Genomic DNA, 115,343 nt, shown 5'->3' on the forward strand with positions numbered 1-115,343 from the left:
CATAGATTTCTCCAGATTCGGCCTGCTGTCAGGCCATTTTTACGGGAAGAAATCTCGCTTAGCCAACTGTTCAAAAAACCGGGGCCACTTCTCCATGACCAAAATAGTGACTGCCGCAGGCACCAACTGCTCCATGCCATTGCCCTGGAAGATGGTGTCAATGGATAGGTGAGAGTTGATCGTAGGCGCTAACTACAGATTCACGAGGCGATTTCGATCAGCGGATGTGCTTTGTTTGCAATTGCCTGTGAATACAAGGGCTTACCACGACTGTTTCTTCAAGGCTTTACGCGGTGCTCTTCGCAAGCTTACACGTTGCTCCGGCTTTCCAATGAGCAGCACCAGCAGCCTGGGTCAGCGCTGGTCGGTCTTTGCGGGAACCAGCTATCCGCTGCAGCACAAAACCAAGGTCACCCCCTTAAAGTTGGGAGCCGCTGCAGCGGCAACCTGCCTGTTGACGTTAAGATGCACTGGTACAAAACCTGGTCCAGAAGCTTTGGCACAGACCGCGACGAAAGCTTTTTAAAATCAAATGGTTAGATGAGAAAGGTTCGAATCCTCTCACCCCAACCATTTTATTTATCGTATGGCTGTTTAGTGGCAACCCAGCCTGCGTCACTTATGCGCTCTATGTCTTAGTCAGGTTTGGAGATGATAGGATGAATATCCTTTCCATTCCATACACCCTGTGACATGGCTGCTGTTGAATCCACCTCTAAGAATACTTCTACAGCCATCTCCTTGCCTGGCCTAGGCCGAGCGCTCATTACGGCTGGAAAGATCTCGGAGCAAACGGCCCAGGAAATTGCAAAAAAAACCGCAGCCAATCGAAGCCTCTTTATTGCAGAGCTGTGCAAGGAGGGCAGCGTCTCTGCCAGAGAGGTTGCCGAAGCCCTCTCCCACATGTTCAGCACCCCTTTGCTGGACCTTGATGCTGTAGATCAACATCAACTTCCCCAGGGACTGCTCGACCCGAAGATTTGCACAACTTACCGCGTCCTGCCCCTGAGCAAGCGAGGCAATCGTCTGACTGTTGCCACAGCAGATCCCACGCAGCAAGAGGCCTCGGAACAGATCAAGTTCACTACCCAGCTCAATGTCGATTGGATCGTGGTCGAGACGGACAAGCTCAGCCACTGGATCGAGCAAGCGAACAAAAGCGTCAGCCAGTCACTAGACACCTATGGCGAGAGCCAAGATTTCGAGTTTGATGACGTCAAGCTCGAGGAGAGCACCGACGACAAGGACACGGCGGCCGCAGAGGTTGAAGATGCCCCTATTGTCAAGTTCCTCCACAAGATGCTGCTTGATGCCTTCAACATGCGCGCATCGGACTTGCATTTCGAACCCTATGAGCACCACTATCGCGTGCGCTTTCGCATAGACGGCGAATTAAGGGAAATTGCCAATCCGCCCATCGCAATACGCGAAAAACTGGCTTCTCGCATCAAGGTGATTTCGCGCCTCGACATCTCGGAAAAGCGCATCCCCCAGGATGGACGCATGAAGCTCAAGGTTGGTCCCGATCGTGTCATTGATTTCCGCGTCAGCACCTTGCCCACGCTGTTCGGCGAGAAGATCGTGATTCGTATCCTGGACCCGAGCTCAGCCAAAATGGGGATTGAAGCGCTAGGCTATGAGCCCGAAGAAAAAAAGCGCCTGCTGGATGCCATCCAGCGCCCCTACGGCATGATTCTGGTCACCGGCCCCACCGGCTCGGGCAAGACTGTTTCTCTCTACACTTGCCTAAATCTGCTCAACCAGCCAGGCGTCAACATTGCCACCGCAGAAGATCCTTCGGAAATCAACCTTCCTGGAGTCAACCAGGTCAACGTCAACGAAAAAGCCGGCCTGACCTTTGCGGCTGCACTCAAGGCCTTTCTGCGTCAGGATCCCGACATCATCATGGTAGGTGAAATCCGCGACCTGGAAACTGCAGACATCTCGATCAAGGCCGCGCAAACCGGCCACTTGGTGCTGTCTACCCTGCACACCAATGATGCGCCGACCACGCTGACACGCATGCGCAACATGGGTATTGCGCCTTTCAACATTGCATCCAGCGTGATTCTGATCACGGCCCAGCGGCTCGCTCGACGCTTGTGCCCGCAATGCAAGCAACCCGCCGACATTCCGCATGAGGCCTTGCTTGAAGCCGGCTATGACGAATCAGAACTGGACGGAAGCTGGGTCAGTTACAAGCCCGTTGGCTGCCCTGCATGCAACAACGGCTACAAAGGACGTGTTGGCATCTACCAAGTCATGCCCATCAGCGAGGAAATCCAACGCATTATTCTGCGCGACGGCAGCGCACTGGAAATCGCGGCTCAGGCCAAACTCGAGGGCGTGCGCTCCTTGCGTGAGTCCGGCCTGCACAAGGTCAAGCTAGGCCAGACCTCCCTGGAAGAGATCCTGGCCGTCACCAACGGATAAAGCAAAGAGCCTGCAGCACACATGCAAAGGCTCTTCATGAAACAGAGGGAAAAACCATGGCTACTGCCGCATCCAAAGGCATCAAGGAATTTGTCTTCGAATGGGAGGGCAAGGATCGCAATGGCAAGATCGTACGCGGCGAAACCCGCGCCGGCGGGGACAACCAGGTCCAGGCCATGCTGCGCCGCCAGGGAGTTTTGCCAACCAAGATCAAAAAACGTTCGACCCGTGGCGGCAAGAAAATCAAGCCCAAGGATATTGCCCTGTTCACACGCCAACTGGCTACCATGATGAAGGCCGGTGTTCCTTTGCTGCAGGCCTTTGACATCGTGGGACGCGGCAACACCAACGGCAGTGTGACCAAGCTGCTCAACGACATCCGCACCGATGTGGAAACCGGCACCTCACTGAGCACGGCTTTCCGCAAGCACCCCATGTACTTCAACAGTCTTTACTGCAACCTTGTGGAGGCTGGCGAAGCTGCAGGTATTTTGGAGGCCTTGCTCGACCGCCTGGCCACCTATATGGAAAAGACCGAGGCAATCAAGGGCAAGATCAAGTCGGCCTTGATGTACCCCATCTCGGTGGTCATCGTGGCTTTTGCAGTAGTTACGGTCATCATGCTTTTCGTGATTCCAGCGTTCAAGGAGGTTTTCACCTCGTTTGGGGCGGACCTGCCTGCCCCGACCCTGCTGGTGATGGGAATCAGCGATGCCTTTGTCCAATGGTGGTGGCTAATTTTCGGCGTCATCGGTGGCGGTTTTTATTTCTTCATGCAGGCCTGGAAGCGCAATGAGCGCATGCAGCAGTTCATGGACCGCACCCTGCTCAAAATGCCAATATTCGGTATTTTGATAGACAAGTCCTGTGTGGCACGCTGGACACGCACCTTGTCCACTATGTTTGCAGCCGGCGTGCCATTGGTGGAGGCGCTGGATTCAGTGGGCGGGGCTTCGGGCAATCACGTATATTCCAGTGCGACTGAAAAAATCCAGCAGGAAGTCTCCACCGGCACCAGCCTCACGGTGGCCATGAGCAATGCCAATGTCTTTCCTTCCATGGTGATTCAGATGTGCGCCATCGGCGAGGAGTCGGGCTCCATTGACCATATGCTGGGCAAGGCGGCCGACTTCTACGAAGCAGAGGTTGATGAAATGGTCAATGGCCTATCCAGCCTCATGGAGCCCATCATCATCGTTTTTCTGGGAACATTGATCGGCGGCATCGTGGTTTCCATGTATCTGCCGATCTTCAAGCTTGGCCAGGTCGTTTAATGGATTCCGAAGTGTTGTTGACAGCCGCCCTAGGCGGCGTCCTGGGCATTGTCATTGGCAGCTTTCTGAATGTCGTCATCCACAGACTGCCGCGCATCATGGAGCAGGATTGGCAGGCCGAATACCTCCAATGGGCTCAGGAGCAGCAAGCCTGCAGCCCGCCCCCTGCAAACACGAACACTACTCAGGCCATCAGCCTGAGCCGCCCAGCCTCGACATGTCCGCAATGCAGCCACCGCATTCGCTGGTGGGAGAATATCCCTGTCCTCAGCTATCTGTTTTTGCGCGGGCGCTGCTCGGCTTGCAAGACGCCCATCAGCCTGCGCTATCCTCTGGTCGAGTTGACGACCGCTGCCCTGTTCGCCTATTGCGCTGCACGCTGGGGAGTAACTCCGGCCGCTGCGTCCTGGTGCCTGTTCAGCGCCCTCCTGTTGAGTCTGGCCCTGATCGACTGGGACACAACGTTTCTGCCCGATGACCTGACTCTGCCATTGCTGTGGACAGGGCTTGTCGCCTCGGCACTGAGTTGGATTCAGGTGTCTTTACCGGATGCCGTCTGGGGCGCTGTGGGCGGCTATATGTCGCTCTGGCTTGTTTACTGGGCATTCAAGCTGCTCACAGGCAAGGAAGGCATGGGTTATGGGGACTTCAAGCTGTTTGCGGCATTAGGTGCCTGGTTTGGCTGGCAGGCTCTGGTGCCGATTATCTTGCTGGCTTCCGTCATAGGCGCCATTGTGGGGATTGCGCTCAAGGTCAATCAGAAGTTGCGCGAAGGTGGCTATGTGCCGTTCGGCCCGTTTCTCGCTGGAGGAGGTTTTGCGGCCATGCTGTTCGGCCCGCAAAAAATGCTGCAATCCGTGTTATCCATCTTCGGCCTTTAATCCTCTCCATCACAAGCAATGGCAAAAGCATTCCAGCTGGGCCTGACCGGCGGCATTGGCAGTGGTAAAAGTACCGTGGCAGCGCGTCTGGCAATGCGTGGTGCCACCGTCATCGATGCCGATCAGATCTCCCGCTCCCTGACGGCCACGGGCGGGAAAGCTCTTGGCCTCATAGCCGAGCGCTTCGGTCCCGAGCTCATCAGCGCCGACGGCAGCCTGGAACGCCAGCGCATGCGTGAACTGGTGTTTACCAGGCCCGAGGCACGCCAGCAGCTCGAAGCGATTATTCATCCCCTCATCGCCGGGGAAACCATGCGCCAGCTGGAGCAGGCCATCAGTCAGGGCTGTCGTCTCATCGTTCACGATATTCCCCTGCTTGTGGAGTCTGGTCACTGGCGCACCCAGCTGGACGGCGTGCTGGTCGTGGACTGCCCCGAGGAAATCCAGATAGAGCGCGTGATCGCACGCAGCGGTTTATCTCGGCAGGAAATCGAAGCCATTATCCAGGCGCAGGCCAGCCGCAATCAGCGCCTGGCCTGCGCCGACTGGGTAGTATTCAACGGCCAATCCTTGGATCTTGATGCACTCAATACATGTGTCGATCAAATCTCGGCATGGTTCGGGCTATGATGCGAATATGGCTTGGCCTGTGCGTGTAATCCGGCATGTACGCATTCAAAGCTGATTCCTGTGCGCCCCAAGGAGCCCAGCAAGCGTGATCCTGTACGAATATCCTTTCAACGAACGCCAGAGAACCTATCTCCGGCTCGAGCAGCTTTATCGTCGCCTGGGCGAACTGCTGGTACGCGCACACCCCGTGGATCACCATTTTGCGCTGATTACCCTGTTCGAGATCATGGATGTAGCGGCGCGCGCCGATCTCAAGACCGATGTGCTCAAGGATCTGGAGCGCCACAAAAGCTTGTTCGACAGCCTGCGCGGCAACCCCGAAATCTCCGAGCACATGCTCAGCCAGGTCTCCCAGCTTCTGGAGCAATGCTTTAATGATCTGAATGCCCAGTCGGGCAAGGCCGGTCAGGCGCTCACGGAAAATGAATCGTTGATGGCCATTCGCAGCCGTGTCGGCATCCCGGCCGGCACCTGCAGTTTCGACCTCCCCGCCTATCACGCCTGGCTGCACCGCGATGAGCGCCTGCGCCTGCGCGACCTCGAAACCTGGGCCGAGACCCTGACACCTCTGGGTCAGGCGCTGGAGTTGCTGCTCAAGCTGCTGCGCGATACGGGCGTGCCTCAATGGGTCGCAGCCGAAAAAGGCGTATTCCAGCAGGCCATGCCGCCGGGTCGCAGCTTTCAGCTCATGCGTCTGCGCATAGATCCCAAGCTCAATCTCATCCCCGAAATCAGCGGCAACCGGCTGCTGGTTTCCGTGCGTCTGCTGCGCACCGAAAATGGCTGCAAGCCCCATCTGTGCCACGAGGACGCCTCTTTCGAAATCACCTTGTGCAGTTAAAAGAGCTTTTCCATGGCTGATCAAGCACCCACGGTGCGCTGCCCCAGCTGCTCCGGCCCCAGCCTGTTTGCACCCACCAACCGCTTTCGCCCCTTTTGCAGCGAGCGTTGCCGCCGCATCGATCTTGGCGCCTGGGCGAATGAGGAATTCCGCGTACCGGCCCAGACACCGCCTGCGGACGAGACTTTCGGCGACCCTCGCACGCAGCAGGACTGAGAACGTTTTTACGATCTCTACGCTGCCGCGTTGGAGCGCAATCGGGATGAGTTCAAAGCGATGGGGCGCAGCTTGCACCGGGGTGCAAGCAAGCCACAGCGCGAAGAAATCGCCCGATTTCGCTCCAACCCTTGGGGACAGTGCCTTTGCGGGCGGTCTACAGCGTTGCGAATCCTCGCAATAGCACGGCTATTGCTGCGGTATCGCGCCTTGTATCCCATCCCGCACAGACACTGGCGCGGCACCGAGGAGATCGTAAACACGTTCTGAGGCCTGCGGCACGGCAGCACGCACCAACTGCCGCACTTTCGGCCTTCTCGCACGCCTCAGGCCCCGGGCTGACGCTCCTCGTAATACGCGGCATCAAAGTCCAGGCCGCGCTCATCGCTCAGCCATTGCAGCACGGGATAGGCCCCGGGCAGCACGGGATGGACTTGCAGCGGCAATTGCTGCCAGGCCATTTGCTGGCCTTCGCGCATCTCGAACTCGCCGCTCCACTGCGTGATCTTGCACCAGTGCAGGCGCACCAGGGCATGTGGGTAATCATGCTCGGTGACCTTCCAGAGATGGGCCGCGCCAATGCTCACGCCCAGCTCTTCCTGCAGCTCGCGGCGCAAGGCCTGCTCCACGCTTTCTCCGGCTTCGAGCTTGCCTCCCGGGAACTCCCAGTAGCCCGCATAAGGCTTGCCCTCGGGCCGGCTGGTGATGAGCAGGGCGCCGTCGGCCTCACGCAGCAGCACACCCACCGCGACTTCCGTGTGCTTGCGCGCCATCAAAGCTCCGCTTCCTCGGCCAGGCCCTGCACATCGGCAATGCCCTGGCCGCGCGCGGCCGGGCGTTGCTCGCGGCCGGCATAGTCGCGTGCGAACTGATGGGCCACACGGCCGCTGCGCGAGCCGCGCTCCAGCGCCCAGACCAGGGCCTCGGGCTGGGCCGCCGCAATGGCCGCCGCATCCAGGCCCAGAGAGGAAAGCCACTGGGCAACCACGCGCAGGTATTCGTCCTGGCTGAACGGGTAAAAGCTCACCCACAGGCCAAAGCGCTCGGACAGGGAGATCTTCTCCTCCACCACCTCGCCCGGGTGGATCTCGCCGTTCTCGCCCCGACTCTGGGTGAGGTTGTCGGTCATGTACTCGGGCAGCAGGTGACGGCGGTTGCTGGTCGCATAGACCAGCACATTCGGCGTGGCCGCAGAGACCGAGCCATCCAGAATCGACTTCATGGCCTTGTAGCCGGGCTCGCCTTCCTCGAAACTCAGGTCGTCGCAGTAAATGACGAACTTCTCCGGGCGACTGGCCACCACTTCGACGATGTCGGGCAGATCGGTGAGATCGGCCTTGTCGACCTCGATCAGGCGCAGGCCCTGGGGCGCATAGGCGTGCAGGCAGGCGCGGATCAGCGAAGACTTGCCCGTGCCGCGCGCACCCGTGAGCAGCACGTTGTTGGCCGTGCGGCCTTCAACGAACTGCTGGGTGTTGCGCGCAATCTTCTCCTTTTGCACATCCACGTTCTGCAGGTCCGACAGCTGCATGGCGCCCACATGGCGCACGGGTTCGAGCACGCCACAGCCGTTGGCACGCTTGCGGTAGCGCCAGGCAATGGCCTGACCCCAGTCGGCGGGCGACTGCAGCGGCTGGGGCAGCACGGCCTCGATGCGCTGCATGAGCTGCTCGGCACGTTCGACCAGGCGCTCCAAAGGATTGCTCACATCCATCACTGTCGTATCTCCATAATCTATTTTGATAGCTGCTACCACTCACTGAAAGCCAGACTCAGACATAAAACGTTCTGAAATCTCCTATTCAAAAGCGGTAAGCGCTCCTGAAATAAAAGCATCCTGCCAACCTGCGGGCAGGATTCCTCAGCCGCTCAGGACCGGTAATCGGCGTTGATGCTCACGTAGTCATGGCTGAAGTCGCAGGTCCACACGGTCTGGGCCGCATCGCCACGGCCCAGGCGCACGCGCACGGTGATCTCCTGCTGCTTCATCACGCGCTGGCCGTCCTCTTCCTTGTACGAGGGGTTGCGCCCGCCATTCACGGCCACGTGCACCTCGTCGAGGAACAGGTCTATGCGTGTCTGGTCCAGATCCTCAATGCCCGCATAGCCCACGGCCGCCAGAATGCGGCCCAGGTTCGGGTCGCTCGCGTAGAACGCGGTCTTGACCAGGGGCGAATGGGCAATCGCATAGGCCACGGCCCGGCACTCGTCCTCGTTCCTGCCACCCTCCACCTTGACGGTGATGAACTTGGTCGCGCCTTCCCCGTCGCGCACGATGGCCTGTGCCAGTTGCGTGGCCACATCCAGCAGGGCGGCCTTCAGGGCCAGGCCTTCGGCGCTGGCCAGATCGGTGATCGGCGGGTTGCCGGCCTTGTGGGTGGCGACCAGCACGAAGGAGTCATTGGTCGAGGTGTCGCCGTCGATGGTCACGCGGTTGAAGGAGCCGTCGGCCAGCTCCCTGACCAGTGACTGCAGCAGCTCGGGCGCAATCGCAGCGTCCGTTGCCATGAAGCCCAGCATGGTCGCCATGTTGGGGCGAATCATCCCCGCCCCCTTGCTGATGCCGCTGATGCGCACGCTCTTGCCACCGATCTCGATCTGGCGGCTGGCAGCCTTGGGCACGGTGTCCGTGGTCATGATGCCTTCGGCGGCCAGGGCCCAGTTGTCGGCGCCGGCCTTGGCAATCGCCGCCGGCAAGCCCTGGGCAATGCGCTCCACGGGCAGCGCTTCCATGATCACGCCCGTGGAAAAGGGCAGAACCTGCTCGGGCTTGAGCTCCAGCAAGGCCGCCAGCTCTGCGCAGGTGCGGCGCGCGCGCGCCAGGCCATCGGCTCCCGTGCCCGCGTTCGCATTGCCGGTATTGACCACCATGGCGCGCACGTCAGCTCCAGCGGCCAGATGCTCGCGGCAGACCTGAACCGGTGCCGCGCAGAAACGGTTGCGCGTGAACACGCCGGCAACGGCTGCGCCGGGATCGAGCAGGAACACGGTCAAGTCCTTGCGGTCGGCCTTGCGCACGCCGGCTTCGGTCACGCCGATACGGACACCGGGGATAGCCAGCAGATCTGCGGCTACGGGGGCTGAGAGATTCACGGGCATTGCAAGCCTTCCTACACCTGGGAGAGAAAAAACGCGCTCCATTATCGGAACAAACCGGGAGCGCTGCGCTGTGGATAGACACAAACCACCCAGCGCAAATGACAAAAACGGGCGCCAGGCCCGTTTTTGTCTGTGTTCAGCCGCTCAGGACAGCTTGCCGTGGCACTGCTTGTACTTCCTGCCGCTGCCGCAGGGGCATGGGTCGTTGCGCCCCACGCGCACGCCTTCCGGAATCTGCAGGCCTGCGGCCTCGTCCGAGGCGTTCTGTTCTTCCGAAGCCCCTGCGTACTGCATGTGCTCCAGGCTGTGGGCACTGCGCTCCTCCAGCGCCTGCGTGGCCTGATCCACCTGCTCGCGCGACTGCACCTGCACGGTGAGCAGCACGCGCGTGACTTCGCTCTTGACCTGATCGATCAGTTGACGGAAGAGCTCGAAGGCCTCGCGCTTGTACTCCTGCTTGGGCTGCTTTTGCGCATAGCCGCGCAGGTGAATGCCCTGACGCAGATAGTCGAGCGCCGACAGGTGGTCGCGCCAGTTGGTGTCGAAGCTTTGCAGCAGCACGGCGCGCTGGAACTGGGTGAAGTTCTCGCGGCCGATCACGGCCAGCTTGGCCTCGAAGACTTCGCGCGCCGCCTGCACGGCCTTGTCCACGATCTCCTCGTCGGTGATGGACTGCGAGGCCTTGACCTCCTCCTGCAGGGCCAGTTGCACCTGCCAGTCATTGAGCAAGGCCTTTTCCAGACCCGGCAGATCCCACTGCTCTTCCATGGACTCGGCGGGCACATACTGGCGCGCGACGTCGGTAATCACGTCATCGCGCATGATGCCGATCATGTCGTTGAGATCGACGGCATCCAGAATCTCGTTGCGCTGCTGATAGATCACCTTGCGCTGGTCATTGGAGACGTCGTCGTATTCGAGCAGCTGCTTGCGGATATCGAAGTTGCGCGCCTCGACCTTGCGCTGGGCACCTTCGATGGAGCGCGTGACGATGCCGGCTTCGATGGCCTCGCCATCGGGCATCTTGAGACGGTCCATGATGGCCTTGACGCGGTCGCCCGCGAAAATGCGCATCAGCTGATCATCCAGGCTCAGGTAAAAGCGCGAGGAGCCGGGGTCGCCCTGGCGGCCCGAGCGGCCGCGCAGCTGGTTGTCGATGCGGCGCGACTCATGGCGCTCGGTGGCGATGATGCGCAAACCGCCCAGGGCCGCGACCTTGTCGTGCTCGATCTTCCAGTCCGCGCGCAGCTCCTCGATGCGCTTGCGGCGCTCGTCCTCGCTCAGGGACTCGTCGGCCTCCAGCGCGCTGACTTCCTTCTCGATATTGCCGCCCAGCACGATGTCCGTGCCGCGGCCGGCCATGTTGGTGGCAATCGTGATCATGCCAGGGCTGCCGGCCTGGGCCACGATGTCGGCCTCGCGGTCGTGCTGCTTGGCATTGAGCACCTGGTGAGGCAAGGCCTCCTTGGTCAGCAGCTCGGCGATGATTTCCGAGTTCTCGATCGAGGTCGTGCCCACGAGTACAGGCTGCTCGCGCTCATAGCATTCGCGAATGTCGCGTATCGCAGCCTCATATTTTTCGCGCGTGGTCTTGTAGACGCGATCGAGCTGGTCGTCGCGCTTGCTGGGCCGGTTGGGCGGAATCACCACGGTCTCCAGACCATAGATTTCCTGGAACTCGTAGGCTTCGGTATCGGCCGTGCCCGTCATGCCCGAGAGCTTGCCGTAGAGACGGAAGTAGTTCTGGAAGGTGATCGAGGCCATGGTCTGGTTCTCGGCCTGGATGGACACGCCCTCCTTGGCCTCGACAGCCTGATGCAGGCCATCGCTCCAGCGGCGGCCCGCCATGAGACGGCCCGTGAACTCGTCGACGATCACGATCTCGCCGTTTTGCACCACATAGTGCTGGTCGCGGTGGTACAGCTGGTTGGCGCGCAGCGCCGCATACAGATGGTGGACCAGAGAAATGTTGGCTGGGTCGTAGAGCGAAGAGCCTTCGGCGATCAGGCCCGCATCGGCCAGCAGGCGCTCGGCGGCCTCGTAGCCCTGGTCGGTGAGAAAGACCTGGTGGCTTTTCTCGTCCACCGTGAAGTCGCCGGGCTTGGTCACACCCTCGCCCGTGCGCGGATCGGCTTCGCCCTCCTGGCGCACCAATTGGGGCACCAGCTTGTTCATGGCCACATACATGGGCGTATGGTCTTCGGCCGGACCGCTGATGATCAGCGGAGTGCGCGCCTCGTCGATCAGAATCGAGTCCACCTCGTCGACGATGGCGAAATTGAGCACACGCTGCACGCGATCACCAGGCTCATAGACCATGTTGTCGCGCAGATAGTCGAAGCCGTACTCGTTGTTCGTGCCGTAGGTGATGTCAGAGCCATAGGCGGCCTGCTTTTCCTCGCGCGGCATGTTCGGCAGGTTGACACCCACGGACAGGCCCAGGAAGTTGTACAGCCGCGCCATCCAGGTCGCATCGCGATGCGCAAGATAGTCGTTGACCGTGACCACATGCACGCCCTTGTCGGACAGCGCGTTCAGATACACGGGCAGCGTGGCCGTCAGCGTCTTGCCCTCACCCGTGCGCATTTCGGCGATCTTGCCGTGATGCAACGCCATGCCTCCCAGCAACTGCACATCGAAATGGCGCATCTTCATCACGCGCTTGGAGCCCTCGCGCACCACGGCAAAGGCTTCGGGCAGCAAATCGTCCAGCGACTCGCCCTGGGCCACGCGGCTCTTGAACTCCAGTGTCTTGGCGCGCAAGTCCTCGTCGCTGAGCTTCTCGTACTCGGGCTCCATCGCATTGATGCGAACCACGGTCTTACGGTATTGCTTGAGAAGCCGGTCGTTGCGGCTGCCGAATAATTTGGTCAGAAAGTTGGTGGCCATGCGAACAAGACACACCGCATCTCGCAGACACGAGACGCGGCATGGTCTGAATCCTTTGAATTGTTGGACTTCAAATGGGGCTGTCCGACCAGCCTGCAAGAGCTTTTGAAACGCTTGACAGGCCCAGCCGAAGCGAGAGCCGAGCGCCTGATTCTACCTGCCACAATCTCGAGACCCTGCTCCCATATCCTGAGCCGTTTGATCCTGCCCCATACTGGTGTAAAAAATCGCACAGCATCATGAGTATCATCCGCCGCCACCAGGCCGTCACCGCCTTTCATGCTGCAGAGTCTTCGCCGACTCTGAAGCAGCTGACCTTGCTCACGCGCGACTCCAGCCAGCGTCTGGCCTGCGTGCTGCCGCTGGTGCCGCCCATGCTCCATGCCAGCCTGCAGGCCGGCCCCATCGAGGGCAGCAGCTGGTGCCTGCTCGTGAAGACGAACTCTGCCGCAGCCAAGATCCGCCAGTTGCTGCCCGCCTTGGCAGCACATCTGCGCACCAAGGGCTGGGACGTGAGCGAAATCCGCATCCGGGTTCTGGGCTAGGAGCAGCCCCTCGCATCCACCGGCCGGCCTTGCCGCCCATGCGCGGCCATCCATCAAGCTGCGCTTGAGCCAATAGACAAAGTGAAGAGCCAAGAAAAAACCCACATGCTTGTGGCATGTGGGCTCATATCTTTGGTGCCGGTTGTCGGATTCGAACTGACGACCTACCGCTTACAAGGCGGGTGCTCTACCAACTGAGCTAAACCGGCGAACTTTGGATTCTAGCGCAGAAAAAAGCATTCCTGACTCAAGCCAGGAAGCCGTCGGCTTATTTCACGCGTTTGAGCGCCGGCCGGCCTCCGGCAGGCGTTGGCGTACGCGGGCCATCATCCTCAGGCGACTCGTGGTTGGTACTCACCAGCTGGACGACGCTGGGTGCCGCAGCAGCCTGCTCTTCGCTCTCGCCAGACGACTCCAGGACATCCTGTGGCTCCTGCGACAACTCATCCACGGCCTCATCTGGCGGAGGAAAGGCCATCCCCTGGCCAGTCTCACGCGCATAAATGGCCATGACGCGATCCACGGGAACCATGATTTCACGCGGCTGCCCGCCAAAGCGCGCCTTGAAGCTGATGAAGTCATTGCCCATGTGCAGGCCACTGGTTGCATCCTGGCTCACATTGAGCACGATCTCGCCATCACGCACGAACTCGCGCGGTACTTGCACATGGCGATCCACGCGTACGGCCAGGTGCGGCGTAAACCCATTGTCCGTGCACCACTCGAACAAGGCCCGGATCAGATAAGGGCGGGTAGAGGTTGCTTCGGGGGCTGTCATGAAAAATCCCAATCAGATGAGCAGACGGCGGCTCAGCGGCCAACCTGTACAGCGAGGCCAGGCAGTATTTTCAAGACACCCTGCAGGCTGCAGGGTGTCGGGTCATGGCCTGCCGGCCAGCTTACTTGCGCATCACCTTCTCCGAAGGCGTGAGCGCTTCGATGTAGGCGGGACGCGAGAAGATGCGCTCGGCGTACTTGAGCAGCGGCGCGGCATTCTTGGACAGTTCGATGCCGTAGTAATCCAGACGCCACAGCAGCGGAGCGATGGCCACGTCCAGCATGGAGAAGTTCTCGCCCAGCATGTACTTGTTCTTGAGAAACACGGGAGCCAGCTGGGTCAGGCGATCGCGAATGTGCGAGCGCGCCTTCTCGATGATTTTTTCATTGCCCTTGACATTGCGCTCTTCCAGAGCGCTCACATGCACGAACAGCTCTTTCTCGAAGTTCAGCAGGAACAGGCGCACACGGGCACGGTCCACTGGATCACCAGGCATCAGCTGGGGATGGGGAAAGCGTTCATCGATGTACTCGTTGATGATGTTGGACTCGTACAGGATCAGATCGCGCTCGACCAGGATGGGCACCTGGCCATAGGGGTTCATCACGCTGATGTCTTCGGGCTTGCTGAACAAGTCCACATCGCGGATCTCGAAGTCCATGCCTTTTTCAAACAGCACGAAACGGCAGCGATGAGAAAAAGGACAGGTCGTTCCCGAATAAAGCACCATCATGGTGGAAGCTCCTAAAAATCAAAAAGAGTGGGTCGCGCGCGGCGCCCACTCTGCTATCACAATTCAGCTGTAGAAGTCTTCTGCAGGCCTTCTGCAGTCACGGTTTTATTTGACGTCTTTCCAGAACGCAGCGTTGAGACGCCAGGCGATGAAGATGAATACCGCCAGGAACAGCAGCACGCCCACACCAATGCGGACACGGCTGTTTTGGGCCGGCTCACCCATCCACTGCAAATAGTTCACCAGATCGCCAACGGCCTCATCGTACTTCAGCTCGCTCATGGTCCCCGGAGTCAGCTGCTGCCAACCCTTGAAAACCTGGGTCTTAGCTCCATGCTCCTCGACCTCCTCGAACCGGGCTGCACGCTCCCCCTGCAGTTGCCACAGCGCATGCGGCATGCCCACGCTGGGAAACGCAAGATTGTTCCAGCCCGTGGCCTTGGTTTCGTCGCGATAGAAAGTGCGCAGGAAAGTGTACAGGTAGTCGGCACCCGTTCCGCCGGAGCCGGCGCGCGAGCGTGCAATCACCGTCAGATCCGGAGGGTTGGCACCAAACCACTCCTTGGCGTCCTGCGGGCTGATCGCGGCCTTCATGGTCTCGCCGATCTTGTCGGTGGTGAACAGCAGGTTGTCCTTGATCTCCTGCTCGGTCAGCCCGATGTCCTGCAAGCGGTTGTAGCGCATGAAGGCTGCGGAGTGGCAGCTCAGGCAGTAGTTGACGAACAGCTTGGCGCCGTTTTGCAGCGAAGCCACGTCATTGGTCTTGCCCGGAGCCTTGTCCCAGGCAATACCGCCTTCGGAAGCCTGGGCAGCAGTAGCAATGCCCAGGGCTGCGATCAACGTGAGGATGAGTTTCTTCATTGTTGTTCTCTCCAGCTTCAGTGCGGCTTGAAAGTCACGCGTTCGGGAACAGGCTTGCACTGGCCCTTGCGGCTCCACCAGGGCATGAGCAGGAAAAAGCCAAAGTAAAACAGCGTACCGACCTGGGACACCTTCTCGCCCACAGGTGAAGGAGGCTGCACGCCCAGATAGGCAAGAATCACGAAATTCACCACGAACACCGCATACACCCACTTGTGCCAGTCGGGACGGTAGCGAATCGACTTGGCCGGGCTGCAGTCCAGCCACGGCAGAGCGAACAGGATGATCACGGCACCACCCATGACCACCACGCCCCAGAACTTGGCATCGATGGACTGCATCATGGCAATGGCAGCCGCGGCCACAACAACAATGGCACCCTTGGCGATGGCAGGCAGACGCGACTTGAGCACGCCAAAGCCCGCCCCCAGCACCACGCAGGCGATGAGCACATACATCATCTCGCCGGTGATCGCACGCAGCATGGAATAGAACGGCGTGAAGTACCAGACGGGCGCGATGTGATTCGGCGTCTTCAGTGGATCGGCCGGAATGAAGTTGTTGTACTCCAGGAAGTAGCCGCCGAACTCGGGCGCAAAGAACACCACGGCCGAGAACAGGAACAGAAACACCGTCACGCCGAAGATGTCGTGCACCGTGTAGTAGGGATGGAAGGGAATGCCATCCAGCGGGCGGCCCTTTTCGTCCTTGGGTGCCTTGGGGCCCTTGATCTCGATGCCGTCGGGGTTGTTGGAGCCCACATCATGCAGCGCCAGCAGGTGGGCCACGACCAGGCCCAGCAGCACCAGGGGCACGGCGATCACGTGGAAGCTGAAGAAGCGGTTCAGCGTGGCATCACCCACCACATAGTCACCACGAATCAGCAAGGCCAGGTCGGGACCGACGAAGGGAATGGCCGCAAACAGGTTCACGATCACCTGCGCGCCCCAGTAGGACATCTGGCCCCAGGGCAGCAGATAGCCCATGAAGGCTTCGGCCATCAGCGCCAGGAAGATCGCGCAGCCAAAGATCCAGACCAGCTCGCGCGGTTTGCGGTAGGAGCCGTACAAAAGACCGCGGAACATGTGCAGATACACCACCACGAAGAAGGCGGAGGCGCCCGTGGAGTGCATGTAGCGGATCAGCCAGCCCCAGGGCACATCGCGCATGATGTACTCGACCGAGGCAAACGCCTTCTCGGCGTCCGGCTTGTAATGCATCACCAGGAAGATGCCGGTGACGATCTGGATCACCAGCACCAGCAGGGCCAGCGAGCCGAAGATGTACCAGAAGTTGAAATTCTTCGGAGCGTAGTACTCCGACATGTGAACGCGGTAAGCGTCGAAAGCCGTCGGGAAGCGGTTCTCAAACCAGTTCGTGAGCTTTGCGCCAGCGCTGGAGTTCGGATCGATGTCCTTGAATTCGTGGGCCATTGTTCTTGTCTCCCTCAAGCCTTGTCTTCACCGATCAGGAGCTTGGTCTCCGACAGGTACATATGGGGCGGCACTGGCAGATTGTCGGGCGCGGGCTTGTTCTTGAACACGCGGCCTGCCATGTCGAACGTGGAGCCATGGCAGGGGCACAGAAAGCCGCCCTTCCAGTCATTGGGCAGCGAGGGCTGGGGGCCGGCCACGAACTTGTCCGAAGGCGAGCAGCCCAGATGGGTGCAGATGCCGACCACCACCAGCACCTCGGGCTTGATGGAGCGGGCCTCGTTCATCGCATAGGGCGGCGTGAACTCCTCGGGGTGACGCTTGGACTTGGGGTCGGCCAGCTGGTCGTCCAGGCTTGTGAGCTCCTGGAGCTGCTCTGGCGTGCGCTTGATGATCCACACGGGCTTGCCACGCCACTCGACCGTGATTTTTTCCCCGTCCTTGAGTCCGGAGATATCGACCTCCACAGCGGCTCCTGCGGCCTTGGCCTTCTCGGATGGCTGAAAGGTGCTCACAAAGGGGACGGCAGTCGCCACGCCGCCCACCGCGCCAGCGCAGGCCGACGTGATGATCCACGTCCGCTTGCTGGAGTCGATTGGAGTGTCACTCATGGGGTTCCTCGAAGTACGTCGCTTGAGTTGGAGTCAACCATAAATTGTAGCGGAGTGAGTATGGTTATTCCAGACTGTTAAAAGATTGCTAGGCTTTCACACCGCGCAACACTGCGCTAGCTCAAATTCTTTGAAGTTGGAGTACGCCATGGGAATGATGAAAGAGTTCCGCGAATTCGCGATCAAGGGAAACGTTATAGATTTGGCCGTGGGCGTGATCATCGGCGGCGCTTTCGGCAAGATCGTGGATTCTGTGGTAAGCGACTTGATCATGCCCCTGGTGGGCCTGGTGTTCGGCAAGCTGGACTTCTCCAACCTGTTTCTGGTGCTGGGCAGCGTGCCCGAAGGCACGGCCATGACGCTGGATGCGCTCAAGAAAGCCGGCGTACCGGTCTTTGCCTACGGCAGCTTCATCACCGTGGCCGTGAATTTCGCCATTCTGGCCTTCATCATCTTTCTCATGATCAAGCAGATCAACCGCTTGAAGAGGGAAGCGCCTCCCGCACCCGCCGAGGCCCCGGTCACGCCCGAGGACATCGTGCTGCTGCGCGAGATCCGGGATAGTCTGGCCAAGAAGACCCCCTGAGGCGCTACGCGCCTTCCCCCGCTCTCTGCGGGCGGGGGCGACAGCCTCGCGGCGGGGCGGCCTTGCTCGCTGTCCCTGAGCTTGGGGTACGCCAGTTTCAAGCACCCTGCTCATCAGCAGCGCGGTAGTTCAGGGAGCCGGATCTGGTTGGAAGCGCATAGGGCGTTTGAGCTCCCCCACAACGCCAAGACAGCCCCTCAGGCCAGGCGTCTAGCCCGCAGACAGTACTTTTCGTACGGCAAGGGCTCGCAACAACGCAGAGGAGCCGTATTGGCGCCTCGAAACGATTAGCGCCCTCTTCATTACATCAAACGGCGCGCCATGCGCACGGCTTCTATGAGGCTGTCGGGCTCGGCCACGCCTTGGCCGGCGATGTCGAAGGCCGTACCGTGGTCCGGGCTGGTGCGCACCAGGGGCAGGCCCAGGGTGACGTTCACGCCTTTTTCCACGCCCAGGTATTTCACGGGAATCAGGCCCTGGTCGTGGTACATGGCCAGCACCACGTCGAACTCGCCCGGCTTTTCCGGGGTGGCACGCGCGCGCATGAAGACCGTGTCGGGTGCATAGGGGCCGTGCACGTCCAGGCCTTGCTGTCTGGCCTTGGCGATCGCCGGCGCAATGATGTCGAGCTCCTCGCGGCCGAACAGGCCGCCCTCGCCCGCGTGGGGATTGAGGCCGGCCACGCCGATGCGCGGCGCGCGGCCCAGGCTGCGCGACAAGGCCTGGTGCGTGATCGCAAGGCTTTGCAGCAGATTGGCCTCGGTCACGGCCTGCAGCGCCTCGCGCAGCGAGACGTGGATGCTGACCAGCACGGTACGCAGCTCGTCATTCGCGAGCATCATGCGCACCGGCATCTGCGTCAGATCGACGCCCGCATGGCGCGCGGCCTCGGCCTGGAGCAGCTCGGTATGGCCGGGAAAATCCACGCCCGCTGCATGCAGGGCTTCCTTGTGCAGCGGCGCCGTGACCAGGGCCGCAATCTCGCCCCCGAGCGCCGCCCTTGCCGCCCAGACCACGCAGCGCGCGGCCGCCTCGCCGGCCTGGGCGCTGACCTGCCCCCAGGGCTCCGGGCCCGGCAGGTCCGGCAGCGCCAGCAAGGGAATGCACTGCGCCGGCACCTGCGCCAGATGCGCGGGGGATTCGATCAAGGCCACGGGCAGTGCCATGCCGGGCTCGCCGCCCGCGCCCCTGGCCTCCACCGCAGCCGCACGGCGCAGGGTTTGCAGCTCGCCGACCACGAAGCAGCCCCGCATGACATCGGGCGCTTGCCGGAAGGCCTTGGCGATGATCTCCGGCCCTATGCCTGCGCTATCGCCTTGCGTGATGGCTATGGGGCTAGTGAAAACAGGAGCGGTAAGCGCTTGTTCCTCGGTCATTTCAGCATCTTTCAGGCTTGAATCTCTTTAATAGCAAGCGCTACCAGCTACTTTTAAAAGAGCATCACGCGGGGTTGTCCACTTCGATGAACGCATGCTCCAGCCCCAGCTCATCGGCCACATGGGCGGCCAGGGCCGGAGCGCCATAGCGCTCGGTCGCGTGGTGGCCTGCAGCGATGAAGGCCACGCCGGTCTCGCGTGCCAGATGGGCCTGGGGCTCGGAGATCTCGCCTGTAATAAAGGCATCCGCTCCGGCCGTGATTGCCGCCTCGAAAAAGCCCTGGGCTCCGCCCGTGCACCAGGCCACGCGCCGGATGGGCCGCCCTTCGGCTCCCGCCACGCACAGCGCGCTGCGGCCCAGCACCTGCTGCACATGCGTGGCCAGGTTTTGCGCTGTGGCGAAGTCTGCGGCCGCCATCCAGCCCAGGCCCTGCTCGCCGAAGGCGGCCTCGCCCTGCAGGCCCAGCTTCAGCCCCAGCTGGGCGTTGTTTCCCCAGAGCGGATGCGCATCCAGCGGCAGGTGGTAGGCAAACAGATTGATGTCATGCGCGAGCAGCAGGCGTATGCGCTCCTTGAGCCAGCCCGTGATGCGGCCGTCCATGCCACGCCAGAACAGGCCGTGGTGCACGAAGATGGCATCGGCCCGGGCGGCGATCGCGGCCTCGATCAGCGCGCGGCTGGCCGTGACGCCGCTGACCAGGCGGCGAATCTCGCTGCGCCCTTCGACCTGCAGGCCGTTGGGCCCGTAGTCCTTGAAACGCTCGGGTTGCAAAAGCCCGTCGAAACGGGCCAGCAGTTCTTGTCGCTCTATGCTCATGCCGCCATTGTCGGCCATGGCGGCATGACGCTTCAGAACATGGTCGCGATCTCAGAACTGCGCAGTCAGCCCCAGGTACAGGCGACGCCCGTCAAGCGTCTTGCCGTAGTCGGACAGGTTCACGCTCTTGTCCAGCAGGTTGTACAGGCCGCCGAACAGCTGCACGTGCTGGGTTGCCTGGTAGGTCGCGCCGACGTCCACCAGGGTGTAGGCCGGCAGCTGGGCCGTGCCGCCATCGATGCTCTTGCCCTTGTAGCGGGCCTTGCCCCAGAGCTTGAGCCGGCCCGTGGCATTCCAGTCCGCACCGAGGTTGAACATGTTCCTGGGCAGGTTGCTCAGGGGCTTGCCCGCATTGGGACCGCTGGAGACATCGCTATAGGTATAGGTGTAGGTGGCATTGAGCTTGGCACGCCCCATGGGCACGGCCAGCGGCATGCTGTAGGCGGCTTCCAGCCCCTTGATCGTGGCCGAGCTCAGGTTCACGTACTGGTTGATGCGCGAGCGCACTTCGCCGTTGTAGTGGCAGTCGGGCGCATTCGCAGGACTGGTGCAGATGGTCTGGGTGCTGATCTTGTCCTTGAAATCGGTCTTGTAGGCCGTGAGGCTGGCGTTCACGTCCTGCGCCGGCGCCCAGTTCAGGCCGATCTCGTAGTTGGTGCTCTTCTCGGGCTTCAAGTCCTTGTTGCCCATGTCCCAGGCGGCTCCGCGCGCAGCAATCTCCACGATGTTGTCGTCGGCCTGCTTGAGCGTGGGCGCCTTGTAGCCGCCGCTTACGCCGCCCTTGAAGGTGAGGGCTTCGTTCAGGCGGTAGACGCCGTACAGGCGCGGAATCCACTCGCTGCCATAGTGCTCGTTGCGGTCGTAGCGGATGCCGCCGACCACGGAGAACTGATCGGTCAGAAAGAACTCGTCCTCGGCGAACAAGGCCATCTGCCAGCGCTCCAGGTTGGTGTTGCGCGAGCCCGGGAAGCGGCTCGCATCGTGGTCCGTGCGCTCGTTCTTGTACTCGGCGCCGAAGGAGATCATGTGCCTGTCCAGCGGCATCACGGTCTTGGTCTGCAGGTAGGTCGCCTGGTACTTGGACTGGTTGCTGCCATTGGTGATGTCCACGCTCTCGCGCGTGATGAAGGAGTTGGTGCGCATGCGCTCGCCCCAGTCGATCTCGTGCGTGAGCGCGTAGTAGTTGCGCTCGTTCTCCACCGAGCCTTCCGCGCCGGTACGGGCCGTGCGCCGGTTGTCGCCCTCGCCGTAGGTCGCCTCCAGCCCCAGGGTCTGGGCATTCGTGAGCTTCCAGGCCAGCTTGGCCGTGATGTCCTTGTTCTCGCGCGCCGCGTAGCCACCGGTGAAGCTGTCCTCGTTGCGCTTGAAGCGCGAGCCATAAAGCGTAAGCCCCAGACGCTCATGCACGATGGGGCCGCTCAGGTAAAAGCGCTGCTGGTTCTCGCTGCCCGCGTCGGAGTTTTCCTGCACCACGCCGTCCACGGTCACGCTGCCCGTCCACGTGGTCGCAACCTTCTTGGTGATGATGTTGATCACCCCGCCCAGCGCGCTGGAGCCGTAGAGCGAGGACATGGGCCCGCGGATCACCTCGATGCGCTCGATGGCCGAGACCGGCGGCAGCCAGCTCGTCTGCTGCGCACCGCCAAAGCCGTTGTAATAGGCTTGGGACGAGCTGCCCAGCGGCTTGCCGTCCACGAGGAACAGCGTGTAGTCCTCGCCGAGGCCCCGGATATAGATCTGCGTGGATTCGATCTTTCCGCCTGCGCCGCCTTCGATGCTCACGCCGGGAATGTCGAGCAGCGCATCCGTGACATCGCGGTAGCGCCGCCCTTCGAGATCCTCCTTGGTGACCACCGTGATCGATGCGGGTGCATCCGCCACGGCCTGCTCGAAGCCCGTGGCCGTGACCACCGTTTCGGACAGCCTGGTTTCGCCGGCCTGGCGCGGCTGCTCTGCCTGCGTCTGCGCCTGGGCCTGGGCCAGCAGCACGCTCCCGCCGGCCAGCAAACAGACCACGGCCTTGGCAACGCTGTTTGGAGTGAACAGGCCTGCAAGCGATCGAGAAGAAGAAAGAATATTCACCAGAATGCTCCCGTTGATTTGTGATGTGGAAAATTCCGCAGGCGCAAAGCCCGCAAAAAATGGGCGCAGAGCTCCCCCGCAGGAGCTTTCGCTCCCGCTTTCGGAGACTCGTCAAGAGATGTCTGGGCTCAGCTGGCGGCCAGCCAGAACGCCAGCCCGAGCAGGCTGGACAGGGCGGCGGCGTGGCGCACGTGGCGCGAGAAATAGGTAAACATCAGGGCCAGCGCACCGGCCGCAAAACTGAGCAGGCCCAGCCACGCGGCCAAGGCCACGGAAGGCCCCCAGCGCATGAGACAGGGCAGCAGGGAAATGGCCAGCAGCACATAGCCACCCAGGCGCCAGGCCAGAAGCTGCCGCTCGCCCAGCGATGGCATGTGCAGGGACTCGCCATGCCGCTCCATGGTGGCGGCGATGAGCGTAAAGCCCGCAAAGGCCAAAAGCAGTGCAGACCAGAACATCATGGTGCGCTCTCCACGGCGGCCAGGGTTGCTGTCGAGGCTGCTGCAGGCGTGGCCACGGGCTGGCTGCGCCCTGCGGCCGGCTTTGCGGCTGCGGCCTTGCCCGCAGCAGGCTTTAAAAGCCACCAGACGATGACGCCATGCACCAAGGCCAGGGCCAGCATCATCAGGTCAAAGCCGGCAATGCTCCACTGCCCGCCCGGAATGCTTTGCAGCAGCGAGGCGCCGCCCGTCATGGCATTGAGCAGCGGCAGCAGCGCAAACAGCAAGGTCGCCAGCGCCAGCTGCTCGCACCAGGCCTTGCGGTGCGGGCGCACCATGGGATGGAGCAGACACAGCAGCCAGACCACGAAAAAGCCGCGAATCTCCCAATCGCTGCGCGCAGACATGCCGGCCGGAATCAGGCGGTTGAGCCAGAAGTAGGCGGCCGTGGCCAGGGACAGGCCGGCGATCGAGCCCACGTTCAGCACCTCCACCAGGCGGTGGCCCCAGGGCGTGCGGCCCAGCTTGCGCCGCTCCGGCAGGCGTTTGACCACCCACAGCACCATGCCCGTGGCGGCCATCAGCGTTCCCACGACACCGCTGAGAAACAGCAGCCAGCGCAGGGCGGGCTCGGCAAACCGGCCCAGGTGCACGCTGGTGAAGACGTTGTTCGTCGCCCGCACCCAGGAGACATCGGCACTCGCCGGCCCCTTGAGCAGCTCGCCCGTGGCCCCGTCGAATGTCATGCTGCCCGAGATTCCGCGATTGATGAGGCTGGAGCCGCCGCGCTCGCGCAGCTCGACCGTGGCCTGGGCCGTGCCCGGTGCATTCACCGTCATGCTGCCGACGCCGGTGTCCGGCCATGTCTGCTGCGCCTGCGCAAGCATGGGCCCGATGGCGGCCATGCGGGCCGGGACTTCCTGCTGCGCTGGCGCACCGCCTCGGCGGCCGCCGGCGGCGCCCGGCGCTGGCGCCTGCCGGTTGCCGCGCATTTCGGAGAAGTAGGCCGAGGTATCTCCGTTGTAGGCCGCCTGTATGCCCCAGGGCATGAGCATGTTCATAAAGAGCAACAGGCCGCTGAAGGTAATCACGATATGAAACGGCAGGGCCAGCACGGCCGTGGCGTTGTGCGCATCCAGCCAGGAACGCTGGCCCTTGCGCGGGCGGAAGGTGAAGAAGTCCGTGAAGATCTTCTTGTGCGTGATGACGCCCGTGATGATGGCCACGAACATCAGCATCGTGGCAATGCCCACGATCCAGCGCCCCCAGATGCGCGGCATGGCATAGAGCTCGAAGTGAAAGCGGTAGAGGAAACTGCCGCCACGCGTTTCGCGCGCATCCAGGCGCTCGCCGGTCGCGGCATCGAGCTCGGCACGCTTCATGCCTGCGCGGCCCGCTGCTGCGCCGGGCTCGCGCCACGAAGCGGCGATGGCCGTCTGCCGGGGCCCGGGAAAGCTCAGCGTCCAGGTCGTGGCCGTGGGCGCAATCCTCTGCATGGCCTCCACGCCGCGCTGCACCATGTCCTCGCCGGCAACCGACTGATGCAGCTCAGGCCGCATCCAGTCCGTGATCTCGTCACGGAAATAGCTCAGGGTTCCGGTGAAGAAGACCGCATACAGCAGCCACCCTAGAAGCAGGCCGCTCCAGGTGTGCAGCCAGGACATGGACTGGCGCAGCCCCTCGGGCTTTCCATCGGCCCTCATGGCTGAGCCCCCGGAGCAAGCCACCAGCAGATCAGGCCCAGCGCCAGCGCCGGAATCACCACGCCGGCCCAGGCACGCGCAACGCTTGCGCAGGCAAAGCACCACATGGCCGCCACCGCATACACGATGAAGGACAGCATGGTGGCTGCCATGGTGGCATCGCCACGGGACATGCCCAGAAACTGCAGGCCCAGGGCACCGGCCATTGCACTGGCTGCGGCAAGCCCATACCCTGCGCCGACTGCAGCAAGCGTTCTTGCTGCAACATTGGCCCTGTACCACCCCAGGCCTGGCGCCTGGCGGGCTGATATCGTTTTACTCAAGACTTTCTCTCAGATGCGAAGTTGCGTTGCGAGGAGATTCTCCACCCATCAAAGTACACAATGCGTATGATTCGCATTTGTATCAATTATTCCTGATCAACGTCTGACCAATGAAGCTGCTCGTTGTCGAAGACCACAAAGACCTGAGGGCGTTGCTGCAGGAGCACCTGGAGCGCATGGGGTTTGCCGTCGACGCCGTGGCCACCGGGCGACAGGCGCTGGATGCCATGGCGATGAACACCTTTGACGCCCTGATCCTGGACCTGGGCCTGCCGGACATGGACGGCATGCAGGTGCTTGCGCAGTGCGGAAGCTGCCGGCGCAAGACCCCGTGCATCATTCTCACGGCCAGGGATGCACTGCAAAGCCGTGTCGCCGGGCTCAACCAGGGCGCGGACGACTATGTGCTCAAGCCCTTTGACCTCGCCGAGCTCGAAGCGCGTGTGCGCGCCGTCCTGCGCCGCTCCCAGGGCAGCCGCGAGCACCGGCTGAGCCTGGGCAATCTGGCTTTCGAGACCGACTCCCGCCACGCCACCGTCGACGGGCAGGCCCTGGACCTGCAAAGGCGCGAGGCCATGCTGCTCGAAGAAATGCTGCGCGTCTGGCCGCGCATCGTGGTCAAGGAGCGCATGGAGGAGCACCTCTACGCCTCGCGCGAGAGCGTGACCCTGAATGCCATCGAAGCCCTGATCTCGCGCCTGCGCCGCAAGCTGCGGCAGGCCGGCGCCGATGTGGCCATCGATACCGTGCGCGGTGTGGGCTACCGCATGGTTCTGCCGGCTGCCGAGCATGGCCGGGATTAGCCTCAAGCGCCGGGTACTGCTCGGCCTGACACTGGCCTTTGCAGCCGGCGCAGGCGCCCTGGCCCTGTCGCTGTACGACACGAGAGACCAGTTGCGGCGCGCCACCATGCTGATCCAGGCGCAGGAGATCGCCGCTGGTTTCAGCATGCAAAGCGACCCTGCGAGCCTGCCCAAAAGCTATGCGGGCGGCGAGCTCTCCTACACCCTGTACTCCCCGCAGGGCCAGGTACTCTGGTTCTCCGAGAATCTGAAATCGCCGCGCCGCCTTCGCCGTGCCTTGACCGACCAGACCCCATCCCTGCTGCGCTGGCCTTGGTTTCGCTGGCCCATGCACAGCGGGGAAGTGGTGAACGTGCCCGCGCGGCTGGCCGACGGAGCCACCCTCATGGTCGCCAAGCGCGACACGCTGGAGCGCCAGGCCATAGGCAACCTGCTGCATGCCAAGCTCTTGCAGGCCCTGACCATGCTGATCCCCGTGGGCCTGCTGGCCTTTTTGCTGATCTACCAGATGATGCGCTGGACGCTCAAGCCGGTTCAGGAAGCCGCGCGCTTTGCCCAGGGCATCTCTCCGGGCAATGCCCGCCCCATCCCCACCGACAGGCTGCCCCGGGAGCTGCTGCCGCTGGCCCAGGCCGTGAATACGGCGCTGGAAAAACTGGCCCAGTCGCTGGCCAATGAAAAGCGGCTGGTTGCGGACTCGGCGCATGAGCTCAGGACGCCGCTGACCGTGCTGGACCTGCGCCTGCAAAAGGCCAGAGCCCATGCCGTGCCCGACTGGCCCGCCATCGATGCCGACATGCACCATCTGCGGCGCGTCACGGACCAGCTGATGCTGCTCGCCCGCCAGGACCAGGACCTGGGCGCGGGCGAGGCCTCGCGCGCAAACCCCCAAACCCATCTGTCCCGCCTGGTACGGGAGGTGGCAGCCGCCATGCTGCCCTTGTTCGACTCCCAGGCCCGGCCGTTGCATGTGAGTCTCATGGATGGCATTCGCTGCCGTGGCGACGAAGACCTCTTGCGCACGGCCATCAGCAATGTGCTGGAGAACGCCTTCCACCACGGCCATGGCGATGTGGCGATTGCCATGTCCTGCACGGCAGACACAATCAGCCTGAGGATTGGCGACCAGGGCGCCGGCCCGCCCGCTGAAAGCCATGAACGCATGTTCACCCGTTTCCAGAAAGGCAGCCCCGACAGCAAGGGCGCAGGCCTTGGCCTAGCCATCACCCGGCAAGTCCTGCGCAATGCCGGCGGAGAGGCCCGGTTCATGCCCGGCCCAGGCGGCTGCGTGGTCGAGCTCTGCTTTGCGCGCTGGCAGGCCGCGGACTAAGAGCGTGTTCACGATCTAAGCCCGCACAGCACATCTTCTGCGCCCCGTTTCCCACAGAGGCCTGCAAGCTTGCTTCACAATGCAGTGTCTTCCCATCTTCTGACAAAGCATTCATGAAACGCACTTGGCTGCTGTTTTCCCAGGTGGTCACCGTCTTGGTCGCCGCCTATTTCGTGGTTGCCACCCTGCAGCCCGACTGGCTGCACCGTGGTGCCGTGCGCAGCAATGCCGGCATTGCGCTGCTCGAAGCACCGCCCATGCCTGCAGGCGAGGTCAGCCCCGGCAGCTTTGCACCAGCAGCACGCAAGGCCTCACCGGCCGTGGTCAGCATCAACACCAGCAAGGAAGTGCGCCACCCGCGCAGCAACGATCCCTGGTTCCAGTTCTTCTTCGGCGAGCAGGGCACGCAGCAGCAGGCGGGCCTGGGCAGCGGCGTGATCTTCAGCCCCGACGGCTATATCCTGACCAACAACCATGTGGTCCAGGGCGCGGACGACATTGAGGTCACGCTCAGCGACGGCCGCAAGAGCCAGGCCAAGATCATAGGCACGGACCCCGAAAGCGATCTGGCCGTGCTCAAGGTCGAGCTGGACAGGCTGCCCGTCATCGTGCTGGGCAACTCCGACCAGGTGGCCGTGGGCGACCGCGTGCTCGCCATCGGTAACCCCTTCGGCGTGGGCCAGACCGTGACCAGCGGCATCATCAGCGCCCTGGGGCGCAGCCAGCTGGGCATCAACACCTTCGAGAACTTCATACAGACCGATGCGGCCATCAACCCCGGCAACTCGGGTGGCGCCCTGGTCGATGCCAACGGCAACCTGCTGGGCATCAACACTGCCATCTATTCGCGCTCGGGCGGCAGCATGGGCATAGGCTTTGCGATTCCCGTGGCCACGGCCAAGATGGTGCTGGACGGCATTGTGCGCGACGGCTCGGTCACGCGCGGCTGGGTCGGCGTGGAGCCCAACGAACTCTCGCCCGAGCTGGCCGAGACCTTTGGCGTCAAGACCGATTCCGGCGTGATCATCACCGGCGTGCTCCAGGGAGGCCCCGCAGCCCTGGCAGGCATGTTGCCCGGAGATGTGATCGTGCGCGTGGGTGACAAGCCCATCAGCAACGTCTCCGAACTGCTCAGCGCCGTGGCCGCGCTCAAGCCCGGCGAGGCCGTGGCCTTCGACGTGCGCCGCGCCAGCAGCAGCCTGGAGCTGGAGATCACACCCGGCCAGCGACCCACCCCCACCAACCAGCGCATCCAGCGCCGCTGATTGCTCAGCCCCATGAAAAAAGCGCCAGAAAATCTGGCGCTTTTTTCATGCTCGCCTGCTCGACGGTCCAGCCCTGAGACGCCGAGCAAGAGCCGCCTCGCGGCGAAGGCGTCGTCCCCCTTTAGGGAGAAGGCGCGTAGCGCCTCAGGGGGTGCTCAGATACTGCCCCCCCCGCCAGACCTCGCCTGCAGCCAGCACCTGGGGCTGGTCTATGGCAGCGGCTTCCACACACAGCATCCGGCGCCAGCCATCGGGCTGCATGTCGGCCAGGCCCGCGCATAGCTCAGGGCCGGGGTTCCAGACCACGGTCTGGGCAAAGCCCGGGTCCTGGGCAATGTGCAACACGCCCTGTCCCGGCCTGTGCAGCAGCATGCCCTGATCCGGCCTGGGATAGACACAGTCCACCTCGGGCCCGAAGCCCAGGGCGCCAGCCTGCCGTGGATGGGTGTCGGCCACGGCATCCCAATACTCCAGGCCCTCCAGGCCATGCAGCCGGGCCTGCTGCACATCGGGCACGCGCAGATAGCTGTGCAAGGCCGTGGTAAAGCTCAGGGCGGAATGGCTGGTATTGCGTACCGCCAGGGTCACGCTCAGGCGGCCCGGGTAGAGTTCCAGCTCGACCTCGGCCTCAAAGGCATGCGGCCAGACCGCGCGCGTGCCGTGATCGTCGGCAAGACGCAGCACCAGCCTCAGACCGTCGCCCGCCAGGGGCTGCAGTTCGCCGACATCGGCCTGCCAGCGCATGGAGCGTGCAAAGCCGTGCTTGACCAGCGGGCCGCGCTGGTTGAACTGGGGAAAGCACACGGGTATGCCACCGCGTATGGGCGTGTGGCCATCGTGCGCGGCCAGCGGGCTCAGAAACAGCTGCTCTTCGCCAGCCGTGATCCAGGACAGGACCTGGGCCCCTTGCAGCGCCACCCAGACCGTGTCTGCGCAGGCCAGGCCCAAGCGGATGGCCTCCTGGCCCTGCCAGGGTTCGATGCGCGCAAATACCTTGTTCGGAGGATTCAAAACGTCTGCTTTCTTTTCTGACGGCCTGCAGCCAGATGCATGATTCACGTGTTCATAAAATACACGCGCCTTCAAACCATATTAGCTGCTTCACCATGCCAAAAAATCCAGCCCGGGCCAGAAAATTCCAATGCCTTGGCGCGACCATATTGACGTTCTTGCTAACCGCCTGCGGCGGCGGAGAAGGCAGCCATGATCAGGCCTCAGGAGGCGTGCAGCCGCCCGAAGTCACGACCCCGCCCGATGGCGGAACGCCTGCTCCCGCACCCGAGCCCCAGCGCATTCTGGTGCCCGCCTATTTCTACCCCGACAAGGTCAAGATCGCCGATTGGCAGGCGCTCACGGAAAGCGCTGCTTCCGCGCCGCGCGTGGAGATCACGGCCATTCTGAATCCGAACAACGGCGTGTTCAGCCAGCAGGATGCGAACATTGCACGCGTCGCCACGGACTTCGTGAATGCCGGCGGCAAGATGGTCGGCTATGTGAACTCCAGATACGGCCGCCGCGCCACGACCGAGGTCCTGGCCAACGTCCAGGCCTATCTGCAGCACTATGGCGAGCACATCGTGCACGGCGTCTTCATCGACGAAATGGCGAATGACGACAAGCGGCTGGCCTACTACCAGGACCTCTACCGCCGCATCAAGAGCCTGCACCCCCAGTTGCTGGTGATAGGCAACCCCGGCTCCACGCCGACGTCCGGCTATGCACAGGCAGCCGACGTGCTGACCACGTTCGAGGGCAAGGGCTTTGGCGAGAAGGGCTATGACAGTTACGACCCGGGCCAGCATGCAGGCGGCTGGCTTGCCAGGTGGCCGGCTTCGGCTCAGGCAGCCCTGGTCCACAACGTGAGCAGTTGCGCAAGCATGCAGGCCATGGTCAAGCGCTCGGCCAGCCGCAGCAGCCTGTCCGGCTGGATTTACGTGACCGATCTCGAGTACGAGCCCTCCAGCGGGGTCGGCAATCCCTGGGCCACGCTTCCCAGCTACTGGCCGGCGCTGGTGGACACGGTACGCAGTCTGGGCAACGGCCTGCCTCTACCCGGGTGCCGATAATCGGCTCAGAGACTGCGCCGTCTTTCCTGATGGCAGCAGTTGCCCTGGTCTGCTGACCCGGACGCCGGCCCGGGCAGCCTGCAGCAGGATTTATTCGACCAGCTCGTCGGCCCGCGCCTGGGCGGCCGCAAAGTCCAGGTCGCCCGAGTAGATGGCGCGGCCGCAGATCACGCCTTCCACGCCTTCGTCCTCGACCTTGCACAGGGCTTCGATATCGGCCATGCCCGAGAGGCCGCCCGAGGCGATCACAGGGATCTTGAGCGACTGCGCGAGCTTGACCGTGGCATCGATGTTGATGCCCGTGAGCATGCCGTCGCGGCCAATGTCGGTGTAGATGATGGACTCCACGCCCCAGTCCTCGAAGCGCTTGGCCACCGAGTGCACATCCTGACCCGTGAGCTTGCTCCAGCCGTCGATGGCCACCTTGCCGTCCTTGGCATCCAGGCCCACGATGACATGGCCGGCAAAGGCGCTGCAGGCATCCTGCAGAAAGCCGGGGTTCTTCACGGCGGCCGTGCCGATGATCACGTACTCCAGCCCCGCATCGATATAGCGCTCGATGGTGTCCAGATCACGTATGCCCCCGCCCAGTTGCACGGGGATGGCGCCATCGACCTCCTTGAGGATGGCCTTGATGGCCGCCAGGTTCTTGGGCTGGCCGGCAAAAGCGCCATTCAAGTCCACGAGGTGCAGGCGACGCGCGCCCGCATCCAGCCAGCGCCGCGCGATGGCTGCGGGGTCTTCCCCAAACGTGGTCGATTGATCCATATCTCCCTGGATGAGGCGAACGCAGTGGCCGTCCTTGAGATCGATGGCAGGAATGAGCAACATGATGATTTGGGAGCGATGAAGGCCTGGGATGGGGCGGCCCGTGCATTGGAGGAAAAGACTTCAGGGCTTCCAGCCCAGGAAGTTGCGGAACAGCGCCAGCCCTTGGTCCGAGCTTTTCTCGGGGTGGAACTGGGTGGCGAAAATATTATCGCGTGCAATCGCGCAGGCAAAGTGTCCGCCGTAGTCGGACTCGGCCGCGCAATGGCGCTTTTCAGCCACTTCGGCATAGAAACTGTGCACGAAGTAATAAAAGCTCTGGTCGGCAATGCCTTGCCACAGCGCATGCGGGCGGCCCTCATGCGGGGTCTGGTGCACGCGATTCCAGCCCATCTGCGGGACTTTGAAGCGGCTGCCGTCGGCCTGCAGCCGCCCCTGGAGATCGAACTTGCGCACGCGCCCGGGAATCAGGCCCAGGCCCGCGACATCGCCTTCGTCGCTGTGGTCGAGCAGCATCTGCATGCCCACGCACACGCCGAACAAGGGCTTGCTCCGTACCGAGGCCAGCACGGCCTCCTGCAGGGCGCCGTCATGGGCTTCGCGCAGCTCGCGCATGCAGTCCGGCATGGCACCCTGGCCGGGCAGCACCAGGCGGTCGGCCGCCGCGACCTGCTCGGGCTCGGCCGTGACCACCACCTGCCAGCCCGCGTCTGCGGCCGCAGCGCGCACCGCCTGGGACACGGAGCGCAGATTGCCCATGCCGTAATCCACCACCGCAACGGTTTTGCTATCTAACTTCATAGCTTGTAGCGCTTGTTGGGTATCATTTTCAGATAAATATAGTGCTCAATTCAATGTCTACCAAGCGCTGGCAGCTCATTTTTAAAGAGCATCACAAAGCACCCTTGGTCGACGGGATGACGCCGGCCATGCGCTCGTCGTGCTCCAGCGCAAAGCGCAGTGCGCGCGCAAAGGCCTTGAAGATGGTTTCGCACTGGTGGTGGGCATTGAAGCCCTTGAGGTTGTCGATGTGCAAGGTCACGCCCGCATGGTTCACAAAGCCCTGGAAGAACTCGTAGACCAGCTGGGTGTCGAGCTGGCCTATGGCGCCGGCCGTGAACTTCACATCCATGTGCAGACTGGGCCGGCCCGAGAAGTCGATGACCACGCGCGAGAGGGCCTCGTCCAGCGGCACGTAGGCATGGCCGTAGCGGCGTATGCCCTTCTTGTCGCCCACGGCCTTGGCAAAGGCCTGGCCCAGCGTGATACCGATGTCTTCCACGGTGTGATGGCCGTCTATGTGCAGATCGCCTTCGCATTCGATGTCGAGATCGATGAGTCCATGGCGTGCGATCTGGTCGAGCATATGGTCGAGGAAACCTATGCCCGACTGCAACCGGGCCTTGCCCGTACCGTCGAGATTGATGCGTACCTGGACGCGGGTTTCGGCGGTGTTGCGCTGGACTTCGGCCACACGAACGGTGGTCTGCGCAGTGGTGGGGACGAGTACGTTGCTCATAGGGATTCCTTCATTGCCGCCAGCATCCGGGCGTTTTCTTCGTGGCTGCCCACGGTCAGGCGCAGGCAGTTGGCCAGCAGCGGGTGCATGGCCGAGACGTTCTTGACCAGCACGCCCCGCTCCTTCATGCGTGCCTGGGCCTGGGCTGCATCGCGCACGCGTATCAGCACCATGTTGGCCTCGGAAGGCCAGATTTTCTCCACACCGGCCAGGGCCTTCAGGGCCTCGACCAGGGGCTGGCGCTGGGCGCGGATCTCGGCCGCCTGCTGCGCGTAGACCTGCTCGTGCTCCAGCGCAAAGATCGCGGCCTCGCAGTTGAGCACACTGATGTTGTAGGGCGGGCGCACCTTGTCGATTTCGTGGACCAGGGCCGCAGGCCCGAGCAGATAGCCGAGACGCACGCCCGCAAGACCGAATTTGGACAGCGTGCGCATGAGCAGCACATGGCTGTTGCGCGCGGGCTGCACACGCATGTTCTGCACCCAGCTGCGCTTGGCAAAAGGCTGGTAGGCCTCGTCGATCACGACCAGGCCGCCGATCACGGCCACGGCATCGATCACGGCCTGCACATCGGCCTCGTCCCACAGCGTGGCCGTGGGGTTGTTGGGGTAGGCGATATAGGTGATGGCCGGCCGGTGCTTTGCAATCGCGGCCCGCATGGCCGGCACGTCCAGCTCGAAGTCCTCGGTCAGATCCACACCCACGAAGTCCAGGCCCTGCAGCCTGGCGCTCATGGGATACATCACAAAGCCCGGCATGGGCGCCAGCATGGTCGCGCGCTGCTCGCCCGGCTGGGCGCAGGCCAGGGCCAGCAGGGTGATGATCTCGTCCGAGCCATTGCCCAGCAGCACACTGCTGCCCTCGGGCGCATCCGCATAGTCGGCCAGCATGTGCTTGAGCTGCTCCTGGCGCTCGCCTGGATAGCGGTTGATCTCCAGGGCCCCCAGGCGCTGGCCCAGGGCCGCCTGCAGCTCGGCGGACAGCACGAAGGGATTCTCCATGGTGTCCATCTTGAGCAGGCCTTGCGCGGGCTGCACGTGATAGGCCTGCATGGCGCGCACATCGGCGCGAATGCGTTGCAAGGCCTGGTTTTGCACATCTTGAACAGTCATGGGGCTCACTCTTTTTACAAATCTTCGGGCTGCGCCGGGGTACCGGGCCGCTCAGACGAAATCCGTGCCCGGCGCGGCCTGCTGCAGCGGGTGGACCAGGGTCACACCGCCGAACTCGGCGCCATGGGGCAGGTGCAGGCTCAGCATGTGGCTGCAGCCGCTGTGCTGGGCACAGGCCACGGCCAAGCAGTCGCCAAAGGCCAGCTGGTGGCGGGCCTGAACGGCCCAGGCAGTCTCCAGCGTGGCCGCATCGGTCTTCCAGGGCGTCCAGGTCTGGTAGCGCCGGATGGCGGCACGCGCATCACCCTGGGGCATGGGGTTGGCGGCCGTGGTCACCTGCTCGTAGAACTCGACCAGGGCCTGGTTGCCGGTACGCCCCAGCCGCTCGCGCCACAGGCAGTCCAGCCAGCTCAGGCAGGTCTGGTACAGATCGCCACCGGCCACGTTCTCGGCCGCCACCAGCACCGAGGTATCCACAAAGACCGGATTCATTCCCCACTCCCCGCCTCGGCCAGGCCGCCCGCGCGCGCCGGCATTGCGCTGCGCGCCCGCGCCTCTGGCGCATTCTGGATCTTCCAGCCGCGCTCGTCGGTACGCCAGGCCAGATAGGCACGCTCGTAGGCATCCTCGCGCTGCTGCATCTCGGCCATGAAGTCGCCCACCATGCGGGACACACTGGTGCCGCGCCGCGCAGCCTCCACGCGCGCCCATTCCAGCACGCTGTCCTCGACGGTAATGGTCAGATTCTTCATGGCGCCGATGGTACACGAAATTCGTGCAACACGAAATTCGTGTTAAAGATCCAAGCCGTAAAAAAGCCCGAAGAGCTCGGGCTTGGATCCAGGCTTGAGGAAAAGCCGCTACCGCCTGTACTGCGGGGGCTTGGCATAAGAGCCCGCATCTGCGGGAAAGGCCTGGGGTGTCTTGCCCGCCGGGCTGGCCTGGGCCTGCTCGGGATCGGTAACCCTGACCTCGAACAGCGCAGAGCCGATCACGCCTACATTGCGGGCATCGCCCTCGGGTGTATTCGCCGCATAGGCGCGCTGCTTGCCGGCGAAGCGAAAGCTCGCAACCTCGGACTGGCTTTTGCGAAAGCCGTCTATCCTCAGGGTCGTACCGGGCTTGAGCCAGTAGCCCTCGCGGCTGATGGAGCCGCCCTGGCCCGAGAGCACGTCCAGACCATCGACCGTGGCCACGACCTCGTAGCCCACGCGGCTGCGATTCACGTAGACCAGTTCATAGCGCTCGCCGTGGCGGCCCGCGACCAGATATTCGGCGCCCTGCCGGTAGATCGGCAAGGGCTGGCCCTGACCGTCCTGCACCGACCATTCGACATTGCCATCGGCCAGCAGCACATTGAGCTGCCGGTCGGCATGGGCGCCGAGTGCGCGGCGGATGCTGACCTCATCCGAGTAGCGCAGTTGCGCCAGCGCCTGCGGCCGGTCGGGACTCAGGCGCTGGGCATACACGGTGCGCGTATGCGAGGCCCTGGCCTCTCCCCATTGCGTGCCCAGCGTGGACGCGGCCCGGGCCTCGGGCGCAGCAGCCTGCAAGTTGCCGGCCCGTGCGAGCTCCATCTCCGCAAGCCTCGGGTAGTGCTGGCTGCAAGCCCCCAGGCCCAGGGCCAGCATCAAGGCCAGCAGCCAGCGGGACGGCTTGCAGAAAACGATGGGCAGATTCATGTCCTCTCCTGATGAATGCACGGGCAAAGCCGGCAGTGTGCACCATGCCAGGCGGCATTCATGCAGGAAAACAGGCCTATCGGTGCATGTGTTTGCGCACTCGGAGTACCGGCGATTATTTCAGCCGCATCTCGGCCGCACGCGCATGGGCCTGCAGGCCTTCGCCATGGGCGAGCACCGAGGCGATGCCGCCCAGCACCTGGGCGCCGGCCTCGCTGACCTCGATGAGGCTGGAGCGCTTCTGGAAGTCATACACCCCCAGTGGCGAGGAAAAGCGTGCCGTGCCACTGGTCGGCAGCACGTGGTTGGGGCCGGCGCAGTAGTCGCCCAGGCTTTCCGAGGTATAGGCGCCGAGGAAGATCGCACCCGCATGCCTGAGCAAGGGCTCCCAGCGGTGCGGATCGCGGCTGGAGACTTCGAGGTGCTCGGGTGCGATGCGGTTGCTGATGGCGCAGGCCTCTTCCATGTCCCGGGTCAGAATCAGCGCCCCACGGTCGTTCAGGCTCTTGGCGATGATGGCTGCGCGCGGCATCTGGGGCAGCAGGCGGTCGATCTCGGCTTGAACGGCATCGATGTAGGCAGCATCCGGGCACAGCAAGATGCTTTGCGCCAGCTCGTCGTGTTCGGCCTGGCTGAACAAGTCCATGGCCACCCACTCGGGCGGCGTCGTGCCGTCGGCCAGCACCAGGATTTCCGAGGGCCCGGCAATCATGTCGATTCCGACCTGGCCGAACACGCGCTTCTTGGCACTGGCCACATAGGCATTGCCGGGCCCGGTGATCTTGTCCACGCGCGGTATATGGGCCGTGCCGTAGGCCAGGGCCGCCACGGCCTGGGCGCCGCCAATCGTGAAGGCCCGTGTGACGCCTGCCACATAGGCTGCAGCCAGCACCAGTTCGTTGCGCTCGCCGCGCGTGGCGGTGGCCGCGCCGGCGCCGCCGGTGGCCACGCTGCCGCGCACGGGCGTGGGAACGACCATGATGATGTCCTGCACACCGGCCACCGCAGCGGGAATGGCATTCATGAGCACGCTGGACGGATAGGCGGCCTTGCCGCCGGGCACGTAAATGCCCACCCGGTCCAGCGGCGTGACCTTCTGGCCCAGCAGCGAGCCTTCCTCGTCACGGTAGCTCCAGCTTTCGCCGCAGGCTTTTTTCTGGGCCTCGTGGTAGCTTTTGACGCGCCGGGCTGCGGCCTCCAGGGCCTGGCGCTGTGCGGCTGGCAGGCCGTCGAAGGCCGCCTTGAGCTCGTCCTTGCCGAGCTCCAGCGCCGCCATGCCGTCTGCGCTCAGCCCGTCGAAGCGCGCCGTGTATTCGAGCACGGCCGCATCGCCGCGCTGCTGCACATCGGCGAGGATGTCGGCCACACGCTGCTCTATGGCTGCATCCTGCTCGGCCGACCAATGCAGGCGCTGCGCGAAATCATGCTCGAATTGCGCATCAGCGGTTGACAGTCGGGCGGGAGCAGCTACGTTTTGCATAGTAGGGTGTCGGTTAATTCTTGGAAACGGCCGATGCAAACGCATCGATGATGGCGCGCAGCGGCGCCTGCTTGAGCTTGAGCGAGGCCTGGTTGACGATCAGGCGCGAGCTGATGTCCATGATGGGCTCGACCTCGACCAGATCGTTGGCCCTGAGCGTATTGCCCGTGGAGACCAGGTCGACGATGGCATCGGCCATGCCGGTCAAGGGCGCGAGCTCCATGGAACCGTAGAGCTTGATCATGTCCACGTGCACACCCTTGGCCGCAAAGAAGTTGCGCGCAATCTCCGGGTACTTGGTGGCAATGCGCAGGCGTGCGCCCTGCTTGACCGCATGCGCGTAATCAAAGCCGTTGCGCACGGCCACGCTGATGCGGCAGCGCGCAATGCGCAGGTCCAGCGGCTGGTACAGGCCCTGGCCGCCATGCTCGATCAGGGAGTCGAGACCGGCCACGCCCAGGTCGGCACCGCCGTATTCCACATAGACCGGAACATCGGAGGCACGCACCAGCACCACGCGCACATGGCTTTGGTTGGTCTCGAAAATCAGCTTGCGCGATTTTTCTATGTCTTCGGTGACGGCAATGCCCGCTGCCGCCAGCAAGGGCACGGTTTCGTCATAGATGCGGCCCTTGGACAGGGCAATGGTGATGCTCATTGGGAAACTCTCTCGATATCCGCGCCCAGGCCGCGCAGCTTTTCTTCCATGCGATCGTAGCCTCGATCCAGGTGGTAGATGCGGTCGACCAGGGTCTCGCCCTTGGCCACCAGCCCCGCAATCACCAGGCTTGCGGAAGCGCGCAGGTCCGTGGCCATGACCATGGCCCCCGACAGGGGCTTGCCGCCGACCACCGTGGCCACACGGCCATCGGTGGTGATCTGCGCGCCCAGGCGCAGCATCTCGTTCACGTGCATGAAGCGGTTCTCGAAGATGGTCTCGGTGACCATGCTCGTCCCTTCGGCCACGAGATTGAGCGCCATGAACTGGGCCTGCATGTCCGTGGGAAAGCCCGGGTATTCGGTGGTGCGAAAGCTCTGAGCCTTGAGCTGGCCCGTGGAGCGCACGCGAATGCCTGCGCCCTCTCCCTCGCCTTCGGCCTGCACCTGCACGCCCGCATCCTTGAGCTTGTCGATGACCGCACCCAGATGGTCTACGCGCCCGTGGCGCAGAAAGGCCTCGCCTCCCGCGACGGCCACGGCGCACAGAAAGGTGCCGGCCTCGATGCGGTCGGCCACCACCTGATGGGTGCAGCCATGCAGGCGCTCCACGCCCTGGATCACGATGCGGCTGGTGCCATGGCCTTCGATCTTCGCGCCCATCTTGATGAGCATCTCGGCCAGGTCGCTGATCTCGGGCTCCATGGCCGCGTTCTCGAGCACGGTCTCGCCTTCGGCCAGGGCTGCGGCCATGAGAAAGTTCTCGGTGCCGGTCACGGTCACCATGTCGGTGGTGATGCGCGCGCCCTTGAGCCGGCTTGCGCCCAGGGGCAGACTCGCATGCATATAGCCGTGCTCCACGGTGATCTCCGCGCCCATGGCCTGCAGGCCCTTGATGTGCTGGTCCACAGGGCGCGAGCCGATGGCGCAGCCGCCGGGCAGCGAAACCTTGGCTCGGCCAAAGCGCGCGAGCAGCGGGCCCAGGGCCAGCACCGAGGCGCGCATGGTCTTGACGAGCTCGTAGGGCGCCTCGGGGTTCAGATCATCCGGCGCCGTGAAGCTGATGCCGCCACGCTCGCCATGGGTCTCGGTCTTCACGCCCATGTTGTCGAGCAGACGGCGCATGGTGGCCACATCGTGCAGGCGCGGTACGTTGACCAGATGCACGGGATCGCGGGTCAGCAAGGCTGCGCACATTTCGGGCAGCGCCGCATTCTTGGCACCGGAGATCAGGACCTCGCCATGCAGGTTGCGGCCGCCGCGAATCAGAAGTTTGTCCATGGCATCAAGCCTTGAATTGAAATAAAAAACGCCTCAAACGCCCATCCAGCAAGCGCTACAAGCTATGAAATAAAGAGCAAACCAGAGCCACCCCCTGGCAGCCATGCAGCCCACAGAGCCCGGGCATGCGTCATTCGCCCTTTGCGGCCCATTCGGCAGGCGTGAATGTCTTCATGGACAGCGCATGCACCTCGTCCGTGTGCATGCGCTGGCCCAGCGTGGCATAGACCAGGCGCTGGCGGCCCAGCAGGCGCAGGCCTTCGAATTCGGCCGAGACGATGGTCGCGAACCAGTGGCGGCCGTCGCCCTCGAGCGCAATATGCTCGCAGGCCAGGCCGGCGGCTATCAAGTCTTTGAGTTGATCTGCAGTCATATCCGTTCAGTTATCCAAAGCACATGCCCCAGTCTGAAAACCGGCACTCCCCGGCTCAGGGACGCAAGCCAGGCACCGCCCCTCCTTCAGAAGGAGACGGCCCAGCCGTTCAGGGGGCGTCAATTTCTTATCTTGTATCCCGTGCGCAGCAGATGGATGGCCAGCGCACTCACGGCCAGCCAGGCCGTGCCCACGATGGCCAGACTCATCCAGGGAGAAATATCGCTCTGGCCGAAGAACCCGTAGCGAAAGCCGTCGATCATGTAGAAAAACGGGTTCAGATGGCTGACAGTCTGCCAAAAAGGCGGCAGCGATCCGATGGAATAGAACACGCCCGACAGAAAGGTCATGGGCATGATCAGAAAGTTCTGGAAGGCCGCCATCTGGTCGAACTTGTCGGCCCACAGCCCTGCGATCAGGCCCAGGGTGCCGAGCAGGGCTGCGCCCAGCAGGCCGAAGACCACGATCCACAGCGGCGCCGAGAACTCGGGCACGGCAAAGAACAAGGTCACCAGGAATACGCCCACACCCACGAGCAGGCCGCGCAGCACCGAAGCCCCGACATAGGCACCAAACCAGGCCCAGTGGGACAGCGGCGTCAGCAGCACGAACACCATGGAGCCCATGATCTTGCTTTGCACGATGCTGGACGAGCTGTTGGCGAACGCGTTTTGCAGGACGCTCATCATCACCAGGCCCGGCACCAGGAAGGCCGTGTAGCTGATGCGCTCGTAGACCAGCACCCGGCCTTCGAGCACATGGCCAAAGATCAGCAGATACAGCACGGCCGTGAGCACGGGCGCGCCCACGGTCTGGAAGCTCACCTTCCAGAACCGCAGCACCTCTTTCTTGAGCAGGGTCTGCCAGCCGGTCATGCGCCTGCCTCCGCCACCTGGGCCTGCTCGTTCATCACATGGATGAACACATCCTCGAGATCGGCGCGGCGTATCTCCACATCCTCGGGCACGACGCCACCCTGGCGCAGCCCGGCCAGCAGGGCTTCGACATCGCCCGCATCCTGGGCCGGAATCTGGACGATGCGCCCCGTGACGCGCGCACGCTGTGCAAGCGCGGGAGGCAGGGCCGCATCGGTCTTGAACTGCAGCACATTGCTCGAGGCCGACTTGAGCAGATCCGACATGCTGGAGAGCTTGACGATCTGCCCCTGCTTGAGCATGGCCACGCGATTGCAGAGCGCTTCCGCCTCCTCGAGGTAATGCGTGGTCAGAAGCACGGTATGTCCCTGGCGATTGAGCTTGGCGATGAAATGCCACAGCGTCTGGCGCAGCTCCACGTCCACGCCGGCCGTGGGCTCGTCGAGCACGATGATGGGCGGCCTGTGTACCAGGGCCTGGGCCACCAGCACGCGCCGCTTCATGCCGCCCGAAAGCTGACGCATATTGGCATTCGCCTTGTCGGCCAGACCCAGGCTTTCCAGCAGCTCGTCTATCCAGGCGTCGTTGTCCTTGACACCGAAATAGCCGGACTGAAAGCGCAGGGCCTCGCGCACCGAGAAAAAGGGATCGAAGACCAGCTCCTGGGGAACAATGCCCAGCTTGCGCCGTGCGTCCGCATAGTCGGCCTGCACATCGCTGCCCTGCACGAGCACGCGCCCGCTGCTGGCGCGCGACAGTCCGGCCAGGATGCTGATCAAGGTGGTCTTGCCCGCGCCATTGGGGCCGAGCAGTCCGAAGAACTCACCCTCTTCGATGTCCAGGCTCACATTGTTGAGTGCCTGGAACACGCCCTTGGGTGTCTGATAGTTCTTGGAGATGGATTGGAATGAGACGGCTGACATGGGAGGCGCCATTCTAGGGCCTTGCCGTCAAGCCTGCGCCCGCAGGCCTTTATGAGCGCGACCCGGTCCCCGGGACCTCATCGCGCAGCCGACGCGACACAAATCGAATGCCTCATGCAGCAGCTGCAGGGTGAGCCGGCGGCTGCAGCAGGCCATCCACGCCATACAGGACCGCCATGGAGCGCAGCCCCTTGGGCAAGCCCTTGACCAGCAGCTGCTTGCCCGCCTCCTGGGCTGCACGCCGGCATGCGAGCAGCACGGCCAGGGCCGAGGAATCAAAGACTTCAATGCGGCTCGCATCCATGACCACCTGCTGAGCCTGTGCTGCCTCGACCTTGGGCCTGAGCTGCAAAAGGCAGTTGCGCGCCTGGCGATACGTCAACTCACGGGGAAGCTCTAGTGTGGTCATGGGGAGGGGTGATTCCTATCAGCTCTTGCCGCCAGTGGCCGGCATCTTGCTGCGCGAAGCCAGGCTTTCGATCAGGCCATCGATGCCGCGCGCATTGATCTCCTGCGCGAACTGGCTGCGATAGGTATCGACCAGCCACACGCCCAGCACGTTGAGGTTGTAGATGCGCCAGCCATCGGCGGTCTTTTCCAGACGATAGTCGAGCTGCACGGGGTCGCCGCGCCCCAGGATCTCGGAGCGCACCAGCACATCGGTGTCGCCAGGCGCAGCGCGCAAGGGCTTGAGATTGATGGTCTGGTCGGTGACCTCATGAAGTGCGCCCGAATAGGTACGCACCAGCAAGGCCTTGAACTCTTCCTGCAGGCGCTGCTGCTGCTCGGGCGTGGCCTTGCGCCAGGAAGGGCCCACGGCAGCCGAAGTCATGCGCCTGAAATTCACATAGGGCATGACTTTTTCGTTGACCAGGGCATTCACCCTGGAGGGATCGCCGCCGCGCAGCTGAGGATCCTTCTTGATGGTCTCGAGCACATCGCTGGAGACACGCTTGATCAACCCATCAGGGCTTTCATCGGCCGCATGCGCAGGCATGAAGCCCCAGGCCCCCAGGGCCAGCACGGAGGCTGCAGCGGCATTCCAGATACGTCGATTGATCATGACTCTTCCTTTCCAAGAGACAGAGCCGCCCTGGGCCGCCCCGCCCTGATCTTGCACAAATTTCTTTTCAGCCAGGAAAGCCCCTGGCTTTTAGGTCTTTGAATGTTACCCGGGCAGAACCAGACGGCTATTCATCCTCATCGGGCGGCAGACGCCCGGAATCGTCGTCGTAGTCGTCGTCGAGCCGGCCATCACCGCCTGAACCGCCTGACTTGCGAAAGCCCAGATAGACATCACGCGTCAGGCTGTACTTGTCCAGGGCCACGGAATCGAGCAGGTCCGTGGTCCCCAGCAGCGAGGCACGCAGGTCCACATAGCGCAGCGCATACATGCTGTTGCGCACGGACACATCGCCAACCGCCGTGATCGGATTGCCCAGCCAGTCCACAGGCAGGCCAGCAGTATCGCGCACCGTCGAAGGCCCCAGCAAAGGCAGGACCAAGTAAGGACCCGAGGGCACGCCCCAGCTGCCCAGGGTCTGACCGAAATCCTGCTTGCGCCGCTGTATGCCAGCCTCGGTGGCCACGTCGAAAAGACCGCCTATGCCGAACACCGTATTCACGGAAAAGCGCACGATGGAGTTGTAGGCACCCTCGCCCTCGCCCTGGAGCAGGTTGTTCACAAAGGACCAGGCATCGCCGAGGTTGGCAAAAAAGTTGCCCACCCCTTCACGCGCCACACGTGGCGTCACTTTCTTGTAGGCCGTGGCCACAGGCTTGAGAACCGCTTTGTCGAGTCCGTCATTGAACTCGTACATGCCACGGTTGAAGGACTCGAAAGGGTCGCGGGGATTGGGCTCACCCGTGGTCGTCGCACATCCTGCGAGCAGCGAGGTCAGTGCCACGCCCAGCAGCAATGAGCGGTATCGTGCGTTATGGCTTGCTTTCATTATTTCTCACCCCCTCCAACGGCAGTACCTCCCTGCTCGGCCTTGCCGTAAAGAAACTGGCCTATGAGGTTTTCGAGCACCACGGCTGACTGCGTGGATGTAAGCCTGTCGCCAGACTGCAGATCCTGCTCGTCGGCTCCAGCCTCTATGCCTATGTACTGATCCCCGAGCAGACCGCTGGTCAGAATCTTGAGCGAGCTGTCCTTGGGGAACTTATACCGGGTCTCCAGCGCCAGTGCCACCGTGGCCTGGTACAACTGGTCATCAAAGGTAATCGACTCCACGCGCCCCACGACCACACCCGCGCTGCGCACGGCGGCCTTGGGCTTGAGCCCGCCTATGTTGTCGAAGCGGGCCGTCACCTGATAGGTCTTCTCGAAGCTCAGGCTCAGCAGGTTGGCCGACTGCAGCGCCAGAAACACCAGCGCCGCAGCACCGATCAGCACGAACAGTCCGACCCAGACATCACTCTTGGATTGCTGCATGTTTTGTTTTCCTTGTTTGCCCTGCGCTCAAAGACTGAACATCGTGGCCGTGAGCAGAAAATCCAGCCCCAGCACGGCCAGCGAGGCCATGACCACGGTGCGCGTAGTCGCGCGCGAAACGCCCTCTGGCGTGGGCTTGGCCGCATAGCCTTCAAGCAGGGCGATGAAAGTCACGGCAAGACCGAAAACCAGGCTTTTGATCACGCCGTTGCCCAGGTCATACCACCAGTCGACGCCATCTTGCATCTGTCCCCAGAAAGCACCGCCATCGACACCGATCATGACCACGCCCACCAGCCAGCCGCCGATCACGCCCACGGCGCTGAACACCGCCGCCAGCAGTGGCATGACCATCAGACCCGCCCAGAAGCGTGGCGCCAGGATGCGACGTACGGGATCCACGGCCATCATCTCCATGGCCGACAGTTGCTCGCCGGCCTTCATCAGGCCGATCTCGGCCGTAAGCGCCGTACCCGCACGCCCCGCAAACAGCAAGGCCGTGACCACGGGCCCGAGCTCGCGCACCAGGGACAGGGCCACCAGCAGCCCCAGGGCCTCGGCCGAGCCGTAGCGCTGCAAGGTGTAATAGCCTTGCAGCCCCAGCACGAATCCCACGAACAGGCCCGAGACACCGATGATGGCCAGCGAGTAATTGCCTAAAAAATGGATTTGATCGCCGATGAGACGCGGTCGGCGCAGAGCAGGCCCCAGCGACAGCAACAACTGCCACAGCAGGCGCGTGCCCGCCCCCAGATTCGCGAGCTGTCGGCGCACGGCTGCGCCTATGCGTGCGGGATGCAGACAGTTCATCTGCGCCTCCTGCGGGACTCGGCGCTCGTGCCAAAGTCCTGCTCGGCAGAAACACCGGGGTAATGGAAGGGCACAGGCCCCGTCGGCCTCGCATTGATGAACTGCTGCACCAGAGGGTCCGGGTTTTGCCTCACCTCATCCGGAGACCCCTGGGCCGCCACACCGCCCTCGCCCAAAATCACCACATGGTCGGCCACATGAAAGGTCTCCTCCAGGTCGTGAGACACCAGGATCGAGGTCAGGCCCATGGCATCGTTGAGCTGACGTATGAGCTGGGCCGCAGTCCCCAGGGAGATCGGATCCAGGCCCGCAAACGGCTCGTCATACATGATGAGCTCGGGATCAAGTGCAATCGCGCGCGCCAGCGCCACGCGCCTGGCCATGCCGCCCGATATCTCGCTGGGCATCAGGGAACGCGCTCCCCGCAGCCCTACGGCATGGAGCTTCATGAGGACGATGTCACGCACCAGCTCCTGCGGCAGATCCGTATGCTCGCGCAGTGGAAAGGCCACGTTGTCGAACACGTTCATGTCCGTGAACAAGGCACCGAACTGGAACAGCATGCCCATGCGCCGGCGCGCGGCATACAGGGCCTGGGCATCCATGGCGCCCACATCCTGGCCGTCGAACAGCACCTGGCCCTGCTGCGCCTTTTGCTGCCCGCCCACCAGCCTGAGCACCGTGGTCTTGCCTCCGCCCGAAGCGCCCATCAAGGCGGTGACCTTGCCCCGAGGAACCTGCAGCGACAGGTCACGCAAGATGAGGCGCTGACCATAGCCAAAGCCAACGTTGCGCAATTCCACGAGAGGGGGGGAGGATGTCATTCTGAAGATTCAATCGAAATATCAGGAAAACCCGATATTTTGCAGGCGCCTGAAGAGTGAGCATAGCAAAGCTCTACAGCAAACATACATTCATGAATGTTTTTAAATCCATGCAGCACAAAATGCTCTCAAATACATAGCAAAAATCCCCTGGGAAACAAGCTTTTCACCGGGATTTCCACAATAATCATCAGCCCCAGCAAGATGTTTTTTTACAACATGCTTTGCAAAAAGGCCACGGTTCTGGCCAGGCTGGGCGCAGCAAAGAATGCTTCCGCCGGCCCTTGTTCGATGACTTTGCCCTGGTCCATGAAGATCACCCGGTTGGCCACTTCACGGGCAAATCCCATTTCGTGGGTGACCACCAGCATGGTCATGTGCTCCTGGGCCAATTCGCGCATAGTGCGCAAAACCTCGCCCGTGAGCTCGGGGTCCAGGGCCGAGGTCGGCTCGTCGAACAGCAGTATCTCGGGCTCCATGGCCAGCGCACGGGCTATCGCCACACGCTGCTTTTGTCCGCCCGAAAGGCGGTTGGGATAGGCGTCGCGCTTTTCGAGCAAGCCCACTTTCTTGAGCAGGGCTTCGGCCTTGGGCTGTATCTGCTCGCGCTTGAGGCCTTTGACGACCATTGGTGCTTCGATGATGTTCTCGAGTACCGTCAGGTGCGGGAACAAGTTGAACGACTGGAACACCATGCCCATCTTGCGCCCGATACGGCGTATCTCGGCATCGCCTGCATAGCGCGCCTGGCCCGAGGCCCCGGTCTCTACCAGGACTTCGCCTTCCACAAGAATGCTGCCGCTGTCCACGGTTTCCAGATGATTGAGGCAGCGCAGGAATGTGCTCTTGCCGGAGCCCGAAGGGCCGATCACGGCCACAACCTCGCCACGCTGCAATTCCAGGGACACCCCCTTGAGCACCGGCGTTCCGCCAAACCCCTTGTGAATGTCCTGGGCGGAAATCATCACTTCAGTTGCCACACCCATCTCAATTCTCCATGGCGCTTTGCGCCGCCCACATCCCATGAAGCCGGCGTCCATCCAAGTCAGGGTCTGCGAGGCTATCGCCCCCTTGAAGGGAAGCAGCACAGCACCCCAGGGGCTTACTCATATCGCGCATGACGTTTTTCCAGGTATTGAAAGATCCAGGTCAGCACCAGCGTCATCGCGAGGTAGAAGGCTGCAGCCACCACGAACGGTGTGATCGTGAAGTCGCGCTGCACGATTCCACGCGCCGCGCGCAGCAGATCATTCAGGGCCAGCACGTAAATCAGCGAGGTGTCCTTGACCAGCGTAATCGTCTCATTGCTTACGGGCGGCAGAATTCGCGACCACATCTGGGGAAGAATGATGCGGCGCATGGTCTGCCCATAGGTCATGCCCAGCACCTTGGCACCCTCGTACTGCCCCCGATCTATGGACTGTATGCCGGCGCGAAAAATCTCGGCGAAATACGCTGCATAGTTGAGCGTGAACGCAAACACGGCTGCTGGAAAGTCGGGCAAACGCACGCCGATCACCGGCACGAACGGCAGAGCGAAATAAATGAACAGCATCTGCAGCATCAGCGGCGTGCCGCGCATCAACCAGATATAGCCACCGACCAGGCCGCTGACACCTGGCAGCTTGGAGATGCGCAGCAGCGCTAGAGTCAGCCCCAGCGGAATCGCCAGCACCAGCGTGATGGCAAAAAGCTTGAGGGTGACCAGGGCACCACTGCCCAGGGGGCCCAAAAGAGAGATTACATATTCCATTAACTAAGCCTTTGCGCGGCTGACCATCCCGCATGGAGCAGGGCCGACAGTCGCTGGCGGTTGCGCTGCCCAGAACGCAAAAAACCGGCAATGCTTCAAGAACGCGTACGTTCCAAGCCTTGCCGGTCGCTTGCGCGTACGGGACTTACTTGATGATGTCCTTGCCAAACCACTTGTTGGCGATTTCAGCGGCCTTGCCATCCTTCTTCATTTCGGCAAGCGCGGAGTCTAGCTTACCCAGCAGCTCCGTGTCTTCCTTGCGCAGACCCACGCCGTAATCTTCGGTGCCGAAGTTCTCTTCAAGGACACGGTACTCGTCCGGCTTCTTGGCCACATGAAAGCGCCCCACGACCTCGTCCACGACCACGGCATCCAGGCGGCCGGCCGACAAGTCCATCAGCGCCGTGATGTTGTCGCCAAAGGTCTTGAGCTCCTTGAAGCTCGCGGCCACGGCCTCGTCCTTCTTGATCGCGTCCACAGCCGAGCTGCCGTCCTGCGCTCCCACGACCTTGCCGGCCATGCCGCTCTTGTCCTGAATCTCGGAGTTCGCGCGCACGATGATGATCTGGTGGTTCTCCATGTAGGGCGCGGTGAAGGCAATGTTTTTCTTGCGCTCTTCGGTGATCGTCAGACCGTTCCAGAGAACGTCCACGCGCTTGCCCACCAGTTCGGCCTCCTTGGCGCTCCAGTCTATGGGCTTGAAGTCCACGTCCAGACTCAGGCGCTGGGCGGCTTCGCGAGCCATGTCGATGTCAAAGCCCACGAGCTCGTTTTTCTCATCGCGAAAGCCCATGGGCGGGAAGTTGTCATCCAGGCCCACGACCAGCTTGACTGCGGCGGCAGGTGCCGGTTCGGCAGCGGGCGCGGCCGTGGATGCGGGCTCGTTCTTGCCACAGGCAGCCAGCAAGGCAGACAGGGCCACCGTGGCCAAGAGAGTACGTTTTTTCATGGCATCAAAACCTTGGAGTGAGAAAAGCGATGGGCGGGCATGGCAGGCAATGGGCCCGCAGTCTCTGGCCACAGGCATGCCAGAGGCTGAACCCGCTATTGTTACTCAGTCACGTCCAGAGCCGGCACAAACAAACCCGCAACCAGGTACAGGACGCAGAGCAAGAGAAGGGTTACTGCAGCATAAAGGTCTTGTACTCCAGGCGATCGAGCTCCCTGGAGAGCTTGTGCAGCCCTACGCACAGCGTGATCAGCATGGACAGACAAAAGCCATAGCCGTAGAACGCAGCACCCAGCATCAACGTAATGGCCGTGAACACGATGTTGAGCCCCAGCATCAAGGCACACAGCATGAGTACGGTACGGCGCTGATCCAGATAGAAGAACACATTGAGCACCGCCATCACGCCCACCTGCAGGCCCGCACCCACGACCTGCACCTGCAGCAGCGGCAGATACAGCTGGGAGATGTCCAGCAGGCGCAGCACCCCGGGCCCGGCCACAAAGGTCACGAGCACCGCCAGGGTCTGGATCTTGGCGATCTCCCCGAGCCCTGCCTGTATGGCATAGACCATTTCGTTGCGCATGGACTGTATGTAGTCCAGCGACCCGCCACCGCGCACGGCATCGAAGAACTTGTCGTAGTACTCCACGAAGTCGGTTTCTATGCGCACCAGAAACACGGCCATGCCCGGAATGATGGACAGGTAGGACAGGAATACCGGCAAGTCATAGATCAGAGAGGCTCTGAGCCCGCCAATGATCTGCTGCGATGTCGGCGGAAAGAACCAGAACATGAACTTGTCGGCCCAGATCGCCAGGTTGTACAGAAGACCAACGGCGATCAGGGCCGGGAACACCATGCTGCGCTGCTTGAAGTCGAAAGCAATCCAGCGCTTTTGCAAAGGAAAGCTGCGCAGCACCAGAACCCACATGCCGGCCAGCAGCAGCACATGGCCGAGCACAAAGCTGGCCAGGAGCCCTTCCAGCCCCCAGTAGCGCAGAGGCAGGGACAAGACCACGATGAGCACGTAGGTCAGCGCAAACAAGGCTGCCACGGCCCGGTAGTGCTTGAGCCCCGAGAGCAGCACGGTCAGCACCCAGACGCCGCACATCAGTGCAAACCCCGCCAGCATCAGCATCCGGTACACCAGGCTTTGCCCAGGCAGCGCCACGAACAAGGCCAGGGTACCAAGCGCGCTGGCCGTGCCCATGACGATGAGCAGCAGCCCGTGCAGATTGGGGAGCACGGATTCGTCCTGCTTGAGAAACAGGCGGTCCGAGACAAAGCGCGTGAACGCCAGTTGCACCGGGCCCGTGAGAATCAGGCTGCAGGCCACCAGATAGGTCACCGAGGTCTGGAACTGCGTGACCAGCCAGGTCGGCACAACCACGCTGACACTGAACACCCCCACCATCAGGATGCCGATGATGGAGAAGACCCAGGGGCCCGAGCCGATGACGCCCGCATAGGTATAGGCCTGCACGATGCTGGTCAGTGTGTTCTTGCGCAGCAGATGCCGCAGCTCAAATCCTATGCCGGCCATCAGCGGGGCTCCCTGGCTTGTTGCAAGGCCTGTTCATAGACCTGGCGATAACGATCGAACAGCATTTTGTCCGTGTAATAGCGCTCCACGCGCGCCACACCTGCCGCACTCGCGGCCTTCCAGGCCTGCTGTGCGCGCTCGCCCGCGCCCAGCAGCTCCAGCGCGGCATCGGCCAAGGCTCCGGGATCGGCAATTCCGACCACGCGCCCACATGAGCCCAGGGCCTTGTCTTCAGGCTCCAGCCCCTCGATCAACTGGCGGCACGAGCCCACATCGGTGCTGATGACGGGCACGCCCGCAGCCTGGGCCTCGAGCACGACCAGGGGCAGGGCCTCGCTGATCGAGGACAGCACGACCAGCCCGACCTTGGGCAGCAACTCGTCCACGCGCTGCATTCCCAGAAAGCGGATGTTCTCGGCCAGGCCCATGCTGCGCACCAGGTTCTGGCACTCCTGCGCATAGTCGGGGTCCTCGTCCATGGGGCCTGCGACCCAGCCCTGGGCCTCTGGCATGTGGTTCACCACGCGCCGCATGGCGCGCACAAAGGTCTTGATGTCCTTGATCGGCACGACCCGGCCTATCAGGCACAGCACAGGCGGCGTCTGGGCCGGGCGCTGCTCGCGCAACGGCGCAAAGCGCTGCACCGAGATGCCGTTGGGAATGCTGCAGGTACGCGCAGCCACAGCGCCGTCGTCCACCTGGCGCAAGCGGTTGGCCTCATACAAGGCAATGATGGGATCTGCAGCGTCATAGCAAAACCGTCCCACCCACTCAAAAAAACCTATCCACATCTGCCTGAAGAACGAGACCTCCATGGGGTCGCGCTGGAAGATGTTGCGGTTGTCGCGTATCCACTGGCTCTGCAGCAGATCGATCTGCCTTTCCTTGGTATAGATGCCGTGCTCGGACAGCACCAGCGGCAGACCCCGGCTGTGGTGCAGCATGCCGGCCAGAAAGCCCGCATAGCCCGTGGAGACCGTATGCAGCACACGCACGGGAATCAGCTCTCTCGCAATGCGTGCCAGCATCCACAAGGGCTGGAGCATGATGCGTACCGTCCAGAAGAAATCCACGAACGAAGGATCGGCGCAATAGCGCTGGTAGCTGTCGCAGATCAGACCCCAAGCCTGCTCGCTGTAAAGAAAGCTCTCCAGCGGCATCAGACCTTCGGGGTGCAGCTCCAGAGCGACCTGCCGCATGGCGTCCAGTACTTCGCGCGTTTCGGCCCGTCCCCCTGCATGCGCTTCCAGCAGGCCCAGCAGTTCACGAACCCTGGCCTCAGCGGCTTGGCTGCACTGGCTGGGCCCGGGGGCCATCAAGCTGCCTGGCTGGTCATAGAGAAAATGTTCCTCGAAGTGCACAACATTCGCCGGCAACTCATAGCGCCAATCACCGTAGTCCTCACGCCGGCTGCCCAGAAAGACGATGGCGAAGCGATGCTCTGGATAGGCCCGCAGAATCTGGTTGACCCAGCTGGACACGCCGCCGCTCACATAGGGAAAGGTGCCTTCGAGCAGCAAGGCGATATCGGCCTGAGCCGCGTTGGGAAACGCACTCATGAGGTGCTCCAGTAGCGTATGCAAGGCCTCAGCCTGGGCATGGCATGCTCTGCATCGAGTGAGCGCATCAGCTCGCGCACCTGCGCAAACTTGCGCTGAATGAACAGCAGCTCCGCCTTGTGGGGCACGACGCGCCCTGCAGGCAAGCCCAGCGCCAGGGCCTTGTCGTAGCAGACCAGAGCCTCTTCGTCTCGCCCCAGCAAGTGCATCAACCGGCCACGGCGCAGCATCAACAAGGCATTGTCCGGACGCTGGGCCAGCACCATCTCGCAGTACTGCAGCGACTGGCTCAACGCATGGTCGCGCACATCGGCCTGGGCAACACCTTGGTAAATCAACTCCCAATAGAGGTCCGACAGTGCCCAGGCCGCCTTCAGGCCCTGATGCCCGGGCGAGCCAGACCCCTCGCTGCGCCTGGCCTGCTCCAGGGCCTCCAGTTCACGCTGGATTTCCACACTGATGCGGTGCTCCTTGCCGTCAAGCATGCTGTAGGCCAGCAGCCGCAGGTCGTCGCGAGGATCGCCCAAGACCATGCGCAGCATGGGCGAGGCAATGTGGCCGGGCACATCCTTGAGTGCCACCACGGCCTTCATGCGTGAGGAGACCGGCACGGCTGCATTCGCCAGAAACGATCTCAGCCCCGTCTGGCGCCGGCTCGCTCCTGCCTGCTGATGAGGATCGAAATCCGGCAGGGCTAGCGAGGCGAAATGCCTGTGGATCAAGCCTTTTCGCTTGCCGTTGAGAATCAGGGCTGCAGCGATTGCGGCCACAAACCCCACGAAGGGAACCGCATAGCAGATCACGCTCATCAGCCCCATCAGGGCCAGGCGCTGGCGCGCGTCCTTGATGGTGCCGGCCACCAGCGGCAGCAGGCACAGGGCCAGCAAGGCACTGGCCAGGGCATGACTGAGCAGATAGCTGAGCAGCGCCGCATCCGAAGTGCTGCCCAGCCACCAGAAGCTGCCCCAGGACGCAAACTCGGCGGCCAGCGCCGCCAGGCCCAGCTTGAGATTAAGCATGTGTCATCCCGTCAAGTTCCTCAAGCACGCTCAGAGCCGTGCGCGCGCGCAGCACAATCGTGTGCGGAAAAATCCCGGCAGCGCCCAAGCTGTCCATACCCCGCTGGTCGAGCCAGCTTTCGATGCGGTTGAGGTAGCCCTCGGCCGTCGCCTGGGTGCCCAAGGGCATGAGAATTGCCAGCATTTGCCGCCCGTTCTTCTCGATCAGCCAGGAGCGGTCGAGCATGCGCTCCAGGCGCATGATCTGCTCGGCCATGCCATCCTTGGCCGCAGCCTCGGACAGTTCAAGCACCACGACTACGCTGCTCAAGCTGGAATTGCGGTTCACATGCTCCATGCGCTGCAACTCGAACGCGAATGGCAGCGGGCAGTTGGGATAGGCCTGCAGCAGGGGCTGGGCCAGCCGGTTCGCGGCCACGCAATCGGTGTAGTAGCCGAGCAGCAGGTTGATGGTCTGCAGGCTCTCTTCCTGCAGTGCGAAGAAAGGCATCTCCTCGACCAGCAGCAGGCCGTAGATCTCGCCGCTCAGGTCAAGCATGGGAGCAACCACGAGATAGGCCGATGCGGCGTCCACATCCTGACCCTTGGCCACATGGCACAGCAGGTATTTCCCCATGGCCTGACGCACGAGGGCATCCTTGACCTCGACCGGGCGTACGCCTCCGAGCTGGGCCATGGGCTGGGGCTCGATGACGCCATTACTGACCCGCACCAGGCTGGCTGCACTGATCTGGGAAAACTGGGCCAGCAGGTTGAGCAGGCTTTGAGCCCCCTCGGGTCCATCGTCCAGGCTGCTGAGCACGCGCAGGGCATCTCGCATGGATACGGGCCGCCCTATGAGCTCCTGCTCCAGCCTGTCATGCGACAGGCGCAGCAGGTAGTGCTGACGCACCAGTTGCTCGGTGCGCTGGTCCATATAGGCCTGGGCCGTGCGTGCACGCCGGATGCGTGCATGCCAAATGCTGGAGATCTCGCCCACGATCATGACCACGATCAGGCCACCCAGAAAGTACTGTGAAGGAAACAGCGACAGGTCCTGCCTGTTCAAGCCCAGCCAGCCCAGCAGCAGCACGCCAGCGGCCGACAGCCCTGCAATCGGCCCGTAGCGCAAGGCCACGAGCATGGGGGCTATCCAGGCCCAGGGGAATTCGGCATGCACCCACAGCGCATCTTCTGGATTGACCATCCATCCCATCCACAGGGCCAGGACCGGCAGCAGCAAGGTCTCGAAGACAACGATCCAGGGCTTGGTGCTGGTACGCACCAGCAGCCCCAGGGGCGAAGCCCTGAACTCCGGGGCAATACCCGCGCGGCGTGGCGCGTCCTGCGTTGCGCCGCGGCTGGATAAGTCATGAACTGACATGCGCTGGCTCCCTGCTCAACACTTACCGGACATTGGCCAGACCCGTGCCCAGCAGACTGCGCATGAGCTTCTGGCCAACAGCCGACAGGGCCTCACGGCTCCAGCCGCTCTTGCCACCGGCCCCACTCCAGACCGTTTCACCGCTGCTGACTTCCACGATTTCCAGAGCCAGGCCCACAGCAGGCTCGCCGTCCACACCGACCTTGTAGCGCCACTCGTCCACCGCGCCCAGCAAGGCATAGCGCACGCCTTCGCCACGCGCCCAGGCCAAGGCGTCTTCACGACGCTTGGTATCACGCCCGTCGAACAAGGTTTCCTGCTGGGCATCGCCGGTGTAGCGCTTGACCGAGCCCACGCCCTGCACATTGAGCAAAGCCGCCGCAATGCTTTCCGCACGACTGCCGGCCATGGGTGTCTCGGTATGGTTCTCGAATGGCAGCACGGCCCAGCTGGCGTTCTTCTCAAGCGCAGGAGCCTTTCCGTGGTCCACAGTGGAGCAGGCTGACAGCAAGGCCAGCAAGGCAGCGCCCGTGAACAGGCGCAGGCGACGGACAAAGAAAGTGCAATGGTTCATGGATGGCTCCTTGAAATCTTTAGAAATGGAGGCGATAGCCGAGCTGGATCTCACGCACGGTTCCCGAGGTGTTGAGACCCGACTTGGAGAAATTCAGACTCAGCATCAAATGGTCGGACCCCAGGACGCTGGAGCTCAGGCCCAGGCTCATGTCATAGCCCGCACCGTTGACGCTGTGATGGGTGAGCGCAAGGCTCGCAAACGGTCGCAGCGCGCGCGAGTATTCCTCGGCGTAATGCATGTTGATCGATGCCTGCAGCCCTGAGAAACGAAAGCGCCCGGGCAGCAGATAGTCGATGCCCGGGGCGCTGCCCTGGGGCAGATAGCGCAGGATGGAGGCATCGCTCCCCGTGAATGCACCGGGATGTCTGCGGCTGAAGCGGTGCCACGAGGTGAAGGCGCCCAGTTGCACGATGGGCGCTTCATTGCGGTACACATGGGTGTACTGCAATGTGGTGTGTTCGCCGCGACCCACGCGCCGTCCCGTGGTCTGCAGACGGTAGTCATCGGACGCGAACTCCAGGCTCAATTGATCCAGGCGCGACAGCTGGTAGTTCGCTCCCAGGGTCCAGTTGTTGCGCATGCCGCCCATGCGCATGGCCAGGCTGTCGAAGGTGGGCAGACTCTTGCCCAGCGAACCATGCACGCTGAGCCGGTTGTCCAGCTCCTGCGTATGTGAGACCTGGATCGGCGTGTACGTGCCCAAGCTACCATGGCGCGCCAGCATGAACTCGCTGCTCGCCCCCTGGGTCTTGCGCTTGAGCGTCATGCCGATGCCGCTTTCGCTGGACGGGGCCCTGACCATGCTCGCGTCATGCACGCTGCGGCGGTTTTCATAGGCCTTGAAATCCATGGACCAGCGCGGGCTCAACGCCCAGTGCCAGCGCGTCTGCGCCATTTTTTCGTTGAGGCCGCTCATACGCCTCTCATACAGCTGCAGCCCGCCCTGGTGGCTGAAGGCAAGCAATTGCTCGGTCAATGCCTGATGCAGCGGATCATCGTCGGGCTGGTCGGTCTGGGTCTCGAAGCCTGCACTCTGGGCCAGCCGCACATCATCCACCATGGAGGCCGAATTCACCCGGTCATAGCGCGGCAGGCTCTGGTCGTAGCGCTGCAACAGCTGTCCCACTTCGGCCCGGTCTTTTTCCGCAAGCGCAACCGTGATCTCTGCCCACAGCGGCTGGTTGCCGCGCTTGCCACGGCTGCGCGCATACTGCTGCCACATATAGCCGCGCTCGGTCGAGTACTCGCCTCGATCCTGGAGCCAGGCAATCGCCAGCTCCATGGCTGCCGACGACAGCTCTTTGCCAGCATCGTCCGTGCGCAGCAGCTCGCGCATGAGCGCCATTTCATCATCGCCATGGGACTGGGTCAGCATCAGCCGGTGTCGCGCCTGGCGCTGCACCTCCTCCATATCTGCAGGCGTAAGCCAGTGCTTGAGCCCCGTGGCCGTCATCACCTGTCGACCAGTCTTTTGCGCACCAGGCTGCTGGGCAGACGCCTCCGAGGCTCTGGCCAGCAGTTTTTGCCACAGCTCGCGCCTGAGCCTCCAGGCCAGATCGACCTGCTGGTTCTGCTCCAGGGCATCGCAGTAGCTCATCATCCAGAGAAAATCATCCCGGTTTTCCTGGAGATGCGGACGCAGATAACGCTGCAAAGCCACGGCCGGACGCGACAGCCCCATGTAGGCGGCCGCCAGTGCATCGTGCATTTCCGGGTCCTGTGCCCAGACAGGCTCGACCCGGGCCATCAGCGCACCCAGTTGCCCGCCTTTTTGCGTGTCTATGAGCAGCCACAGCATGGACTGGCGCATGAGCGAGGAGTCCGGATCCAGGCGCAGACCTTTTTCGAGCAGGGCCTGCGCCTTTGCGCCCTGACCTGCACGCTGGTAATAAGCCGCTGCCGTCTGTATGAAGGCGGGCTGCTCCAGCAGCAAGGGGGCGTGCTCGGCATCGCGCATGACAGCTTCCACCTGCTGACCCACGCTGCTCCAGTCACCCTGATCCTGCAACATGTACAAGCCCTGGGTCAGATGGCGCGGATCGTGAAAGTGCTCCCAGGCGCGCAGGGACATCCGGGCGGCTTCCCCCTTGTCCAGATGGATTAGCAGATTGATGACTTCGTCATGGTCGCGCGCCGTGGCATCAGGCATGTCCAGCAAGCGCCTGAAGGCCTTGAGCGCCACCAACTGACGGCTTTGCTGCTGCGCGACCTCGCCCAGCAGGCGCCAGTAGTCGGCCTCTTCCTCCATGTTCTCGGGCACGCGCGTTTGCGCGTCCTCAAGCCAGCTCAAGCCCAGATCTTTCTCTCCCAGGCGAAAGGCCAGCACCGAAGCCGGCATGACATGCAAGGGCGTGCGCTGCTGTGGATCGCTCAAGACCTTTTTCCAGGACTGCAGCGCCAGCTCCAGCTTGCCTGCCCGTTCCGCCAGTTGGGCGAGCAGCACCAGGGCCTCAGGCGTGTCCGCATGCTGCTGCAGATAATCCATGGCTTTTTGCGGCTCGGCCTGGCGCTCATAGGCCTGGACCAGGGCCAGTTGCAGCTCGTAGTCGCCGGGCCGCTGGCTCAGCCTGTGCAAGATGCTGGCCGTCAAGGCGCGATCATCGAACATGCCGGGTGCCAGCCTGGCCACGGCCTGCCAGGCATCCTCACGGTTCGTGGCCTGAGCAATGGCCAGCCAGTTGTCCAGCGCCTGCTGGACCCGGCCCGTCCATTCGGCCACCCGGGCCAGGCGCTCGCGCCAGGCCATGTCCTGCGGCACCTGCCTGACGGCTGCAGCCGCCGTGCGCCAGGCGTCCTCCAGATTCCGGTTCTCCAGAAAGACCTCGTAGCCCAGCTGATAAGTCTTGTCATCAAAGGCCAGGCCCGGAGCCCTGTCCGCACCGCTGGTGCCGGCTGTCTGGACCAGCCCCCAGCCCGGCTGCTGCCAGAGCACGGGGCGCAGGGCCCAGGCCCCATCATCGAAAGCCTGTCCGGCTGCAGCGGCCTGTGCGTAGGCCTGCTGCGACTGCCTCAGCAGGGCCAGCTTCATGAGCTGCTTGACATAGCGCTCGGCCTCGGCCGAATCGCCGGCAGCCCGGGCCAGCGCAATCAGGCGGCGCAGGGTCTCGGGGTCGCTGCCCAAAAGCTCCTGCTGCTCGCGCGCCAGTGCCAACGCCTGCCGGGGCTGGCCGCCAGCCTGCAGCACGTCCAGGGCCTGCCACAGGTATCCACGCGCCTGCTCTACATTGCCAGCCACGCTGCTGGCCTTGAGCATGAGCCGGGCCGACTCCTCGTACATGGAAAGCCCCAGCATCTGCCGGGCTGCGGCCTCATAGACACCGGCCTTTTGCGCTTCATCCTGTTTGCGGACTGCCGCTTCATAAATCGCCTCGGCCCCCGGCGTATCCCCGAGCACCAGGGCCGAGGAGGCCAGATACAGCAATTGCTCCTTGCTCAACTCCTGCAGAGGAACGGCCTTCAGAGCGGCAAGCACGTCGGGCATGAGTTGCCCGGCCTTGGCACCAGCCCTGTGGCCCTGGTTCTTGTCCTCCAGGTATTGCTGGTACAGGGCCTGCCATGCATCCCAGGCCTGGGCCGCAGCACTGGGCAGAGCCTGCTTGCGCGCTTCTTCTTCGGCCAGCTTCAGCGTCTCGTAACGCTGGCGCTTGGCCTGCAGCAAGGCCTTCAAGTGCTCGTTATCAGGGTCGCTCTTGAGCAGGTTGGTGAGGTAGTTGAGCGAAAGCTCGGAGTCGTCGCCAGACTCCGAGAGCCGGCGCTCCAGATTCTTCTTGGGAAAAAGCATCCACAGGGCCCCCCCGATCAGCACCGCCAGCAGTGCGATCAGCCAGGTGGAAACCACGGAGGGGCGCTCAACGCGCCTTGCACTGCGCTTGGAATTCGGCACGGGTCTGGGTCAGTTTGAAAGAACGAACAGTGGAGTGCCCCGATGCGGTACCCGCCAGAGGCTGAGCCGAACCTTTGGAGCGCAGCTCACAGCCAGCGGGCAGGAACATGCGCAACTCCAGCGGCAAATGCCCTTGCAGCGCAAAGCTCAGGCCGCCGTCGGACTGGGGTTGCCACTGGGCAAGACGCGCATTCGCGTCCACAAGATAGGGCCGGGATGCAGCCTGACCGGCCTCGCCCAGCACATCGCGCTGCAGCATGCGCGCGGCTCCGCCCGTGAGGTGAAGATAGTGGCCATCCACACCCGCCACATAGCCGGCCACACCGCTGCTGGCCTGTACCGCAGGCTCGCCCATGGCAGGCGGCATGCGCAGCGTGCGCAATTCGCCCGGGCCGCGCAGCCGCCAGGCCTGGCCTTCACGGCCGATGGCGAACTCGTAAAAATCCATGGCCTTGCGTATGTATTCCGAGGCATAGACCGCATGCAGCCTCTGGCTCAGCGCCCATTGATAGACCTTGTGCAAGGCCTTGATCGAGGCCTGCTTGCTGGCCGAGTAGGAGTGGTAGTAAATGTCCACGGCCTTGAGGCGGCGCGGGCTGTCCGTCATCTCGAAGGTCTCGATCACCTGCTCGAAGCCGTAGAAAGGGCCGTGCCAGAGGTTGGTGTAGATGTTCTCGTTGGTCACGGGCGCGTAGATCTGCAGATGCCCGCCCTTGCGCAGCCCCCAGCTCTTGACCTCGGTGATCGTGGGATTGCTGCGCGTGATCGAGGTATCGCCGCCATTCATGTTGAGCAGGCCGGCCGCATCCGTGATGGCCAGCGCATCGGCGCCCGGCGCGGTATCGCCGGTCCAGAGGAACACCTTGACGGTCTTGCCTTCGGGCGCAAGACGCTTTTGGATGTAATCCACCGAGCCCACGATCTCGCGCTGCAAGTCCATCTCGTAGCCGGGGATGGAGAGATTCAGCGCCGCCTCCTTGTTCTCCGCGAACAGCCCGTGGCTCACGCTTCTGTCCCACAGATACGGGTGGGAATAGGAGTGGCTTGCGACCTCCACATGCGGCAGGGCAAAAATGCGCCTGGCAATGCCTTCGAGCTCGGCCGACCACTTGGGATAAAGCCCCTGGGGTGAGACCTCTGACTCGATCACCGAGACCGTGTGCGGAATGCGGTAGCGCTCCAGGATCTCGCGGCGCATCATCTCTCCCGCAAACGGTGCCCCCGGGGCCTCGGCCCTCGAAGGGAAGCCGTCGCCATCGATATGGGCCAGCAGCAGGCGGCGACCATTCTCCGTGGTGATGTCGGGCACGGGAAAATCGCCCAGGCGCAGCGCCTGCTTGAGCAACGCAAACGGATCGACCACCCAGCGCGAATACTCGGTGCCCGGCACATCGATGAGGGTGTGGGGGCTCATCACGAAGCCGCCCCAGGGCGTGATCGCCGCCGAGACAAAGCGCTGCCCCTTGGCATCGTCAAAAGCCAGCAATTGCCGGCTTTTCTCCAGCATCTGCGGCGCCAGCTGCCAGCCCACATAGCCGGGAACAGGTGGCAGCGGCTCGGTCTCCATGCCCATGATGGATTCCTGCACGGCCTTTTTCACGGGAAAGACCGGCGCGGCCTCCATGTTGCGCACGCCCAGCAGCGAAGCCAGGGTCCTGTCCAGAGGAAGGCCCGGCGCCTCCATCATCAGCAAGGGCATGCCTTGCTGCACCCGTTGGGCAATCCAGTTGCGCACCTCCTTGAAACGCGCATCGGGAATCGCACCGCCAAACCAGCTGACCACGCCCGCATAGCGGTCGCGCTGCACATGGGCAGGCAGGGGCGAGCGCACGTCCGCATAGTCGACCACATAGCCCAGGTAGTTGATGGGCATCTCGAAGAAGCGGTGGGCCGAGGTGTAGTCCAGGGCCGGATCGTCCGACCCGTTGTAGAGCACGAGCAGGCGCCGGGGCATGGCCTCCACGCTGCCTATGCCCAGGGTCTGCAGGCCTGAATCGGTAACCCAGGGAATCACGCCCTGCTCGGCAATGCGCGCCGCCGTGGCACGCGTGGTCTCACGGTCATGCGTGGCCACATAGTCGATGGCCAGTACCGGCAACTGGTCGCGCTCCTTGATGGTCTTGAGCTGCTCGAGCAGCCATTCGCCATCCTTGCCCGGGATCTCCACATAGCGCTTGAGATTCGCATCCCAGCCCCGGTAGAGGGACTCGCCGGCAACCATCTGGATCTTGTCGCGCACGCGCGGCACGATCTCGAAGCCGCGGTTGAGAATCAGCCGTATGCCCGGAAAGCGCTGGTTCAGTGTCTCGATGACGCGTACCAGACCGTCCTGCTGGGCCTGCTCGTCAAAATCCTTGGCCAGGCGGTAGGAGTCCAGCGTATCCAGGAAAAAGCCGCGATAGCCCTGCTCCCACAGCGGTGCAATCACCTCGTCGGCAAAGAATGCGGGCCACTGGGCCGGTGTCTGGTCGAGTACCACCGAGCTCCAGGCACCGTTGCGCGCCAGCTTCCACTGCTCGGGCAGCTTCTTGAAGTAATCGCGCTCGGGCAGAACCTCGGCCACGGAAGCATACGCATAGAGCTCGCCTGGGAACTGCTTGCGAAAGCGCTTGGGATCGTAGCCATGGCCTGGCTCGACGACCGCTATGTCATACAGCCCCAGCTCGCTGAGCGAAGCCTGCTGCCCGTAATAAATGGCCACTGCGGGCTCGGCTGCACGCAGTAGCCCGCCAGCCAGCAAGGCACTGAAAAAAAGCAGATTGCGCAGGAAAGTACGAACTCGCATGACTTTTGGAATATTTATTTCTCACGTTAATTATAGTTATTTACAATCGGTCAACAATGTTTGTTAGTTATTGTATTGACTAACACGTTAATAAAAAGTAACCAAATTAAACAGCGCTCCTGCATCTCGGGGTCTCTATCGTCCTCTCCACCGGTCGGAGTTGGTTTGCATGTACTTACACTTGCTTCTTTTGAGGATGCTAGGGCGGCGGCAGCCGCCGCAGACGGATAATGAAGCGGCACTCTGCAAGCCTTTTCCGCCCATCTCCCCCCGTCCAGGCCCGGCGCCGCACCGCGCAATGCACGCATACTGCGGGGACTCCTTTCCGGGCTCCGGCACCAGCTCCTGCATCCCTGCTTCGAGGTAAACACTCATGATTCTTGTCACTGGCGGCGCCGGCTTCATCGGCTCGCACACCTGCGTCGAACTGGCCGCCGCAGGCGAGCCCTTTGTGATCTACGACAACTTCTCCAACAGCTCGCCCGATGTACTCGATCGCATACAGCGCATCACGGGCCGGCGTCCGCAGCTCATCGAAGGCGATGTGCGCGACCGCGAGGCTTTGGCCCGGGTCTTTGCCCGGCACGACATCAAGGAGGTGATCCACTTCGCAGCCCTCAAGGCCGTGGGTGAGTCCGTGAGCCAGCCGCTGCGCTATTACGAGAACAACGTGGCCGGCACCGTGGCACTGCTGAAGACCATGCAGCAGGCCCAGGTTCACAGCCTGGTGTTCTCCTCCTCGGCCACGGTGTATGGCGACCCGGTCAGCCTGCCGATCCGCGAGGATTTCGCGCTCTCGGCCACCAACCCCTATGGCCGCAGCAAGCTGTGGATGGAGGAGATGCTCGCCGACCTGGAGCGCTCCGAGCCCGGCCTGTGGCGGCTGGCACGACTACGCTACTTCAACCCTGTGGGCGCGCATGAAAGCGGGCTGATCGGGGAAGATCCGCGCGACATTCCCAACAACCTCATGCCCTATGTGTCCCAGGTGGCGGCGGGCCTGCGCCCCGAGCTCAGCGTCTATGGCGACGACTACGCCACGCCCGACGGCACGGGCGTGCGCGACTACATCCATGTCTGCGACCTGGCGCGCGGCCACCTGGCGGCCCTGCGCTATCTGCGCGCCAACCAGGGCCTGCTGACCGTGAACCTGGGCACGGGCCGGCCGGTGTCGGTGCTGGAAATGGTCAAGGCCTTCGAGCGCGCCAGCGGCCGGCCCGTGCCCTACAAGGTGGTCGCGCGTCGCCCCGGCGACGTGGCCCAGTGCTGGGCCGACCCCGCCCTGGCCGAGCGACTGCTGGGCTGGAAGGCCGAACTCGGCGTGCAGCGCATGTGCGAGGATGCCTGGCGCTGGCAGAGCACCGCAGCCCGGCTCAACGCCTGAGGCTCGACAGAAACTATTAAAAAATGAGCAGCTACCACGCGACCTGATTTGATTTCAGGCCTATATCTATCCGAGATCGCCGGATAGCAAGCGCTGCCAGCTCACTTTATGGCTATCTTCAGTAGCACGGAGCACGCCTGGCCGCAGCGGGCCGTGGTATCTTGCGGGCCTTGTCACAACGCCCATGAGATTGCCCATGCTTGCCAAACGCATCATCCCCTGTCTTGACGTCACGGGAGGGCGCGTCGTCAAAGGCGTGAACTTCGTGGAGCTGCGCGATGCGGGCGACCCCGTGGAGATCGCCGCGCGCTACAACGCTCAGGGTGCGGACGAGCTCACCTTCCTGGACATCACGGCCACCAGCGACGGCCGCGATCTGATCCTGCCCATCATCGAAGCCGTGGCCAGCCAGATCTTCATTCCGCTGACCGTGGGCGGTGGCGTGCGCAGCGTGGCCGACGTGCGCCGCCTGCTGAACGCGGGCGCGGACAAGACCAGTTTCAACTCGGCCGCCATCAGCGACCCCGACGTGATCAACGCGGCCAGCGACAAATACGGCGCCCAGTGCATCGTCGTGGCCATCGATGCCAAGCGCCGCACGCCCGAGGACGAGCTGCGCATCAACGCCGACGGCCGTGCGGCCGGCCCGGGCTGGGATGTCTACAGCCATGGCGGACGCAAGAACACCGGCCTGGACGCCGTGCAATGGGCCTGCGAGATGGAGCGCCGCGGCGCAGGCGAGATCCTGCTGACCAGCATGGACCGCGACGGCACCAAGAGCGGCTTCGACCTCGCGCTCACACGCGCCGTCAGCGACGCGCTGCAGGTGCCCGTGATCGCCTCGGGCGGCGTGGGCTCGCTCGACGATCTGGCCGACGGCGTAAGCCTGGGCGGGGCCGATGCCGTGCTCGCAGCCAGCATCTTTCACTACGGCCAGCACACCGTGGCCGAGGCCAAGCAGCACATGGCCGCACGCGGCATCCCCGTGCGGCTGTAATTTTTTTCTGATAGCTTGAGGCACTTGGTCATCAAGCGCCGAAAGTGTTTTCACAAGAGGCCGTCTGCTGCGGCAGGCACTGCGCACTCGCAGGCAGGACGGCCCGAGGCTCGCACAATGCAAGAGATGAACTGGCTGGATCAAGTCACATGGGATGCGCAAGGCCTGGTGCCCGTGATCGCGCAGGAGAAGGGCACGGGCGATGTGCTCATGTTCGCCTGGATGAACCGCGAGGCCCTGGCCCGCACGGCCGAGCTCGGCCGCGCGGTCTACTTCAGCCGCTCGCGCGGCAAGCTCTGGTACAAGGGAGAGGAGTCGGGTCATGTTCAGACCGTGCACGAGATCCGCATAGACTGTGACAACGACGTCCTGCTGCTGCAGGTCACACAGACCGGCCACGAGCCCGGCATCGCCTGTCACACGGGACGCCACAGCTGCTTTTACAGCGTGCTGCGTGACGGCCAATGGCAGGCAGCAGACCCGGTCTTGAAAGATCCGGCCAGCATCTACAAGTGAATCCCATGTCCACCCCAGAAACTCCCGCCCTCTCCCAAGACAGCCTGGCCCGCCTGGCCCAGGTGATAGAAAGCCGCAAGACCGCCAATGGCGGCGATCCCGAGAAAAGCTATGTAGCCCGCCTGCTGCACAAGGGGCCGGACGCCTTTCTCAAGAAGATCGGTGAGGAGGCGACCGAAGTGGTCATGGCCGCCAAGGACGCCGACCATGGCGGCGACACCGGAAAAATCCTCTACGAGGTGGCCGACCTCTGGTTTCACAGCATGATTGCCCTGGCCCACTACGGCCTCACGCCGGCCCAGGTGCTGGCCGAGCTCGAGCGCCGCGAAGGCACCGGCGGCCTGGAGGAAAAAGCGCTGCGCAAGGCCCAGCAGCGCGCACTGCAGGAAGAAAAAGGAGTGCTGCCATGAGAGATGACGACATCATCGAAGCCCGTGCCCTGGACCAGGCCCAGATGGACGGCCTCAAGTCCTGGGGCTGGGTCAGCTATGTGCTGCACCTCATCGTGGCTGTGGCCGTGGTGCTTCCCGGTGCCCAGCCCAGTCTGGCCCTGCTCATCATTGCGCTGGTCATGGACCTGGTCAAACGCGACGATGCGCGCGGCACCTGGATGGCCAGCCACTACGCATGGCGCATACGCAGCGTGATCTGGTCGGGCGTTTTATACCTGATCACCTTGCCGCTGTGGCTGCTCGTCGCTCCCGGCTGGATTGCCTGGACGGTGATCTCCATCTGGTTCCTCTACCGCATCGTGCGCGGCATGGTTGCCATGAACGACAACCGCGCCGTTTACTCCTGAGTCCCCCCTGCTTCGCCCACCCGCCATGGCCACCTCCTCCCATACGCTGAACCTGGCCCTGCAAGGCGGCGGCTCGCATGGCGCCCTGACCTGGGGCGTGCTCGATGCCCTGCTCGAAGACGGGCGCATCCACATCGAAGGCATCAGCGGCACCAGCGCGGGCGCCGTGAACGCCGTGGCCCTCGCACATGGATTTGCCCAGGCCGCGCACCGCGAGAGCCAACCCGAAGCCGCACGCGCACTCGGCGCCCAGCTGGCACGCGAGGCCCTGGCCGAGCTGTGGCGCGGCGTGGGCGCCATGGGCTCGCTGATGTGGGGCTCGCCCCTGCCGGGCAGCCCCTTCATGGGCGCGCTCAACCAGTTTTTCTCGCCCTACCAGACCAATCCGCTGGATTTCAACCCCTTGCGCAAGCTGCTGGAGCGCGTGGTCGACTTCGAGGCCCTGGCCAATACCCCCCTGCCCGAAGTCGTTCCCAGGCTCTTTGTCTGCGCCACGAACGTGCGCACGGGGCGCGGCCACATCTTCTCGGGCGACAAGCTCAGCGCCGATGCCGTCATGGCCTCGGCCTGCCTGCCCCAGCTGTTCCAGGCCGTGGAGATCGAGGGCGAGACCTACTGGGATGGCGGCTTCTCGGGCAACCCGGCCCTGCACCCGCTGATCTACCACACGCACTGCAACGACATCCTGCTCGTGCAGATCAATCCCATCGAATACAACGACATCCCCAGCACGGCCGCCGACATCAGCGACCGCATGAACGAAGTCACCTTCAACGCCAGCCTGCTCGCCGAGCTGCGCGCCATCGACTTCGTCAAGCGCCTGCTGGAGCAAGGCAAGCTGGACCCCGAGCGCTACAAGAACGTGCTGCTGCACCGCGTCGATGGTGGCGCCGTGCTCAGGGGCTACAAGGCCTCGAGCAAGTCACGCGCCGACCTGCGCCTGGTGCTGGAGCTCTTCGAGCTCGGCCGCGAACAGGGCCTGCTGTGGCTCAGGACGAACCGCAGGCACATAGGCCAGCGTCAGACCTTGCAGATCAACGAAAATGCCCCGTGAGACGCCTGTGCGTCAGACACGCTCAGACCGTTCCCCTATCCCCTTTGCTTACGGAGCCCATCCGCTTCCATGTCCGACATGCACGATCCCAACTGCCTTTTCTGTCGCATCACCCAGGGGCAAATCCCCTCGCGCAAGGTCTATGAGGATGACGAGGTTTTTGCATTTCACGACATCCACCCCGCAGCACCCGTGCACTTTCTGATGGTGCCCAAGAAGCACATCGCCTCCATGGCCCAGGTTGAGGCCGAGGATGCGCCGCTGCTGGGCCGCCTGCTGGCCCTGGCACCGCGCCTGGCCGCCGAGCAGGGCTGCAACCCCTATCCCGCCGGCGGCTTTCGCCTCGTGGTCAACACCGGAGCCGAAGGCGGCCAGGAAGTCCACCACCTGCACATCCACGTCATGGGCGGCCCGCGTCCATGGCTCAAGGGCTGAGCAGACTGCTCCCTAGGGTTTACCGCAGTCGCCGCATTTGTGGGGCCATGCGCAAGCATGGGCGCGGCGGCAAGTCTAAAATGCCCCGTATTCTTAGGAGATTTTCATGGGCTCGTTTTCCATCTGGCACTGGCTGATCGTGCTGCTCATCGTGGTTCTGGTCTTTGGCACCAAGAAGCTCAAGAACATAGGCACCGACCTGGGTGGCGCAGTCAAGGGTTTCAAGGATGGCATGAAGGACGGATCGACCTCCGACCCGGCGTCCGACCCCGCCTCCCCTGCAGGCCAGGTAGCCAACCAGACCAGCGCCGACAAGACCACGATCGACGTCGAAGCCAAGCAAAAGAACTGATAGCGACAGCCTGCATCCATGATTGATATTGGCCTGTCCAAAATGGCGCTGATCGGAGCCGTGGCCCTGGTGGTCATAGGCCCCGAGAAGCTGCCGCGCGTGGCGCGCACCGTCGGCACCCTGCTGGGCAAGGCCCAGCGCTACGTGGCCGACGTCAAGGCCGAGGTCAACCGCTCCATGGAACTCGACGAGCTGCGCAAGATGAAGGACAGCGTGGAGAGCGCGGCGCGCGGCATGGAGCAATCCGTGCACACCGCGGCCTCGGACTTCGAGAAAGACTGGAACCAGGCCACGGGCGAGGTCACGAGCGCGCTGGACGACGGCGGCTCGGCCCTGTCCTCCTACGAAGGCTCGGGCAGCTACAGCTCCGTGACCCCCAGCTACCGCCATCCGCGCAAGAACTGGCGCATCAAGCGCGCCGCCGTTCCCCAGTGGTACAAGGCCCGCGCCGGCGTGCGCAGCAAGGCCCAGTCGGGCGCAGCACGTGTGGCACGCTTTCGGCCCCAGAAGCCCCGCTAACCCCATGCGGGCATTCACAGCCGGCCTGGGCAGCCGACCGGGCGCCTGCAGCGCCTTCATCGTTTTCACCGCGCAGCGTCCAGGCCCTGGCGCTGCCGTACTCCACCATGTCCGATACATCCCCTAAAGAAGACGAGCTGGCCGGCACCGAGCAGCCCTTTGTGCAGCACCTCATGGAGCTGCGCGACCGGCTGCTGTACTGCATCTACGGTATTGCCGTGGCCGTGGCCCTGCTGGCTCTGTGGCCTGGCCCGAACGGGCTGATCGATTTCATCGCTCAGCCCATCAAGGCCCATATGCCGCCGGACGCCAAGCTCATTGCCGTGGGCGTGTTCTCGCCGTTCTTCGTGCCGCTCAAGGTCTTGATGATGGTCGGCATGCTGGCCGTGCTGCCCTGGCTCATGTACCAGATCTGGGCCTTTGTGGCACCGGGCCTGTACAGCCACGAAAAGCGCTTTGCGCTGCCGCTGATCATCTTCGGCAGCCTGCTGGCCTATGTGGGCATCGCCTTTGTGCAGTTCTTCGTGCTGGACAAGATGTTTGCCTTCATCCAGGGCTTCACCCCGGACAGCGTGGCAGCCACGCCCGACATTGCGTCCTATGTGGAGGCCATTCTGTCGCTGTACCTGGCCTTCGGCCTGGCGTTCCAGGTGCCCATCGTCGTGATGCTGCTGGTGCGCTTTGGCCTGGTCGACATTGCCAAGCTCAAGGCGTTTCGCGGTTATTTCATCGTCGTGGCCTTCATCATCGCGGCCGTGGTCACGCCGCCCGATGTGATCTCCCAACTGGCGCTGGCGATTCCCATGTGCCTGCTCTACGAAGTCGGCATTCTGGGCGCGGGCTGGTTCAGCCGCATCTCACGCGCGCCCGAAGAAGTGCCCGAGCCCGGCACGGCCGTGGACAAGCCCGCAGACGACAAGCCCGCCTCCTGAGAGCGTGAACAAACTCTGAAATCACTATATAAAAAATAGCTGCTACCACCTGCCAGACATGGATTTCAGATACAAACCATATTGAAATCCAGAAGGAGCAAGCGGTAGCAGCTATTGTTTTTCATGGACCAGCCTTTGCCTGCAGGCCGCCTGCGTGCTGAGCCTCAGCGCGGCAGCTCGGAGCGCCCCATGAGGAACTCGTCCACGGCCCGCGCGGCCTGGCGGCCTTCGCGTATGGCCCACACCACCAGCGACTGGCCACGGCGCATGTCGCCGGCCGCGAACAGCTTGGGCACATTCGTTGCATAGCCGCCCGTGAAGTCGGTCGTGGCCCGGGCATTGCCACGCGCGTCCTTGTCCACACCAAAGGCATCGAGCACCGCAGCCACGGGGCTCACAAAACCCATGGCCAGCAGCACCAGGTCGGCAGGCAGGATTTGCTCGCTGTCCTCGACCTCGCTCATCTTGCCGCCCTGCCATTGCACGCGCACGGTCTTCACGGCCTTGAGCTGGCCTTTCTCCCCGATGAACTCCTTGGTGGCGATGGCGAACTCGCGCTCGCAGCCTTCCTCATGGCTGGAGCTGCTTCGCAGCTTGATGGGCCAGTAGGGCCAGACCAGGGGCTTGTCCTCCTGCTCGGGCGGCATGGGCATGAGCTCGAACTGGGTCACGCTGGCCGCGCCATGGCGGTTGCTGGTGCCCACGCAGTCGCTGCCCGTGTCGCCGCCACCGATGACGATCACATGCTTGCCGTCGGCACGGATCTGGCCCTTGAGCTTGTCGCCCGCATTGACCTTGTTTTGCTGGGGCAGAAACTCCATCGCGAAATGCACGCCCTTGAGCTCGCGCCCCGGCACGGGCAAATCGCGCGAGACTTCGGCACCGCCCGTGAGCAGCACGGCGTCGAACTCGGCCATCAGTTGCTCGGGCGCCATGGTCTCCCCGGCCCAGTTCGTGATCTTGCTGTCCTTGCCCAGACCGTTCTTGCCGGCCACGAGCACGCCGGTGCGGATTTTCACGCCTTCGGCCACGAGCTGCTCCACGCGGCGATCGATATGGCTTTTCTCCAGCTTGAAGTCGGGAATGCCATAGCGCAGCAGCCCGCCCACGCGGTCGTTCTTCTCGAACAGCGCGACCGCGTGGCCCGCGCGCGCCAGTTGCTGGGCTGCGGCCAAGCCTGCGGGCCCCGCCCCCACCACGGCCACGGTCTTGCCGCTTTTGCGCGCGGCGATCTGGGGCTTGATCCAGCCTTCGCTCCAGGCGCGGTCGATGATGGCGTGCTCGATGCTCTTGATGCCCACGGCATCGCTGTTGATGTTGAGCGTACAGGCCGCTTCGCAGGGCGCGGGGCAGATGCGGCCCGTGAACTCGGGGAAGTTGTTGGTGCTGTGCAGCGTGGTGCTGGCATGCTTCCAGTCGCCGCGAAACACAAGGTCGTTGAAGTCCGGAATGATGTTGTTGACCGGGCAGCCGTTGCTGCAGAACGGCGTGCCGCAGTCCATGCAGCGCGCGCCCTGGATCTGGGCCTGGCTGGCGTCCAGGCCGATCACGAATTCCTTGTAGTGCTGAAGGCGCTGGGCCACGGGCGCGTAGCCCTCTTCCAAGCGCTCGTATTCCAGAAAGCCGGTGCTCTTTCCCATGATGTGTCCTGGTATGTGGGGTTCTTCTAGTGCCGCTCTCGCTGCTTACTTGGCGGCCACGGCGTCTTGCGCCACCTCTTTCACCACCTCTGGTGCCGGTGCTGGCTCGGCGGCCTGCTGCTTGCGCACATGGATTTCGGCCAGAGCGCGCTGGTACTCCAGCGGGAACACCTTGACGAAGCGGGCACGCGCCTCGGCCCAGTGGTCGAGCAGGTAGCGGGCACGCGCCGAGCCGGTTCTGCGGCTGTGCTCCTCGATCAGGGCGCGCAACTGCCGCTCATCGCTTTCGCCGTGGTGCCAGATGGCGCGCGGCACCTGCATCTGGTGCTCCTCATGGGGCAGAACGCGCTCCAGAGCCACCGAGGCCTTGTTGCAGCGCTGGGCGAACTGGCCGTCCTCGTCGTACACATAGGCCACGCCGCCGCTCATGCCGGCCGCAAAGTTGCGCCCGGTTTTGCCGAGCACGACCACGGTGCCGCCCGTCATGTACTCGCAGCCGTGGTCGCCCACGCCCTCGACCACGGCCGTGGCGCCCGACAGGCGCACCGCGAAGCGCTCGCCAGCCACGCCGCCGAAAAAGGCCTGGCCGCTGGTGGCACCGAACATCACGGTGTTGCCGACGATGGTGTTGTGCGCGGTCTCGCCGCGGAACTCGTGGCTGGCATGCACGATGAGACGCCCGCCCGACAGGCCCTTGCCCGTGTAGTCATTCGCATCACCCTTGAGGTCCAGGGTCACGCCCTTGCACAGAAAGGCGCCGAAGGACTGGCCACCCGTGCCTTCGAAGTGGATGCGGATCGTGTCGTCCGCCAGGCCTTCGGGATGGACCTTGGTCACGGCCCCCGAGAGCATGGCGCCCACGGAGCGGTTCACATTGCGCGCCACTTCCATGATGCGCACCTTCTCGCCGTGAGCAATCGCGGGCTGGCAGCGCTCGATGAGCTTCACGTCCAGCGCCTGCTCCAGCAGGTGGTCCTGCTTTTCCACATGAAAGCGCGCGACTTCGGCCGGCATCTCGGGCAGCGCGAACAGGCGCGAGAAGTCCAGGCCCTGGGCCTTCCAGTGGGCGATGCCGGCGCGCGTGTCCAGCAGGTCGGCGCGGCCGATCAGGTCATCGAAGCGGGCAATGCCCAGTTGGGCCATGATCTGGCGCACTTCCTCGGCAATGAAGAAGAAGTAATTCACCACATGCTCGGGCCGGCCCGAGAACTTGGCGCGCAGCACCGGGTCCTGCGTGGCCACGCCCACGGGGCAGGTGTTGAGATGGCATTTGCGCATCATGATGCAGCCCTCGACCACCAGCGGAGCGGTGGCAAAGCCAAACTCGTCGGCCCCCAGCAGCGCGCCGATGACCACATCGCGCCCGGTCTTCATCTGGCCATCGGCCTGCACGCGGATGCGGCCGCGCAGACGGTTGAGCACCAGGGTTTGCTGGGTTTCGGCCAGACCGATTTCCCAGGGCGAGCCCGCATGCTTGATCGACGACCAGGGCGAGGCGCCCGTGCCGCCATCATGGCCGGCAATCACCACATGGTCGCTCTTGCACTTGGCCACGCCGGCCGCAATCGTGCCCACGCCGACTTCGGACACCAGCTTGACCGAGATGTCCGCATGCGGGGCCACGTTCTTCAGGTCGTGGATCAGCTGTGCCAGGTCTTCGATGGAATAGATGTCGTGGTGGGGCGGGGGCGAGATCAGGCCCACGCCGGGCACGCTGTGGCGCAGCTGGCCGATGTAATCGGAGACCTTGCCACCCGGCAACTGGCCGCCTTCGCCGGGCTTGGCGCCCTGGGCCATCTTGATCTGGATCTGGTCCGAGGAAGCCAGGTACTCGGCCGTGACGCCGAAGCGCCCCGAAGCCACCTGCTTGATGCGCGAGCGCAGCGAATCCCCGGCCTGCAGCGCGATGTCGGCCTCGACCTTGTCGGTGCCGATGATGGAGGCCAGGGTTTCGCCCTGCTGGATGGGTATGCCCTTGAGCTCGTTGCGGTAGCGCCTGGGATCTTCTCCGCCCTCGCCAGTGTTGCTCTTGCCACCGATGCGGTTCATGGCCACGGCCAGCGTGGCATGGGCTTCGGTGCTGATCGAGCCCAGCGACATGGCACCCGTGGCAAAGCGCTTCACGATCTCCTTGGCGGGCTCGACCTGGTCCAGCGCAATCGCGCGCGCAGGATCCAGCCTGAACTCGAACAGGCCGCGCAGTGTCATATGCCGACGGCTCTGGTCGTTGATGATTTGCGCATACTCCTTGTAGCTGCTCCAGCTGTTGGAGCGCGTGGAGTGCTGCAGCTTGGCAATCGCATCGGGCGTCCACATGTGCTCCTCGCCACGCGCGCGCCACGCGTATTCGCCGCCCGCATCCAGCATGGTCTCCAGCACGGGATCGTCGCCAAAGGCGGCCCGGTGGTTGCGTATTGCCTCCTCGGCAATCTCGAACACGCCAATGCCTTCCACGCGGCTGGCCGTGCCCGTGAAGTATTGCTGAACGGTGTCGCTGTTGATGCCGATCACCTCGAACAGCTGGGCGCCGCAATAGCTCATGTAGGTGGAAACGCCCATCTTGGACATGATCTTGGACAAGCCCTTGCCCACGGCCTTGACATAGTTGTAGATGGCCTTGTCGGCCGAGAGCTCGGCGCCCAGGCCCTGATGCATGTCGGCCAGGGTTTCCATGGCCAGATAGGGGTGGACGGCCTCGGCACCATAGCCGGCCAGTACCGCGAAGTGATGCACCTCGCGCGCCGTGCCGGTTTCCACCACCAGGCCCGCGGCCGTGCGCAGGCCCGTGCGCACCAGGTGCTGGTGGATGGCCGACAGCGCCAGCAACGCCGGAATGGCCACCTGCGTGGCGCTCACATGGCGGTCGCTGATGATCAGGATATTGGCCCCGCCCCGGATCGCATCCACGGCCTGGGCACACAGCGAGGCCAGCTTGGCCTCCACGCCCTGCTTGCCCCAGGCCAGCGGGTAGGTGATGTCGATGATGACGCTCTTGAACTTGCCGTGCGTGTACTTTTCTATGTCGCGCAGCCTGGCCATGTCGGCAAAGTCGAGCACGGGCTGCTGCACCTCCAGCCGCATCGGCGGGTTGACCTGGTTGATGTCCAGCAGATTCGGCTTGGGGCCGATGAAGGACACCAGGCTCATCACGATGGCTTCGCGTATGGGGTCGATCGGCGGGTTGGTGACCTGCGCGAACATCTGGCGAAAGTAGTTGTAGAGCGGCTTGTTCCTGTCGGAGAGCACGGCCAGCGGGCTGTCGTTGCCCATGGAGCCAATGCCTTCCTCGCCGTTTTGCGCCATGGGCGCCAAGAGGAACTTGATGTCCTCCTGCGTGAAGCCAAAGGCCTGCTGGCGCTCGAGCAGCGGCAGGCTGGCGGGCTCGGGCGCAGCGCTTTGCGTACCGCCCACACGGCCCAGCTTGATGCGCAGGTTCTCTATCCACTGCTTGTAGGGCTTGGTGTTGACGATGTTGGCCTTGAGCTCGTCGTCCTCGATCATGCGCCCCTGCTCGAGATCGATGAGCAGCATCTTGCCGGGCTGCAGCCGCCACTTGCGCACGATCTTGCTGTCGGGCACGGGCAGCACGCCGGCCTCGGAGGCCAGGATCACCAGATCGTCTTCGGTGACCACATAGCGCGAGGGACGCAGACCGTTGCGGTCCAGCGTGGCGCCGATCTGGCGGCCATCGGTGAACACCAGGGAAGCCGGGCCGTCCCAGGGCTCCATCATGGCCGCGTGGTATTCATAGAACGCGCGGCGGCGCTCGTCCATGGACTCGTTCTGCTCCCAGGGCTCGGGGATCATCATCATCACGGCCTGGCTGATGGAGTAGCCGGCCATGGTCAGCAGTTCCAGGCAGTTGTCGAAGGTGGCAGTATCGGACTGGCCGGCAAAGCTGATGGGGTAGAGCTTTTGCAGATCGTCGGCCAGCACGGGCGAGGCCATCACACCTTCGCGCGCCAGCATCCAGTTGTAGTTGCCGCGCACGGTGTTGATCTCGCCGTTGTGCGCCACATAGCGGTAGGGGTGGGACAGCGGCCACTCGGGAAAGGTGTTGGTCGAGAAGCGCTGATGCACCAGGCCGATGGCCGAGACGCAGCGCTCATCGGCCAGGTCCAGGTAGTACTCGCCCAGCTGGTTGGCCAGCAGCAGGCCCTTGTAGACCACGGTGCGGCTGCTCATGCTGGGCACATAGTATTCCTTGCTGTGCTTGAGCCTGAGGTTCTGGATGGCGGCGCTGGCCGTCTTGCGGATCACGTACAGCTTGCGCTCCAGCGCGTCCTGCACGATCACATCGGCGCCGCGGCCGATGAAGACCTGGCGCAGGATGGGCTCTTTTTCGCGCACCGTGGGCGACATGGGCATGTCGCGGTTCACGGGCACATCGCGCCAGCCCAGCAGCACCTGGCCCTCGGCCTTGATGGCGCGCGCAAGCTCCTGCTCGCAGGCCAGGCGCGAGGCATGCTCCTTGGGCAGAAAAATCATGCCCACGCCGTATTCCCCGGCAGGCGGCAGGACAACGCCCAGCGAACCATCGGGCGCCACGCCGGCGCTGGCCATTTCCTCGCGATACAGCTGGTCGGGAATCTGCAGCAGGATGCCCGTGCCATCGCCCATGAGCTTGTCCGCGCCCACGGCACCACGGTGATCGATGTTTTCGAGGATCTTGAGCGCGCCGCGAACAATGTCGTGGCGCTTGACGCCCTTGATATGCGCCACGAAGCCCAGGCCGCAGGCGTCGTGTTCGTGGCTCTTGGAGTACAGACCGTGGTCTTGGAGATGCTGGATCTCGGCAGCCGTCGTCATGGCGGAATCCTCAAATTTTTCGCAGGGAAGGCGAGATTACATCCATGCATCAACCCATGCAATAAATTTATATGAGGGTCAGATTCCAATTAAATCCATATCAAAAAAGTAGAAAATTAATAAGGGACATATTTAAAAAAGAAAAGCAATCCCAGAAAAATCAAAAAGATAGCTCACTGACTCAGGCTTGCTTCAGCTCTTGGCCTTGGCCTGCAGGCTGGCTTGCAGGCCTTCCCGCACGCTGGCGCGTGAGGCGCCTTTTTGTTTTTTGTTGCAATTTTTCCAGGAAGTCGGCACTGCCAAGAGCCCATCCGCGCATGGCGGCCTCGTCTATGCGCTCGCGATCGTCGGCACTCAGTCCCTGATTCACGGCCTGCACATAGGCGGCATCACGCGCAAACGGCGTATTTCCCAGAGTCCAGAAAACCGCATGCGGCTGGATCCAGCCATTGCTGGCAAGCCCGGCATTGTGCGCATGGCTGGACCAGGGCCAGTCACCAGCCTGTGCGACAAGGCCTGCATGTACCGGGCAGGTATCCATGAACACCATGCAGGCGAGCAACCAGTCGGGCTCGATCACCGTGCCGCGATAACGTCCTTCCCACAGGGTTCCGCTGCGTCCGTGACGGTCGTTGAAGTAGCGCACATAGGCCCGGCCCAGAGCCTGCATGAGCTTGGGCAGGCCTTCGGCAGTGCGCGGCGTGAGCAGCAGATGGAAGCGGCTGGGCATGAGCAGGTAGGCATGGACCTGCACTTGCCAGCGCGGCGCCTGATCGCGCAGCAAGTCGAGCAGGGTTTCATGGTCCTGCGCATCCATGAAGATCACCATGCCGTTGTTGCCGCTCTGAACCACATGGTGGGGCTGATCGGCAATGGTGAGTCTGGGCAGGCGGGCCATGGGCAAGCAATCAGAATCCGAAGGCCTGCATTATCCATGCCTCTTTCAGCAGCCGGCTTTCACCCATGCAGCCCCACTTCGTCTGCAACACCACCCGATGGCACAGGCCTTGCATCAGGCCCTGGAGGAAGCCCTGAGCAGTTGGCTGATTCTCCCGGCCGCAGCCAGCAGATGCGGCAGCAAATCCTCCTGCATCATGGCTGCACTGCTGCGGTTGGCCTGACCGCTGATGTTCAGCGCCGCCACGGTACGTCCGGCAGCGTTGGTAATGGGCGCGGCAATCGAGATCAAGCCTTCTTCCAGCTCCTGATCGACCAGGGCCCAGCCCTGGGCCCTCACTCGGGCAATGCTGCCCAGCAAGGCCTGGTCGTCCTGCTCGGTCAATGCCGTGAAGTGCTGGCGATCACGCGCTGCCAGAAGCGCCTGCAGGGATTCCTGGCTCTCGCCCGCGAGCAGCACCCGGCCCAGCGAAGTCCAGAACGCGGGCAGGCGCGAACCCACGCGCAGGTTCGTGCTCATGATCTTGTGGGTGTGGATGCGCAGCACATAGACCACCTCATCACCATCGAGGATGGCCACCGAGCAGGACTCCTTGACCTGATCGGCCAGGGCCTCCATCACGGGCTCGGCCAGGTTCCAGACCGGCGTGGAGCTCAGATAGGCAAAGCCCAGCTCCAGTATGCGCGGCGTGAGCTGGAACAGCCGGCCATCGCTTCTCACATAGCCCAGGGTCTGCAGCGTCAGCAGGATGCGGCGGGCGCCGGCGCGCGTCATGCCGGTGCGCGCTGCAACTTCGCTCAGCGTCTGCTCCGGCGCCTGAGCGCTGAAGGAGCGGATCACGTCCAGCCCCCGGGCAAAGGATTGCACATAGCTGTCACTGGGCTTGGGCGATGTGTTTTCGGTGTTCATGGGGTTTTCCCTGATGTGGTTTCTACAGCCGCCAAACGGCTGTTTGAGTTCCTATAATTCTTTTAGCGAACATTTGTTCTATATGCGAACATTCTACCGCTTTCGCCTTCCGCGCAAGCGCTCATGTCTGCAGGAGCCCACACATGATCAACAAAATCACCGATACCGTCGCCCAAGCCCTTTCGGGCATACAGGACGGCGCCACCGTGCTCATCGGCGGCTTCGGTACGTCCGGCAACCCTATTGAATTGATTGACGGCCTGATCGCCACCGGCGTGCGCGATCTCACCGTGGTCAACAACAACGCAGGCAACGGCGAAGCCGGCCTGGCTGCACTGTTGAAAAGCGGCCAGGTGCGCAAAATCATCTGCAGCTTCCCCCGCCAGGTGGACAGCTGGGTGTTCGACGATCTCTACCGCAGCGGAAAGATCGAACTCGAACTCGTGCCCCAGGGCAATCTGGCTGAGCGCATGCGCGCTGCCGGCGCCGGCATTGGCGCCTTCTTCTGCCCCACGGCCTACGGCACCGAGCTGGCCGCCGGCAAGGAAACCCGTGAAATCAACGGCAAACACTATGTGCTGGAGTACCCCATCTATGGTGATGTGGCGCTGGTCAAAGCCGAAAAGGGCGACCGTTGGGGCAATCTGAGCTATCGCATGTCGGCCCGCAATTTCGGCCCCGTGTGCGCCATGGCGGCCAAGTACACCGTGGCCACAGTGCATGAGCTGGTCGAACTGGGCGAGATGGACCCCGAGGCCATCGTCACCCCCGGCATCTATGTCAGCAAGCTGGTGAAGGTGGATCGCGTGGCCACCAAAGCCGGTGGGTTTAAGCAGTGAAACACCCCCTGAGCGGCTACGCCGCTTCCCCCTCTCTGGCTGCGCCGGAGGGGGACGGCACCTTCGGTGCGGGGCGGCCCTTCCTCGGTGCCCCTGAGCTGGGCTGCGCCAGTTTTGCGCGCTGCGCTCCACGCCACGGACAACGGAATATGCAGGAGATACCAGCATGAGCAACTATCAAAAACGAAGCAAAGACCAACTGGCTGCCCGTGTGGCCCAGGACATCTTTGACGGCGCCTATGTCAATTTGGGCATTGGCCAGCCTACCTTGGTGGCCAACCATATTCCGGCCGACCGCGAGGTGGTGCTGCATTCGGAAAACGGCATCCTGGGCATGGGCCCCGCACCGGCCAAGGGCGAAGAAGACTACGATCTGACGAATGCCGGCAAGCAGCCCGTCACCTTGCTGCCCGGTGGCAGCTATTTCCACCATGCCGACAGCTTCGCCATGATGCGCGGCGGCCATCTGGACATCTGCGTGCTGGGTGCCTTCCAGGTCTCGGCCACGGGTGATCTGGCCAACTGGAGCACGGGCGAGCCCGGCGCCATTCCCGCCGTGGGCGGCGCCATGGACCTGGCCGTGGGTGCCAAATCCACCTGGGTGATGATGGACCTGGTCAGCAAGGCCGGCGAGTGCAAGGTGGTCAAGGCCTGCAGCTACCCGCTCACCGGCCTGGCCTGCGTCAAGCGCATCTACACCGATTTGTGCACGCTGGAATGCACGCCCACCGGCCTGCGCCTGGTGGACCTGGTGCCCGGCCTGTCACATGCCGAGCTGGAGGCCATCATCGGTCTGCCGATTGCAGCGGCAACAGCATAAACCGTAGCAGTCACCGCACGCTCCTACTCACTTTCACATAGATAACAGCTGCAAATGCTTGATAGACAAGCACAGGCAGCTCCTGTTTTCCTTGCCCAACCGGAGACACAGCCATGAGCAACCAAGCCTTTATCTGCGACGCCATCCGCACCCCCTTCGGCCGCTACGGCGGCGCGCTGTCCAGCGTGCGCACCGACGACCTGGGCGCCTTGCCCATCAAGGCGCTGATGGAGCGCAACCCCGGCGTGGACTGGACAGCCGTGGACGATGTGCTCTACGGCAACGCCAACCAGGCCGGTGAAGACAACCGCAACGTGGCCCGCATGTCCAGCCTGCTGGCCGGCCTGCCCATAGCCGTGCCCGGCGCCACCCTCAACCGCCTGTGCGGCTCCGGCCTGGACGCCGTGGGCTCTGCCGCCCGTGCCATCAAGTCCGGTGAAGCCCGCTTGATGATTGCCGGCGGCGTGGAATCCATGAGCCGCGCCCCGTTTGTGATGCCCAAGGCCGAGTCCGCCTTCAGCCGCAACAACGCCGTGTATGACACCACCATTGGCTGGCGCTTCGTCAACAAGCTGATGAAGCAGCAGTACGGCGTGGACTCCATGCCCGAGACCGCCGAAAACGTGGCCGACGACTTCAAGATCGAACGCGCAGCCCAAGACCGCATGGCCCTGGCCTCGCAGCAAAAGGCGGCCGCCGCCATTGCCGCTGGCTACCTGGCGCAGGAAATCGTCAACGTCAGCATCCCCCAGAAAAAGGGCGATGCCCTCATCGTCAGCCAGGACGAGCACCCCCGCGCCACCACGCTGGAAGCGCTGGCCAAGCTCAAGGGCGTGGTCCGCGAAGGCGGCAGCGTGACCGCAGGCAATGCCAGCGGCGTGAACGACGGCGCCTGCGCCCTGCTGCTGGCCAATGCAGAAGCCGCCAAGCAGTACAACCTCGTGCCCCGTGCCCGCGTGGTGGGCATGGCCACCGCCGGTGTGGCCCCGCGCATCATGGGTTTTGGCCCGGCCCCCGCCGTGCGCAAGGTGCTGGCCCAGACCGGCCTCAGCCTGGCCGATATGGACGTGATCGAGCTGAACGAAGCCTTTGCCGCCCAAGGCCTTGCCGTGCTGCGCGATCTGGGCATTGCCGACGATGACGCCCGCGTCAACCAGTGGGGCGGCGCCATCGCCCTAGGCCACCCCCTGGGTGCCTCCGGCGCCCGCCTGGCCACCACCGCCGTCAACCAGCTGCACACCCTGGGTGGCCGCTATGCGCTGTGCACCATGTGCATCGGCGTGGGCCAAGGCATTGCCGTGATTCTGGAAAAGGTCTGAGCCATGAGCGCCCCCCAACAACTGGCTACCGCTGCCGGTACTTTCCGCATCCAGCTGCAAGGCCCCGAGGGCGCACCGGTGCTGGTGTTCTCCAACTCCCTGGGCACCACGCTGGAGATGTGGGAAGCCCAGGCCCAGGCTTTCAGCCGTGATTTCCGCGTGCTGCGCTACGACACCCGCGGCCATGGCGCCAGCGTGTGCAGCCCAGGCCCTTACAGCTTTGACCAGCTGGGTGGCGATGTGCTGGCCATTCTGGATGCGCTGCACATCGACAAGGCGCATTTCTGCGGCATCTCCATGGGCGGCCTCACCGGCCTGTGGCTGGGTGTGAACGCCGCTGCACGCATGCTGAGCATCACCGTGGCCAACAGCGCCGCCAAGATCGGCGCCGAGGGTCCATGGCTGGAGCGCGCGGCATCCGTGCGCGCCCAGGGTGCGGCCGGCATGCAGGCCCTGGCCGATTCCTCGCCCAGCCGCTGGTTCACCGAGGGCTTTGCCAAAGCCCAGCCCGGCGTGGTGCAGACCGCCCAGGCCTGGATTGCCGGCATTGCCCCCGAAGGCTATGCCGGCTGCTGCGAAGCCCTGGCCAAGGAAGACCTGCGCGCCGCCATCACCAGCATCGCCACACCCACGCTGCTGGTGGCCGGCGCCCACGACCCGGTGACCACGGTGGCCGATGCCCAGGCCATGCAGGCCGCGATTGCAGGCTCGGCACTGGCCACGGTGCCGGCCTCGCACCTGTCCAACCTGGAAGCACCCGAGGCCTTTAACGAAGCCCTGAAGGGCTTCTTGAAATGAAGCACCCCCTGAGTCGCTTCGCGCCTTCCCCCTCTCTCTTCGGGAGGGGGACGACAGCCGAGCGTAAGGGACGGCCCTTGCTCGCTGTCCCTGGCCTGGGCCGCGCCTGCTTCCTGCGACTCAGGGCATCACCAGCACCACCCAAAACGGTGCTGCACGTCGGAGCCCCGCTCCGGCTGCTGAACAAGGAGCACGCATGTCCATTTCCAACCCTCGCTGGAAGCACCGCCCCCCAGGCTCGACCTGGGGCGACTTCGGCCCCAACGACCAACTGGGCCGGCTGAACCTGCTCACCCCTGAAAAGGTGCGCCAGGGCGTGGCCGAGGTGCGCGAAGGCCTGCGCTTTGCCCTCAGCCTGCCGCTGGACTATCCGGGCGGCAGCGCACTCAACCCCAACCGCAAGCCCCCCGTGCTGCGTCCTCTGCAGCGCAAGGGCCTGGTCAACTTCAACTGCCTGCTGCAGGAGCTGGAGCCCGGCCGCACCGATGTGCTGTCCGATGACATGGCGATTCTGTCGCTGCAGTACTCCACGCAGTGGGATGGCCTGGCCCATGTGGGCTCGCTGTTTGATGCCAATGGCGACGGCCTGCCCGAGCCGCTGTACTACAACGGCTTTCGCGCCGGCATCGACATCGTCGGCCCGGCCGACATCAGCGGCACCGGCATGCCCGAGCGCCTGGATGACAGCGCCAGCACCAGCTGCGCCAAGGCCCTGGGCATTGAGGCCATGGCGGCCAACGGCGTGCAAGGCCGGGGCGTGATGCTCGACCTGCATGCCCACCTGGGCGATGCCCGCAGCCTGGTGGGCTACGAGCAGCTGATGCGCATCATCGAGGCCGATGGCGTGGAGATTGCCGCCGGCGACATGCTGTGTCTGCACACCGGCTTTGCCCAACGCGTGCTGGAGATGAAAAAGCACCCCGACCCCGAGGTGCTGAACCACAGCTGCGCCGTGCTCGACGGGCGCGACGACAAGCTGCTGCAGTGGATCAGTGACAGCCAGGTGGCCGCCATTGCCGCCGACAACTACGCCGTGGAAGCCCACCCGGCCCGCCCTGGCGCGGACTGCTGCGCGGCCCTGCCGCTGCACGAGCACTGCCTGTTCAAGCTGGGCGTGCACCTGGGCGAGCTTTGGCATCTGACACCGCTGGCCCACTGGCTGCGCGCCCACCGGCGCCACCACTTTCTGCTCACCGCGCCGCCGCTGCACCTGCCCGGCGCCGTGGCCTCGCCGCTGACACCCGTGGCCACGGTGTAAGCCCCCAGTTCAGCCCTTGAAAGACGCCCATGCCCTTTGTCATCGAAACCTTTGACAAGCCCGGCCACCAGGCCGTGCGCCAGGCCCACCGGCCAGCCCATTTGGAGTTTTTGCAGGCCCACAGCCACCTGCTGCTGGCCTGCGGCGCCAAGCTGCACGACGACGGCCAGGACCTGGGCGGCGGTCTGTACCTGGTGGATCTGGAGACCCGCGAGCAGGCCCAGGCCTTTATAGAGGCCGACCCGTTCTACCAGGCCCAGCTGTTCGAAAAGATCAGCATCACGCGCTGGCGCAAGGCCTATCTGGCCGGCGAATGCTGTCTCTGAGCCCTTTTTTGTTTGTGAAAGCCCCTGCCATGACCCATCCAACTGCTCCCCGTGTACTGATCACCGGCGGCGGTGCCGGCATCGGTGCTGCCATTGCCCGGCGCTGCCGCGAAGACGGCTATGCGCCCGTCATCATCGACCGCGTGGTCGACCATGTGCCCGGCGGCATACAGGCCGATCTGAGCAATACCGAAGACACGGCCCGCGCCCTGCAAGAGGCCCTGGCCGGCGGCCCCATCACCCGCCTGGTGAACAACGTGGGCGTGGTCGTGCCCAACGACGCGGCCTCCCAGTCCCTGGGCGAGTTCGACCTGGCCATGGCGCTGAATCTGCGCTGTGCCCTGCAATGCATGCAGGCCCTGCTGCCCGGCATGAAGAAAGCCGGCTTTGGCCGCATCGTCAACATGTCCTCGCGTGCGGCCCTGGGCAAGGATTTGCGCACGGCCTATGCAGCCAGCAAGGCCGGGCTGATCGGCATGACCCGCGTCTGGGCACTGGAGCTGGGCCAATGGGGCATCACCGCCAATGCCATAGGCCCCGGTCCCATACGCACCGAGCTGTTTGACAAAGCCAACCCGCCCGATGCGCCGCGCACCCAAAAAATCATTGCCTCCGTGCCCGTCAAGCGCGTGGGCGAGCCCGAGGACGTGTCCCACGCCGCGGCCTACCTGCTCGATGACCGCAGCGGCTTTGTCACCGGCCAGGTGCTGTATGTCTGTGGGGGCATGACCGTCGGCGTGGCCGGCGTGTAGAGCGGCAACACGGCCCTCGATACGTCGTTGCTTTGCCTTGTCGTACCTCGAAGTACTGCCTGCGGCAAAGCGCCTCGTCTCGATCGCAAACCTACGGTTTGCTGGGCCGTCTTGCCCCTCTTTCAGCCTATTGCCCCACTTCCCCAACCACTGACCCGCGTTTTCTCCCGTCGAGTCCCCGTCACACAAGAAGCCTTCCATGTCCAAGATCACCGCCTTCTTCACGGAGCTGATGCGCAAGTATCTGCCCGACCCCTTTGTCTTCGCCATCTTGCTCACCCTGCTGACCATGGTGCTGGCCTTTGCCGTTGAAAGCCGTCCCGCCCAACTGGTGGTGCAGGATTGGGGCAAGGGTTTCTGGAGCCTGCTGGCCTTCACCACACAGATGGCCGTGATCCTGGTCATGGGCTATGTGCTGGCCGCAGCCCCCGTGGTCAACCGCTTTCTGGACAAGATCACCAGCCATGTGCACACACCGCGCCAGGCCATCATCGTGGCCACCATCGTGGGCTGCGTGGGCAGCTATCTGAACTGGGGCTTTGGCCTGGTGATTGGCGGCATCATGGCGCGCAAGCTGGCGCTCAAAGTGAAGGGTGTGCACTACCCCCTGATCATTGCGGCGGCCTACACCGGCTTCACCATGTACAGCCTGGGTTTCTCGGCCACGATTCCGGTGCTGATCTCCACCAAGGGCCACAGCTTTGAAAGCACCATGGGGATTATTCCGCTGACGGAAACCATCTTCTCCGCACCCATCCTGATCACCAGCCTGGTGGTGCTGATTGCCCTGCCCCTGCTCAACGCTGCCATGCACCCCAAGAAGGGCGAGAAAGTGGTGGAGCTGGACCCTGCCACCGTGGCCAAGGAAAACCAGGGCGGCGCTGCCAGCGAGCTGCTGGGCGACGAAAAAACCCTGGCCTGGCGCCTGAACAACAGCCGCGTGCTGAGCCTGTTGATCGGCCTGTCGGGCATGGGCTATGTGGGCCTGCACTTCTTCCAGGGCGGCAACCTCGACCTGAACATGATCAACTTCTTCATCCTGTTCCTGGGTATCTTGCTGCTCAAGACCCCGATGCAGTATGTGGAAAAGGTGAATGAAGGCGTCAAAACCATTGGCGGCATCATTTTGCAGTTCCCGTTCTACGCCGGCATCATGGCCATCATGCATGGCTCGGGTCTGGTCGAGTCCATCGCCCACATCTTCGTCAACATCTCCAACGCCGACACCCTGCCGCTGTGGGGTTTGATCAGCTCCTTTGTGATCAACTTCTTCGCCCCCTCGGGCGGTGGTCACTGGGTGCTGCAAGGCCCGTTCATGATCGATGCGGCCACCACCCTGGGTGCATCCCAGGCCCAGACCGCCATGTCGGTGATGCTGGGCAATGGCTGGAACGACCTGGTCCAGCCCTTCTGGATTCTGCCGGCTCTGGCCCTGTCCAAGCTCAAGCTCAAGGACATCATGGGCTACACCGTGGTTTCCATGATGCTGGTCGGCGTGATCTATGCGGCCACCATGCTCATCTGGCCGCATCTGTGACCGGCTGATCCACTTCCCGGCCGGGCGCCAGCGCCCGGCCTCTGCCCTCTTCTCTCGTCTCTTTTTCCCTGTTTTTCAAGGAGCCATTCCATGCTGTACATGGTCGAAATGATTGTCCGCATCCCTTCCACGCTGGACCCCGAGGTCGCAGCCAAGATCAAGCAAGAAGAAAAGGAATACTCGCAAAAGCTGCAGCGCGAAGGCAAGTGGCGCCACCTGTGGCGCGTGGTGGGCGAGTATGCCAATGTGAGCATCTTCGACGCCAAGGACAACGACGAGCTGCACACCATGCTCAGCTCGCTGCCCCTGTTCCCCTATATGGAAATCAAGGTCACGCCGCTGGCCAACCACCCCTCTTCCATCGTTCAGGAGTAATTCCCGGAACGACCTTGCTTGCCAGGCCACAAGCCTGGCAAGCCGCTTTCGCGATCGCCATACCCTGACTGCGGCGATCGCCCCACTCGACTCAGGAGACCTCAATGTTTGCAGCCCCCCGCTCTTATGCCCGCCGCCATGGCCTCAAGGTTCTCGCCGCGGCGCTGACGCTTGCCGCCACCGGAGCCGCCTCGGCGCAAAGCAACTTCCCCAGCAAGCCACTGACCATTCTCGTGCCCTTTGCGGCCGGCGGCACCACGGACATTCTGGCGCGCGTGGTAGGCCAGGCCCTGCAGCAGGAACTGGGTCAGACCGTGATCGTGGACAACAAGCCCGGCGCTGGCGGCAACATAGGCGCGCAGGCTGCGGCCCGCGCCAACGCCGACGGCTATACGCTGTTCATGGGAACCGTGGGCACGCATGCGATCAACGCCGCCCTCTACCAAAAGCCTGGATTCGATCCCGTCAAGGACTTCGCCCCGCTGACGCGCGTAGCCACCGTGCCCAATCTGCTGGTCGCCAATCCCAACCAGCCGTTCAAGAGCGTCAAGGAAATGATTGCCTATGCCAAGGCCAATCCTGGCCAGCTCAACTACGGCTCCTCGGGCAGCGGCAGCTCCATCCACCTGTCGGGCGAGCTGTTTCGCTCCATGACGGGCCTGGACATGGTGCATGTGCCCTACAAGGGCAGCGCCCCAGCCGTGACCGACCTGCTGGGCAACCAGATCGCCGTCATGTTCGACAACATGCCTTCGGCCATCCAGCATGTGCGCTCGGGCAAGCTGCGCCCCCTGGCCGTGACCACGGCCAGCCGCTCGCGCGAACTGCCCGACGTACCCACCGTGGCCGAAGCCGGCGTGCCCGGCTACGAGGCAACCTCGTGGTTCGGCCTCTGGACTCAGGCCAAGACACCGGCCGATGTGCAGCAAAAGCTGCATGCAGCCATTGCCAAGGTGCTCAAGGATCCGGCCGTAGTCAAGAAGATCAATGACCAGGGCGGTGATGTGGTCATCGACTCCCAGGCCGAATTCTCGGCCTACATCAAGGCCGAGTCGGCCAAGTGGAGCAAGGTGGTCAAGGACTCGGGCGCCCAGGTCTGAGATCAGCCACTGAACCGGCCCCTCCCCGGGGCCGTCAGCCAGATGCATGCCTCAACCGCCCCGATGAGGAAATGCCGGCCTGCAGCACAGGCCCAAGCCACCCTGTGCTGCAGGCTGCGCCAGGATGAACCGAAGTCAGACATTGATACAGCATCCCAGGCACCAGGCCTTGCCCGGATACATGCAGACCCTCTGCGCGCGCGGGTCCGTCCAATTGAAACCCGAAACAGCAAGACTGCACGCCATTTCCGGACCGTTTCCAGGCTGCCAGCCCAGCCAGCCAACAATTTGGCAAACGCTCCGTAAAATAGCACCATGTCACATATTTTTCATCCACTCAAGCAGTTGGCAGTTCTGGTGAGCCTGGGCCTTGGCTATTTTTTAAGCTGCAATGCCCAGCCTGCCCCCAGTCCCAAAAGCCCGGCCTTTGCAAAGCCTGCCAACACACAGAAAGTGGATGCCTTTCTTGGAACACTCACCCCGTCCACCAGTTTTCAAAAGCTGGAAAGCGGGAACGATCTCTTGCTCGAATTTCCTGCAGTGGCTGCTGCCGGGCCTGTCGAAGTCAAGATCGTGAGCACCATCCCGCGCTCTGACAGGGTATGGCTTCTGAGCCTGAGCCCCGCCCCGGACGGCCCATCGCCCCTGTTCGCGAGCGTCAGCCTGGAACCTTCAGCACTTCCCAAAGTCTCTTTGCTATTGGATCTGCAGCGCACGCAAGATCTGTTGCTCGTTGTCCGCGCCAACGGCAAATACTATGGACTGCACCGGCAAATCAAGATCGGCCAAGCTGAAACAAAGAGGAAATGATGGACATCGCCGCCGTACAGCGCCCCCATCCGTTCATTGAGCATCTCCAGCACCTGGGCATGGTGGACGCCGAGCGTGCGACGCAGTTGGCGGCACTCATCCACAACAAGCCCGACTCCCCTTTGGCAATTGCCTCCAGAACCGGGATGGTGGCCAGCCACGCACTGGTCGAAGCCTTGTGCAGCTACACACAATGGCCCTTGCTTCCAGCCTCAGAGCTGGGGGCGATGGACGCCATGATCCAGGGAGCCTTTTTATCATTGCAGCTGCAGCCGACTTGGTGCCAACAGGAAAACCTGGCTCTCTGGGAAACCGATGATGAGCTGGTCTGCTGCACCTCGGATCTTCTATCGCGCTCGGCCAGCGAAATGCTGCGCATACAAGGCACGCAAAGGGGCAAGCCCGTTTCCATGCGTGTATGCCGGCAAGTCGACCTTGACAACCTGTATGCCGAACTGGCGACGCACAAGCAGCTGGAAAGCGCCAACTCAAGCAATCTGGCTCACCTCAGGGAATTGGCCGAAGAAGGCCCTATTGTTGAGCTCGTCAACAATCTTTTAAGCCAGTCGGTTACGCGCCGAGCCTCGGATATCCATATCGAACCGGGAGAAAACGGTTTTGTGACCAGGGTTCGCGTGGATGGGGTCATGCGGGAGCTGCAGCGTTTTTCCCTCGACAAGTTTGATGCGACCATTTGTCGTATCAAGATACTTTCGCAATTGGATATTGCTGAGCGCCGCCTTCCTCAAGACGGCCGCATGACAGCCCGCATTCACGGAGAGGTCTTCGACGTCCGGGTCTCCATCCTGCCCGGCAGCAATGGTGAATCGGTGGTCATGCGCTTGCTGCGCCAGGACCGGCCCGACTACAACCTGGCCGACCTCGGCATGCTGTCCGATCATGCGCAAATGTTCCAGCGCTGGATTCAAACACCGGATGGCATTATTCTGGTTACCGGTCCCACCGGCTCTGGCAAGACCACGACGCTCTACACAGCACTTGACCTGGGAAATGACGGATTAAAGAAAATCATTACCGTCGAAGACCCTGTCGAATACAAGCTCGAAGGTATTACGCAAGTACAGGTCAACTCGGACATCGGGTTCACCTTTGCGACATCACTGCGCTCGATTCTGCGCCATGACCCGGATGTCATTCTGATTGGTGAGATCCGGGACCAGGAAACCGCAGGCATCGCCGTGCAGTCGGCGCTCACCGGCCACCTTGTGTTTTCCACGTTGCACACGAATAGCGCGGCCGGGGCAGTGACCCGGCTCGCGGATATGGGAATTGAGCGATTTTTGCTGGCATCCAGTCTGCGCGGGATTATGGCCCAGCGCCTTGTTCGCAGGCTGTGCCCGCATTGCAGCAAAGAGGCAGAAAACCCGGATCAGATCAGCCTGGATCTGATCGCCAAGGCTCAGAAAAATCAAGACATCAAGGAGCCTGAAATCAGACTGCGCCATCCCGTAGGATGTGATGTGTGCCTGCATACCGGATTCTTGGGACGTATTGCCGTCTACGAGATGTTCGAAGTTGATGCCGCTCTGAGACTTGAGATATTAGAAAAAGCCAGTGAAACTGAAACCATCAAAAATCTGCGCGCCATTGGAGTTCGCTCCATGCTGCAAGATGGCCTTTTAAAAGCTGCCCAAGGGATCACCACGGTAGAAGAAGTCATGACTTTGGGAGACCTTTAAAAGCATATGCCAAAGTTCAAGTATCAGGCCATCAATCAGAAAGGTCAGCGCAGCAATGACACCCTGGAGGCTCACGACAGAAAGGCTGCCTTGAGCGAGCTATCCAAACGTGGACTGCAGGTTTTTGATATCAAGGATATTTCAGCCGGAGCCTCACGCACAGGAAATAGTTCGGAGATTTCACTTGGTTTTCTGAACGGCAAGAAAAACCAGAAGATCAGTTCAGAAGAGATATTGCTCTGCGTTCAAGAACTATCCACTTTGCTGAATGCTGGCATCCCCTTGGCCGATGCCGTTCTCAACATTGCCAAAGGGCATGAAAACCGGCCCTCTGGCTCGGTTCTTTCATCGGCCTATACCAGCCTGCGCTCTGGCAGCAATCTGGCGACAGCATTGCGCTCCAGCGGCCTGGCTCTGCCTGAGTATGTTCACGAACTGGTAAGAGCCGGCGAAGAGACTGGCAAGCTCGGGGCCTCCCTGCAATCGGCAGCACAGCAGATGGAATCCGATGCAGCCTTCCGCAGAGAAACCAGGAACGCTCTGACCTATCCCATGGTATTGATTGCCAGCGGCTTGCTTGCCACCCTGGTGGTTTTCATGTTTGTGGTTCCGAAATTCGCCAATATACTCACCAACCCAAAAGCAGAGATACCACTTTTCTCACGCTTGATACTGCAATCAGGTCTTTGGCTGGTCAATAACAAGTTTTTCGCTGCAGCAGTTTTTTCCGGAATCATTATTTCAGTCTATTATCTATTCTCACAAAAAAGCTTCAGAGCCCAGTTGTGGGAAGCGGCAAGCGGATTTCCCATCACAAAAAACTGGATTCAGCATGTAGAGCTTGCACGCTGGGCCAGCATGTTTTCCGTTTTATTGCAAAATCACGTCCCCATACTGGATGCCCTGCACCACTCGCTGAATTCACTCACAGGTCAGAGCTGGCGCTCTCGTGCCGAGCTCATTGCAAAAGATGTGAAGTCCGGCCACTCCCTGGCTCTTGCCATGCAGGAGCATCAATTTATTGATGCCGTGGGCCTGAACCTGATTCGTGTGGGAGAGCAGTCCGGAAAGCTTCCACAAACCACATCCTCTTTGGCGCAAATGCACAGAGTTCATGCCCAGCAAAGCATGAAGCAATTTCTCATACTTTTGGAGCCATTGACCATCCTAATGGTTTCTGTCATTTTGGGAGGGATCATGATCAGCGTCATGCTTGCCATTACCAGTTTAACCAACGTTATTTAATATTTTCATTCGTCTAGCGAACGCCATTTCATGGACACCATCCAACAATCCAAGCAAGATTTATATCCAATGACCATCATCAAGAAAAATTCGTTAAAGGCCAAGAAGGGCTTTACCCTTTTGGAAATGCTAGTCGTCATGGTGATTATCGGTCTGCTAGCCGGACTTGTTGGACCACGCATCTTTGGCAAAGTGGATACCAGCAAAGTCCAGACGGCTCAAGTCCAGATCAAGATGATTGAGAGTGCCTTGCAAATCATGCGTCTTGACATTGGCACTCTTCCCGAAGGGGAAAAGGCCCTGAAATGGCTTACTCAAAAGCCTGAGGATCCGAATGTTGCGGCAGTCTGGAAGGGGCCTTACATGGACGGCCAAATACCAGCCGACCCCTGGAACAACCCCTACCAGATAGTCTCGCCCGGCCCCAATGGAAAGCCATTTGCAGTCATGTCGTTTGGCGCAGATGGCAAGCCCGGGGGAGAGGACATCAATGCAGACATCATGGCGAAATAAAACCCAGGGAAACAGCCACATTGCAATCAAGATCGCTCATGGCTTTACTCTTATTGAGATGATGGCTGTGATGGTATTACTCGGTCTTCTGACAGGAATTATCATCCCAAGTTTTGAGCGCTGGTTTGAATCGACAGAGGACAGGGTCGCAAAAACAGCCATTGCCAACAGTCTGCAGAAATTGCTGACCAGGTCAGCCTTGCTGGAGCAGGATTTTGAGTTAACAGAAAAAACCGTCAACTCAAAAATGTCGGATGGTGAACCTGCCATGCAGCTCCCGCCCGGCTGGTCGCTGGCTCCAGAACAGTCGCTAAAGATCTGGAGATCAGGCAAATGCGACAAAAGCACCATCAACTTCACTAAGAAAAACAGCAAGATCGTCCTTCAAATTGAAGAGGAAAGCTGTTTTGTTTCAACAGCCGCCCCTCATCAACAGTAAAAACCGTTAGATAGATGTCAACCCTCCAGCGGCCAGCAATTTCACCTGAAAAACAACGAGGCATTAGCCTTCTGGAGGTTCTTGCTGCGCTTGTGATCTTGAGCATGGGCGCGACCATCTCTTTTACCTGGTTTGATCAGAGCGTCAGTGCCATGAATAGGGCCAAGCAAGAGGAAAAGTCACTGCTGTTGAAAATAGAGGCTTTTGAATACATCAGAAACATCAACCCATTAAAGCAGCCACAAGGCAGCATGCGCCTGAAGGACAGCACACTCAAGTGGGTTGGCCGCCCGATTCGTCCGCTTCAACGCGCACTCAATGCAAAAGGTGGCCAAGGCTCCTACGAGATAGGGCTTTACTCTGTAGATGTCGAGGTCCTTGATAAGGATTCAGATTCTAAAATAATAGAATTCAATATCGAACTCACAGGTTTCAACAAAATATCCGAGACAGGCAACGGGGTTATATGGTAAGTCAAATAACCTCCAATGCCGTTGCTATTAGAAAGCAAGAGGGCCTCACGCTGATAGAGCTACTGGTCACCATCGTGATTCTCAGCTTCACCATTGCCCTGATGTCTGGCGCACTGAGTCAGATATCTCAAATCGTCAGAGTTGGCGCCGACCAGAGCAATGGTTTCTTGGAACGCTGGAATCAAGCACGATCGCTTTATGACATCACAGCCAATATGGTGATAGATCCGACGCTGGAAAAACCTTTCACAGGCAGGTCCGAAACCATCACCATGGTCACCACAGCCCCCCCGGAAATGCCCAGAGGGATACCTCAGCAAATTCGACTTGATCTCAAAACCACCGCAGGCGATACAAATCTGCTTTTAACCCCCGTAGGAAACTCTCTCGCAAAGGAAAAAATCCTCGCGCGCTTTACAGAAAAGGTCGAGTTCCGTTTTCTGGACCATCTTGATCAACAGCATCAGATATGGCCTCCCATGGGCATGGGGGATTCTCGCGCCATGCCATCAGCCATTCTGATTCGCTCTTCATCCGGGGAACAAGAGGTCTTCAAATCTGCGGCCTATGAGGGCAACTGGAGTCCGCCAGGCAAGTCCGTCAACGATTTTTTCTTCAACACCCAATGAGCCCGCAACCACTTCCCAAAAAAGCATATTCACAGGGGTTCGCTCTTGCTGCCGTGCTTTGGCTGCTGGCCGGGCTGTCCATTGTGGTGGCCATGATTGCCGACGTTGCGCAGACATCCGCCGAGCGTGCGGCCCTGCTGCGCAAGCGCAGCGAGTTCATACGCAGCAGCATGACGACTCGGGCTCAGGCCCAGTATTGGCTCTCTACGGCTCAGGCAGGGTTGGCCGAATTCACTGACGGAAATCTCAGCCTGCAAGTCGACGGCACCCCCTACAAAGCAGACGAAACCAGCCTGGTCCAGTTTCAGGATATGGGTGGGCTGGTCAATCTCGCCAGCATAGACCAGCCATTTCTGACTCGCTTTCTGGAGGACTGCGGAGTCAGCCCGGATAAAACGCCATACCTCATCGACGCCTTGCTGGACTATGTGGATGCCGACAATCTTCAGCGCCTTCACGGGGCCGAGCAGGAGGCTTACGCTTCAGCCGGCATGCCGCCACCACGCAACAGCCCCTTGCTGACGGTCGAGGAGGTCTGGGCCGTGTATGGCTGGGGTCCGTATCGCCAGGCCTTTGAAGACAACGGCTGCATCGACGATTTCACGATTCATGGTGAAACCACCATGCTCGGCACCAGCCTGAATCTGGCAACGGCCCCGCCCCGCGTTTTGAAGGCCGCCGGACTGGGCGCCGAACAGATTGACGACATTTCGCGCGCCAGAGGCGATCCTCAGCATCTTGCGGAACGTACGGCGCAAAACAATCAGTTGGCAGGCGTGAACATTGGCGGATGGGGCGCTCTCACAGGCAAACATGTCCAGCGCAGTCTTCGCGTCACCCACCTGTCTACACAAGGCCCCTGGCAGCTGAGCTACATCCTCCAACTCGACCCCATGGACAAAGACAGACCATGGCGCACCACCCAGGCCGAAATTAAAGCCATGCGAGAGCCCATGGCTATACTGCAGGGTTTGCCCTGGCCTCCCGCAGTCTCTGTGACCACGCCAAACAATGCCCCCACCAACTCAATTTTTTAGCCCGGATGGTGTCAACGAGCATGCTCGCCCTCCCCTGAGTCGGTTCAGGCTGGAGCAGTTGCGTGCCGTCAGAATCGTCATCCCTCGGTCACTGTGTCTGTACCAGCGCATCTCCTGCCTGGGTGTGCCTCGGTTGCGGCTGGCTTCTTTCGCTCAAATCCAGGTCCAGTCCCATTCGCCTTTCGCCCGCACGGGGTCTTTTGCCCTGCAGCAGGATCAGTGGCTGCATTTATGGCTCTGGAACAAGGAGCTTGAGGACCAAATCGAAGCGGGTCATGCCTCGGCACAGCGCTTTCTCCTTTGGCCGTCCAGCCTTCTTTCGACTCCGGCCGCCTCCGGCGTCAGCTTTCAACGCCTCCCGCAAGCGCCTGGTATCGAGCTGCTGCTCTGGAGCAAACGCCAGCTGGTCGACAGCCTCTGGTTCGAAACGCTGCCAACTCCGGTCGAATGGAGCGAATTGCTGGCACAGACCCCCGAGCTGATTGCGCTGGGCTGGCCCCCTCAACTGCCAGACAAGGCCACGGCTCAGACGCCCGGCAAGTCCGTGCTGTGGGGCCGCAATTTAACACCGCGCCCCGAAAGCAGGCGCGCTGTTCAGTGGCCGACCTTCATCAATGCCGGCCTCGCAGTCGCCACGGTGGGCATGATGGCCTGGGCCGCCTGGACCTATGGCCAGAAAATAGCGGCCCAGCAGGTTCTTGACGAAGGTCTGCAGTCAAGCCAGTCCGCAGCAGCCGCTCTTGAGCCTCTGCTGCGAGTTCGAGAGCAGGCACAAAATACGGTCAACTGGCTGCACCAGGCCGACAGCCTGGTCCCACAGCCCAGTACGGGCACTTTGCTGAGCAGCCTGTCCAGCACCTGGCCTCGCCAGGGCGTCGTCTTGCGCGAACTCGAGATCTCAGCACCAACGGTTCAAGCCACCTTTGTCAGTGCCACGGCCGGCAGCCCCATCAAGCTGACGACCATTCTTGACCAGATCGCCAGCAATCCACTCTTCTACGATGCGCGCTTTATCGATGTATCGGGCGATGGTTTCAAGTTTTCCTGGCGCATCAAGGCTTCGGCAGACTCACAGCAGCAGGTTCAAGAATGAGCAACAATCTTCGCTGGCTGATCTGGCTGGCTGCACTGGTCGCCTTTTCCAGTCCGATTCTGGAGTGGGATGACGAGTTGACCCGGATGCGCCCCGAAATCGAGCGGATGAAGCACCTGCGCACGCGCGAGCACAATGCCATCACCGCCGTAGACTGGGCGCAGCAAAAGCAGCTCGCAGCAAAGGCTCAGCTGACATGGCTTGAGCGCCTTCCTCCCGTCACACAGTCTGGAGGCTTTCGGGCCGAGGCCATGGAGTCGCTGGGAGAACTGTGCAACAAGCTCAAGGCAGGCTGCCGTGTATCAGCACAGGGAGAGACCGTCATCACCAATGCCATCAACACACCCGGTGCCCGAAATGCCCCGGCACAGCTTACCGGCCTGATTTATTCCAACGTACGAGTGACGGTTCCTCTTGCATTTCCGGATCTGGATCTGCTGATCGAGCAAATAGAACACGGCCCGGTGCTGAGGAACATCGAGAAATTCATTGTCCGCAGCGGCAACGCCGACATTCATGTGCGCACCTATGGACTGGAAGCCGCCGCCTGGCAGAGACTCCAGGCAGCCGCACAGCAAGATATCCAGGCCAATCTTCCTGAGCAGACCGAAGCGCCAGCGGCCAGCCAGGAGGCGGGAGCAAGCCTGTGAGCCAGTCAAGAATGTATCGCTGGGCGTTTTTTCTGGCCAGCCTGCTCTGTATCGCCCTGGCTTACTGGCTGGGCCAACGCGCCCTGTTCGCCAAAGAGTCGGAACCACTTGACAAGCCGCCCGAAGCACCAGGCAGCAGCGTCTCACTGCAGCTCGTGAGCCCTCCTGCACTGATCAAACCGGTGGAGGCAGAAGTGCCCGCCGCTGACAAAAAATCCGCCCCTCCCGAGCCCATAGAACCCGGAGGCATGCAGCAACAAGGCATGCTTGCACTCTGGGAAAGCACGGCGAACATGCCGTGGACGGTGCGCGACAAGCCGCTGACCCCACCGGACTGGCTTGTCACAGGCATTGTGAGCCGAGGGCCGAGCACGCAAATCATCGTCCAGATCAACGGCGAACCCGCCCCCCGCATGATCAAGCTCGGCGAGAGCCTGCCCACGGGAGGTACGCTCGCCTGGGTCAGACCTGGAGCCATAGGAGTCGCGACTCCAGAGAAAACGCAAGTCAATGTCATGGCATTCGAGCACCTCTCCCCCACTGAAACCGCCAGCAAACCGGCGCAGTGACGGACAGCGCACAAGCCGACGCCCCTTAGCCCCCGCTACGACTATCCAGACCATGTTCATTCCGTCTTATCGACCGACTCTTGTTGCAGCTGCATGCTCCATCCTGGCCGGGTGCATTGCTTCCCCCCCGAAGACCCCCGACCCACTGATCTTCGATCGCTCCAAAGATCTGAATGCCGCCAGGGACCTGCGAGACGGCACCGGTGCCACGCCCATCGCCAAGGAAACCGCGATGCATACCGGCCCACGCCCACCCGAGCAGATCAGCGGCAACCTGCGCCCGCCCACCCCGGCCACCCGGGCCAGCGAGGAGGCCGGCGATATCACGGTATCGCTCGAACAAATGCCACTGGGCAACTTCATCCAGGCCGTGTATGGCGGCATCCTCGGGATGAACTACTCCATCGATGCAAGCATCAATGCCCGCCCCGACCTGGTCACCTTCCGCACGCCCAAGCCGATCAGCGCCGCCCGGCTGCAGGAGGTCTCAGGCCAGTTGCTGAAAAGCTATGGCATTGCGGTCCAGGATTTCGGCGGCTTGCTGAGGATCACGCCCAGCACCTCGATTTCCAGCACCCTGCCTCTGATCCGGCGCGGACGGGCCCAGCCCTCGGTGCCCCTGCCTCTGCGCCCGATCTTCCACTATGTGGAGACCGAAGCCGTCAAGCCCGAAACCTTCATGCCGACCTTGAAGAGCATGCTCAGCGACAAGGTCAAGGTCGAGACCACGCAGCAAGGGGGCTTGCTGATCAGTGGCCAGCCGGAAGACGTCCAGGTCGCGCTGGAACTGGTGCAGGTGTTCGACCAGCCCACCTTGCGCGGCCAGAACAATATGCGCGTCGTCCCCCGCTTCTGGGGCGCCGAGGAATTTGCACGCCGCCTCGGCGACGTGCTCAAGGCCGAGGGCTATGCGGTCAGCCTGCAGGCCGGCAGCAATGAGCCCATCACCCTGCTGCCGCTGCCGCCCATCAACAGCGTCCTCATTTTTGCCTCGAGCAAGGAGGCTCTGGCCCACGTCGTGGACTGGGTCAAGGAGCTTGACCAGCTCACGGCGGTGCAGGCCGGCAGTGCCTTCTTCACCTACCCCGTGCGCAATGCCGATGCACAAGAGCTCGCCAAGGCCCTCAACGACTTGATAGGCACCAGCACCAGTACCACTCAGACACAGCCTGTGAGCAGCGGCAGCAGCACGAGCAGCAGCTCGGCGCCGGGGGCCCAGACCCCACGCCAGCGACGCGTCGTGGTCAACAACGCGACCAACTCCCTGATCTTTCAGGGCGGCAGCCAGGAGGACTACCGCCAATGGCTGTCCCTGCTCTCCGAGCTCGACAAGCCGGTCAAGTCCGCCATGATCGACGTGCTGGTCGCGGAAGTCACCCTGAAGGACGACAACGACCTGGGCTTTTCCTGGAAGCTCGATCAGCTGGGCTCAGGCGCCAGCGCCGTGACGCTCTCGGGCACGACCTATGGCGTGAATGCCAACGGCGATGGCCTCAAGATCAATGCCCTGCTGGGTGGCAACCCCCTGAGGCAGCTGGCCATCAACGCCCTGGCCAGCAACAGCGAATCACGCGTGATCTCCAACCCCAAGATCATCACCCGCAACGGCGAGGCGGCAAACATCAATGTAGGCCAGGAAGTGCCTACCGTCACCAGCCAGGCCGTCACCAGCAACGGCGGCTTCATCGGCGGCAACAACAATGTGGTGCCGCAAACCGTGCAATACCGCAATACCGGTGTCCTGCTGAGGGTGCGGCCGGTGATCCATTCGGGCGACCGCATCGATCTGGAAGTCAGCCAGGAGGTCAGCAGCGCCGAAAGCACCGTCACCGGCGTGACCACCTCGCCGACCTTCCGCAAGCGCTCGGTCGAGACCAAGCTGACTTTGCGCGATGGGGCCACCGTCATGCTCGGTGGCCTGATCTCGGAAAACCACACCAACAGCGACGCCGGCGTGCCCTTGCTCAAAGACATCCCGCTGCTGGGCAACCTCTTCAAGAGCTCCAAGGTCTCGCGCGATCGCACGGAGATGATCATGCTCATCACGCCGTACATCCTCAACGACAGTGCCGACGCCGAAGCGGCAACCGATGCCTATCAGAACACGCTCAGCGAATGGTCGCAGAGCGTACGCGACCGCATCAACGCCGCGCGCAAGGCACGCCAGGCCCATGCCGAAACCCAGGTTTCGCCCTCCCCGGCCAAGCCAGTGACCGAGCGCACAGGCGCGGCCACGACTGATGCGCATGGCGCGCCCAAGGCCGTACAGCCAGAAGCGCCCAGCCCTGCAGCAGCTCCACCGGCCCCTGCCCCATCCACCCCACCACCATTGGCTCCGGCGCCATCCACCTCAGGCGCAAGCGGCAGCCGCATGATCAACATCAGCGGCCGCACTGCCGATGTCACGCAGCCACCCTCGGCAAATACGCCGAATACGCCTGCGGCGGCTGCCAGCCCTGCCGCCAGCGCGCCGGCCGATGCTGCATCCGCGCCGCCGGCCCCGCCCAAGAGCAGCAAATCGGCCCCCGACAATATCGGCGGAGTCGCAACCCCTGCAGGCGCCACCGTCGTCGAAGACCCTGAGCTTCTCAAGCAGTTGAGAGAAGCCTTCAAGCGCTGAAGGCGGACAAGCTCGCTCTTGCAACGCGTCGGAGCCCTGCGCGCCGCCGCGTTGCCGCGCCGACGGAATAAGCCTGCCCGAGCCATGCGGCTGCTCGGAGCGTATTCACGCTCTGAGCCTGGGCTCATGTCTATGGCTGCCTGCTGGCCATGACCGGCCTCCTTGCGTGCATGGCAGGCCAGTGGCCTGAGTTGGATGCTCATTGAACAAGCCAGCGACCCAGGACACCAGGGGCCCGCAATACGCTGACCCTCAGGCCAGCGCAGGCCATGGCTTTTCTGCCGCGCCGTCCCGGCCCACGCTCCCCCTTCATTCAAGCGGCTGATGCCCGAATGCGCATCGCCAGCCGCCGCTGTCACGCCAGCGTCACGCAGCTTCCCTAGAGTGCGCCCATCCGCCACCAAGGTGGGTTTTCGCCGTCATATCACTTGGCGGATCTGCCATTACTCGAGGGAATCTCGCATGAAAATGAAACTGTTGTGCAGCGCAATGGCTGCTGCTTCGTTGCTGCTAAGCGCTTGCGGCGGCAGCGATGACTCGACATCGACAACTCCACCTCTGCCCGAGACCAAGGTCCCGACCAAGAATGTGCTGTTCTTCCTGGGCGACGGCATGGGCATCACCACGATGACGGCTGCACGCATCTACAGCGTTGGCGAGGATGGCGAGCTGACCATGGACAAGCTGCCCGAAACGGCCTTTGTCCACACCTTCTCCAATGATGCCCAGGTCACGGACAGCGCGCCTTCCATGGCCGCCTACATGACGGGCGTGAAGATGAACAACGAGGTCATCTCCATGACCGCCGACACCACGTCGGTGGATGCCAATGGCAACTCCTACCAGAGCAACTACGACAGCACCTGCCCCAGCACCAACGGCAAGGCCGTGCCCACGCTGCTGGAGCAGATGAAGGCTGCCGGCTACGGCACGGGCGTGATCTCCACGGCGCGCATCACCCATGCCACGCCTGCCGCCACCTACTCCCACGTCTGCCACCGCGACGCGGAGAACACCATTGCTGCAGCCCTGGTGCCTGGCGGTGCCGGCTACAACGCCAGCCTGGGCGATGGCGTGGACGTGATCCTCGGCGGCGGCTCCCGCCACTTCACGCCCAAGGAAGACGGCGGCAAGCGCAACGACAAGCGCAACCTGATCACCGAGCTGAAGACGCAAAAATACAGCTACGCCTCCAATGCGACCGAGTTCGCCAAGCTGCCCGTGGACGGCACCAAGATCGCGGCACTGTTCACCAAGGACCACATGGCTTACGACCTGGATCGCAAGCCTGCCGACGAGCCCAGCCTGGCCGAGATGACGGGCAAGGCCATCGATGCGCTCACGGCCAAGAAAAAGGGCTTCTTCCTCATGGTCGAAGGCGGCCGCATCGACCATGCACTGCATGCCACCAACGCCAAGCGCGCCCTGCAGGACACCGTGGCCTTCGACGATGCCATCAAGACGGCTCTGGAAAAGATGGAGAAGGTCGACCCCGGCCTCAAGAACACGCTGGTCGTGGTGACGGCAGACCACGACCATACGCTGCACCTCAACGGCTACAACAAGATCACGGGCAAGACCACGCCCACGAATCCCGGCATTCTGGGCCTGGTCAAGAACTACGTGAATGGCGCGACCGAAACCGACGTCAACGGCAAGACCTTCACGGTCATGGGCTTTGGCAATGGCCCCAGCCGCGTGGCCACACGTGAGAACGTGGACGAGACCATGGCTGCCGGCAACGACTACCTGCAGGAAGCCATCGTGCCCCTGTCGTCCGAGACCCATGGCGGCGGCGATGTCTTCCTCGGTGCCCAGGGCGCAGGCGCGGAGAACTTCTCGGGTGTGATGGACAACACCAAGGTCTTCGAGCTGATCAAAAAGAGCATCGGTCTGTGATGCTGGCCCGCACCTCCAAAGCTCTCAAGGAATTTCACATGCACTCGATCTTTCGCAAAACCTCTCTCGCCCTGGCCGCGGCCGGCACGCTGGCCTTGCTGGCTCCTGCTGCGCACGCCGCCGGCGAGGCCAAGAACATCATCTTCTTCCTGGGCGACGGCATGGGCCCGGTCACGGTCACGGCCGCCCGCATCTACAAGGGCGAGAAGCAACTGGCTGAAAAACCCGGCTCGCTCAAGAGCAGCGAATACGCGCAACTCCAGATGCAGTCCCTGGCCTATGCGGCACGCATCAAGACCTTCTCCAAGGATGGTCAGACCACGGACAGCGCACCCTCCATGGCCGCCTACATGACAGGCGTGAAGATGAACAACGAAGTCATCTCCATGTCGGCCGACACCAAGGCCTACGATGCCTCGAATGCCCAGTACATCAATGGCGAGGACTCGACCTGCCCGACCACGAATGGCACACCGGCCACCACGCTGCTGGAGCTGGCCAAGGCCCAGGGCCGTGCCGTGGGCGCAGTCTCGACCACCCGCGTAGGCCATGCCACACCGGCCGCCACCTATGCCCACATCTGCAACCGCAATGGCTACAACACCATTGCCGAGCAGTCGGTGCCCGGCCATGCCAACTACAACGCCAAGCTGGGCGACGGCATCGATGTGCTCATGGGCGGCGGCCAGCGCAACTACCTGCCCAAATCGGTCAACGCAAGCAGCAAGCGCTCGGACGATGCCAATCTGGTGGACATGATGAAGACCAAGGGCTACTCGTACGTGAGCAAGGGCTCCGAGCTGGCAGCGCTGGATGCGACCAAGGCCGGCAAGCTGCTGGGCCTGTTCACGCAAAGCGAAATGGCCTATGAGCTCGACCGCGTCAAGCAAAACCTCGACGAGCCCAGCCTGTCCGACATGACGACCAAGGCCCTGGACGTCCTGAGCCAGAACAGCAAGGGCTTCTTCCTCATGGTCGAAGGCGGGCGCATCGACCACGCCCTGCATGGCACGAACGCCAAGCGCGCGCTGGAAGACACCCTGGCCTTCGACAAGGCCATAGAGAACGCCATGGCCTACATGGAGAAAAAGGATCCGGGCCTCAAGAACACGCTGATCGTGGTCACGGCCGATCACGACCACAACATGGTGTTCAACGGTTACTCCAAGCTCGGCAATCCCATTCTGGCCAAGGTCAACGACTACCAGAGCGGCGAGATCACCAAGGCCAATGACGGCAAGCCCTACACCACGCTGTCCTTCGGCAACGGCGGCCGGGCAGCGGCCGGTGCCGTCAACTCCGACGACAAGCAGCCCTGGATCTCGCCCGAGCGCGGCGCAGCACGTGCCGACCTGAGCCAGGTCGACACCACGGCAGACAACTATCTGCAGGAAGTCGGCATCGAGCTCAAGGGCGGCCCCGGCTCCGAGACCCACGGCGGCGGCGACGTCATGCTGTTCGCCGGCGGCGCAGGCGCCAAGATCTTCAAGGGCACCATGGACAACACCAAGGTGTTCTCCAAGGTCAAGGAAGCGGCCGGCCTGTAATTGCAACCCCTTGGCCCAGGCCAGGATGACCGGAGCCCGGCTGCATGCCGGGCCCCGGTTTTTTCGTATCTGTAAAGACTCATGAACCAGACATTCCTCAACCCCACCCCCTTGCGCAAGGCGCTCGCCCTGGGCCTGCTGGCCTGCTCGATGACGGTCTTGGCTGCAGCCGATAACGGCAAGCCCGCGCCTGCGGCGCCCCAGGCCGAGCCGCTGGCACGCAGTGCTGCGGCCGTGCAGGCCGCGCCCGAGCTGGATTTGCGCATCACCTACGAAGCCATGAACATCGGCAGCGACGGCGTACAGCGCGACAGCCGCTACACCAACCGCGTCTACCGCCGCAAGGGCCAGCTGTGGATAGAGCGCGAACTGCCGGCTGCGCTGCGCCACAGCCAGGAGCACGGCCATGAGGAAGCGCCAGGCGCACATGCCGGCCATGCGCATGAGGACGCGCGCGGCGCTCCCCTGTCGATTCGCCGCCTCGAAGACGGCAAGACCAGCGTGGACCTGGTGCTGGCCAAGAAACGCCGCCTGATCTCGGTGGATGAGGCCCACCACGGCAATGTCGGCTGGGGCGGCTCGTTTGAAAACTCCTACTGGATTGTTCCTCCTGCGGCGCTCGCGAAAATGGAGCGGCTTGGCAAGCCCCAGGGCGGAGTGCAAAAGTACAAAAGCCAGGCAGGCGAGCACACGACCATCGTCGACTGGGATCTGGCCGGCCAGTTCGCACGCCGCGTGGAACGCAAGGACGGGCACGGCACGGAACGCATCGTGGTCACGGCCGTCCGACAGCCCACGCCATTGGCCCAGCCCTGGAAGTCGCTCCAGGGCTATGAGCACGGCGACTATTCCGACCTGTTGGATTAATCAAAAATAGAAGCGGCTAGCGCTTGTCCAGCCTTGATTTCAAATCATAAACAATCTGAAATCAAGGCTGGACAAGCGCTAGCCGCTCTCAAATATGCTGTGCCCAATCCCCGGCACGGCTGCAGCCTGGCGCGCAGACCCACACTGCCGCCTGCCCGGACATTCTTCGGTCAGCACCGACCCTTGGCATCGGATCGTGATGCCGCAGCCGGCCAGGCCGATGGCTGCACGCACTCAGCCAGATTGATAAAACCTGCGCATCAGATCGCAATTCCCGCGTGCCCGGCACGAATGGCCTCAGGCCATTGCGCTCCTTGAGCGCCTAGCCCCTGACACCTGATGTCTGATGCCCGCGCACAAGGCTGTCAAAGCCACGCCCTCGGCGCCCCGGACAAAGCTGGCATAACCATCGCACCGCCCGTACAGCCCGGTGATCAGCCCTGTACTGCACGCTGCACGGCCATATAGCTGCATCGGCAAAACAGGAATCCGGCCCTCCACTGCCTCGCAATGGCCCCACTGCTCAAGGCTAGGCGCCTTGGCCATGGCGAAAAACAAAGTCAAAAAAAATGGCCCCTAGGGGCCATTTTTTGAAATCACAGGCCTGTATCAGGCCTGCTTGCAAGGCAATTTACTTGCCGATGCCAACCAGCGCGTCCTGCGAGATAGGCTGAGCGTCTATCGCGTTATCAGGCGTACGGTTGTTGGATGCATTCTCGAAGTCCACGCCTTGAGCGTTGGAAGTATCGAGCACCACACCGCTGGGGTAGGAGATGAAGCTTTGCACGCGCAGCGTGGAGCCCGTGTTCGACACGATACGCAGACGGTCACCTTGGGTCGGGCCCGAGGAAGAAACTGCAGTACCGGCTTCGGACGTGTAGGTCGACAGAGCACCAAACGGGTTGGCGCTGGCAGCTGCGTTGGTCAGCTTGGCTTCGATCTCGCGGCTGCTCAGGTTCAGGGTCTGACGGGGAGTCAGATCCGTCAGCTTGCCCCAAGGACCGTACTTGCCGCTGGCGTAAATGATCTGGCCGTACACGTCAGCGTTCTGGGTTTCGCTGTTGTTGATCACGCGGACCAGCGACTGAGGACCCGTATCGCCATAGGTGGCATACGAAGCGTAGTTACGCACGTCGATCTTGATGCCACCACCAATACCGGTCAGCGAACCCTTGCAGCTATTGTTCTGCTCGCTGTAGTCCACGCCGGAACCAGCAGGCGACTTCACGATGGTTGCCGTAGCTGTTACACCCGAAGTTTGCGGGATCAGCGTGTTGGCAGGGAAAGCAGCCCAGACGTAAGCACCATTGGCCAAGGCCACTGCATCAGCAGCGGTGGTGACCTTGATCACGGCTTGCGTGCCAGCTGCGTTCACCGTCGCCGATGCACCGACAGCCACGCCAGCAGTGGTGAACACACCCACCTTGGTGTTTTGGGCCCAAACTGTGGGCAGGTCAACCGTCACATCGAAGGACTGGAACTCAACAGCACCGACATTGGCAGCTGCAGGGTTGGTTGTCACAAAGTCACCAGCCACGAAAGGTGCAAGCAGGGTGGCAGCAGGCGTAGCACGGCTATAGCTGTTCACGTAATTGGTGTCCAGACCATTGGCACGCTGGGTCACCTTGACCCGGCCCATCAAGTGGAGCAGGTTGTTGTTGCCTGCAAAGGCGGTAGGAGCAACCAGATTGGTGGGAGCAGCAACCAGGCTGGCCCAGTTGCCTTCGTTCGAACCATTCAGACGGAACGTCTTGTTCTGGGTCTGTGCATCGGTCAGCGAGGAAGTGGGAGCCGCGAAGAAATCGATCTTCAGGTTCTGCGTGAAGTTCAGCAGACGTGCCTTGTTGGTCGAACCTTGACGGTTGTGCTCGGAGTCAGGCGATTCACCGGCTTGCAGCTGGGCTGCACCAATGTGGTTGGTGTAGTGCTTGAACTCGATGTCCAGATTGGTATCAGGAGCCACGCAAGCGGTCTCACCTGCCACCGAGAACAGGCCGGTGATACCGGTGTTGCCGGCGCCCAGAGTCTTCAGCGAGTTCAGCGTGAAGATGGGGTTCTTCAGCAGGTTGGCTGCATCAACAGGAATCGTCACGTTGAATGCCAGCGTCTTGCCATTGTTGGTCACAAAGGCATCGATCGTGGTACCAACGGGGAAAGCCGTGATAGGTGCATTGTTCGTGTCCATGGCGTTCACGGACAGAGGGCCAGTAACGGGGTTCACGCTGATCAGCGCATCGGCGGCGGTGATGAGGTTGCCGCTACCCACGGGCCATTGGCCCTTGTCCAGGGTGTACTGCAACTGCAGGCGCTGCTCGTCGGTACGAGCATCGACATCACCAGCAAAGTTGTAGGCCTTGGAAGGAGCCGCAACGACTTGGGTGTCGCTCTTGATGACTTCGATCGCCAGCGTGGACGAGGAAGAGCTAATTTGACCAGCGTGTACGGCACCAGTTGCCACGGCCATCAGACCTGCGACAGCCAAAGCGACTTTGGACAGTTTCATTAAAAACCTCTTTGTAAAGTTGGAACTTGTTCAGCTTTCGGGCCTTTGCCAGAGCACACCCTAGCCAGACAGAAAACCGAGAGGAAGCCAAGGTCTCTGCAACCCTAAGATTCCAAGCGGTGATCGATTATAGAAAGAAAAATTTTTCACCTTGTTTCCATCAACACAAATTCACATGGATGTTTGCTTTTGACAACACCATTCCAGAGCTACATCGATCCATTGGCCTGTCATTGTGATAGGTGACAAAAATTGGCGTAGACACGTCGTTTCAAGGGGGTCTAGACACCAACATGACCCGCTTTTCACAGGCCCACAAAAAACCACAATTTTTACTCAGGAATAGAGGCCGGCCACAGCATCACCCCGCAGAAGGCCACAGCAGCCACCAAGCAAGCACAAGAACTGGACCGAGCCCGCCAACAAGCCCAACTGTTGACACTCAAGCGCGAGCTCACCCAGGTGCCTGATCCCGCTTCCAGCCTGATGGCTGCCGAGAGCGGGTTTGCGCCGCCTTCGCCTTGAAGAGCATCTACAGATAAACAGTGAAAGCCATCGTCTGCACTCAGGCACGGCAGCACCCATAAATTGTTCACCCCCACTAAGAGCGTGTTTACGATCTCTACGCTGCCGCGTTGGAGCGCAATCGGGATGAGTTCAAAGCGATGGGGCGCAGCTTGCACCGGGGTGCAAGCAAGCCACAGCGCGAAGAAATCGCCCGATTTCGCTCCAACCCTTCGGGCCAGAGCCTTTGCGGGCGGTCTGCAGCGTTGCGAATCCTCGCAATAGCACGGCTATTGCTGCGGTGTCGCGCCTTGCATCCCATCCCGCACAGACACTGGCGCGGCACCGAGGAGATCGTAAACACGCTCTAAGAAAGCAGGCAATGCCCGGAACGTTTGAGAGCCAAGCCTTGCAAGTCGCAAATGCGCATCCAGCATGAGCGCCGATCACAGCACAACCCCAGCCAAGACAGATCTAGCCCACGCACGACCCACTCAAAAAAACCCCAATGAAATCAACAAACTAGATTCAAATCACGAAAAATATTCACAAAGCAAGAGAATAGATTTAAATAATTGATATGATATTATTTAACCCGTAAATTATTTAAAATAAATTTACGTTTAACACTTATCAAGAATAATCACAACAACTGAATGTAAATTTTTATACTGAATTGATCGCGCCGAATCACTCGGAAGATTCAATTTTGAAAAGCGATATCTGAGCCTCAGATAAATATCAGCCGCACACCAAAAACGGCTCCAGCCTTATGCCAACGGACCGGTCAGACGTATCTGTGCTTCGCATAGATGGCTTCATGCGCCCAGTGCTGGGCTTCACGTGATCTGGCAATACTTCAGCCGTCAGGCCTGCCCTTCGCCTCGAGAATTCGTAAGTCATTGACCTGGCTCGAAGAATTTCGGGTTGATGCACTCGGAACTTGCCGGATTGGCAGTACCTGCTTTCTTCCAGACTCCTCCGAGAGCCCAATGGGCCCCAAGCTGTCACCACAGCAGACTGCTGCACCCCAGCTGAACGGCTGTGCCTGCAGCACACCTTTGATGCCTCCGAAGCTGTGATCAACCTCTTGGCGGAAAAACCGTACCCGCAGTTCTTTTGCGGTGAGAGCTGCCTTCAGAGCAATACCCTCGATCCATCCAGAAAAAGGCGTCGAGGCGCTGTTGACGACCAGAATCAACCTAGGCCGCTCGACGTGGCGTGGAGATCCGGGAAACCAGCGCACACAATCGGTGATCGTGAATACCACCGACAGCCGCTTGTTGGGCAAGAGTCGCCTGCATCTGGTCAAGGGGACCGAGGACAGCAGACTGCCCGATAAGCAAGTAACACCGCGGTTGACCACGTAGATCGGTCGCTACGCGCACGTCAAGCAGTTCAAGCGCATGCGCCGGGCACACACTGCGTACCCACGTCGGCCGAGCACACCGCCAGGAGCCCGCCAACGGCACATCCAGCCCGAAGCAACGAAGGCCAAGATTCACGATCTGCTGCAACGATCCGGCTGCACCTCACGCAGCGCACGAAAGACGAAAGCAAGCTATACGCCCTCCCTGCGCTAGAAGTGGATTGTGAGATCCCAAACTTGCCCTGGTGCAGGCCCCGGGCCGCCAGCCAGATGCCTACACCAGCGTGCACCAGTGCCTTGATGCGGATCATTGCCACAGCACCTCAAGCAAGCCCTGCAACGCGCAGGAGCACTCGGCAGCCGCGGCCGCCGAGTGACCGTCACACGGGCGCCGTGATGACAGCGCTCGATGCGGATGTGTGATGAGGGAGTTGCCGATGCAGAATCGGGGGCAGCTTGCGCACTCGCTGCCTGCGGTGAGGGTGCATCACCGGCGCGCCCAGCGTCATCGCGGCGAGGCCAGACACGCCACTGGCATGCGGGCGATGAGCCAGGGTGCCAAAACAGGCTGAGTGTTGATCACAGGCATAGCAGCCGTGTCGCAGTGCTCAGCGATGCGGCACGCAACTGCGGGTGCCGTATAGCAGGTGATCCAGATGCTGCCCCTTGAGCCAGCGATGCAGCACGTTGCACTCATGCCATGTTCACGCGCCGTGGCGGCAATCGATGCGCCAGGCTGCAGGCACGTGGCGATCAGCCCGGCCTTGAACTTCGCGCCGTAGATCCGGCGCGTGCGAGGAACCCAATAGCGCGATGGGGAAGTCTCTTGAGGGATGGTGTGCACGATGGTGCTTGGAAGTCCTCATTCAGGGTAGATCGGATTACCGGCCGCTTACGGTTCATCAGCTCTCCATGGCCATGGCAACCGTATGAACGAAGGTTTAACTGGCCATGGGCTTGGCGCTTGCCCAATGGCCTGATTGAAGCGGCAAAAGTTGTGGTCTGTACTTTGCAGGACCGGCTACATGGCATTCTGCCCCCTCGACTAGGGGACCACTTCTGGCTGGAAATCAAGAGTTTCAAACCCGAGCCAAACCCACTGAAACACTTCACTTTTCAACTAACCACCTTTGCAGCTTGAAACTCCACCACCATACGCTGCAGCCCCGCTTGCGCTTCAGAGATCATGCTGGAGTATTGAACATTGTTGAACCCCCACAATGAAGACTGCACTTCCTCCGCATGACCAACTAAAAATGGTAGCGCCACAGCAACTCGCAGTGCGCCGTGATTTTGAAGATGCGCGTCGATAGTGTTGACATGCGGATCTTCATTATCGGCATCCCACTTCGCCAAGGCACGCAGTGCCGAAGGAGCATAAATATTGTGAACCATACTCGTCATACGATCCAATACAACTAAAGTGAGGCCTTGATATTCATGTACAGCCAAGACTTGCGTTTTAGGATGAATTTGTGCAATCAACCCTGCAAAGACATCCCATTCTTGTGAATTTTCGCTCAACCATTGCATTACCAATGCCTTGCGATCTTCATAGAAATGGTCTAAAGCCACATCATCTTCAGATATCTCAAGATACGGCACTCCCTCCTGAAGAGCTTTTCTTGCCATGTACTGATAGCTCAAAGCACAACCACGCCAGCCGGGAACATATCGCACACCCTCAAACAATTGAGCATGCCCCATTCGCGTAGCAGTTTTTTCCAGGAAATAATCTCGACGCAGATAAGTCTCTGGCATGCTTAAAACCAGCTTTGATGCAGGCAGGGAAAACATTGCTGTCGCTCTCTCCCATTGCTTTGGAGTCAGCAATTTTATTCCCAACAAAGCACGATACAACATGAACTTAAAATGCTGCGCACTAGTCTCCACCACAGTCTCTATAGACTGAGAAATAGCTTCAGGCTTGTTTTTAATTTGCTCCAACTTGTGCGCCACAGTTTTCACGAGAGCGTCGATATCTCCAATGGGTGAGAAATCAACAGCATCACTATCCAACAAATGCTGATGATCTTGCATATCGGAGCTGCTTTCCGAGACTACAGGAACACCCAAAGACAAACACTCATAGATACGCGTAGTCTCCAGCAATGCTCCTTCATAGTAATGAATATTGACAACTAGACTTGCTCCTTTAATCGCCAGATACAAGTCCTCTCCAAAAAGATTCCCCTCTACGCGCACATTAAAATTCTGACGTAAAACATTCAGCATCTCTTGACGTCGAGGAGCATTTATATCGCCATAAAATAGCACATCACATTTTTTATTTTTCTCATCATCATCATTATTTTCCCTACCTTGCTGCCAAATTACATTAGAGTAACTTGGCAGTCCTCCTATTGGAAGCAGAAAGGTATGCGGATAAGATATTCCTTTATCACCGAGAAATCGAAGATTACTCTGCGCATAATCCAATACAGCCAAAGACTCTTCTAATATTGAAATATATTTGGATGTAAACCAACGTGAGCTAACGCTCTGCTCCATCTGGAATGCAATGCGCTGCTGCCCCGGTGGCAGTTGCTTAAACATCTGAGGACAAAGCACAATATAGTAATCAAGATCAAAGCTTTTCTGCTCACCTATCAGCACGGCAACATCTATATCTATCTCAGTCAATGCTTGTTCTATCAGATGAGCTACAAACACTGTATGAGAAGTGGCTATAACTCCTATACTGAGGCCAGCATTACCATTACGCAGCAAAGATTTTTGACGCAAAGCTTCACGCCTTATTTGCCGAGCTCTTCGTCGCAACCCTGAGATATCTCCCCTTGCAACATATCGAATTGCATTACGTGCTCGCCTCAATATCTTGGCTAATTGATATCCCCCAAAGCGACGTGCAATACGACCCAAAAATCTTAGGCCAGATGTCCAGCGCCAGCTTCGTGAGCTCATTAATGCATTGATCTGCTGCCGCTCATGCCGAATGGTGCTGTTTAGCTCTAAAGCATTTCGCTCCAGAATTGAAATTCTATCCTCTAGTCGAACAGCATCCCGCTCGCGCTCATTGATCTGATTTTGCAACTGATTATTGGCCTGATTGAGAGTCAGGATATCAGTATCCAGCTTTTCAATCCACTGATGCCGCTGCTCGCCTGCGGCCTGCAAGTGCTGTTCTCTATGGGTAGAGTCTTTGAGCTGGATATTCAGCATCAGCACTTCAGCTCGCCTTTCGAGTCTAGCCCCCAAGCTGCCAAACATCGCTAGCGCTTGACTTTGCAAGCTCTCCTGCTTTGCATCACATAAATCCAGCAACTCCTGAGGCTGACTCGGACCGACCAGTAGTACCCCTAAACCATTACTGTGCGGGAAATGGAAGCTGGGATATTTCTCCGATAGCTCAGCCCACAGGCGATGTACGCCAAAATCATCTCGATAGACATTGGTGTCATGAAAAAGGACAACCCCACGCTCTGAAATCTTTGGCAACCAAGTTTCAAAGTCATGGCGCACAGCCTCGTAAGTATGCAATCCATCGATGTGCAAAAGATCAACCGATCGCGGTGCAAAATAAGGTAACGCATCATCGAATGTCATGCGCAAGAGCATGGAAAACCCTGTGTAATGAGGATCATGTGCTCGACACAGACTTTCGTAAATACTTTCATCATAAGCACCGGCATGGGCATCACCTTCCCATGTATCTACAGCCCAAGCACGCGTAGGCAAGTCATTTTCCAAAATAGCCTGACAGAAAGCCAAATAAGATATTCCAGAATAAGTTCCTAGCTCAACCAAAGTGCCTGGCTTTTGAATGGAAAGTAGCCACGCTGCGAATGGAATATGTCCAGCCCAAGGGGCAGGATGTGTCAGGTGATGAGGTTCCAAAAAAACAGAAGACTCTATAGAAAAGGCAGAGCGTTTGGGGGCGTTCATATGATTAAGATTATTATGACTATTAATTATTTCTATTTCAGAAGCAGAAGCAGCAACAGCAGCAGCAGCAGGAGCAGGAGCAAAAATATGCCCACCATCCAATGCAGCTTTGACGATATCGCACAATGGTGATTTTTCGCTTGCCATGGAGCGAGGAAGCCAAGGAGACAGCAAACTCAATAGATGGAGCGGAGCTTTCCATTCAGGCAGACGCTGCCTGAGCATTCGACACACCTGAACCAACTCAGCATACTGACGTCGTTGCAAGGCCGTCTTCAATATTTGAGCAATAACGCTTTGATATTTTGAATGCTCTGACAAAGCGGAGATTTTCCAAATAGAGTCAGGCATTGCCCAAGAGGAATTGCTGAAATCTTCCCCTAAAGGAAAGGAATCTTGTGATGGAAATGCCAGTGCACGTAAATAATGCAAACGCATTGGCTCAGGCATTTCACCAAAATGAATTACAGGCTTGCGCAACTGCGGTACCAGGTAGGCTTCTCCCCGGATCGCTTGATACTGGATGCACCAACGCTCCCAATCCTGAAGAGCTTTGCTCAGACTTGAATTTGTTGCAGTTCCACCATGAGTTTGATGAAAGGTAGCTTCGCCGAGGAGGAGCACACATTGCGCGTGCTCTTGCTCCAGTGCTCTCTTGCACATATCAAGATTGACTAACCCTCCACCCGGAAGATCAAATTTTTCGTCATAGCCTCCAAGGATTTCCCATTGGTTACGATGCATGAAGAGCGCATTAAATTCTGCAATCTGCGCATACCAACCATCGATGGAAGATTCATCCATTGCAGAAATACTGTAGAGCTGGTAGCCATCTCTTCGCCAGTCCACGCTCTCCAGTAAAATATCTTCCTGATGTTTATCGTAGCCTTGGGCTATAGATTGGCGTTGAAAATCATAGCCTAAATACCAGCCAAGAGCGCCAACAACCGCAACAGGAGTAGACTGACAAGCACTTAAAGCATAACCAAGCAAACCTGGGGTGCACATACGAGCACCGTCGATCATCACACCGACATAATCTCCGCGCACTTTCGCCAAGCCTCGATTAATGGCTGCGGCGGGAGATGGACTCGCATTTTCTATACGTATCAGCCTATACTGATTAGGCCATGCCTGCCATGCTTCCCATAAATCACTATCAACTGGTTCATCTGAGCCATTATCAACGACAATAATCTCATAATCCTTAGGATTAATATTCCTTTGGTAGTGTGGAGCCAAAGTATAGAGTGTACGCGGCAGTTCTCTCGCGATATTATAGGCAATGATCACGATGGATAGACGTGGCTTATGATTATTTTCATCCACCATTACAACTGTCCTCCGGCACCTGATACTCTCACATCCTCTTTCGGAGGAAAAGTTTGCATGACCACTTCCTGCATTGGAATACCTATCAAGGCTCCAAAAACACTACTGCTTTGTGAAGTAAAGTGCAATGCGTCATGAATCCAATGGTGTTGAATAAAAGACTCTTGCGTTCCTTCAGCAAAAGAGACCGTAATTGAATAGTCTCCCACATTCAATCGCGGCATATCAAAAACAAATCGCGCCGTCAAATAATTTCCAGCAGGAAGAAGAAAGTATTCATCACAATAACTCAGCCAAGTATTTTCGCCAAAAATATTCTGACCCAAACGATCTTTTAGATAAAATCCAACAATAGGTGATTCAATATCAGCATGAGCCTTTACTTTAACTTCAAGAGTAATAGTTTCTCCACCAATAATATATGCAAGGGGTTTTCCTTCCATATTGCCAAAGTAGACATTTTCAATTGTTGCCAAGCCCGTATGAAAAGAATTAGCACCAACATCAAAATCAAAGACACGAATATCGTTACGTAGAACAGAGCGATCTAACAGGTCTGAGCGAACATCTTTTTTTGTCTGATTTGAAAAAAATCCTTTTGGCACTTTATTAGCTGAATTTTCTTTATTTTTTGGCTCAATATTTTTATCATTGGAAATATTTATTTCATCTGCAGCTGATTTATGAGAAGAATCACCATCCTGATCATCAACATCCTTGCTCATCTGCCCAAATAGCTCCTCGATATAAAGATCACATGCAGCCCGAGAATCCCCAGCGTAACGCAATATACCCTTATCAATCCAAACAGCATCAGTGCATAAATTTTTTACAGCACCAAGATCATGACTAACAAAGAAAACCGTCCCAGTCGCCATGAACTCTCTGAGAAAACGCATGCATTTCTGTGTGAAAAAAGCATCTCCTACGGCGAGGGCTTCATCAATGATCAAAATATCAGCATCTACATGGGCGATAACTGAAAACGCCAATCGCACCATCATTCCACTGGAGTAATTTTTAACTGGCTGATCTATGAAATCACCTATATCAGCAAACGACTCAATAGCAGAGAATTTAGACCGAGTAATCTCTTCGCTTTGACCAAGAATGCTTGCATTAAAATAAACATTCTCACGCCCCGTAAAATCCGGATTAAAACCCGACCCAAGCTCTAACAAAGCCGCAACACGCCCATTTACTTCGACATCACCAGCAGAAGGGTATAGTGTTCCGCAAATAATCTGAAGCAATGTCGATTTTCCAGATCCATTACGGCCAATAACGCCTACGGTTTGACCTCTGGTTACCTCAAAAGATATATTTTGAAGTGCCGAAAATTCTCGAAAATATTGCTTATTTTCTAATCTAAAGAATTTTCTCAATTGCGGGAAAACAAACTGTTTCAGTCGCTGAATTGGTGTGTCATAGATTTGATACTTCTTGGAAAGCTCACGAACACGAATTGCAACTTCACGCTCATTATTTTGCGGCTTGCTCTCCTTGCCATTTTCAAAGAACATCAGCAAATCCCTTACGCGTTTTCTGAAACCACTTAAACCCGATTAGTGAAAACAAAAGAGAAATCAAAAAATACAAAAAAAGACCCCATATATTTGGCATCTCACCAAAAACAAGAACCCCTCTGACTTGCTCTATAATAAATGTCAAGGGATTGGCTTGCATCCAGGGTTGAAAATTTTCAGGCAATGACTTCAAAGGAAAGAAAACGGGAGACATGAATAACAAGACCGATGTTAATAAGGTCATAACCTGACCTATATCCCGAATAAAAACCCCCAGAGATGCAATTATCCATGCCAAGCCCTGAGTCAAAACAAGCAAAGGGGTCATGACAACAGGGAAAAGCAATACAGTCCATGAAAGTGATTTATTCACAACAAACTGAGCAACTAATAAAACGCAAAGACTTACAAAAACCTGGAAGCAAGCCACCAACAAATGAACAACGGGTAAAACCTCCAGAGGAAAAACAACTTTTTTCACATAATTTACATTACCCAAAATCAATTGAGGAGCTTTATTAATAACCTCAGCAAAAAAACCATATACAATCAACCCCGCAAACAAAACAATAGCAAACTCTCCACGACCAGCCTCTTCTACACCCCAACGAGCCTTGAAAATCACAGAAAAGACAAAGGTATAGATAGCCAGCATGAAAAGTGGATTCAGCAAGGACCAAAATATCCCCACAAGAGAACCACGATAGCGCCCTGAAATCTCCCGGCGAGTCATGCGAAAAATAAGCTGTCTATTGCACCAAACTGCCTTCAACATTCCAATGAAAGAAGATGGGTGTGCTGCATGTGGATTCATGACTGATATCTATATAATTCTTCTATTTAATGGCCATATATGATCAAGGATCAGTATAGCCATGGCGAAATGCCAGCTCACTTTATCTAAGCACATGCGGGCAACAGGATTGTTGCTTTCAGCAAACAACTCACAGAGCATCGCACCCTAGATCACCTGCTCCAACGCATAACGGTGGGCCAATGCTTGCTCAAGGCCAAACTCCGCCAGCAGAGCTTGAAGGCGCTCTGCACTGCTGCGCTTTTTCTGGCCTGTGTGCCTGGCGATGATGAGTTCGTTTTTCATGCTGTGCTCCCAGCCCACAAGTTCTGTGACAGTCACCTGATAACCGCAGGCTTCAAGATGAAGACAGCGCAACACATTGGTTAGCTGACTGCCAATTTCACGCGTGTGCAAGGGATGGCGCCACAGTTCAGCCAGGGGCGTGCGCGCCAGACTCAAGGCTTTGTTCTGTCGCAGACAGGCTGCGACCTCGGCCTGACAGCAGGGCACGATGACCATGGCTCCGGCCTTCTTCTCAAGTCCGAACGCGATCGCATCATCAGTAGCCGTATCGCAGGCATGCAGGGCCGTGACCACATCGAACGCCTCGGGCATGGCCTGGGTTCGGGCAGACTCGGCCACCGACATGTTGAGAAAGCTCATGCGCTCAAAACCCAGCCTGGTTGCCAGCTTCTGCGAGGCCTCCACCAAGGGAGCCCGCGTCTCTATGCCGTAAATATGGCCACACCCCAAAGCCTTGAAATAGAGGTCGTAAAGAATGAAGCCCAGATAGGATTTTCCCGCGCCATGATCTGCCAGACTCAATGCGCAGCCGCTATTGGAGAGCTCTTCGAGAATCGGAGCAATGAATTGATAAAGGTGATAGACCTGTTTGAGCTTGCGTCGTGAGTCCTGGTTGATCCGCCCCTCACGCGTGAGGATATGCAGCGCCTTGAGTAACTCTATGGACTGGCCCGGCCTGAGCTCCAGTTGCTGCGCCAGATCCTGTTCAGGCTTAGTGTGGCGGGGCTTCATTGAATCTCGCCCGGCTTAGCAGCGGCCTGAACCATGGGACACCGAGGCCCCACATCCAGCTCCAGCCACCCCTCTAACCCCAAACCTTCCAACACCCCGATGTTGCGTTCGTAAATAGTCTCGGCCTCGGGGAAGACCTCCACGGCCTTGTCTATGCTGTCCTCACGCAACAGGTGCAAGGTGGGATAGGGTGCACGGTTAGTGCAGTTGGTCACGTCGTCCACATCCGTTCCCTCAAACTGGAATTGCGGATGAAACGAGGCCACCTGGAGAATCCCTCCCAGGTCAAGCTCCTCGATCATGGCATCGGCGATTTCCAGAAAGTCGTTGAAGTCCAGGAAATCGGCCAGCGCCTCAGGCAGTACGAGCAACGTGGTATCGCGCTTATCGGGTGAGGATTCAGCCAGGGCCTCAAGCTCTCGATGCAGGTCTTGGGCCACGCCTTCAGCATCGCTGGCCCGGCTGACTACATAATGGATCTGACCTTTGACATGCACGCTCTTGGCAAAAGGACACAGATTCAGTCCGATCACGGCTTTTTCTAGCCAGCGCACCATGTCCTGGATGATGAGGTCAGGCGGAAATTCCTGAGAGCGGATATCGTTGCTAGAGTCGGTCATGGCTGTGCCTCTTTAAAATGCAAACGGGGGCGCTGCCGCCCCCAGACATTGCGCAGCCGTCCGGGAATCCCTTCCTGCCCTGGCACGCTAAATGCGTATTTTAGCGGCGGGCCCAAGAAGAAGGCGGGATCAACCGAGCAAACGCCGTCCAGAAACCAGCTCATGCTCTCTCGCAGCATAGCGATCCGTCATCCCCGCAATAAAGTCTGCAACAGCACGCGCCCGCTCGGACATGTTCTTTGCCCGTCTGGCTCTTTGCACGAAGCGCGGTTGCATGCGCTCAGGCTCCAACATGTAGGCCGCAAACAACTCGCCAATTATTTGCTGGGCCTGCTCCATGGTGCTCACAACCCGGGGGTGACGGTAAAGATGGCAAAACAGAAACTGCTTGAGTTGCAGGGAATCGTTTCTCATGTCTTCGCTGAAGCTCAGCAGCGCAGCACCGTGGGCTCGTACTTCCTGTACCGATTGCGGCTTGAGCTGTTCTAGTTTCTTGCGCGTGGCATCGATGACGTCATAGACCTGTTCGCTGAGCATGCGGCGTATGCTTTCGTACAACAGCCGGCGCTCCGCCTCGGGCATGGCAAGCGTCGGATACTCGGCCAGAGTGGCATGGTGATAGCGCGCAAACAATGGCACGGACTCGCACAGCTGGGCCATGCTGATCAACCCCGAGCGCACGCCATCATCTACATCGTGTGCGTTATAGGCAATGGCATCAGCCAGGTTGCACAACTGGGCCTCCAGCGATGGCTGAGTAGCATCCAGGAAGCGCAAAGCCACGCCGCCGGGCTCCTGCTCGATAAGCTTTTGCGCATTCGAACGAGAGCAGTGCTTGAGAATGCCCTCGCGGGTCTCGAAGGTAAGATTCAGGCCATCAAACTCGGGGTAACGCTCCTCGAGCTTGTCGACTACGCGCAGGCTTTGCAGGTTGTGCTCGAACCCGCCATGCAGACGCATGCAGGCATTGAGTGCATCCTGCCCTGCATGACCGAATGGCGTATGGCCCAGATCGTGGGCTAGGCTGATGGCTTCAACCAGATCCTCATCGAGCTGCAAGGAGCGCGCAATGGAGCGGCCAAGTTGGGCCACCTCCAGCGAAT

At 61.1% G+C, this 115,343-nt stretch carries 104 protein-coding genes and 1 tRNA gene (1 of these 105 running past the window's edge); 47 read left to right on the forward strand and 58 right to left on the reverse strand.

Annotated features, from left to right (window positions below):
- Nucleotides 1-693 precede the first annotated feature (693 nt).
- From pilB to G486_RS0101725, 6 genes are all read left to right on the forward strand, one after another.
- Nucleotides 694-2,433, forward strand: coding sequence for a type IV-A pilus assembly ATPase PilB (gene pilB, locus G486_RS0101700; RefSeq protein ID WP_027013970.1), 1,740 nt, complete (start codon nucleotides 694-696; stop codon nucleotides 2,431-2,433).
- 56 nt (nucleotides 2,434-2,489) lie between these two features.
- Nucleotides 2,490-3,707, forward strand: a complete 1,218-nt coding sequence (locus G486_RS0101705) for a type II secretion system F family protein (RefSeq protein WP_027013971.1) — start codon at nucleotides 2,490-2,492, stop codon at nucleotides 3,705-3,707.
- Nucleotides 3,707-4,588, forward strand: coding sequence for a prepilin peptidase (locus G486_RS0101710; protein WP_027013972.1), 882 nt, complete (start codon nucleotides 3,707-3,709; stop codon nucleotides 4,586-4,588). Before G486_RS0101705 ends, G486_RS0101710 begins: the two co-directional genes overlap by 1 nt.
- A gap of 18 nt (nucleotides 4,589-4,606) precedes the next feature.
- On the forward strand, nucleotides 4,607-5,218 hold the full coding sequence (coaE, locus tag G486_RS0101715) for a dephospho-CoA kinase (RefSeq protein ID WP_027013973.1): 612 nt from the start codon (nucleotides 4,607-4,609) through the stop codon (nucleotides 5,216-5,218).
- Between the two features lie 85 nt (nucleotides 5,219-5,303).
- Nucleotides 5,304-6,059, forward strand: a complete 756-nt coding sequence (gene zapD / locus G486_RS0101720) for a cell division protein ZapD (protein ID WP_027013974.1) — start codon at nucleotides 5,304-5,306, stop codon at nucleotides 6,057-6,059.
- 12 nt (nucleotides 6,060-6,071) lie between these two features.
- On the forward strand, nucleotides 6,072-6,275 hold the full coding sequence (locus G486_RS0101725) for a DNA gyrase inhibitor YacG (protein ID WP_027013975.1): 204 nt from the start codon (nucleotides 6,072-6,074) through the stop codon (nucleotides 6,273-6,275).
- Between the two features lie 326 nt (nucleotides 6,276-6,601).
- Here the strand turns inward: G486_RS0101725 and G486_RS0101730 are convergent, their stop codons facing one another.
- The 4 genes from G486_RS0101730 to secA form a co-directional block, all read right to left on the reverse strand.
- Nucleotides 6,602-7,048, reverse strand: coding sequence for an NUDIX domain-containing protein (locus G486_RS0101730; RefSeq protein WP_027013976.1), 447 nt, complete (start codon nucleotides 7,046-7,048; stop codon nucleotides 6,602-6,604).
- Complete coding sequence (locus G486_RS0101735) at nucleotides 7,048-7,989, reverse strand: ATP-binding protein (RefSeq protein WP_034386371.1); 942 nt, start codon at nucleotides 7,987-7,989, stop codon at nucleotides 7,048-7,050. The genes G486_RS0101730 and G486_RS0101735 overlap by 1 nt, the downstream gene beginning before the upstream one ends.
- A gap of 155 nt (nucleotides 7,990-8,144) precedes the next feature.
- The gene (gene argJ / locus G486_RS0101740; protein WP_027013978.1) at nucleotides 8,145-9,374 is read right to left on the reverse strand and encodes a bifunctional glutamate N-acetyltransferase/amino-acid acetyltransferase ArgJ; all 1,230 of its coding nucleotides are present in this window, start codon (nucleotides 9,372-9,374) and stop codon (nucleotides 8,145-8,147) included.
- Between the two features lie 144 nt (nucleotides 9,375-9,518).
- Nucleotides 9,519-12,263, reverse strand: a complete 2,745-nt coding sequence (secA, locus tag G486_RS0101745; RefSeq protein ID WP_027013979.1) for a preprotein translocase subunit SecA — start codon at nucleotides 12,261-12,263, stop codon at nucleotides 9,519-9,521.
- Nucleotides 12,264-12,502: 239 nt separating this feature from the next.
- On the opposite strand from secA, the gene G486_RS0101750 reads away from it, so the two are divergent.
- Complete coding sequence (locus G486_RS0101750) at nucleotides 12,503-12,808, forward strand: hypothetical protein (protein ID WP_027013980.1); 306 nt, start codon at nucleotides 12,503-12,505, stop codon at nucleotides 12,806-12,808.
- A 133-nt stretch (nucleotides 12,809-12,941) separates the two neighbouring features.
- Here G486_RS0101750 and G486_RS0101755 read toward each other — a convergent pair.
- The 6 genes from G486_RS0101755 to petA all read right to left on the reverse strand — a co-directional run bounded on the left by G486_RS0101755 (nucleotide 12,942) and on the right by petA (nucleotide 17,224).
- Nucleotides 12,942-13,017, reverse strand: a tRNA-Thr gene (locus tag G486_RS0101755).
- A 59-nt stretch (nucleotides 13,018-13,076) separates the two neighbouring features.
- Nucleotides 13,077-13,586, reverse strand: coding sequence for a ClpXP protease specificity-enhancing factor (locus tag G486_RS0101760; RefSeq protein WP_027013981.1), 510 nt, complete (start codon nucleotides 13,584-13,586; stop codon nucleotides 13,077-13,079).
- 121 nt (nucleotides 13,587-13,707) lie between these two features.
- Nucleotides 13,708-14,319: a glutathione S-transferase N-terminal domain-containing protein gene (locus G486_RS0101765; RefSeq protein WP_027013982.1), complete on the reverse strand. Its 612-nt coding sequence runs from the start codon at nucleotides 14,317-14,319 to the stop codon at nucleotides 13,708-13,710.
- A 105-nt stretch (nucleotides 14,320-14,424) separates the two neighbouring features.
- Nucleotides 14,425-15,180, reverse strand: coding sequence for a cytochrome c1 (locus tag G486_RS0101770; protein ID WP_027013983.1), 756 nt, complete (start codon nucleotides 15,178-15,180; stop codon nucleotides 14,425-14,427).
- Between the two features lie 17 nt (nucleotides 15,181-15,197).
- Complete coding sequence (locus tag G486_RS0101775; protein WP_027013984.1) at nucleotides 15,198-16,613, reverse strand: cytochrome b; 1,416 nt, start codon at nucleotides 16,611-16,613, stop codon at nucleotides 15,198-15,200.
- 14 nt (nucleotides 16,614-16,627) lie between these two features.
- Complete coding sequence (gene petA, locus G486_RS0101780; protein WP_027013985.1) at nucleotides 16,628-17,224, reverse strand: ubiquinol-cytochrome c reductase iron-sulfur subunit; 597 nt, start codon at nucleotides 17,222-17,224, stop codon at nucleotides 16,628-16,630.
- A gap of 148 nt (nucleotides 17,225-17,372) precedes the next feature.
- Between petA and mscL the strand changes: the two genes are divergently transcribed.
- Complete coding sequence (gene mscL, locus G486_RS0101785; protein WP_027013986.1) at nucleotides 17,373-17,810, forward strand: large conductance mechanosensitive channel protein MscL; 438 nt, start codon at nucleotides 17,373-17,375, stop codon at nucleotides 17,808-17,810.
- Nucleotides 17,811-18,112: 302 nt separating this feature from the next.
- Here the strand turns inward: mscL and pdxA are convergent, their stop codons facing one another.
- The 6 genes from pdxA to G486_RS21315 form a co-directional block, all read right to left on the reverse strand.
- Nucleotides 18,113-19,186 carry a 4-hydroxythreonine-4-phosphate dehydrogenase PdxA gene (gene pdxA, locus G486_RS0101790; protein WP_051303015.1) on the reverse strand — a complete coding sequence of 358 codons (1,074 nt, stop codon included), beginning with the start codon at nucleotides 19,184-19,186 and terminating at the stop codon, nucleotides 18,113-18,115.
- A 64-nt stretch (nucleotides 19,187-19,250) separates the two neighbouring features.
- Nucleotides 19,251-20,003, reverse strand: coding sequence for a Nif3-like dinuclear metal center hexameric protein (locus tag G486_RS0101795; RefSeq protein WP_034386471.1), 753 nt, complete (start codon nucleotides 20,001-20,003; stop codon nucleotides 19,251-19,253).
- A 51-nt stretch (nucleotides 20,004-20,054) separates the two neighbouring features.
- Nucleotides 20,055-22,085 (reverse strand): TonB-dependent receptor domain-containing protein, encoded by a 2,031-nt coding sequence (locus G486_RS21310; protein WP_245587219.1) that lies wholly within the window; start codon nucleotides 22,083-22,085, stop codon nucleotides 20,055-20,057.
- A gap of 128 nt (nucleotides 22,086-22,213) precedes the next feature.
- Nucleotides 22,214-22,546 (reverse strand): DUF3325 domain-containing protein, encoded by a 333-nt coding sequence (locus tag G486_RS0101805; protein WP_027013989.1) that lies wholly within the window; start codon nucleotides 22,544-22,546, stop codon nucleotides 22,214-22,216.
- Complete coding sequence (locus tag G486_RS0101810) at nucleotides 22,543-24,228, reverse strand: PepSY-associated TM helix domain-containing protein (RefSeq protein WP_027013990.1); 1,686 nt, start codon at nucleotides 24,226-24,228, stop codon at nucleotides 22,543-22,545. Before G486_RS0101810 ends, G486_RS0101805 begins: the two co-directional genes overlap by 4 nt.
- Entirely contained in the window at nucleotides 24,225-24,434 is a 210-nt protein-coding gene (locus G486_RS21315; RefSeq protein ID WP_034386375.1) for a DUF3649 domain-containing protein, read from the reverse strand. Before G486_RS21315 ends, G486_RS0101810 begins: the two co-directional genes overlap by 4 nt.
- Nucleotides 24,435-24,661: 227 nt before the next feature.
- Here G486_RS21315 and G486_RS0101820 point away from each other — a divergent pair, with 227 nt between their 5' ends.
- The 3 genes from G486_RS0101820 (at nucleotide 24,662) to G486_RS0101830 (ending at nucleotide 27,949) form a co-directional block, all read left to right on the forward strand.
- Nucleotides 24,662-25,354 (forward strand): response regulator transcription factor, encoded by a 693-nt coding sequence (locus tag G486_RS0101820; RefSeq protein ID WP_027013992.1) that lies wholly within the window; start codon nucleotides 24,662-24,664, stop codon nucleotides 25,352-25,354.
- Complete coding sequence (locus G486_RS0101825) at nucleotides 25,341-26,684, forward strand: sensor histidine kinase (RefSeq protein ID WP_027013993.1); 1,344 nt, start codon at nucleotides 25,341-25,343, stop codon at nucleotides 26,682-26,684. The genes G486_RS0101820 and G486_RS0101825 overlap by 14 nt, the downstream gene beginning before the upstream one ends.
- A gap of 113 nt (nucleotides 26,685-26,797) precedes the next feature.
- Nucleotides 26,798-27,949, forward strand: a complete 1,152-nt coding sequence (locus tag G486_RS0101830) for a trypsin-like peptidase domain-containing protein (protein ID WP_027013994.1) — start codon at nucleotides 26,798-26,800, stop codon at nucleotides 27,947-27,949.
- Between the two features lie 144 nt (nucleotides 27,950-28,093).
- On the opposite strand, the gene G486_RS0101835 is transcribed toward G486_RS0101830, so the two are convergent.
- Nucleotides 28,094-28,960: a D-hexose-6-phosphate mutarotase gene (locus G486_RS0101835; RefSeq protein WP_034386377.1), complete on the reverse strand. Its 867-nt coding sequence runs from the start codon at nucleotides 28,958-28,960 to the stop codon at nucleotides 28,094-28,096.
- Between the two features lie 149 nt (nucleotides 28,961-29,109).
- Between G486_RS0101835 and G486_RS21320 the strand changes: the two genes are divergently transcribed.
- The gene (locus tag G486_RS21320) at nucleotides 29,110-30,015 is read left to right on the forward strand and encodes a spherulation-specific family 4 protein (RefSeq protein ID WP_211233742.1); all 906 of its coding nucleotides are present in this window, start codon (nucleotides 29,110-29,112) and stop codon (nucleotides 30,013-30,015) included.
- Between the two features lie 90 nt (nucleotides 30,016-30,105).
- Here G486_RS21320 and hisA read toward each other — a convergent pair whose 3' ends face one another.
- The 29 genes from hisA to G486_RS0101990 all read right to left on the reverse strand — a co-directional run bounded on the left by hisA (nucleotide 30,106) and on the right by G486_RS0101990 (nucleotide 60,190).
- A complete protein-coding gene (gene hisA / locus G486_RS0101845; RefSeq protein WP_027013996.1) occupies nucleotides 30,106-30,846 on the reverse strand; it encodes a 1-(5-phosphoribosyl)-5-[(5-phosphoribosylamino)methylideneamino]imidazole-4-carboxamide isomerase in 741 nt (246 codons plus the stop codon).
- A gap of 60 nt (nucleotides 30,847-30,906) precedes the next feature.
- Complete coding sequence (gene hisH / locus G486_RS0101850; RefSeq protein ID WP_027013997.1) at nucleotides 30,907-31,584, reverse strand: imidazole glycerol phosphate synthase subunit HisH; 678 nt, start codon at nucleotides 31,582-31,584, stop codon at nucleotides 30,907-30,909.
- A 91-nt stretch (nucleotides 31,585-31,675) separates the two neighbouring features.
- Nucleotides 31,676-32,302, reverse strand: coding sequence for an imidazoleglycerol-phosphate dehydratase HisB (gene hisB / locus G486_RS0101855; protein ID WP_027013998.1), 627 nt, complete (start codon nucleotides 32,300-32,302; stop codon nucleotides 31,676-31,678).
- Nucleotides 32,299-33,414 (reverse strand): histidinol-phosphate transaminase, encoded by a 1,116-nt coding sequence (hisC, locus tag G486_RS0101860; protein WP_027013999.1) that lies wholly within the window; start codon nucleotides 33,412-33,414, stop codon nucleotides 32,299-32,301. The genes hisB and hisC overlap by 4 nt, the downstream gene beginning before the upstream one ends.
- 51 nt (nucleotides 33,415-33,465) lie before the next feature.
- Entirely contained in the window at nucleotides 33,466-33,906 is a 441-nt protein-coding gene (locus G486_RS0101865; RefSeq protein WP_027014000.1) for a PIN domain-containing protein, read from the reverse strand.
- Nucleotides 33,903-34,166: a DUF6364 family protein gene (locus tag G486_RS0101870; RefSeq protein ID WP_027014001.1), complete on the reverse strand. Its 264-nt coding sequence runs from the start codon at nucleotides 34,164-34,166 to the stop codon at nucleotides 33,903-33,905. Before G486_RS0101870 ends, G486_RS0101865 begins: the two co-directional genes overlap by 4 nt.
- Before the next feature lie 108 nt (nucleotides 34,167-34,274).
- On the reverse strand, nucleotides 34,275-35,096 hold the full coding sequence (locus G486_RS0101875) for a S8e ribosomal protein (protein WP_027014002.1): 822 nt from the start codon (nucleotides 35,094-35,096) through the stop codon (nucleotides 34,275-34,277).
- Between the two features lie 115 nt (nucleotides 35,097-35,211).
- Nucleotides 35,212-36,576: a histidinol dehydrogenase gene (gene hisD / locus G486_RS0101880; protein ID WP_027014003.1), complete on the reverse strand. Its 1,365-nt coding sequence runs from the start codon at nucleotides 36,574-36,576 to the stop codon at nucleotides 35,212-35,214.
- A 13-nt stretch (nucleotides 36,577-36,589) separates the two neighbouring features.
- Entirely contained in the window at nucleotides 36,590-37,234 is a 645-nt protein-coding gene (gene hisG, locus G486_RS0101885) for an ATP phosphoribosyltransferase (protein WP_027014004.1), read from the reverse strand.
- A complete protein-coding gene (murA, locus tag G486_RS0101890) occupies nucleotides 37,231-38,514 on the reverse strand; it encodes a UDP-N-acetylglucosamine 1-carboxyvinyltransferase (protein WP_027014005.1) in 1,284 nt (427 codons plus the stop codon). The genes hisG and murA overlap by 4 nt, the downstream gene beginning before the upstream one ends.
- Before the next feature lie 130 nt (nucleotides 38,515-38,644).
- The gene (locus G486_RS0101895; RefSeq protein ID WP_027014006.1) at nucleotides 38,645-38,887 is read right to left on the reverse strand and encodes a BolA family protein; all 243 of its coding nucleotides are present in this window, start codon (nucleotides 38,885-38,887) and stop codon (nucleotides 38,645-38,647) included.
- A gap of 119 nt (nucleotides 38,888-39,006) precedes the next feature.
- Nucleotides 39,007-39,762 (reverse strand): ABC transporter permease, encoded by a 756-nt coding sequence (locus G486_RS0101900; RefSeq protein ID WP_027014253.1) that lies wholly within the window; start codon nucleotides 39,760-39,762, stop codon nucleotides 39,007-39,009.
- The gene (locus G486_RS21325) at nucleotides 39,759-40,685 is read right to left on the reverse strand and encodes an ABC transporter ATP-binding protein (protein ID WP_034386480.1); all 927 of its coding nucleotides are present in this window, start codon (nucleotides 40,683-40,685) and stop codon (nucleotides 39,759-39,761) included. The genes G486_RS0101900 and G486_RS21325 overlap by 4 nt, the downstream gene beginning before the upstream one ends.
- A gap of 112 nt (nucleotides 40,686-40,797) precedes the next feature.
- A complete protein-coding gene (locus G486_RS0101915) occupies nucleotides 40,798-41,094 on the reverse strand; it encodes an STAS domain-containing protein (RefSeq protein ID WP_027014008.1) in 297 nt (98 codons plus the stop codon).
- Nucleotides 41,095-41,112: 18 nt separating this feature from the next.
- Complete coding sequence (locus G486_RS0101920; RefSeq protein ID WP_027014009.1) at nucleotides 41,113-41,748, reverse strand: MlaC/ttg2D family ABC transporter substrate-binding protein; 636 nt, start codon at nucleotides 41,746-41,748, stop codon at nucleotides 41,113-41,115.
- A 127-nt stretch (nucleotides 41,749-41,875) separates the two neighbouring features.
- On the reverse strand, nucleotides 41,876-42,637 hold the full coding sequence (locus G486_RS0101925; protein ID WP_034386384.1) for an MlaA family lipoprotein: 762 nt from the start codon (nucleotides 42,635-42,637) through the stop codon (nucleotides 41,876-41,878).
- Nucleotides 42,637-43,122 (reverse strand): outer membrane lipid asymmetry maintenance protein MlaD, encoded by a 486-nt coding sequence (mlaD, locus tag G486_RS0101930; protein ID WP_027014011.1) that lies wholly within the window; start codon nucleotides 43,120-43,122, stop codon nucleotides 42,637-42,639. Before mlaD ends, G486_RS0101925 begins: the two co-directional genes overlap by 1 nt.
- 27 nt (nucleotides 43,123-43,149) lie before the next feature.
- Entirely contained in the window at nucleotides 43,150-43,932 is a 783-nt protein-coding gene (mlaE, locus tag G486_RS0101935) for a lipid asymmetry maintenance ABC transporter permease subunit MlaE (protein ID WP_027014012.1), read from the reverse strand.
- On the reverse strand, nucleotides 43,929-44,756 hold the full coding sequence (locus G486_RS0101940) for an ABC transporter ATP-binding protein (protein WP_027014013.1): 828 nt from the start codon (nucleotides 44,754-44,756) through the stop codon (nucleotides 43,929-43,931). The genes mlaE and G486_RS0101940 overlap by 4 nt, the downstream gene beginning before the upstream one ends.
- 212 nt (nucleotides 44,757-44,968) lie before the next feature.
- On the reverse strand, nucleotides 44,969-45,721 hold the full coding sequence (locus tag G486_RS0101945; protein WP_027014014.1) for an amino acid ABC transporter ATP-binding protein: 753 nt from the start codon (nucleotides 45,719-45,721) through the stop codon (nucleotides 44,969-44,971).
- Nucleotides 45,722-45,858: 137 nt separating this feature from the next.
- Nucleotides 45,859-46,509: an amino acid ABC transporter permease gene (locus G486_RS0101950; protein ID WP_027014015.1), complete on the reverse strand. Its 651-nt coding sequence runs from the start codon at nucleotides 46,507-46,509 to the stop codon at nucleotides 45,859-45,861.
- 145 nt (nucleotides 46,510-46,654) lie between these two features.
- Nucleotides 46,655-47,458 carry an amino acid ABC transporter substrate-binding protein gene (locus G486_RS0101955; RefSeq protein WP_027014016.1) on the reverse strand — a complete coding sequence of 268 codons (804 nt, stop codon included), beginning with the start codon at nucleotides 47,456-47,458 and terminating at the stop codon, nucleotides 46,655-46,657.
- Between the two features lie 172 nt (nucleotides 47,459-47,630).
- On the reverse strand, nucleotides 47,631-49,004 hold the full coding sequence (pelG, locus tag G486_RS0101960; RefSeq protein WP_027014017.1) for an exopolysaccharide Pel transporter PelG: 1,374 nt from the start codon (nucleotides 49,002-49,004) through the stop codon (nucleotides 47,631-47,633).
- A complete protein-coding gene (gene pelF, locus G486_RS0101965) occupies nucleotides 49,004-50,563 on the reverse strand; it encodes a GT4 family glycosyltransferase PelF (RefSeq protein ID WP_027014018.1) in 1,560 nt (519 codons plus the stop codon). The genes pelG and pelF overlap by 1 nt, the downstream gene beginning before the upstream one ends.
- Nucleotides 50,560-51,582, reverse strand: coding sequence for a tetratricopeptide repeat protein (locus tag G486_RS0101970; protein ID WP_027014019.1), 1,023 nt, complete (start codon nucleotides 51,580-51,582; stop codon nucleotides 50,560-50,562). Before G486_RS0101970 ends, pelF begins: the two co-directional genes overlap by 4 nt.
- Nucleotides 51,575-52,945, reverse strand: a complete 1,371-nt coding sequence (locus G486_RS21330) for a PelD GGDEF domain-containing protein (protein ID WP_034386388.1) — start codon at nucleotides 52,943-52,945, stop codon at nucleotides 51,575-51,577. The genes G486_RS0101970 and G486_RS21330 overlap by 8 nt, the downstream gene beginning before the upstream one ends.
- A 22-nt stretch (nucleotides 52,946-52,967) precedes the next feature.
- Nucleotides 52,968-53,519 (reverse strand): hypothetical protein, encoded by a 552-nt coding sequence (locus G486_RS0101980; protein ID WP_027014020.1) that lies wholly within the window; start codon nucleotides 53,517-53,519, stop codon nucleotides 52,968-52,970.
- Nucleotides 53,520-53,538: 19 nt separating this feature from the next.
- The gene (locus G486_RS0101985; protein WP_027014021.1) at nucleotides 53,539-57,405 is read right to left on the reverse strand and encodes a tetratricopeptide repeat protein; all 3,867 of its coding nucleotides are present in this window, start codon (nucleotides 57,403-57,405) and stop codon (nucleotides 53,539-53,541) included.
- On the reverse strand, nucleotides 57,371-60,190 hold the full coding sequence (locus G486_RS0101990; RefSeq protein WP_034386391.1) for a bifunctional glycoside hydrolase 114/ polysaccharide deacetylase family protein: 2,820 nt from the start codon (nucleotides 60,188-60,190) through the stop codon (nucleotides 57,371-57,373). Before G486_RS0101990 ends, G486_RS0101985 begins: the two co-directional genes overlap by 35 nt.
- A gap of 373 nt (nucleotides 60,191-60,563) precedes the next feature.
- Between G486_RS0101990 and galE the strand changes: the two genes are divergently transcribed.
- From galE to tatC, 10 genes are all read left to right on the forward strand, one after another.
- Nucleotides 60,564-61,574, forward strand: coding sequence for a UDP-glucose 4-epimerase GalE (gene galE / locus G486_RS0101995; RefSeq protein WP_027014023.1), 1,011 nt, complete (start codon nucleotides 60,564-60,566; stop codon nucleotides 61,572-61,574).
- 196 nt (nucleotides 61,575-61,770) lie between these two features.
- Nucleotides 61,771-62,571, forward strand: coding sequence for an imidazole glycerol phosphate synthase subunit HisF (gene hisF, locus G486_RS0102000; protein ID WP_027014024.1), 801 nt, complete (start codon nucleotides 61,771-61,773; stop codon nucleotides 62,569-62,571).
- A 117-nt stretch (nucleotides 62,572-62,688) separates the two neighbouring features.
- Nucleotides 62,689-63,087: a phosphoribosyl-AMP cyclohydrolase gene (gene hisI, locus G486_RS0102005; protein ID WP_169728567.1), complete on the forward strand. Its 399-nt coding sequence runs from the start codon at nucleotides 62,689-62,691 to the stop codon at nucleotides 63,085-63,087.
- A 5-nt stretch (nucleotides 63,088-63,092) separates the two neighbouring features.
- Complete coding sequence (locus G486_RS0102010; RefSeq protein ID WP_027014026.1) at nucleotides 63,093-63,497, forward strand: phosphoribosyl-ATP diphosphatase; 405 nt, start codon at nucleotides 63,093-63,095, stop codon at nucleotides 63,495-63,497.
- Nucleotides 63,494-63,886, forward strand: a complete 393-nt coding sequence (locus G486_RS0102015; RefSeq protein WP_027014027.1) for a DUF4870 family protein — start codon at nucleotides 63,494-63,496, stop codon at nucleotides 63,884-63,886. The genes G486_RS0102010 and G486_RS0102015 overlap by 4 nt, the downstream gene beginning before the upstream one ends.
- Before the next feature lie 25 nt (nucleotides 63,887-63,911).
- Complete coding sequence (locus tag G486_RS0102020) at nucleotides 63,912-64,940, forward strand: patatin-like phospholipase family protein (protein WP_027014028.1); 1,029 nt, start codon at nucleotides 63,912-63,914, stop codon at nucleotides 64,938-64,940.
- Nucleotides 64,941-65,018: 78 nt separating this feature from the next.
- Nucleotides 65,019-65,375, forward strand: coding sequence for a histidine triad nucleotide-binding protein (locus G486_RS0102025; RefSeq protein WP_034386483.1), 357 nt, complete (start codon nucleotides 65,019-65,021; stop codon nucleotides 65,373-65,375).
- Between the two features lie 106 nt (nucleotides 65,376-65,481).
- Nucleotides 65,482-65,727 carry a Sec-independent protein translocase subunit TatA gene (tatA, locus tag G486_RS0102030; protein ID WP_027014030.1) on the forward strand — a complete coding sequence of 82 codons (246 nt, stop codon included), beginning with the start codon at nucleotides 65,482-65,484 and terminating at the stop codon, nucleotides 65,725-65,727.
- A gap of 18 nt (nucleotides 65,728-65,745) precedes the next feature.
- On the forward strand, nucleotides 65,746-66,246 hold the full coding sequence (gene tatB, locus G486_RS0102035) for a Sec-independent protein translocase protein TatB (protein WP_027014031.1): 501 nt from the start codon (nucleotides 65,746-65,748) through the stop codon (nucleotides 66,244-66,246).
- Between the two features lie 107 nt (nucleotides 66,247-66,353).
- Nucleotides 66,354-67,178 carry a twin-arginine translocase subunit TatC gene (gene tatC / locus G486_RS0102040; protein WP_027014032.1) on the forward strand — a complete coding sequence of 275 codons (825 nt, stop codon included), beginning with the start codon at nucleotides 66,354-66,356 and terminating at the stop codon, nucleotides 67,176-67,178.
- Nucleotides 67,179-67,342: 164 nt separating this feature from the next.
- On the opposite strand, the gene G486_RS0102045 is transcribed toward tatC, so the two are convergent.
- The 4 genes from G486_RS0102045 to G486_RS0102065 form a co-directional block, all read right to left on the reverse strand.
- Nucleotides 67,343-68,818 carry a glutamate synthase subunit beta gene (locus G486_RS0102045; RefSeq protein WP_027014033.1) on the reverse strand — a complete coding sequence of 492 codons (1,476 nt, stop codon included), beginning with the start codon at nucleotides 68,816-68,818 and terminating at the stop codon, nucleotides 67,343-67,345.
- Between the two features lie 45 nt (nucleotides 68,819-68,863).
- Complete coding sequence (locus G486_RS0102050) at nucleotides 68,864-73,627, reverse strand: glutamate synthase-related protein (protein ID WP_027014034.1); 4,764 nt, start codon at nucleotides 73,625-73,627, stop codon at nucleotides 68,864-68,866.
- 181 nt (nucleotides 73,628-73,808) lie between these two features.
- Nucleotides 73,809-74,525: a transposase gene (locus G486_RS0102055; RefSeq protein WP_027014035.1), complete on the reverse strand. Its 717-nt coding sequence runs from the start codon at nucleotides 74,523-74,525 to the stop codon at nucleotides 73,809-73,811.
- A gap of 114 nt (nucleotides 74,526-74,639) precedes the next feature.
- Entirely contained in the window at nucleotides 74,640-75,434 is a 795-nt protein-coding gene (locus G486_RS0102065) for an IclR family transcriptional regulator domain-containing protein (RefSeq protein ID WP_051303021.1), read from the reverse strand.
- A gap of 143 nt (nucleotides 75,435-75,577) precedes the next feature.
- Between G486_RS0102065 and G486_RS0102070 the strand changes: the two genes are divergently transcribed.
- From G486_RS0102070 to G486_RS0102190, 25 genes are all read left to right on the forward strand, one after another.
- Nucleotides 75,578-76,273: a 3-oxoacid CoA-transferase subunit A gene (locus G486_RS0102070; RefSeq protein WP_027014037.1), complete on the forward strand. Its 696-nt coding sequence runs from the start codon at nucleotides 75,578-75,580 to the stop codon at nucleotides 76,271-76,273.
- A gap of 166 nt (nucleotides 76,274-76,439) precedes the next feature.
- Nucleotides 76,440-77,093, forward strand: a complete 654-nt coding sequence (locus tag G486_RS0102075; protein WP_027014038.1) for a 3-oxoacid CoA-transferase subunit B — start codon at nucleotides 76,440-76,442, stop codon at nucleotides 77,091-77,093.
- A gap of 113 nt (nucleotides 77,094-77,206) precedes the next feature.
- Nucleotides 77,207-78,412: a 3-oxoadipyl-CoA thiolase gene (gene pcaF / locus G486_RS0102080; protein WP_027014039.1), complete on the forward strand. Its 1,206-nt coding sequence runs from the start codon at nucleotides 77,207-77,209 to the stop codon at nucleotides 78,410-78,412.
- A gap of 3 nt (nucleotides 78,413-78,415) precedes the next feature.
- On the forward strand, nucleotides 78,416-79,210 hold the full coding sequence (pcaD, locus tag G486_RS0102085) for a 3-oxoadipate enol-lactonase (protein ID WP_027014040.1): 795 nt from the start codon (nucleotides 78,416-78,418) through the stop codon (nucleotides 79,208-79,210).
- A gap of 196 nt (nucleotides 79,211-79,406) precedes the next feature.
- Nucleotides 79,407-80,468: a cyclase family protein gene (locus G486_RS0102090; protein ID WP_034386396.1), complete on the forward strand. Its 1,062-nt coding sequence runs from the start codon at nucleotides 79,407-79,409 to the stop codon at nucleotides 80,466-80,468.
- Nucleotides 80,469-80,497: 29 nt separating this feature from the next.
- Nucleotides 80,498-80,794 carry a YciI family protein gene (locus G486_RS0102095; RefSeq protein WP_027014042.1) on the forward strand — a complete coding sequence of 99 codons (297 nt, stop codon included), beginning with the start codon at nucleotides 80,498-80,500 and terminating at the stop codon, nucleotides 80,792-80,794.
- A 29-nt stretch (nucleotides 80,795-80,823) separates the two neighbouring features.
- Nucleotides 80,824-81,546 (forward strand): SDR family oxidoreductase, encoded by a 723-nt coding sequence (locus G486_RS0102100; protein WP_027014043.1) that lies wholly within the window; start codon nucleotides 80,824-80,826, stop codon nucleotides 81,544-81,546.
- 199 nt (nucleotides 81,547-81,745) lie between these two features.
- The gene (locus tag G486_RS0102105; RefSeq protein ID WP_027014044.1) at nucleotides 81,746-83,083 is read left to right on the forward strand and encodes a short-chain fatty acid transporter; all 1,338 of its coding nucleotides are present in this window, start codon (nucleotides 81,746-81,748) and stop codon (nucleotides 83,081-83,083) included.
- A 90-nt stretch (nucleotides 83,084-83,173) separates the two neighbouring features.
- Nucleotides 83,174-83,458, forward strand: coding sequence for a muconolactone Delta-isomerase (gene catC, locus G486_RS0102110; protein WP_027014045.1), 285 nt, complete (start codon nucleotides 83,174-83,176; stop codon nucleotides 83,456-83,458).
- A 104-nt stretch (nucleotides 83,459-83,562) separates the two neighbouring features.
- Entirely contained in the window at nucleotides 83,563-84,558 is a 996-nt protein-coding gene (locus tag G486_RS0102115) for a Bug family tripartite tricarboxylate transporter substrate binding protein (protein ID WP_027014046.1), read from the forward strand.
- A 315-nt stretch (nucleotides 84,559-84,873) separates the two neighbouring features.
- A complete protein-coding gene (locus G486_RS0102120) occupies nucleotides 84,874-85,368 on the forward strand; it encodes a hypothetical protein (RefSeq protein ID WP_156919849.1) in 495 nt (164 codons plus the stop codon).
- On the forward strand, nucleotides 85,368-87,068 hold the full coding sequence (locus tag G486_RS21335; RefSeq protein WP_051303023.1) for a GspE/PulE family protein: 1,701 nt from the start codon (nucleotides 85,368-85,370) through the stop codon (nucleotides 87,066-87,068). Before G486_RS0102120 ends, G486_RS21335 begins: the two co-directional genes overlap by 1 nt.
- A gap of 6 nt (nucleotides 87,069-87,074) precedes the next feature.
- Entirely contained in the window at nucleotides 87,075-88,313 is a 1,239-nt protein-coding gene (locus G486_RS0102130; RefSeq protein WP_027014048.1) for a type II secretion system F family protein, read from the forward strand.
- 30 nt (nucleotides 88,314-88,343) lie between these two features.
- Nucleotides 88,344-88,826, forward strand: coding sequence for a type II secretion system major pseudopilin GspG (gene gspG, locus G486_RS0102135; RefSeq protein WP_245587220.1), 483 nt, complete (start codon nucleotides 88,344-88,346; stop codon nucleotides 88,824-88,826).
- Nucleotides 88,804-89,265, forward strand: a complete 462-nt coding sequence (locus G486_RS0102140) for a pilus assembly FimT family protein (RefSeq protein WP_169728568.1) — start codon at nucleotides 88,804-88,806, stop codon at nucleotides 89,263-89,265. The genes gspG and G486_RS0102140 overlap by 23 nt, the downstream gene beginning before the upstream one ends.
- A gap of 14 nt (nucleotides 89,266-89,279) precedes the next feature.
- Complete coding sequence (locus G486_RS0102145; RefSeq protein WP_027014051.1) at nucleotides 89,280-89,738, forward strand: PulJ/GspJ family protein; 459 nt, start codon at nucleotides 89,280-89,282, stop codon at nucleotides 89,736-89,738.
- Nucleotides 89,732-90,367, forward strand: a complete 636-nt coding sequence (locus tag G486_RS0102150; RefSeq protein WP_027014052.1) for a type II secretion system protein — start codon at nucleotides 89,732-89,734, stop codon at nucleotides 90,365-90,367. Before G486_RS0102145 ends, G486_RS0102150 begins: the two co-directional genes overlap by 7 nt.
- Nucleotides 90,364-91,404 carry a type II secretion system minor pseudopilin gene (locus G486_RS0102155; RefSeq protein WP_084454977.1) on the forward strand — a complete coding sequence of 347 codons (1,041 nt, stop codon included), beginning with the start codon at nucleotides 90,364-90,366 and terminating at the stop codon, nucleotides 91,402-91,404. The genes G486_RS0102150 and G486_RS0102155 overlap by 4 nt, the downstream gene beginning before the upstream one ends.
- 58 nt (nucleotides 91,405-91,462) lie before the next feature.
- Nucleotides 91,463-92,497: a hypothetical protein gene (locus G486_RS0102160; protein ID WP_156919851.1), complete on the forward strand. Its 1,035-nt coding sequence runs from the start codon at nucleotides 91,463-91,465 to the stop codon at nucleotides 92,495-92,497.
- A complete protein-coding gene (locus G486_RS0102165) occupies nucleotides 92,494-93,147 on the forward strand; it encodes a hypothetical protein (RefSeq protein ID WP_027014055.1) in 654 nt (217 codons plus the stop codon). The genes G486_RS0102160 and G486_RS0102165 overlap by 4 nt, the downstream gene beginning before the upstream one ends.
- Nucleotides 93,144-93,716 carry a hypothetical protein gene (locus tag G486_RS23880; RefSeq protein WP_156919853.1) on the forward strand — a complete coding sequence of 191 codons (573 nt, stop codon included), beginning with the start codon at nucleotides 93,144-93,146 and terminating at the stop codon, nucleotides 93,714-93,716. The genes G486_RS0102165 and G486_RS23880 overlap by 4 nt, the downstream gene beginning before the upstream one ends.
- Nucleotides 93,717-93,768: 52 nt before the next feature.
- Nucleotides 93,769-96,336, forward strand: coding sequence for a secretin N-terminal domain-containing protein (locus G486_RS0102175; protein WP_169728569.1), 2,568 nt, complete (start codon nucleotides 93,769-93,771; stop codon nucleotides 96,334-96,336).
- A 462-nt stretch (nucleotides 96,337-96,798) separates the two neighbouring features.
- The gene (locus G486_RS0102180; RefSeq protein WP_027014058.1) at nucleotides 96,799-98,235 is read left to right on the forward strand and encodes an alkaline phosphatase; all 1,437 of its coding nucleotides are present in this window, start codon (nucleotides 96,799-96,801) and stop codon (nucleotides 98,233-98,235) included.
- A gap of 38 nt (nucleotides 98,236-98,273) precedes the next feature.
- Nucleotides 98,274-99,782, forward strand: a complete 1,509-nt coding sequence (locus tag G486_RS0102185) for an alkaline phosphatase (protein WP_027014059.1) — start codon at nucleotides 98,274-98,276, stop codon at nucleotides 99,780-99,782.
- Nucleotides 99,783-99,863: 81 nt separating this feature from the next.
- On the forward strand, nucleotides 99,864-100,649 hold the full coding sequence (locus G486_RS0102190) for a hypothetical protein (RefSeq protein ID WP_051303025.1): 786 nt from the start codon (nucleotides 99,864-99,866) through the stop codon (nucleotides 100,647-100,649).
- A 631-nt stretch (nucleotides 100,650-101,280) separates the two neighbouring features.
- Here G486_RS0102190 and G486_RS0102200 read toward each other — a convergent pair.
- The 8 genes from G486_RS0102200 to G486_RS0102260 form a co-directional block, all read right to left on the reverse strand.
- Nucleotides 101,281-103,152 carry a hypothetical protein gene (locus G486_RS0102200; protein WP_027014062.1) on the reverse strand — a complete coding sequence of 624 codons (1,872 nt, stop codon included), beginning with the start codon at nucleotides 103,150-103,152 and terminating at the stop codon, nucleotides 101,281-101,283.
- 1,363 nt (nucleotides 103,153-104,515) lie between these two features.
- On the reverse strand, nucleotides 104,516-104,947 hold the full coding sequence (locus G486_RS23885) for a hypothetical protein (RefSeq protein WP_156919855.1): 432 nt from the start codon (nucleotides 104,945-104,947) through the stop codon (nucleotides 104,516-104,518).
- Between the two features lie 1,194 nt (nucleotides 104,948-106,141).
- Nucleotides 106,142-110,263: a class I SAM-dependent methyltransferase gene (locus G486_RS23310; RefSeq protein WP_084454981.1), complete on the reverse strand. Its 4,122-nt coding sequence runs from the start codon at nucleotides 110,261-110,263 to the stop codon at nucleotides 106,142-106,144.
- Entirely contained in the window at nucleotides 110,263-111,786 is a 1,524-nt protein-coding gene (locus G486_RS23315) for an ABC transporter ATP-binding protein (protein WP_084454982.1), read from the reverse strand. Before G486_RS23315 ends, G486_RS23310 begins: the two co-directional genes overlap by 1 nt.
- On the reverse strand, nucleotides 111,776-112,603 hold the full coding sequence (locus G486_RS23320; protein WP_084454984.1) for an ABC transporter permease: 828 nt from the start codon (nucleotides 112,601-112,603) through the stop codon (nucleotides 111,776-111,778). The genes G486_RS23315 and G486_RS23320 overlap by 11 nt, the downstream gene beginning before the upstream one ends.
- A gap of 147 nt (nucleotides 112,604-112,750) precedes the next feature.
- On the reverse strand, nucleotides 112,751-113,620 hold the full coding sequence (locus G486_RS0102250; RefSeq protein ID WP_027014066.1) for a class I SAM-dependent methyltransferase: 870 nt from the start codon (nucleotides 113,618-113,620) through the stop codon (nucleotides 112,751-112,753).
- A complete protein-coding gene (locus tag G486_RS0102255) occupies nucleotides 113,617-114,240 on the reverse strand; it encodes a DUF1415 domain-containing protein (RefSeq protein ID WP_027014067.1) in 624 nt (207 codons plus the stop codon). The genes G486_RS0102250 and G486_RS0102255 overlap by 4 nt, the downstream gene beginning before the upstream one ends.
- Nucleotides 114,241-114,369: 129 nt before the next feature.
- Nucleotides 114,370-115,343, reverse strand: partial view of a deoxyguanosinetriphosphate triphosphohydrolase gene (locus tag G486_RS0102260; RefSeq protein WP_027014068.1) — the 3' portion only. Its footprint extends 199 nt past the window's final position; the window shows 974 of its 1,173 coding nt (coding positions 200-1,173); its start codon lies off the right edge, out of view; its stop codon occupies nucleotides 114,370-114,372.

The sequence above is a fragment of the Comamonas composti DSM 21721 genome, from assembly GCF_000429845.1.
Taxonomy (GTDB): domain Bacteria; phylum Pseudomonadota; class Gammaproteobacteria; order Burkholderiales; family Burkholderiaceae_C; genus Comamonas; species Comamonas composti.

Coding starts and splice junctions, on each gene's coding strand:
- G486_RS0101730 (WP_027013976.1), bottom strand. CDS start 7,048: ATGGCGCGCAAGCACACGGAAGTCGCGGTGGGTGTGCTGCTGCGTGAG.
- tatC (WP_027014032.1), top strand. CDS start 66,354: ATGTCCGATACATCCCCTAAAGAAGACGAGCTGGCCGGCACCGAGCAG.
- G486_RS0102185 (WP_027014059.1), top strand. CDS start 98,274: ATGCACTCGATCTTTCGCAAAACCTCTCTCGCCCTGGCCGCGGCCGGC.
- hisF (WP_027014024.1), top strand. CDS start 61,771: ATGCTTGCCAAACGCATCATCCCCTGTCTTGACGTCACGGGAGGGCGC.
- G486_RS0102255 (WP_027014067.1), bottom strand. CDS start 114,240: ATGACCGACTCTAGCAACGATATCCGCTCTCAGGAATTTCCGCCTGAC.
- petA (WP_027013985.1), bottom strand. CDS start 17,224: ATGAGTGACACTCCAATCGACTCCAGCAAGCGGACGTGGATCATCACG.
- G486_RS0101870 (WP_027014001.1), bottom strand. CDS start 34,166: ATGAAGAATCTGACCATTACCGTCGAGGACAGCGTGCTGGAATGGGCG.
- G486_RS0102250 (WP_027014066.1), bottom strand. CDS start 113,620: ATGAAGCCCCGCCACACTAAGCCTGAACAGGATCTGGCGCAGCAACTG.
- G486_RS0102140 (WP_169728568.1), top strand. CDS start 88,804: ATGCAGACATCATGGCGAAATAAAACCCAGGGAAACAGCCACATTGCA.
- G486_RS0102115 (WP_027014046.1), top strand. CDS start 83,563: ATGTTTGCAGCCCCCCGCTCTTATGCCCGCCGCCATGGCCTCAAGGTT.
- G486_RS0102145 (WP_027014051.1), top strand. CDS start 89,280: ATGTCAACCCTCCAGCGGCCAGCAATTTCACCTGAAAAACAACGAGGC.
- G486_RS0101795 (WP_034386471.1), bottom strand. CDS start 20,003: ATGAGCATAGAGCGACAAGAACTGCTGGCCCGTTTCGACGGGCTTTTG.
- tatB (WP_027014031.1), top strand. CDS start 65,746: ATGATTGATATTGGCCTGTCCAAAATGGCGCTGATCGGAGCCGTGGCC.
- G486_RS0102055 (WP_027014035.1), bottom strand. CDS start 74,525: ATGGCCCGCCTGCCCAGACTCACCATTGCCGATCAGCCCCACCATGTG.
- hisI (WP_169728567.1), top strand. CDS start 62,689: ATGCAAGAGATGAACTGGCTGGATCAAGTCACATGGGATGCGCAAGGC.
- G486_RS0102010 (WP_027014026.1), top strand. CDS start 63,093: ATGTCCACCCCAGAAACTCCCGCCCTCTCCCAAGACAGCCTGGCCCGC.
- G486_RS0101810 (WP_027013990.1), bottom strand. CDS start 24,228: ATGAGGGCCGATGGAAAGCCCGAGGGGCTGCGCCAGTCCATGTCCTGG.
- G486_RS0102130 (WP_027014048.1), top strand. CDS start 87,075: ATGCCAAAGTTCAAGTATCAGGCCATCAATCAGAAAGGTCAGCGCAGC.
- G486_RS0102015 (WP_027014027.1), top strand. CDS start 63,494: ATGAGAGATGACGACATCATCGAAGCCCGTGCCCTGGACCAGGCCCAG.
- G486_RS0102100 (WP_027014043.1), top strand. CDS start 80,824: ATGACCCATCCAACTGCTCCCCGTGTACTGATCACCGGCGGCGGTGCC.
- G486_RS0101920 (WP_027014009.1), bottom strand. CDS start 41,748: ATGATCAATCGACGTATCTGGAATGCCGCTGCAGCCTCCGTGCTGGCC.
- G486_RS0101765 (WP_027013982.1), bottom strand. CDS start 14,319: ATGATGGTGCTTTATTCGGGAACGACCTGTCCTTTTTCTCATCGCTGC.
- G486_RS0102120 (WP_156919849.1), top strand. CDS start 84,874: ATGTCACATATTTTTCATCCACTCAAGCAGTTGGCAGTTCTGGTGAGC.
- G486_RS0101900 (WP_027014253.1), bottom strand. CDS start 39,762: ATGACCGGCTGGCAGACCCTGCTCAAGAAAGAGGTGCTGCGGTTCTGG.
- G486_RS21315 (WP_034386375.1), bottom strand. CDS start 24,434: ATGGCCGGTGCCCTGGGCCTGCAGTTTCTGGGCATGTCCCGTGGCGAT.
- pcaD (WP_027014040.1), top strand. CDS start 78,416: ATGAGCGCCCCCCAACAACTGGCTACCGCTGCCGGTACTTTCCGCATC.
- catC (WP_027014045.1), top strand. CDS start 83,174: ATGCTGTACATGGTCGAAATGATTGTCCGCATCCCTTCCACGCTGGAC.
- pelG (WP_027014017.1), bottom strand. CDS start 49,004: ATGGCCGGCATAGGATTTGAGCTGCGGCATCTGCTGCGCAAGAACACA.
- G486_RS0102075 (WP_027014038.1), top strand. CDS start 76,440: ATGAGCAACTATCAAAAACGAAGCAAAGACCAACTGGCTGCCCGTGTG.
- galE (WP_027014023.1), top strand. CDS start 60,564: ATGATTCTTGTCACTGGCGGCGCCGGCTTCATCGGCTCGCACACCTGC.
- G486_RS0101725 (WP_027013975.1), top strand. CDS start 6,072: ATGGCTGATCAAGCACCCACGGTGCGCTGCCCCAGCTGCTCCGGCCCC.
- murA (WP_027014005.1), bottom strand. CDS start 38,514: ATGGACAAACTTCTGATTCGCGGCGGCCGCAACCTGCATGGCGAGGTC.
- G486_RS0102180 (WP_027014058.1), top strand. CDS start 96,799: ATGAAAATGAAACTGTTGTGCAGCGCAATGGCTGCTGCTTCGTTGCTG.
- G486_RS0102090 (WP_034386396.1), top strand. CDS start 79,407: ATGTCCATTTCCAACCCTCGCTGGAAGCACCGCCCCCCAGGCTCGACC.
- G486_RS23320 (WP_084454984.1), bottom strand. CDS start 112,603: ATGAATCCACATGCAGCACACCCATCTTCTTTCATTGGAATGTTGAAG.
- G486_RS0101970 (WP_027014019.1), bottom strand. CDS start 51,582: ATGCTTAATCTCAAGCTGGGCCTGGCGGCGCTGGCCGCCGAGTTTGCG.
- G486_RS0102020 (WP_027014028.1), top strand. CDS start 63,912: ATGGCCACCTCCTCCCATACGCTGAACCTGGCCCTGCAAGGCGGCGGC.
- G486_RS0101805 (WP_027013989.1), bottom strand. CDS start 22,546: ATGATGTTCTGGTCTGCACTGCTTTTGGCCTTTGCGGGCTTTACGCTC.
- G486_RS0101950 (WP_027014015.1), bottom strand. CDS start 46,509: ATGGAATATGTAATCTCTCTTTTGGGCCCCCTGGGCAGTGGTGCCCTG.
- G486_RS0102025 (WP_034386483.1), top strand. CDS start 65,019: ATGCACGATCCCAACTGCCTTTTCTGTCGCATCACCCAGGGGCAAATC.
- G486_RS0101945 (WP_027014014.1), bottom strand. CDS start 45,721: ATGATTTCCGCCCAGGACATTCACAAGGGGTTTGGCGGAACGCCGGTG.
- G486_RS0102165 (WP_027014055.1), top strand. CDS start 92,494: ATGAGCAACAATCTTCGCTGGCTGATCTGGCTGGCTGCACTGGTCGCC.
- hisH (WP_027013997.1), bottom strand. CDS start 31,584: ATGAAGTTAGATAGCAAAACCGTTGCGGTGGTGGATTACGGCATGGGC.
- G486_RS0102175 (WP_169728569.1), top strand. CDS start 93,769: ATGTTCATTCCGTCTTATCGACCGACTCTTGTTGCAGCTGCATGCTCC.
- secA (WP_027013979.1), bottom strand. CDS start 12,263: ATGGCCACCAACTTTCTGACCAAATTATTCGGCAGCCGCAACGACCGG.
- pelF (WP_027014018.1), bottom strand. CDS start 50,563: ATGAGTGCGTTTCCCAACGCGGCTCAGGCCGATATCGCCTTGCTGCTC.
- hisC (WP_027013999.1), bottom strand. CDS start 33,414: ATGACTGTTCAAGATGTGCAAAACCAGGCCTTGCAACGCATTCGCGCC.
- argJ (WP_027013978.1), bottom strand. CDS start 9,374: ATGCCCGTGAATCTCTCAGCCCCCGTAGCCGCAGATCTGCTGGCTATC.
- G486_RS0101760 (WP_027013981.1), bottom strand. CDS start 13,586: ATGACAGCCCCCGAAGCAACCTCTACCCGCCCTTATCTGATCCGGGCC.
- hisA (WP_027013996.1), bottom strand. CDS start 30,846: ATGTTGCTCATTCCTGCCATCGATCTCAAGGACGGCCACTGCGTTCGC.
- G486_RS0101915 (WP_027014008.1), bottom strand. CDS start 41,094: ATGACCACACTAGAGCTTCCCCGTGAGTTGACGTATCGCCAGGCGCGC.
- G486_RS0101705 (WP_027013971.1), top strand. CDS start 2,490: ATGGCTACTGCCGCATCCAAAGGCATCAAGGAATTTGTCTTCGAATGG.
- G486_RS0101980 (WP_027014020.1), bottom strand. CDS start 53,519: ATGAACCATTGCACTTTCTTTGTCCGTCGCCTGCGCCTGTTCACGGGC.
- G486_RS21330 (WP_034386388.1), bottom strand. CDS start 52,945: ATGTCAGTTCATGACTTATCCAGCCGCGGCGCAACGCAGGACGCGCCA.
- G486_RS0101895 (WP_027014006.1), bottom strand. CDS start 38,887: ATGACTGCAGATCAACTCAAAGACTTGATAGCCGCCGGCCTGGCCTGC.
- G486_RS0101825 (WP_027013993.1), top strand. CDS start 25,341: ATGGCCGGGATTAGCCTCAAGCGCCGGGTACTGCTCGGCCTGACACTG.
- G486_RS0102190 (WP_051303025.1), top strand. CDS start 99,864: ATGAACCAGACATTCCTCAACCCCACCCCCTTGCGCAAGGCGCTCGCC.
- coaE (WP_027013973.1), top strand. CDS start 4,607: ATGGCAAAAGCATTCCAGCTGGGCCTGACCGGCGGCATTGGCAGTGGT.
- G486_RS0101820 (WP_027013992.1), top strand. CDS start 24,662: ATGAAGCTGCTCGTTGTCGAAGACCACAAAGACCTGAGGGCGTTGCTG.
- G486_RS0102045 (WP_027014033.1), bottom strand. CDS start 68,818: ATGGGAAAGAGCACCGGCTTTCTGGAATACGAGCGCTTGGAAGAGGGC.
- mlaD (WP_027014011.1), bottom strand. CDS start 43,122: ATGCAGCAATCCAAGAGTGATGTCTGGGTCGGACTGTTCGTGCTGATC.
- G486_RS0102105 (WP_027014044.1), top strand. CDS start 81,746: ATGTCCAAGATCACCGCCTTCTTCACGGAGCTGATGCGCAAGTATCTG.
- hisD (WP_027014003.1), bottom strand. CDS start 36,576: ATGCAAAACGTAGCTGCTCCCGCCCGACTGTCAACCGCTGATGCGCAA.
- pilB (WP_027013970.1), top strand. CDS start 694: ATGGCTGCTGTTGAATCCACCTCTAAGAATACTTCTACAGCCATCTCC.
- G486_RS0101940 (WP_027014013.1), bottom strand. CDS start 44,756: ATGACATCCTCCCCCCCTCTCGTGGAATTGCGCAACGTTGGCTTTGGC.
- pdxA (WP_051303015.1), bottom strand. CDS start 19,186: ATGACCGAGGAACAAGCGCTTACCGCTCCTGTTTTCACTAGCCCCATA.
- G486_RS0101750 (WP_027013980.1), top strand. CDS start 12,503: ATGAGTATCATCCGCCGCCACCAGGCCGTCACCGCCTTTCATGCTGCA.
- G486_RS0101925 (WP_034386384.1), bottom strand. CDS start 42,637: ATGAAAGCAAGCCATAACGCACGATACCGCTCATTGCTGCTGGGCGTG.
- G486_RS0102150 (WP_027014052.1), top strand. CDS start 89,732: ATGGTAAGTCAAATAACCTCCAATGCCGTTGCTATTAGAAAGCAAGAG.
- gspG (WP_245587220.1), top strand. CDS start 88,344: ATGGACACCATCCAACAATCCAAGCAAGATTTATATCCAATGACCATC.
- tatA (WP_027014030.1), top strand. CDS start 65,482: ATGGGCTCGTTTTCCATCTGGCACTGGCTGATCGTGCTGCTCATCGTG.
- G486_RS0101955 (WP_027014016.1), bottom strand. CDS start 47,458: ATGAAAAAACGTACTCTCTTGGCCACGGTGGCCCTGTCTGCCTTGCTG.
- G486_RS0102155 (WP_084454977.1), top strand. CDS start 90,364: ATGAGCCCGCAACCACTTCCCAAAAAAGCATATTCACAGGGGTTCGCT.
- G486_RS21325 (WP_034386480.1), bottom strand. CDS start 40,685: ATGTCAGCCGTCTCATTCCAATCCATCTCCAAGAACTATCAGACACCC.
- G486_RS0102065 (WP_051303021.1), bottom strand. CDS start 75,434: ATGAACACCGAAAACACATCGCCCAAGCCCAGTGACAGCTATGTGCAA.
- G486_RS0102050 (WP_027014034.1), bottom strand. CDS start 73,627: ATGACGACGGCTGCCGAGATCCAGCATCTCCAAGACCACGGTCTGTAC.
- G486_RS0102070 (WP_027014037.1), top strand. CDS start 75,578: ATGATCAACAAAATCACCGATACCGTCGCCCAAGCCCTTTCGGGCATA.
- mscL (WP_027013986.1), top strand. CDS start 17,373: ATGGGAATGATGAAAGAGTTCCGCGAATTCGCGATCAAGGGAAACGTT.
- G486_RS0102200 (WP_027014062.1), bottom strand. CDS start 103,152: ATGAAACTGTCCAAAGTCGCTTTGGCTGTCGCAGGTCTGATGGCCGTG.
- G486_RS0101830 (WP_027013994.1), top strand. CDS start 26,798: ATGAAACGCACTTGGCTGCTGTTTTCCCAGGTGGTCACCGTCTTGGTC.
- hisG (WP_027014004.1), bottom strand. CDS start 37,234: ATGAGCATCACCATTGCCCTGTCCAAGGGCCGCATCTATGACGAAACC.
- G486_RS0101875 (WP_027014002.1), bottom strand. CDS start 35,096: ATGAATCTGCCCATCGTTTTCTGCAAGCCGTCCCGCTGGCTGCTGGCC.
- G486_RS0101735 (WP_034386371.1), bottom strand. CDS start 7,989: ATGGATGTGAGCAATCCTTTGGAGCGCCTGGTCGAACGTGCCGAGCAG.
- pcaF (WP_027014039.1), top strand. CDS start 77,207: ATGAGCAACCAAGCCTTTATCTGCGACGCCATCCGCACCCCCTTCGGC.
- G486_RS0101775 (WP_027013984.1), bottom strand. CDS start 16,613: ATGGCCCACGAATTCAAGGACATCGATCCGAACTCCAGCGCTGGCGCA.
- G486_RS0101990 (WP_034386391.1), bottom strand. CDS start 60,190: ATGCGAGTTCGTACTTTCCTGCGCAATCTGCTTTTTTTCAGTGCCTTG.
- G486_RS0102095 (WP_027014042.1), top strand. CDS start 80,498: ATGCCCTTTGTCATCGAAACCTTTGACAAGCCCGGCCACCAGGCCGTG.
- hisB (WP_027013998.1), bottom strand. CDS start 32,302: ATGAGCAACGTACTCGTCCCCACCACTGCGCAGACCACCGTTCGTGTG.
- G486_RS0101770 (WP_027013983.1), bottom strand. CDS start 15,180: ATGAAGAAACTCATCCTCACGTTGATCGCAGCCCTGGGCATTGCTACT.
- G486_RS0101865 (WP_027014000.1), bottom strand. CDS start 33,906: ATGAATCCGGTCTTTGTGGATACCTCGGTGCTGGTGGCGGCCGAGAAC.
- mlaE (WP_027014012.1), bottom strand. CDS start 43,932: ATGAACTGTCTGCATCCCGCACGCATAGGCGCAGCCGTGCGCCGACAG.
- G486_RS23315 (WP_084454982.1), bottom strand. CDS start 111,786: ATGTTCTTTGAAAATGGCAAGGAGAGCAAGCCGCAAAATAATGAGCGT.
- G486_RS23310 (WP_084454981.1), bottom strand. CDS start 110,263: ATGGTGGATGAAAATAATCATAAGCCACGTCTATCCATCGTGATCATT.
- G486_RS21335 (WP_051303023.1), top strand. CDS start 85,368: ATGGACATCGCCGCCGTACAGCGCCCCCATCCGTTCATTGAGCATCTC.
- G486_RS0101710 (WP_027013972.1), top strand. CDS start 3,707: ATGGATTCCGAAGTGTTGTTGACAGCCGCCCTAGGCGGCGTCCTGGGC.